The following is a 115,343-nucleotide window of genomic DNA, read 5'->3' on the forward strand; positions in this document are numbered from 1 at the left end:
GCTCTGTGGCCGGTTGATCCAAATCTCATGATCAAACAATGCCATGGGACGGATTTACCGCGTAGGGTTTTCCGGTGGGATGATAGTTTTGTAATGATTCAAAATAGACATCGGTGTCTGCGTGCGGCTGGTCTGGTTCCGCTCCCTCTCGGGGGGTGACGGCGGCGGGGGGGATCGGCTATAAACCGGACGATCCGCCGCGTCTTTGCGGCGCCACGGGGAGCCCGACAATGACCGATGCCCTGTTGCCAGCCGTTCCGCTGCCCGAAGCCGAGCGCGATGGCGTTTATCGCGCCATTCTGACCCGGCGCGACACGCGGGGCGAGTTTCTCCCCGATCCGATTTCAGATGAGGTGTTGAGCCGTCTGCTGATCGCCGCCCACCACGCTCCGTCGGTTGGCTACATGCAGCCATGGAGTTTCGTCCTGGTCCGTGACCAGGCGGTGCGGACCAAGGTTCACGATGCCTTCGTCAAGGCCCATGCCGAAGCGGCGATGATGTTTTCCGAGGACAAGCGCGATATCTATCGTTCGCTGAAGTTGGAAGGCATTCTAGAATCGCCGGTCAATATTTGCGTGACCTGCGACCGTGACCGCGCCGGTCCGGTGGTGATCGGGCGGACTCATATCCCGACGATGGATTTGTTCAGCTCGGTCTGTGCCGTCGAGAATTTGTGGCTGGCCGCGCGCGCCGAAGGGCTGGGAGTCGGTTGGGTCAGTATCTTCGACAACGATACGGTTCGGGAGGCGCTGGGGATTCCACCCCAAATCCTGCCGATCGCGTATCTGTGCGTCGGTAAGGTGCGGGGCTATCACAAGACACCCGAACTCCAGGCCGCCGGTTGGCGTCCGCGCCTGCCGCTCGACGAACTGGTTCATTACGATCATTGGGGCGAAGCCCGTCCCGACAGTGCCCTGTCCGAGTTGCTGCGCCAGGACCAGCGCGCCGTTGCCGAAGGGCGCTTTATCGACGAGCGCTTGCCCTGAGGCGGCGTTCTCTCCATTTGTCCAAACATACCCACCTATCCGAGGTTCTTAATGATTCCGCGCTATAGCCGCCCCGAGATGACCCGCATCTGGGAGCCTGCGAACCGCTTTCGTATTTGGTTCGAAATCGAGGCTCATGCCTGTGACGCCCTGGCCGAGATCGGGGTGATCCCGGTCGAGGCCGCCCGAGCGGTGTGGGCGCGGGGCGATCTGGTCTATACGCCCGAGCGGATTGCTCGCATCGATGAGATCGAGCGCGAGACCAAGCACGACGTCATCGCTTTTCTGACCGAGCTGGCCGAGCATGTCGGGGCCGAATCCCGCTTCATCCACCAGGGAATGACCTCGTCCGACGTGCTCGATACCTGTCTGGCGGTGCAGTTGACCCAGGCCGCCGACCTGTTGCTGGCCGATATCGACCGGGTGCTGGCGGCGCTGGAAAAGCGTGCCTTTGAATATAAAGACTTGGCTTGCATGGGCCGCAGCCACGGCATTCATGCCGAGCCGGTGACGATCGGCCTGAAGTTCGCGGGCTTCCATGCCGCCTTCCAGCGCGCCCGCGTGCGGCTGTTGGCGGCGCGTGCCGATATCGCGACCTGTGCCATTTCCGGCGCCGTCGGCACTTTCGCCAATATCGATCCCCGCGTCGAGGTGCATGTCGCGGCGAAGCTGGGTCTGATCCCCGAGCCGGTCTCGACCCAGGTGATCCCGCGTGACCGCCACGCTCTGTTCTTTGCGACCCTGGGCGTCATTGCCGGGTCGGTCGAGCATCTGGCGACCGAAATCCGCCACCTTCAGCGCACCGAAGTGCGCGAGGCCGAGGAATATTTCTCTCCCGGTCAGAAGGGCAGCTCGGCGATGCCGCACAAGCGTAACCCGGTATTGACCGAGAACCTGACTGGTTTGTCCCGTCTGGTGCGGGGCATGGTCACCCCGGCACTGGAGAACATCGCTCTGTGGCACGAACGCGACATCTCGCATTCGTCGGTCGAGCGGATGATCGGCCCCGACGCCACTGTCACCCTCGATTTCGCCCTCAACCGGCTGGCCGGTGTGGTCGAAACCCTGGTGATCTATCCCGACGCCGTTGCTCGCAACCTGAATCAGTTGGGTGGGTTGGTGTTCTCGCAGCGGGTGCTGCTGGCATTGACCCAGGCGGGGATGAGCCGCGAGGACAGCTATAAGGCGGTGCAGCGCAACGCGATGAAGGTGTGGCAGGAAGGGGCGAATTTCCTCGATCTGCTGAAAGCCGACGAGCAGGTTACCGCCCATCTGACCGCCCCGGTGCTGGAATCGCTGTTCGATCTCGGCTACCACACCAAACATGTCGATACCATCTTCTGTCGGGTGTTCGGTCGGGCTTGATTCGTACCGCCAGCCGGGCGCGGGGTCGCGTCCGGTTGGCGGGGTGGATCGTGAAATTGCTCTAGGAACCCCGCCAAGGCCGATGGTATCTCTATATATCGGCCAGGGAAGTATCCGGCCGGTTCGCACCTGAGGCTCCGATAATAGGGGCTGGACCAAAGAGGGCTGGATGAACGCCGGGGCGTTCGGAGGAAAACCGCAGGAAGTCGTAACGCCGGAAAGCCTGCTTTTCGACGCCGCCGAGCGTGTCGGCCGGTTGCGCGAGGGCCGTCAGGCGCTGCACTTGCATTTGTCCCGCCTGCTTCCCGCCAATCGCGAGGAAGGCCGGATTCGCATCGCTTTCCGCATGTTCGAGTCGATGGTCAGCGTCTATCGCGGCCAGATCTTCCTGCTGTCCAATTCCGACATCATGCTGATCTGCAAGGACGCGCAGATCCCGGACCTTGACGCAATCGTCTACAAGTTGCGTGCTCTGTTCTCGACCGATCCGCTGACCTATGCTGAATCGGCCGACGGAACCGACCGTTTCGTCGCGCTGTACGATCTTGAATGCGATTACGAGGCGTTTTTCTCGCTTTGTGGCGAGATGGTGGCCGAGGTACGCAAGACTAAGATTGATATGGCCCCCACTCCCAAGCGGTTGCCGCTTGAAGCCACCACCCTGGTCCGGGTTCTGGACGGGATCGGCAATACCGATATCGCCGGGGTGGTGCGCCGTCAGGCTTGTATCCGGATCGTCGGGCATACCGCCGCCGAAGTGGAGTTCCAGGAATTCTATATGTCGATTGCCGACCTGCAAAAGGTGCTGGCTCCCGATATCGACATTCTGTGCAATCGATGGCTGTTCCAGCATCTGTCGCAGGAACTGGATCAGCAGGTTCTGGCGACGCTAGGCGATGCCGGATTCCAGGTACTACCGCGAGCCTTCTCGCTCAACCTCAACGTCAGCACCATCGAGACACCGGCTTTTCGGAAATTCGAGGCGGCGGTACGGGGGAAGGCCGGGTTGTTGGTCGAGTTCCAGATGCTCGATGTCTTCAACAATCTCGATGGCTTTTTCCATGCCCGCGACCGGCTGCGCACGCGCGGTCATAAGACGGTGTTGGACGGGATGACCTCGGTCGGACTCCAATTCATGGATTGCGAACTGTTCGACACCGATTACGTCAAGCTGAGTTGGAGCCAGGACATGCTCGACGATATCCGTACTGCGGAAATCCAGCACGCCTTGGCACCAGTGGGATTCGATCGGGTGATCCTTTCGCGGTGTGAGACCGAAACCGCGATCTCGTGGGGGCTGTCCATCGGGATCAGAATGTTCCAAGGGCGATTCCTCGATTCAATGACCGCCGCCGCCACGATGGGCGTCTGCGACAAGGCCGCCGCCTGTTCTCTGGCTCAATGCACGTCGCGCCATGGGATCATCACCGGCACGATCCGCACCGAATGCGGCAATGCCGACATGCTTGACCTGTTCCCGCCGCTGCGGGCTTTGCAGTAGGAGGAAAGGCGAAGCCAATGCGATCCCCGCCGCCGTCCCCGACCGCCGCCGCCCGTGCCACCAGCCAGGAATCCCTGATGCTGGATTACGTCCGCCGGTTGGAACGCCACCGCCAAGATCGTAAGGCGGTGCATATTCATCTGTCGGGGCTGTTGGCTCAGAACCGGCGTGACCACCATCTGCGTATCGCCGCCGGGACTTTCGATCCGCTGGTCAAGCTGATGCAGGCCCAGCTGTTCGTGCTGTCCAATTCCGACCTGATGCTGATCTATAAGGCTCAGGCGCAGGATGAGATCGAGGCGGCGGTGGTCAAGCTGCGCTTTCTGTTCTCGGACGATCCGCTGGTCAGCGACGAACATCTGGCTCCTCAATCGGTGTTCAGTACGTGGTACAGCCTGGACCGCGAATACGATCTGCTGCGGACCCTGGCCCAGAAAATGGTGAAGGAGGAAGCGTCTCGTCGTGCCGCTTCCAGCGAAAGCGCCGCGAGCGATTCCACCCGGATGCAGAAGCAGCAGGGGACGCCATTCACCCCGGATCTGCTGATCCAGGTCGAAGCGGCGCTGGGGCAGGCCGACCTAGCCAACCTGCTGCGCCGCCAAGCGGTGTGCGCGATGGTCGGCAAGGCCCAACCGCAGCCCGTGTTCCACGAATTATTCATCTCGATTGCCGATCTGCGCCAGACTTTGCTGCCGTCGGTCAACGTCAATTCCAATCCCTGGTTGTTCCAACAATTGACCGAGACCCTCGACCGCCGGGTTCTCAGCATGTTGAACAAGCATGATGACCGTACCCTGGAAGGCGATATCAGCATCAACCTCAACGTCTCGACGATCCTGGGACCGGAATTCCTGGTGTTCGACGACAACGTGAAGGCAGGGATGCGCGGGACCATCGTCCTCGAACTGCAAAAGGTCGATATCTTCGCCGACCTTGGGGCGTATCTGTTCGCCCGCGATTTCGCCCACGACCGGGGCTATCGTATCTGCGTCGATGGGCTGAGTTATGCTCAGTTGCCATTTGTCGATCGCGAGCGGTTAGGGGCCGACCTGATCAAGCTGATCTGGGATCCCGCCCTGACGAAGGAAAAGGATAACCGCACCAGCGCGCTGCGCCGGATCGGGGTTAATCGCATCGTCTTGTGTCGCTGCGACAATCCTGCGTCGGTCGAGTTCGGTCACTCGGTCGGCATCAGCTTGTTCCAGGGTCGTCACATCGAGTCTCTGATCCAGGGAGACTCGGGCAAGCGTCTTCGCGCACGGCCCCGCCCGTGAACGCGGTCGAGGTCCGGGACGTCACCAAGCGGTTCGGGACGGTGGTGGCGGTCGATACGATCAGCTTTACCGTCCAACCCGGTACGGTCACCGCGCTTCTGGGCGGCAACGGCGCGGGAAAGACAACCACCCTGTCGATGCTGCTTGGGTTGCTGCTGCCGACCAGTGGCGAGATCTCGCTTTTGGGTCAAGACATGATCCGCCACCGCTATCGGGTGTTGCCGCGAGTCAATTTTTCCAGTCCCTATGTCGATCTGCCTCACCGCTTGACGGTGCGTGAAAACCTGACTGTTTACGGCCACCTGTACGGCGTGCCGGGATTGAAGGCGCGGATGGCCGAATTGTGTCGCGATCTCGACCTGACCGGCTTGCTTGACCGGCCGGCGGGAAAGTTGTCGGCGGGGCAGAAGACGCGGGTGTCGATGGCGCGCGCCCTGCTCAACCAGCCCGAATTGCTTCTGCTCGACGAGCCGACCGCTTCGCTCGATCCCGACACCGCCGATTGGCTCCGCGGCTATTTCCAGGATTATCGCCGCCGCACCGGGGCAACCTTGTTGCTAGCCTCGCACAACATGACCGAAGTCGAACGGATGTGCGATCAGGTACTGATCATGAAGACGGGACGGATTGTCGATCGCGGCACCCCCGCCGAACTGTTCGCCCGATATGCCCGCGACACGATGGAGGAGGTGTTCCTCGATATCGCCCGCGACCGCCGCCGTCCCGACGATCCGTGCCGGAGGGAGCCATGATTCTGTCGGTTCGGCGGGTGGCCGGGCTGTGTCTGCGCCACCTCTATATCCTGCGCGGTTCGTGGCTGCGGTTGATCGAAATGGCCTATTGGCCGCTGATCAACGTGGTGATGTGGGGCTTCACCAGTCAGTTCCTCTCGAACAACTCATCCTGGTTCGCTCAGGCCGGGGGGGTGCTGATCGCGGGCGCGCTGCTGTGGGATGTGATGTTCCGGGGCAATCTGGGGGTAGCGCTGTCCTTCCTGGAAGAAATGTGGTCGCGCAATCTCGGCTATCTCTCGGTCAGTCCGCTCCGCCCCGGCGAGATGGTGGCGTCAATCCTGGTGATGAGCTTCATCCGCACCATGATTGGAGTGTTGCCGGCGGCGTTTCTGGCGATTCCGCTTTACCATTTCTCGCTGTTCTCGCTGGGCGCGCCGTTGCTGGTGTTTTGGGCTTTGCTGACGATGATGGGCTGGGCGACCGGCCTTGCGGTGTCGGCGATGGTGTTGCGTTTCGGGCTGGGAGCGGAAAGCCTTGCCTGGGTGATGATCTTCGCCATCGGCCCGCTGGCCGGAGTCTATTACCCGATCTCGGTTCTACCAGACTGGTTGCAGCCAGTGGCTTGGGCGTTGCCACCCGCTCATGTGTTCGAGGGAATGCGCGAGGTGATGACCCATGGCGTCGTCCGCACCGATTTGATGCTGTCGGCTCTGGCGCTTGATCTGGTCTATCTCAGCCTGGGGATCGGGCTGTTTCTCTATGCCTGGCACGGGGCGCGGGTTCGTGGCGCTTTGCTCAATGTTGGGGAATAAGCGTTTTTCCTCGCCTCGGACCATTCTTCGGGCCGAGGCGAGGAGTGTTCCCGCTACAGCCAGCGGCTGACCTTGGCCTTGTAAGCAAGGTAGGACTCGCCGAATTTGTCTTCGAGGTAGCGCTCCTCGGCCAAGATCACCACCCGTTGAAGGGTGACGGCCAGGGCGATCCCTAACAGAACCATCCACAGTGAGTTGAGCAGCAGCGCCAATCCGAAATAGATCGCCACCAGCGACAGGTAAAGCGGGTTGCGCGAGAAGCGGTATGGCCCTTCGCCGACGATGGCGGTGGTGGCGTGGCGGGGGTGAATTGGCGTCCCGTGGCGGTTCAGCGCCAGGATCGCGGTTGTTGCGACCGCTGCCGCTGCCAATAGCAGGGAAATTCCCAACCCGCGCGCGAGCACGCCAGGAAGAGCGTGGAGCGAAGACGCCCACGCGAACAGGAACCCAACGGCGAGATAAATGGAAAAGATGACCGGCGGAGTCACCTTGATATCGGCCCGATCCGGAATATCATCCATATTGGCGTCCTCTCGTTGCGGGACCGCTTGTAGCGATCTTTGATGAGACAAGCCCGATTCCGTTGCCCGTGCCTTTGGGGAACGGGGGGAGCCGGTAATATGGAGAGAGAATAAACCGGAATGGCGAGTAACGGGACACCCTCTTAGTATTGGGAGGGCGCCTTTGAGAGCAAAGGATATCGACATGGATCTCAATCCCCGTCTTGCGCCGGGACGCCAGCTGATCCAAGCCTATGGCGATGGCGGGTTCCTTATCGCCGGACAACGTTGGTGTGGTTCGGTTCTGGTCTTTCCCGAAGCGACCCAGGCCTGGGCCTGCGCCGACATTGCCGCGCTTGGACTCGAGGCCTTGGCTCCGGTTATCGCTGCCGCACCGATTCCAGAATTGTTGTTGGTGGGATGTGGACCGGCGCTTCGGCCTTTGCCGCCGACCGTGCGTGCGGGTCTGGCTGCGGCCGGGGTGCGGGTCGAAACGATGGATACCGGTGCGGCCTGTCGCACGTTCAATGTGCTGTTGACCGAAGATCGACGTATCGCGGCGGCTCTTTTCGCCGTTTGATACCAACCGGCCAAATCCAGGGTTGGCCGGTTTGAGGCGTGTCGGGCGTCACTCCAAATCCTGTCCGGGAGGCTTTAAGCCTCCCGGACACTTTACGGAGTTCTGCCGGTGGCCGTGGACTTTTACCCGCTTAGATGAAGTAAGCCTTCAGCGGATCGAAGCCGTTGAAATTCACCGCCGAGTACGAGGTGGTGTAGGCCCCGGTTGACAGGATGCGAACCTTGTCGCCGACCTTGAGGCTGACCGGCATTTCGTAATTCGACTTTTCGTACAGGATATCGGCGGAATCGCAGGTCGGACCGGCCAGTACGACGGGGGCGGTATCGTCGCCGTCGCGGGTGGTCAGGATGCGGTACTTGATCGCCTCGTCCATTGTTTCGGCCAGACCGCCGAACTTGCCGACGTCGAGATAGACCCAACGAACGTCTTCGTCATAGCCCTTGCGGCTGATCAGGACGACTTCGGTTTCGAGAATGCCGGCATCGCCGACCAACGAGCGACCGGGTTCGATGATCATCGCCGGGATGTTATTGCCGAAATGGTTGGTCATCGCGCTCATCACCGCGTCGGCATAGCGTTCGACCGCCGGGATGTCGCTGCGATAGCGGGCAGGGAAGCCACCACCAAGATTGACCATCCGCAACTCGACGCCAACGGCATCCAGCGCAGTGAACAGCATCGCCGCCTTGCCGACCGCGATGTCCCACTGGCTGAGGTCGGTCTGCTGGCTGCCGACATGGAAGGATACGCCATAGGGATCAAGGCCCAGGTCGCGCGCACGGACCAGCAGATCGCGGGCCATGTCGATTTCGCAGCCGAATTTGCGTGACAGCGGCCATTCGGCACCGTCGCAAGTCATCAGGATGCGGCAGAACACCCGCGAGCCGGGTGCGGCTTCAGCCAGTTTTTCCAGCTCGGCTTCGCAATCGAAAGCATAAAGGCGAACGCCCTTTTCGTAGGCGTAGGCGATATCGCGCTGCTTCTTGATGGTGTTGCCGAACGAGATGTTCTCGGCGGAGACTCCGCTGGAGAGGCACAGGTCGATCTCGCCGCGTGAGGCGACATCGAAATTCGATCCCAGCGCGGTCAACATCCGCACGATCTCGGGGGCCGGGTTGGCCTTGACCGCGTAATAGACATCCGCGAGCGGCAACCAGCGGCGCAGTCCGAGGTAGTTGTCTCGGACGACATCGAGATCAACCACAACGCAGGGGGTGACAGGGCGAACTTCTTCGAGGAAGCGGGCGATCTTGGCGGTCATGGCAAGCTCCAAACGGACCCATCGGGTCCTTGAACAGGACAGATGGCGACGAAACCCCATCCTCCGCCGGTCAGGCGAAGTCGGGGACGACGGTTTGACAACACGAAATAGGGNNTGTCGTCAGTCCCGCTTGGACGTACTTCGGACATCAACCCAGAGCAAAGCCCAGGCCTGCCGAGGTTTGAATCCCTGTGATTTGGGAATAATGGTCACGGACGACGCCATAGCGTGCCGGGCAATCGCGATCATAAGATTTCCTCCAAGCACCCGGGGGTTTAGCCCGCTTGCACCCAGAAGACGCCTTTGACGTCGTTGCCTGACCATACGGTGGTCAGAGGCACGTGCGCTGTACGTCTCACCTGAAGTCGCTATATACGCTGTTTTTGCCCTGGGAAAAGATAAAAAAATCCTCGTATGTCGAAAATTCACACAAGCTGGAGATTTGTTCTTTCTTTCCAATGAGATGACCGAACGGGGCAATGTCATCTCTATCTCCCTGCCCTCATGCCAGAAGCGGCGGTATCTCGGTGGCCAGGGTGCGGGCCTCAGCCGTCCGCTTGCCGCACAGAGCGAAGCCGAGCGGCTGGCCATCGGGTCCGACGAACAGCGCCTTCAGGTCACAGCCCTCTCCTTCGACCCGCCAATGCCCCTCGGCACCGGGAGGCGGGGGGCAGACCGTGGTCGGCAAGGCAGGGGTCTTGACCACCACCGGCAGCGCGGGTAAGGCCAGGGGCGTTTCGGTCCCGGCCAGAGTGGCGGCCAGGGCTTTGGCCTCGGCGAGCAGCGGGGCGATGTAGGGCAGGGGGCCGACTTCGGTTTCGGCGCAATCGCCCAGCGCGTAAATCGACGGGTCCGAAGTGCGCAAAAGGCGATCGACGACGATTCCCCGCATCACGGCCAACCCGGCCGCTGCGGCCAGCGCGGTTCGCGGCACCAGCCCTATCGCGGTCAACGCGCGGTCGAACGGAATTTGGGTGCCATCGTCGAGGACAGCCAGACCGGGGGTGAAGGCTGTTACGGAACGGTTCAGGTGAAGTACGGCTCCGGCTTTGGCCAATGCTGCCGCCATCGCAATGCCTAGTTCGGCGGGCAAGAGGCGGCCTAATGGCCAGGGGGCGGGATCGACCAGGGTAACGGCATGGCCGCCGGTGACGAGATCGTTGGCGAATTCACAGCCGATCAGCCCGGCCCCAATCAGCAGCACGCGTGCGCCGGGAGTCAGCGCCTCACGCCAGAGGGCGTAATCGTCCAGATCGTTGACTGTGAACAGACCGGCGGCGGCGCTGCCTTCGACCCGATAGGGCCGGGGATCGGCCCCGACGGCCAGCACCAATTGCTCATAGCCGATTTCCGTTCCGGTGCCGTCGGGACGGCGCAGGGTCAGGCGGCGGCGGTCGCGGTGGATCATTTCAACCTGATGCCGGGTCATCACCCGGATCGACAGGTCCGACGCGACCAAGGCGGCGGCCTTCTGCACCAGATCAGCGTGGGTCTTACCCTGGGCGAATGCGGCAGACAGCATGGGCTTGCTGTACGCCTCGCCGCCGTCGGCGGTGATGAGGGTGATCTGAACAGCGCTGTCGCGCCGCCGCAATTCGCGGGCGAAGGTATAGCCTGCCAACCCGCTGCCGACGATGACCACCCCGTCTGCGGTCGAAGTCATCGCTTTAATCCTCCAGCTCGGAGAAGTCAGCCTTGCTCACCCCACATTCAGGGCAAATCCAGTCGTCGGGCAAGGATTCGAACGGCGTACCGGGTGGAATGTCTTCGTCGGGCAAGCCAATGGCCGGGTCATAAACGAAACCGCAGACGGAACATATATAACGCGTCATCCCGTTCTCTCCTGCCCTGGCACCGCCATGGCGGCGGCGTGATTTCTCTTTATACAAAGTCGGTCTTCTCCCGCCTTTCTTCAAGGTACAGGATGCATCTGATTGCAGAGATCTCGATCAATCGGTGACATATAACGAAAAAGGCCCGCGCTGGTGGCGCGGGCCTTTTAAGATAACAGAGCCGATTCGGGTGAAGACTCAGTCCAGCGCCTTGACGATCTGCTCGGTGACCTTCTTCGCATCGCCGAACAGCATCATCGTGTTGGGACGGAAGAACAGGTCGTTTTCGACACCGGCATAGCCGGATGCCATCGAGCGTTTGATGAACAGCACCGTCTTGGCCTTTTCGACGTCAAGGATCGGCATCCCGAAGATCGGGCTTTTCGGATCGGACTTTGCCGCCGGGTTGGTGACGTCGTTGGCACCGATAACAAAGGCGACATCGGCGGTGCCGAATTCGTGGTTGATCTCCTCCAGTTCGAACACCTCGTCATAGGGAACGTTGGCTTCGGCCAGCAAGACGTTCATATGACCGGGCATGCGACCCGCCACTGGATGGATGGCGTAACGGACATCGACGCCTTCCTTTTTCAGCAAGTCGGCCATTTCGCGCAGGGCATGCTGGGCCTGTGCCACCGCCATGCCATAGCCTGGAACGATGATGACCTTCGATGCGTTCTTCATGATGAAGGCGGCGTCGTCGGCCGAACCGGCCTTGACCGCACGGTCGGCACCGCCGCCCGCAGCCGCTCCGCCTTCTCCCGCCACTTCGCCGCCGAAGCCGCCCAGGATGACGTTGATGATCGAGCGGTTCATCCCCTTGCACATGATGTAGGACAGGATCGCACCGCTGGACCCGACCAATGCGCCGGTGACAATCAACAGCGGGTTGCCAAGGGTGAAGCCGATACCGGCCGCCGCCCAACCCGAATAGGAATTGAGCATCGAGACGACCACCGGCATGTCGGCACCGCCGATCGGCAGGATCAGCAGGAAGCCCAGCGCCAGCGCCACCACAACGATTGCAACGAACAGGGCGACCGAACCACCGGAGAAGGCGAACAGCACGACCAGAGCCAGCAGCAGGATGCCGAGACCGGCATTCAGCGGGTGCTGTCCCTTGAACACCAGCGGCCTGCCGCTGACCAAACCCTGAAGCTTGGCGAAGGCGACCAGCGAGCCGGTGAAGGTGATCGCGCCGATGGCGGTTCCCAGGCTCATCTCGATCAGCGAGGCGGCCTTGATGCCGCCATCGGCCGCCAGGATCGAGAAGGCCGCCGGGGCCGACAAGGCTGCCGCCGCGACGAATACTGCCGCCAGACCGACCAGAGAGTGGAACGCCGCCACCAACTGGGGTAGGGCGGTCATCTCGATCTTCTTTGCGACAACAGTTCCGATGCCGCCGCCGATCAGGATGCCGAGCGGCACCAGAACCCAGGCGAAGTCGGGGGTGATGATGGTGGTGACAATGGCGATGGCCATGCCCGCCATGCCCCACCGATTGCCGTTCTGCGACGTTTCGGGGCTGGACAGCCCGCGTAACGCCATGATGAAGCAGACGGCGGCGACGAGATAGGCGAATTGAGTGAGATTGCTTGCCACGGTCGCGTCCTCCCTATTTCTGCTTCTTCTTGAACATGCCGAGCATGCGTTGCGTGACCAGGAAGCCGCCGAAGATGTTGACGGAGGCCAGGATCACGGCGAGGAAGCCCAACAGGCGCGACGCGGTGGTGTCGGTCGCGGTGGCGACCAGCGCACCGACGATGATCACCGACGACACCGCGTTGGTCACCGCCATCAGCGGCGAGTGCAGCGCCGGGGTGACCCGCCAGACGACGTAATAGCCGACGAAACAGGCCAGAACGAACACGGTGAGCAACGAGACGAAGCCGATCCCGTGATCGCTGAGAGCCTGAAGATGCGCCGCCTGGGCAAGCACTTCGTTGGCCTTCAGGGACAGAGCCTCGGTCTCATGGGCGAGCTTGGCGGCGGCACGGACGATTTCTGTGGTATCCATGGCAGCTTGCCTCCTTAGCCGGCCAACGCGGGATGAACGACGCTTCCGTCGCGGGTCACACACGTGCCCTTCAGGATCTCGTCGTCCCAGTTGAATTTCAGACTGTTGCTGTCCTTATCGACCAGCGGGGTCAGGAAGTTCAGCAGGTTGCGAGCGAACAGCGCCGAAGCGTCAACCGCGATTCTCGCCGGGATGTTGCCGTGGCCGACCAGGGTAACGCCGTGCTTGACCACGACTTTATCAAACTCGGACAGGGGGCAATTGCCGCCCGCCTCGACCGCCATATCGACGATCACCGAGCCTTCGCGCATGTCCTTGACCATCTCTTCGGTGATCAGCACCGGAGCAGGCTTGCCAGGGATCAGGGCGGTGGAAATCGCGATGTCGGTCTTTTTCAGCACCTCGGCGATCTTCGCCGCCTGCTTCTTTTTATAGTCGTCGTCCATTTCCTTGGCATAGCCGCCCTTGGTCTCGGCGTCCTTGCCCGCGTCGGGATCGACCTCGACGAACTTGCCGCCCAGGCTTTCGACCTGCTCCTTAACGGCGGGGCGGACGTCGAAGGCATAGACCACGCCGCCCAGCCGCTTGGCGGTGGCAATGGCCTGAAGCCCGGCGACACCGGCCCCCAAGATCAGGAAGCGGGCCGGGGCGATGGTTCCAGCGGCGGTCATCATCATCGGAATGGCGCGGCCGAAATGCTCGGTGGCGTCCAGAACCGACTTGTAGCCGGCCAGGCTGGCCTGCGACGACAGGATATCCATGCTTTGGGCGCGGGTGATGCGCGGCAGCAATTCCATCGCAAAGGCGGTGATCTTGCGTGCGGCCAGCGCCTTGATCAGATCGCGGTTGGCGAGCGCGGCCAAGCCGGCGATCAGGACTGCGCCTTCCGGGATCAGGGCGATCTCGTCATCCTGGGGGCGCTGTACTTTCAGGACGATATTGGCCCCGGCCAGCGCGGTGGCGGCATCGGCGGCAATGGTGGCTCCGGCCTCGCGGAAATGGTCGTCAAGGATCGAGGCGCCGGCACCGGCGCCGGTCTCCACCACCACCTCGAATCCCATCCCCTTGAACTTCTTCACGGTGTCAGGAGACGCTGCGACCCGCGCTTCGCCAGCGCGCCGCTCTTTCGGTATGGCGATCTTCATGTAAACCTCATCCCTTTGTGCTACGGGCGTTACCCCCGTTTTACGTTTCTGACAATGCCTTTCCAAGAGGGGTTTGCCAAGCGGGTTCGCGTAGGTGGTTTTCTGGATGGGTCGGGTTCAACTCCGACCTGTCCGCGCGCTTGTGCCGATTGTTACCAGCACTTAGTATTGGGTTTATCTCGAAACGACTTGCGAGGGTCGATCCGATGGGGCTGTCAAACATTTTTACCCGCATGCGGATCACCGTTCGTTTGTGGTTGCTGGTCTTTCTTCCTCTCTGTGGTCTGGCGATTGTTTTTGTTACCGATACGGTTAAAACGCGCTCCGACATGCTTGAAGCGCGCGAGACCAGTCTGCGCCGGGTAGTCGAAACCGCCAGCGGTGTGTTGACACATTACGCCGCCGAGGCCGCCCAGGGCCGCATGACCGAGGCCGAGGCCAAGGCGGCAGTGATCGGTGTGCTGAGAACAATGCGCTATGACGGTGCCGAATATTTGTGGATCAACGACTTGGGAAAGCCGTTACCGCGGATGGTGATGCACCCGGTCTCGCCGTCGTTGGACGGCACCACCTTGCAGGGGGCGAAGTTCGACAAGGCAACATGGCTGCGTCCCGATGGTGGCGGTGCTCGCGAGGCTCTCGACCATGTGAATCTGTTCGCCGCCTTTGTCATGGTGGTCGAACGCGGTGGCCAGGGCTTTGTCGGCTATGAATGGCCCAAGCCCAAGCAGGGCGGGGGCGCGACCACGGAAATCTACGCCAAGATTTCCTATCTCAAGGGCTTCGCTCCGTGGGGCTGGATGGTGGGGTCCGGCGCTTATATTGACGATATCGACGCCGATTTCCGCGTGGCCTTGCTCCAGCGTGGACTGGTTCTGGCCGGAGTGTTGCTGGTGTTCGGCGGTTTTGGCATCGTTATTATCCGCAATGTTTCTTCGGGCTTTGTCGATTTGCGTCACGACATCGATGTCGTTCATGCCAGCGGTACCGGATTGCGGCTCTCGCCCGATCGCGGGGATGAATTCGGCGCAGTCGCCGGGGTTCTGGGCGAGATCGCCGAGAACCGCCGCAAGCTGATCGAGTTGGAGACCGACCGCGCCGCCGCTCGGCGTCAGGCCGAGATCGAACGTCATTTGTCCCAGCGCACTGTGCTGCGTTCGTTGGTTCAAGCGGCGAGCCTCGGTAACGAAGCGATGATGACCCTGGCGCGGATGAAGCATGAAATCGATGTATCGACCCGTGAGGTCGATCGGATGGCGAGTTCGATCGAACAGATGCGGGATTCGATTTCGGCGATCTCGACCGACAGTGCCGGGGCGGCCAAAGGCGCGGGCAGCGCGGGTGAGGCGGCCAGCGGAGGATTGGGGGCCAGTCGCGAGGCGGCATCGGCATTCGGTCGAATCGTCGCTGCCGTCGGCGGCGCTGGGGCCAAGGTCGAAGGGCTGGTCGAGGCTTCGAACCAGATCGGCCAGATCGTTACCGCGATTGAGGCGGTGGCGGGGCAGACCAATTTGCTGGCCCTGAACGCCACCATCGAAGCGGCACGGGCGGGCGATGCGGGCAAGGGCTTTGCTGTTGTCGCCAACGAGGTCAAGCACCTCGCCAACCAGACGGCAAAGGCTACCGTTGATATCCGATCCCGTATCGAAGCGCTGCAAAACGAGATGTCCACCATCGTCGGGGCTATCGAAGAAAGCACCCAGGCGGTCGATCAGGGCCGCGCTCTGGTCGATGATTTGGGCGAACGGCTCCAATCGATCGCTGCCGAGGTCGATGACGTCCGCACCAGCATGATGACGATTTCCGATGTTCTGGACCGGCAGTCGCGCACGGCGAGCCATCTGGCCGATGGGACCGCCAACATCGTTACTCTGGCCCGCACCAACGACGACCGGCTGGCCCAGGTTCTTGACTCGATGGGGCGGATGAGCCGCCATCTCGATTCTCAGGTCGATGCCTATGCCGGAATCGGCTCGGCGGCGTTGCTGGTCGAGATCGCCAAGAACGACCATATCGCGTTCAAGCGTTCGGTGCTCGACGGAGTGCTGGGGCGGTCTCAGCTTCAGGCCGGGGAGATCGCCGACCATCACGGTTGCCGTCTGGGCAAGTGGTACGATGCGGTGTCGGACCGGGCGTTGCAGGACTCGGCCGCCTATGTCGCCATTGAGGAGCCGCATGCCCAGGTTCATGCCGCCGCCAAGGCAGCCCTGACCCTTGCAGCCGAAGGCCGCTTCGACGATGCTCTGGTCGAGATTGAAAAGATGAATGTCGCCTCGGACGCGGTGGTGGCCAAGCTCAATATTCTGGCCGAAGCCCTCGGCACCGCCGAAGATGTGAGGTTGAACGCCGGGTAAGTTCCGGCGGGATTATTATTTTATTCCGGCCCTCTCCCCAGGAGAGGGCCGTCTTGTTTCAGGCTTCGAAATGAGAGGGGCGGATCAACCGGGGCAGCACTCCGCCGACCCTGCCGAGCAGCAGCGATAGGAGGTAGACCACGCCAGCGACCAGGACAATCGCGGGGCCGGAAGGTAGGTCGAAACGGAACGATAGCACCAGCCCGACATAGCCCGCGCCAAAGGCGATCAGGGCCGCGACGGCCACCAGCGCCCACAGGCGGCGTGCCCACATCCGGGCTGCCGCTGCCGGCAGCATCATCAATCCTACCGCCATCAGGGTTCCCAGCGCCTGGAAACCGGCGACGAGGTTGAGCACGACCAGCACCAAAAAGGCGAGGTGAACCCAGGCTCCGGCTCCGCCCGCGGCACGGAGGAAGCCAGGGTCGAAACATTCGGCGACCAACGGGCGGAACAGCAGGGCAAAACCGCCCAGGGTGATTGAGGCGATGGCGGCGACCAGCAGAAGCGACAGGTCATCGACCGCCAGGACAGACCCAAACAAGACGTGCATCAGATCGACGTTGCTGCCGTGGGCCGAGACGATCATCACCCCCAATGCCAGCGAGATCAGGTAGAACGCGGCGAAGTTGGCGTCTTCGCGCAACGCGGTGAAGCGGGTCGCCAGTCCCGATAGCAGCGCGACCGTCAATCCAGCGACGAAGCCGCCCAGACCCATTGCCGGCAGCGACAATCCGCCGAGCAGAAAGCCAATGGCTGCTCCAGGCAGGACGGAGTGACTCAATGCGTCGCCCAACAGACTCATGCGCCGCAAGAGCAGGAACATCCCGACCGGCGCGCATCCGAGCGACAGCGCCAGACAGGCGACCAAAGCCCGGCGCATGAAGGCGAAATCGGCGAAGGGGGCGATCAGCAGATCATACGCCATCGGAGTATTCCCGGCGGCAAAGCGCCGCGTTCTCGTCCCAGGTCTCGCTGCTCCGGCGCAGCCGTTCCAGCGTTTCGGGCACCAACACGGTTTCTGTCGGCCCCCAGGCCACCGCTTCCCGTGCCAACATCAGGGTGAAGGGAAAGGATCGTCGCACCAATTCCAGATCGTGCAACACGGCGATCACCGTCCTTCCTTCCTCGCCCCAGCGGCAAACGACCGCCATCAGATCGTCGATGGTGCGAGCGTCGATTGCGGCGAACGGCTCGTCGAGCAGGATCGCCGGTCCGTCCTCCAGCATCAGGCGGGCAAATAAGACCCGTTGACGCTGCCCCAGACTGAGCGACCCGATTCCTCGCCGTTCGAAGCCGGGCAGTCCCACCGCTTCCAGTGCCGCCGTCGCCGCGCGGCGCAGATTGGGGCCGATCGTGCCAAAGGCACCGGTGCGTCGCCAATGGCCGAGCAGGACGACATCAAGAACCGAGATGGGAAAGCCGGGTTCCAGTTCGGCTTGCTGCGGTAAATAGGCGATGCGGCCCCGCTCTTCGGCGTTCAATGCGATGCGGCCGCCCAGCGTGGGCAGCAGCCCCTTGATCCCTTTCAGCAGCGTACTTTTTCCCGCGCCGTTGGGACCGATTACGGCGGTCAGCCGACCGGGGGCAAAGGTGCCGCTGAGATGGTGAACCGCCGGATAGCGGTCATAGCCCAGGGTCAGATTCTCCAGGCGGAGGATCATGGGGGCGTCCCCCACCAGCCCAGCGCCCAACCGACCGCCGCCCATAGCGGCACCAGACACAAAACGGCCGCCACCAGACGGGCGAGGGCGCTCCAGGCCAGAAGCGACGGAGGCGGTGAGTTTTCGGAAAGCATGGGGGGTCCGGTTCAATTTATTTTGTTATAACATATCAATTCAACGCCTCTCGCAAGTCTCGTCTCGTTCGTCGTTTCGGTGCGGCCGCGATACTTGACAAACGGGCGTTCGCCGTCGCTACTCTCCTGAGAATCCGTTCTGGGTAAGGGAGGCTCCGGCCATGGATCGCCGTCATTTTCTTCGGGTTACCGCCTTGGCCGGGCTTGGCGTTGCCGTTGGCGGGCGCGAGGCGGCGGCGCTGAAGCAAATCGATTGCTCCGACGATGGCGCGAATTACGCCTGCAAACGGATCGCCGAGCATGAAGGCTTTCTGCGTGATATGGACCAGATGCTGGCTGAGAAGGGCGTAAATGACCCGGCCGAGCGTCAGGCGCTGCTGGCTGCGGCGACCTGTCCTGTCTGCGGCTTGCCGCTGATGCCATCGGCGACCGGCGGGTTCTAAGCCGTACAATCGGCGCTGATCGCCACGCCTACCGATGCCGGTCTGCGCGTGATCTGGTCGTACTATACCAAATATGGGGATGCGGGCGTGACGCCCACTGTCTGCGGCGCCCCGTCCTCTCTGTCACGGAGGGGACGGGGCGGGCATGTTCTATCGCCGCTGAAGTTGATCGCGGCGTTCCAACTGTTCGAACAGGTCAAGCACCCAGATGGCGCGGTCGGTGAAGCTCCACCACCGGATCGGCGGGCGGATCTTGCCGCGTGAGGCTTCCGGCCAGTCGGGGATCGCAGCAACAGCATCAACCAGGAAGCGGGCTTCCTCGACCGGCGGGGCGACCATCTTGCGGGTCGGAATGAAATCGCTGAGGACGATCTTGGTCACCAGCAGCCAGAGCTTGTGATAAAGCGGCACCACCGCGCGGCCCGACACCGAATCATAGCCACGACGTCTGACTTTGTGGCCGATCTCGGCATACAAATAGCGAGCGGCGTGGATCGCACCCCGGCAGGCGGCGGGCAGGGCGTCCACGCCCGCTTCCGAGCGGTCGTAAAGCTCGTCGGCGGCCTTCAACAAGCGCTTGACCACGCGGCCCAAAGCCTTGTCGAATTTGGGGTTCTTCAGCCACTCGTCGGGATCGATCCCTTCTTCGCGCATCCAGGAGAGCGGCAGATAGATGCGACCCTTGCGGGCGTCCTCACCAACGTCGCGGGCGATGTTGGTGAATTGCATCGCGATGCCGAGATCGCAGGCCCGTGCGACCGCTTCGGGGGCGCGTACCCCCATCAGCATCGTCATCATCGCACCGACGGTCCCCGCAACGCGGGTGGCATAAGCGTTGAGTTCGGACAGGGTTTCGTACCGACGCCCCAATCCGTCCCACTCGAAGCCCTCGATCAGGGCGGCGGGCAGGGTTTTGGGGATGCCATAAAAAGCGACAACCTGAGCAAACTCGCGGTCGGCGGCGATGGGGGCCGGATTGCCCGCATAGATGCGGTCGAGGCGGTCGAGCAGCCCTTCGAGCGCGTCGATTCCGCCGCCTTCGTCGATGGCGTCATCGGCGAGACGGCAAAAAGCGTACAACGCGGTTGCCGGCTTGCACACCGAATTGGGGAGCAGAAGAGAGGCGGCGAAGAATGACTTCGACCCGCCTTTCATCAGGGCGCGGCATTCGGCGAAATCGGCCGCAGACGAGGCGGTTTGGTTAGATGAGGGCGTTGGCATCGGGCACCAGCCTGTCAATGACCTGAGCGGAAGACAGCACGCCCGGAAGTCCGGCGCCGGGATGAGTTCCGGCACCGACCAGATACAGCCGGTCGAGTTCTTCGCTGCGGTTGTTGGGACGGAACCACGCGCTTTGCAGCAAGATCGGCTGCATGCCGAACGCGGCGCCACGGAACGATTGTAGCCGGTTCTGGAAGTCGAGCGGCGTCGTCATCCGCGAGGACACGACATTGGCTTCCAGGTCGGGCAGCACGGTACGGCTAAGGTAGGCGGCAATCCGCTTGCGATAAGGTTCGGCCTCGGTCGTCCAGTCGGTATCGCCCTCCAGGTTAGGAACCGGCGACAGGACATAGAACGAATCGCAGCCTTTCGGGGCCATCGACGGGTCGGTTGCCGTGGGGCGATAAAGGTACAGGCTGAAATCCTCGGCCAGAATTTTCTTGTCGAAGATGTCGTGCAGCAGACCGCGATAGCGCGGCCCGAGAAGGATGGTGTGGTGAGCGACATCCTCATACCGCTTCCGAGTGCCAAAGTACCACACGAATGCACTCATCGAGCTGACACTTTTTTCGATTCGCGAATCGGTCCAGCGGAAACGCGGTTCGTCGGCCAGCAATGTGTTGTAGGTGGTGGCGGCATCGGCGTTCGAGACAACGATGTCGGCGTCGATGACTTCGCCGGATTCAAGCCGGACGCCGACGGCGCGGCCATGTTCGGCCAGGATGCGGGCGACGGGAGATTTATAGCGGATCTTATTCCCTTGCCCCTCGATCAGACCGACCAGTCCCTGGACCAAAGCGCCGGTTCCGCCCATCGCGAAATGGACGCCCCAACGCTGTTCCAGGAACGAAATCAGGCTGTAGACCGAGGTCACCGAGTAGGGATTGCCGCCGATCAGCAGCGGATGGAAGCTGAAGACGATCCGCAGAGCCTCGTCCGAAAGATATTCGGAGGCGAATTGGAACACGCTGCGGTAAGAGCGGTGGATCGCCATCGCGGGCGCCACCTTCACCATGTCGATGATCGATGAGAATGGCATCGAGGACAGCTTCTCGAAGCCAACCCGGAACACGCCCTCACTGGCCTTCATGAACCGGTCATAGCCGGGCAGGTCGGCGGGGCAGAACTTTGCCACCTCGGCCCGTATCCGGTCGCGGTCGCCGCAATAATCGAAGGTACGGCCATCGTCGAACCGAATACGGTAGAACGGATCCATCAGCCGGAGGTCGATGTCATCCGACATTTTCTTGCCGCACAGCGACCACAGTTCCTCGAACAGGAACGGTGCGGTGACGATGGTCGGACCGGCATCGAAAGTGAACCCGTCCTGACGGAAAACGTAACCGCGTCCTCCGGCCGCATCGAGACGCTCCAGAACGGTGACGCGATAGCCACGCGCTCCCAGACGGATGGCGGCGGCCAAGCCGCCGTAGCCGCTGCCGATGACGACGGCATGGGGGCGGTTGTCGCCGTCCCGGTTCGTATTCTGACTGTGCTCAAAAGTCACTGACGGGTCTCCGATCTTTTTAGGCTTTGATCAGGCCGGTGAGGTGGGCAATGTTTTTCAGGAAGATGCGGACATGAGCCAGCGGCTTGGCCTTGACCAGCTCCTTGTTCATGTAGGCGTCGAAGGTCAGTTGCTGGACGTCCTGGTCGCGGCAGATGCTGACGAAGCGTTCGCGGCGGTTGTCGTTGCTATACCAGAAGCGCTGCATCACCCCGAGGACACGGAACACGTTACCGTGCGCCTTCATGAAGCGGCGGCGGGCTCCGGCCAAAGCCTTGGATTTTCCGGTGATCAGGAATTCGGCCACCGATTCACCGGCCAGACGGCCGCCGACCATTGCGTAATAGATGCCTTCGCCCGAAGCCGGGGCGACCACGCCGGCGGCATCGCCCGCCAGCAACACGTCGCGGCCATTGTCCCAGACCTTCAGCGGTTCCATCGGGATCGGCGCGCCTTCCTGGCGCAAGGTCTCGGCGCTGTCCAGACCGATGGTCTTGCGCAGGTCGGTTACCGCCTGCCGCATCGAGAAGCCCTTCAACGCGGTGCCGGTGCCGATGCTGACGGTATCGCCATGCGGGAACACCCAGGCATAGAAGTCCGGCGACAGCGGTCCCTGATAATAGACGTCGCAGCGATCGGCTTCATAATTGGCCGGGGGTTGGGTCGGGGTGCGGACAAATTCGTGATAGGCGAAGACGAATTTCAGCTTGTCGGCACCGGGAACCGCCTGATGACCAATAGCGGATTGGGCGCCGTCGGCACCGATCACGGCACGGGCCTTGACCGCCGCCGGGTTGCCCTCGGCATCCTTGTAACGGATCACGGCGACACCGTTTTCATCGCGCTCGAACGTCTCGAAGGTGCCGGTGCGGCGCTCGGCTCCGGCGGTGCGGGCGCGCTCGCGCAGCCATTCGTCGAAGGTCGAGCGGTTGACCATGCCGACATAGCCACCTTCGATCGGAATATCGACGTGCTGGTTCGAGGGGGCGATCATTCGCGCCTTGGTGATTCTCGCCACGAGCAGGCTGTCGGGAATCTCGAATTCAGCCATCAGTCGCGGAGGCACCGCACCACCGCAGGGCTTGATTCGTCCGGCGCGGTCCAGCAGCAGAACAGAAAAGCCCCGCCGGGCCAGATGGGTCGCGGCGGTCGCTCCGGCCGGTCCACCGCCAACCACTACGGCGTCGAAAGTCTTAAGGTCGGTCATCGTCTTTCCCCCCGATTGGTTTTTCGGCTTAACCGCCGACCGGTCCCTCGGCCTCGTCTTGGCGCGGCCGGGACTGGAACACACTCACCGCCAACCAGGCGGCGACAACGAATAACAGGGCTTCCATCGCGAACACCGCGGCATAAGCGGCGGCGGGCGATCCCAGAAGCCAGCGGGCCAGATCGCTCGATGCGGTCGCCACCAATCCGCCCAAGGCGAAGGCAACGGCCTGGGCGGCCCCCCAGATCCCCATCCGGGTTCCTTCGCGCGATTTCGTGCCGTGACCGACCATCGACATCATTGAGCTGATTGCCGAGACGGCGAACGCGCCATTGGCGACGCCCAGGATGAACACGGTCAGGTCAAGCGGCCAGTCCGGTGCGACAAAGCCCGATCCGGCCAGGACCAGCAACATCACTCCCGAGCCGACGCAGCCGATCATCGTCGAGGCGCGCATCGTTCCGGCCCAACGGCGTGCCAGAATGGTGCACAATGTTCCGGCCAGGATCATGCCGAGCAACGCTCCGCCATGTTGCATTCCGGTGATCCGTGCCGTTTCGCCGACAGTGCGGCCATAGACGTGACCGGCGAACGGCTCCAGGATCAGTTCCTGGGCGTTGTAGGCCAGCATCGACACGAAGATGAACAGAGTCAGGCTGCGGGCCTGCGGTTCCGACCATACTTCGGCCAGTGCCTTCATAAACGGTTGCTGTTGCTTTTCCGGCGGCGGGGCGGAGTCGGTCGAGACCGGCCCTTCGACGCCCCACAAAGCCAGTCCGGTCAGCACCAGCGCAAAGACGCCGACGCCGACAGTGACCTCGATCAGCCGCTCCGCAGAGAACGGAGCCAGCAGCTTGCTGACGGTTCCGGCGGTGATCGCCATTCCGGCGATCATCATCACCCAGACGATCGTTGCCGCGGCGGGACGCAGGGCAGGCGTAACCCGCTTTGCCATCAGGACCAGCAGCGTGGTTCCAGAGGTGCCCGCGCCGAGTCCGACCAGGGTGAAGCCGATGAATGAGACTGCCAGACCCAGGCTCAACGAGGTCTGAATGAGCGGAATCGCCAATGCGGCGGCGATTCCGCCAAAGGCGAGGACCACTTGTCCGCCCATGATCCAGGGCGCGCGGCGGCCCCCCTGATCCGAGCCATAACCCATGCGGGGGCGCAGGATCTGGACGGCATAATGCCACGCCACCAGAATGCCGGGGACCAGGGCAGGCAGAGCCAACTCAACCGCCATCACGCGATTGACGGTCGAGGTGGCGAGAACGACGATTGCCCCCAGGGACGCCTGAATCAGCCCAAGACGGGCAATGCCAAACCAGCCGAGGGCCACCCCGGAACTCACCGGGCCACCCCCGCATTCAACGCAATCGCGCTGACCATCATGCCGAGCACATAAAGGGTGATGCCGGTGGCGTTGTACCAGGGAGCCAGCTCGGCCGGGCGCTTCAGCAACTTAACCATCAGCACGCCCTGAATCGCCAGCAGCAGGGTGATAATCGCGGCTGCGGTGGAGTGACCCCACAGCAGAAGCAACAGGATCACCGCCACCTGGGGGGCAGCCATTACCTTGCAGGCCAGCACCCCGGCCTTGTCCGGCCCAAGCAGCACCGGCAGCGAGTTGACGCCCATCTGGCGGTCGCCTTCGACCGACTTGAAATCGTTCAGGGTCATGATGCCGTGGGCACCGGCGCTATAGAGCGCGGCCAGCACGAACACCTTCCAGTCGGGGAGGCCGCCGGTCATCACGGCGGCGCCGGTGATCCAGGGCAGTCCCTCGTAACAGGCGGCGCAGGCCAGATTGCCGTGCCAGCCGTTCTCCTTCAGCCGCCACGGCGGCGCGCTGTAGGCCCAGGCGAGGGCGAGGCCAACCAGGGCGGCGACGAACACAACCGTACCGAGATACAGGGCGACCAACGCCGAAAGAGCGGTCCAGCCGATTGCGATATAAAGCCCGGTCTGACCGGGCAGTCGGCCCGATGGGATCGGGCGGTTGGGTTCGTTGATGGCATCGACGTGACGGTCGAACCAGTCGTTGACGGCTTGACTGGTGCCGCAGACCAGAGGACCGGCCAGGGCGATGCCGGCGACAACGAAGCCGAAATTGTCGATAACCGACTGGCCCGAGGAGACCACGCCGCACCCGAACGCCCACATCGGCGGGAACCACGTGATGGGCTTGAGCAGTTCCAACGCAGGGGCGATGGTCGTGCGCGCTTTCACCAAATCCATGACCCTCTTGTCTCCCTCAGACACCGGCAAAGCGCCGCCATTAGACGCGGGCCAAGCACCCGCTCTTTGGAATTAACTCTGCAATCCAGGCAGCGCCTCCCCCGGCGCGGTCTGGGCGGCCAATTTAAGGGGGGAGATCGCCCGCTTGCAAGGCGAATTGCACCGCGTCGAAAAGGGGCGTCATGGCCCGACTTTGGCGGAAATGGCCGACAGGAACGCTTGGTTGACACCCCCAGATCGACCGTATAGCATCCCGAGTCATGCTTCCGGCTGGGGGGAACGTCGGTAAGATGTCAGGCCTTAATTTCGTCTACAACTTGGTCGATTCAATGGACAGATGCCCTTGGGGAACTGTGGCGGGGCGTAGCAACGCTCGCCACGAGTCGTCGCCACCCGCACCGCCCGCGCCCTTGTACACGCCCGAAGAGCGTCTTCGGCGCGATCAGACGCCTTGGACCCTGGTTCAGGGGATTCTGGCTCCCGTTCAATTCATTGTCTTTCTGGTCAGTCTCGGGCTGGTGATCAACTACCTCGTCACCGGATCGGGCGAGACCGCCGCGACCGTTTCAATTGTCGCCAAGACCTTGATTCTCTACACCATTATGATTACCGGAGCGATCTGGGAAAAGGTGGTGTTCGGCTGCTATCTGTTCGCTCGTGCGTTCTTCTGGGAAGATGTGTTCAGCTTCCTGGTTCTGACTCTTCACACGGTCTATCTGTGGGGTCTGCTGACTGGTTCGTTGACCATCCAACAGCAGATGTACGTGGCGCTTGCCGCCTATGCCACCTACGTCGTCAATGCGGGCCAGTTCCTGCTGAAGCTTCGTGCCGCCCGGCTCCAGGCCGAGGCCGAAGCTGCCAGCACGGGCGGGTCCGCGCAATGACCGTTCTTCCAGCAGCGACGTCCGTGGAGATCAAGTCTATGGGGTGTGACGATAGCGCCGTGCTGCGCGAACGCGGCCAGCGCGAGGTTTTTTGCGGACTTGCTCCGATCGTGTGGTTGCATCGTAAGATCCAGGACGCCTTTTTTCTGGTCGTCGGGTCGCGGACCTGTGCCCATTTGATTCAATCGGCTGCAGGCGTGATGATTTTCGCCGAGCCGCGTTTCGCCACGGCGATCATTGAGGAACGCGATCTGGCCGGCCGTGCCGACGCCAACGCTGAACTCGACCGCATTGTGACCCGGCTGCTCGAACGGCGTCCCGATATCCGTATGCTGTTCCTGGTCGGCTCCTGTCCGTCCGAAGTGATCAAGCTTGATCTCGATCTGGCCGCCGACCGTCTGATGCGGACCGTTGGCACCGGAGTTCGGATTGTTCACTTCTCCGGCAGCGGGTTGGAAACCACCTTCTCGCAGGGCGAGGATGCCTGTCTTACCGCTCTGGTACCGCATCTGCCTGCGGCCGAGGCCGGGGCGGGGCGCTCTTTGCTGGTGGTTGGTTCGTTGGCCGAGGTAGTCGAAGGGCAACTTCAACGCCTGCTTGAAGGGCTAGGGATCGAACGAGTCCGTTTCTTCCCGCCGCGCAATTCCGACGATTTGCCGCCGGTCGGGCCGGATACCGTGATTCTGCTGGCGCATCCGTTCCTTGCCACCACGGCCCGCGCCCTCGAATCTCGGGGGGCGACCCGCGTGTCGGCACCGTTCCCGTTGGGTGCCGAAGGGACCACTTTGTGGCTGAAGGCCGCTGCCGATGCGTTCGGCGTCGCGCCCGAGCGGTTCGAGGCGGTTACCGCCCCGGCGGCGGCGCGCGCTAAAATGGCGCTTGAGCGTTATCGCGAGGAATTGAGCGGCAAGACGATCTTCTTCTTCCCGGACTCGCAGATCGAGATTCCGCTGGCCCGTTTCCTGTCGCGGGAATTGGGAATGACTCTGGCCGAGGTCGGTACGCCCTATCTGAACCGTCAGTTGATCGCGCCGGAATTGGCGTTGTTGCCGAGCGGCACCCGGCTGTCGGAAGGGCAGGATCTCGAACGCCAGCTTGATCGCTGTCGCGCCGATCATCCCGATCTGGTGGTGTGCGGATTAGGACTTGCCAATCCGTTCGAAGCCGAGGGGATCGCCACGAAGTGGTCGATCGAGCTTCTTTTTACTCCGATCCAAGGCTATGATCAGGCTGGCGATCTGGCGGAGCTCTTCGCCAGGCCTTTGGTGCGTCGGTCACGGCTGGTGGAGCTTGCGCCATGCAATTGACCCTCTGGACCTACGAGGGGCCGTCCCATATCGGCGCGATTCGTGTCGCCGCCGCAATGACCGGCGTTCATTTCGTTCTGCACGCGCCGCAGGGCGATTCCTATGCCGATCTGTTGTTCACGATGATCGAGCGTGGACAAAAGCGTCCTCCGGTCACTTACACCAGCTTCCAGGGCCGCGAACTGGCCTCCAATACCAGCGAGTTGTTCAAGACGGCGGCTCGTGACGCGATCGAACGCTACAAGCCGCAGGCGCTGTTGGTGGGGTCGAGTTGCACCGCTGAACTGATTCAGGACGATACCGGCGGCCTCGCTCGTGCGATGAATCTGCCGATTCCGGTGGTGCCGGTCGAATTGTCGGCGTTCATGCGCAAGGAAAATTGGGGCGCGAACGAGACCTTCTACCAGTTGGTCCGTGCTTTGGCGGGACCAAATGTTCCCGCCCCCGGCACGCCTCGCCCGCCCCGTGCGCCCGGACAGCGGCCCCGTTGCAATCTGCTGGGGGCGACCTCGCTTGGTTTCCGCCACCGTGACGATGTTACCGAGATCACCCGTCTGCTCGACCGGATCGGGATTGATGTCAATGTCGCCGCGCCGTTGGGGGCCAGCCCGGCCGATCTTGCCCGTCTGGGCGACGCCGACTTCAACGTAGTGCTCTATCCCGAAGTCGCCTCGGCGGCGGCGGAGTGGCTGAAGCGCTCGTTCGGGCAGCCTGCCGTGACGACCGTTCCGTTAGGGATCGGCGCGACCATCGACTTCATCAAGGAGGTCGCCGCGCTGGCCGGAATTGATCCGGCTCCTGCCCTGGCGACGTTGCCGTCTCGCTTGCCGTGGTACTCGCGTTCGGTCGATTCGAACTATCTGACCGGCAAGCGGGTGTTCGTGTTCGGCGACGCCACCCACGCGGTGGGAGCGGCTCGGGTTGCTGTGAAGGAACTGGGCTTTACCGTGGTCGGCCTCGGGACCTATAGCCGCGAGCAAGCCCGCGATGTCCGTGAGGCGGCGAAGCTGTACGGCGTCGAGGCGCTGATCACCGACGATTATCTGGAAGTTGAGGCCAAGGTGGCCGAGGCCCAGCCCGATCTGGTGTTGGGAACCCAGATGGAACGCCATGTCGCGAAGCGGCTGGGGGTTCCCTGTGCGGTGATCTCGGCCCCGGTCCATGTTCAGGATTTTCCGGCGCGCTATGCGCCCCAGCTTGGGTTCGAAGGCGCGAACGTGCTGTTCGACACCTGGATTCATCCGCTGATGATGGGGCTGGAGGAACATTTGCTGACAATGTTCCGGCACGATTTCGAATTTCACGAGGAGGCGGCGCCGTCGCATCTCGGACGCGGTGCCGCCCAGGCGGCCGAACGTCCGGCCGATCCTGTTGCCGTCGCGGCCGCTCCGGCGGTTGCCCCCGACACGTCCGGTTCCACGTCTGCTCCCGCTACCGGCGATATCGTCCCGGTCTGGACGGCGGACGCGGAAAAAGAGTTGCTCAAGGTGCCGTTCTTTGTCCGCGGTAAAGCTCGCCGCAACACCGAACGGTTCGCTCGCGAGCGTGGTTTGGCCCAAATTACCGTTGAGGCGCTTTATGATGCAAAAGCGAATGTCGGGCGCTGAGTCGACGCCGATCCGCGTCGTCATCGTGACGATGGACAGCCATCTTGCGGCTGCGGTGGATCGTGCTGGCGCGGTGTTGCGGCAGGAAGTGCCCACCCTTGAACTGGTGATGCACTCGGCCGACGAATATTGCAACGATGCCGGGGCCCTCGCGAGCTGCATCGCCGATATCGAGACGGCTGATATTGTCGTTTCCTGCATGCTGTTCCTGGATGAGCACATCCGGGCCGTCCTGCCGGCGTTGACCGCCCGGCGCGATGCGTGTGACGCGATGCTGTGCTGCCTGTCGGCCAGCGAGGTGATGAAGCTTACCAAGCTTGGCAAGTTCACCATGAACGGTGAAGCCAAGGGTATGATGGCGCTGCTGAAGAAGCTGAAGGGCGACAGCGGCAACAAGGGCACCAGCGGTCAGGGCCAGATGAAGATGTTGCGTCAGCTGCCCAAGCTGATGCGCTTTATTCCCGGCACCGCTCAGGATGTCCGCGCCTATTTCCTTTGCCTGCAATACTGGCTGGCCGGGTCGGACCAAAACGTCGCCAACATGGTTCGTCTGCTGATCGAGCGCTATGCCGCCGGTCCGCGCAAAGGTCTTGCCCATTCGGTCAAGGTCGCGGACCCGATCGAATATCCCGATGTCGGCTTGTACCATCCCAAGGCCAAGAACCGGATCGTCGAGCATCTGAGCGATCTGCCCAAAATCGGCGGAGAGACTGGCACCGTTGGCGTTCTGGTGCTGCGTTCCTACGTCCTGGCTGGTAATTCCGCTCATTACGACGGTGTGATTGCCGCGCTGGAAGCCAAGGGGCTGAAGGTGATCGTCGCTTTCGCCAGCGGACTCGATCCGCGCGAGGCGATCGATCAGTACTTCTTCAAGGACGGCGTTCCGACGATCGATCTGATGTTGTCTTTGACCGGATTCTCGTTGGTTGGTGGACCGGCCTATAACGACGCCCATTCGGCCGAGACAGTGTTGTCTAAGTTGGATGTGCCCTATATCGCGGCCCATGCGGTTGAATTCCAGACTCTGGATCAGTGGCGGGCGGATTCACGCGGCCTGATGCCGATTGAAGCGACGATGATGGTCGCGCTTCCGGAACTCGACGGCGCGATCTGCCCGATGACCTTCGGCGGCCGTCCCGCCGCCAGCGACGGACAGAAGCGTCGCGAGATGGTGGTCGATGAGGAACGGGCCGAGACTCTGGCCGCTCGTGTCGCCAAGCTGGTGACGTTGCGTCGGACCGAGCGGGCCAACCGCAAGGTCGCGGTGATCCTGTTCAACTTCCCGCCCAATGCCGGCAAGGTCGGTACGGCCGCGTTCCTGGCGGTATTCCCGTCGGTGTTCAATACGCTGAAGGCGATGAAGGCGGCCGGTTATCAGGTTGACGTGCCTGACTCTGCCGATGCGCTGCGTGATTCGCTGCTGCTGGGCAACACTTCGCTCTATGGCACTCCGGCCAATGTCGCGGCGCGAATTTCGGCCGAGGACCACGTTCGTCACGAGCGCTATCTGCCCGAAATCGAAGGGCAGTGGGGGCCGGCTCCTGGGCGTCAACAGTCCGATGGTGCCAGCATTTTCGTGCTGGGGCAGCAGTTCGGCAATGTCTTTGTCGGTGTGCAGCCTGCCTTCGGTTACGAAGGCGACCCGATGCGCCTTCTGTTCGAGAAGGGGTTCTCGCCGACTCATGCCTTCTCCGCGTTCTATCGTTGGATTCGCGAGTCCTTCGGTGCCCATGCGGTTCTGCATTTCGGCACGCACGGCGCGCTGGAATTCATGCCGGGCAAGCAATCCGGTCTGTCCGAGGCGTGCTGGCCGGATCGGTTGATCTCGGATTTGCCGAATTTTTACCTGTATGCCTCGAACAACCCGTCTGAAGGCACGATTGCCAAACGTCGGGCAGCGGCGTCGCTGATCAGCTACCTGACTCCTCCGATCACCCATTCCGGTCTGTATCGTGGTTTGCAGGATCTGAAGACCTCGATCGATCGTTGGCGCCAACTGGAGCCGGATTCAGATCCTGAGCAGCGGGCGTCTCTGGCCGATCTGATCCAGGCCCAGGCGGCCGCCGTCGATCTGGCTCAGCTTGAACCGGCGTGGGAACCCGAGGCCCGTCAGAAAGCGGTCGAGACCCTCAATAACGAGTTGCTCGAACTGGAACTGACCCTGATTCCAAACGGGTTGCATGTCGTTGGAGAACCGGAAACCCCGGAAGAACGATCCGATATGCTTGATGCCGCTGGCATTACCGACCCGGAAAACCGGGCTCGTGTCGATGATCTGTTGTCGCGCGATTACGAAATCCCGGCGATTCTCAGTGCGCTCGACGGCCGCTATATCCGCCCGGCTCCGGGTGGTGATCTGCTGCGGACCACCGATGTGTTGCCGACCGGCCGCAATCTGCATGGCTTCGATCCGTTCCGCATCCCGAGCGCGTTCGCGGTCAAGGACGGGGCGCGGCAGGCTGGACGCATCCTTACACGCCATCAGGCCGATGGGCACGGCGTGCCCGAGACGGTGGCGATCGTGCTGTGGGGGACCGACAATCTGAAGACCGAGGGCGGTCCGATCGCCCAGGCCTTGTGGCTGATGGGTGCCGAACCCCGCCACGATTCCTACGGTCGTCTGTGCGGGGCTCAGTTGATTCCGTTGGAGACGCTGGGACGTCCGCGCATCGATGTGGTCTTGACTCTGTCTGGTATCTTCCGCGATCTGCTGCCGTTGCAGACCCGGATGCTGGCCGAGGCGGCGTTGCTTGCAGCCAGCGCCGACGAAGATCCCGAGCAGAATTTTGTCCGCAAGCATGCGCTGTCGATCATCGAGTCGACCGGATGCGAGATGACCGAAGCGGCGCTTCGCGTCTTCGGTAACGAGGATGGTGCCTATGGTGCCAACGTCAACCAATTGGTTGAAGCCGGTGCCTGGGATGACGAGGACGAACTGGCCGACGCCTATCAGAAGCGCAAAGGATTTGCCTTTGGCGTTAACGGTAAGCCGGCTCGCAACGACGCGGTGCTCAACAAGCTGTTGGCCAGCGTCGATGTCACCTATCAGAACGTTGATTCGGTCGAAGTCGGCGTCACCACCGTTGATCACTATTTCGACTCGTTGGGCGGCATCACCCGCGCGGTGAAGCGGGCGCGCGGCGGCACTTCGGCGGCGACCTATATCGGCGACCAGACCCACGGCGAAGGCACCGTGCGGACTCTGGCCGAGCAGGTCTCGCTCGAAACCCGGACCCGTACCCTGAACCCGAAATGGTACGAGGCGTTGCTGGCGCACGGCTATGAGGGGGTCCGCGAGATCGAAGCGCAGGTTACGAATACCCTGGGCTGGTCGGCGACCACCGGCGAAGTGGCACCTTGGGTCTATCGGCAGTTGACCGAAACCTACATGCTCGATCCCGAGATGCGCGAGCGCTTGGCCAAGCTCAATCCAACCGCGTCGGCCAAGATCGCCAACCGTCTGATCGAGGCGCATGAACGCAATTACTGGTCACCGGATGAGGACATGTTGAAGGTGTTGCAGGAAGCCGGCCGCGAATTGGAAGACCGTCTTGAAGGCGTTAACGTCGGGGTTGCCGCATGAGAACCGAAAACGGCGCCGGTGACGGCTGTGACAGCCCGAGCCACTGCCCCGACGAAGATGGAAGCGTGCAGGTGAAGCCAGACCCTCGCGTCAAGATCGGCTCCGCCAAGGTGTTCACGATCTATGGTAAGGGTGGCATCGGCAAATCGACCACTTCGTCTAATTTGGCGGTGGCCTTCTCGAAGTTGGGCAAACGGGTCCTCCTGATCGGCTGTGACCCCAAGCACGATTCGACCTTCACCCTGACCAAGCGTTTGACCACCACGGTCATCGACGTGCTCGAAGAGGTCGATTACCACCCCGAGGAACTGCGGACCGAAGATTTCGTGTTCGAGGGGTATAATGGTGTGATGTGCGTCGAAGCCGGTGGGCCGCCTGCCGGCACCGGCTGTGGCGGCTATGTTGTCGGTCAGACCGTCAAGTTGCTGAAGGAACATCACCTTCTCGACGAGACCGATGTCGTGGTGTTTGACGTGCTGGGCGATGTCGTCTGTGGCGGGTTCGCCGCGCCGCTGCATTATGCCGACCGCGCCCTGATCGTTGCCGCCAATGATTTCGATTCGATCTTTGCGATGAATCGGATCATCGCGGCGATCCAGGCCAAAGCGCGCGATTATCCGGTGCGGGTGGGCGGCATGATCGCCAACCGCAGTGCCGCCACCGATCAGATCGACAAGTTCAACGATCTGGCCGGGATGAAGCGTCTGGCTCACATGCCCGAACTCGATGTGATCCGCAAAAGTCGTCTGCAAAAGGCAACTCTGTTCGAGTTGGATCCGTCCAACCCCGACGTCGCGACGGCTCAGACGGAGTACTTGCGTTTGGCCACGCAATTGTGGGCCGGGGTCGAGCCATTGGAGGCCGCGCGGTCTCTGAAGGACCGTGAAATCTTCGATCTGTTGGGATTCAATTGATGCCGACCGCCAATTACCAACAACGTAAGGGCTGGCTCGCCACTTACTTCGACCGGACCGCCGCCGACGCTTGGGCCAAGCTAACGTCAGACAGCCCTGTCAGCCGAATTCGCGCCACCGTCCGCGCTGGGCGCGAAGAAATGCGCGGCACCTTGATGAGTTGGCTGCCCGCCGATATGACTGGGATGCGTTTGCTTGACGCTGGCTGTGGAACCGGGCTGCTCGCCGTCGAGGCGGCGCGGCGTGGCGCTCAGGTGGTGGCGATCGATCTGTCGCCGACTCTGATCGGCGTTGCCAAGGAACGCATGCCGGACGATCTGGCTCCGGGAAGTATCGACTTCCGCTCGGGAGATATGCTCGATCCCGCCCTCGGCACCTTTGACTATGCCGTGGCGATGGACTCGATCATCCATTACGATACACCGGATAAGGTTAAGGTCGTTGCCGCCCTTGCGGCGATGACCCGTCGTGCCGTGTTGTTCACGTTTGCTCCGCGCACGCCGCTCCTGATGCTGATGCATCAGGCCGGCAAGTTCTTCCCGCGCGGAGATCGCGGTCCGTCGATCGTTCCGGTTGAGGAGAAGGCGCTGTTGGCAACGATTGCCACGACATCCGAATTGGCGGGCTGGAGTCCGGGGCGGACCCGGCGTATCCTGACCGGGTTTTATAAATCCCAGGCGCTGGAGCTGCGGCGGTCATGAAGAGGCTTACCAACAGCATTGCGCGCTCGTTGGTGGGAATCGACTCGCGATTCCTGCCCTTCGCCGATATTGGCACGCCCGATCTTCCGCTTAGTCGCCTGATTCGTCTGTCTCTGTTCCAGTTGACGGTCGGCATGGCGGTCGTTCTCGTCATCGGTACCCTGAATCGGGTGATGATCGTCGAACTCGGCGTCCCGGCGTGGCTGGTGGCGCTGATGGTGGCGTTGCCGCTGATTCTCGCGCCGTTCCGGACGTTCATCGGGTTCAAGTCAGACCATCACCGCTCTGCCCTCGGCTGGCGGCGCGTTCCCTATATCTGGATGGGAACGATGTTGCAGTTCGGCGGTCTGTCGATCATGCCGTTCGCCTTGCTGCTGCTGTCCGAGCCTTCGGTGGGGCCGAACGTGGTTGGGCAGATTGGTGCCGCTGCCGCGTTCCTTCTGGTCGGCGCGGGGATGCATACCGCCCAAACCGTTGGTCTGGCCCTGGCCGCCGACATGGCGCCGGAGGAGAGCCGTCCTCGGGTTGTGGCGATGATGTGTTCAATGCTGCTGGTTGGCATGGTCGTCAGTGCCGTCGTGTTCGGCATTCTGCTATCCGATTTCACGCCGCAGCGTTTGATTGAAGTCGTGCAAGGCGCAGCCTTCGTCACGATGTTGTTGAATTCCATCGCTCTGTGGAAGCAGGAACCGCGCGATCCCAACCGCGCCACGTCCGCTGCCGCGAGAGCTGCGATCCCGGAGCCTCGTTTCCGCGACGCGTGGAAAGATTTCATGCAGGACCCCAACGCGACCCGTCGGCTGGTCGCCATTGGGGTTGGGACCGTCGGTTTCAGCATGCAGGACGTACTGCTGGAACCGTTCGGCGGTCAGGTTCTGCATCTTCCGGTAGCCGCCACGACGGCGCTGACCGCCCTGCTCGCCATCGGCGGGTTGGCCGGGTATCTCGTTGTGGCGCGGGGGCTTGCCGCCGGTATGAACGTTCACCGCTTGGCCCAGATCGGAGTTTTCTCGGGCTTGGCGGCTTTGATCAGTCTGATCGTTTCCGCCCCGACTCATTCGGTTGCGCTGTTCGCTCTCGGGACAGTGCTGATCGGGTTCGGAACCGGTCAGTTTGTTGCCTCGACCCTGTCGGCTTCGATGGGGCTGGCAAAGAAAGGCGACAGTGGGTTGGCACTGGGCGCCTGGGGGGCGGTTCAGGCTTCTGCGGCCGGGATCGCGATTGCTCTGGGGGGGGTGACCCGGGATGGGGTGTCCAGTCTGGCGGCCTCCGGCGCGCTGGGTGCGGCCCTCAACGACCCGGCCACCGGCTACGCTGTAGTTTATACTATCGAAATCCTGATGCTGCTCGCCGCGCTGATCGCCCTTGGCCCCCTGTTGCGGGACCAGGGCAACAAAGCTGGTCAGCGTTAGTCAATGTCCGGCCTCGCCGGGCTTCCTAGTTAATCTCTACGATTGAGGTCATACCATGGACATCGGCGCTTTCACTCCTTACGTAGACGCGGCTCAGCTTACGCTGTATGCGTTCTGGGCGTTCTTCGCCGTACTGGTCTACTATCTCCGCTCGGAAGACAAGCGCGAGGGCTATCCGCTGGTGACGGATGGGCCGAACCCCGAGCGTCTGATCGGCTTCCCGCCGCTGCCCGAGCCGAAGACCTTCGTGCTGCGTGACGGGTCCACCCGTACCGCTCCGCGGGCCGAGGCTCTGGTTCCGGTGACCGGCGCGGTTCCGGCTTACAAGTTCGATGGCGCTCCGCTGATTCCGACCGGCAATGCTCTGCTGTCCGGCATCGGCCCGGCCGCGTGGGCCGAACGTGCTGATACTCCGGATATCGATGCCGAAGGTCACAACCGTCTCGTCCCGTTGCGTGTCGCTACCGATCTTTCGGTTGCGTCTGACGATCCCGATCCGCGTGGTTTCAAGGTTATCGGCGCCGACGGCAAGGTTGCCGGCACCGTCTCCGACGTTTGGGTCGATCGTGGCGATCTGCTGATTCGCTACTACGAAGTCGCCGCCCGCACCAGCGAGACCGCTTCTGCTCGTACCGTCCTGATCCCGGCTCCGCTGGTTAAGGTCCACGGCGACGACAAGAAGGTCACCACCGGTTCGGTTCCGGCCGCTCAGTTCGGTGCTGCTCCGGCTCTGTCGAACCCTGATCGCATCACCCTGCTCGAAGAAGACCGCGTCAGCGCCTATTTCGGCGGTGGCTATCTGCTTGCTACGGCTGATCGGTCGGAATCCTGGCTGTGAGCGATCACGACCATCATTTTGAAATGGTCCCGGGCTTGCCCGGGCCTCTTCCTCAGGGGGAGCGCCTGCTTTGGCAGGGCTCCCCTTCCTGGTGGCAGCTGACTTCCCGCGCCTTTCGGTTCGGTTGGTTGGCTGTCTACTTTGGTCTTCTGGCTGTTTGGCGCGCGATTGCCGCGATTGCTGACGGGGGCGGAGCCCTTGATGCTGCATTCGCTGGCGGTCTGATGGTTGTGGCCGGTTTGGCCGCGGCTTGGGTTCTGGTCTTGATCGGCTGGTCCAGCGCCAGGGCAACGACCTATTCCATCACCAACCGGCGGGTGGTTATTTCACACGGCGTCGCTTTGCCGCTTTCGGTCAACCTGCCGTTCGGGATGATCGAGTCCGCCGATCTTAAAACCTATTCCGATGGGACTGGAGATATCTCCCTCTCATTGAACGGGGATCAGCACTTGGCCTATCTCGTACTTTGGCCGCATGCTCGTCCCTGGCGGTTCAGCAAGGTCGAGCCGATGCTGCGCGCCGTTCCTGGTGCGGTTGCGATCGCCCGTATCCTTGGGTCTGCCTTGACTGAGGCCGACCCTGCCCATGCCGCCGCTGCCGGTTCGGTTGCGCGCGAAGACGCCGAAGTCTGATTCGGGAGATGTCATGAGCGGTCCGTTCGGCGATAAGCCCATTCCTCGTCCTTTGTTGATCGGGGCTGGCGTGATGCTGGCTCTGGTCATTACCTTGGTTGGGGTGGCCAAGGTAAGCGGCTATAAGCTGGGCGTTGCCCCGGCCGATGCCGTTGCCATCGATAGCCGCGATGTGATCTTTGTCGATCAGGCCGATGGTGGTGTTCTTGTTCTTGAAGCTGGCAGCCGGGCGCCGATCGACGTCCTGTCCCCTGGCACCTATGGTTTCGTCCGTGGAGCAATGCGGGCCTTGGCACGCGAACATCGCGGGCTGGAGCGCGGTGCGGATGCGCCGTTCCGTCTGACCGCCTGGAATGACGGTCGTGTGACTTTGGACGATCTGACCACGAAGGCTCGGATCGAGCTTAAAGCCTATGGCCCGACAAACGCCGAAGCCTTTTCCCGGTTGCTGACCGTCGGAAAACCGGCGTCATGATGAGCCGGGTGGGCCCGGATTTGCCCCACTTCACCCGAGACTACCGGCCCCAGGAGTAGCGGGACGTGCTCGATTATGTCCTTCCCGCTGTTTATGCCTTGTTCCTGTGGTGGTTCGGAACCGGTGCCGTTCTGTTTCTTGACGGTCTGCCCTCAATCACCTTCCGCAAGACGATGGTGGTGGCAACGGCGGTTTTCGCGGCGTCGATGCTGGGATTGGCCTCGACGGCTGGCGATGCCAGCGTTTCCGGCGCCTATGCCGCTTTCACCTTCGCCTTTTTTGCCTGGGCATGGCAGGAAATCAGCTTTTATCTCGGCTATGTCACCGGGCCGCGTCGGCATGCCTGCCCCGAAGGGTGTCGGGGGTGGGCGCATCTGGGCCATGGGATCCAGGTTACGCTGTACCATGAGATTAAGATCCTCCTGACCGGGGCGGTGATGTGGTGGCTGACCTACGATTCCCCCAATCAACTCGCTTTCTGGTGCTTCGTGATCCTGTGGAGCATGCACCAGAGTGCGAAGCTTAACGTCTTTCTCGGTGTGCCGAATCTCAGTGAAGACTTTCTGCCCGACCATCTGAGCTTTCTACGCAGCTTCCTGACGCGCCGACCGATGAACCTGTTGTTTCCGTTGTCGGTCACCGTCACCACGGTTGCCGCCGCTTGGGTGATCGGTTTGGCGGCGGAGGCCGAAGCCGGCAGCTTCGATCTGGCCGCTTATACCTTCCTGTCTACGCTTTTGGTCGTCGGCGTATTGGAGCATTGGTTCCTGGTGTTGCCGTTGCCGACTTCGGCCTTGTGGGAATGGGGGCTGAAGACCCACGGATCTCACCATGACCAGGAGGGGCGGGGAGACGATTCCGCGCTTCAAGCAGTGGTCGCTCCAGTGACTCCGATTGCCCCGGCCAGCCCACCTGTGGTCAAATCCTGATATCTTACGATTTTTAGGCTTAATCCTCGCCTAGAGCCTTTTTCATTCAATATGGAATCGGCCCTAGGATTTTGCCCAAAGCCGCAGCCCTTCCGGGGCAGGTTTTACAATGAACCAACGTGCATTGGCATTCCGCTCGTGCTGTATGCACATAGCGTTTGTGGTTTGCGTTGCTGACCTTCAGCAATTTCATACCCAACAGCCCTCGACTCGGGGCAATATGCCATGTTGAGGTTAGCGCCAAATAGGGGATCTGTGCCGTGCCTTTGTGGCAGGCTTTTCCCCGAATATCAGTCTTATGGCCTACCGCCCTAGGCTTTTGCCTAGGTTATTCTGGAATGAATCTTAACTATCTACTGCGTATCGCCGTCTGGTTAACCCCAGCCTTGCGTTTCATCGATCCGACCCTGGCTTCCCCCCTGACGTCACGGATCAGACTGTTTGCCATGCGATCCGACCGCCACGGAGAGAAAAATGGATACCACCTTTAGTAACGGAAAAATGAGTTCGGTCTTTTGGTTTATAGTGGCAAGCGATAAAGCAAAGATCGCTCTTGCCGTTCTGGTGGCGTTCTTTTTTCTTATTTTCTTTAGTTATCGAATTGATGACGATCCCAATCTGAAGCCGAATCCGAAGTTCGTTGTTGAAGGTGGGAGTGCCGCCGTTACCATGGCTGCGACCCTTATGAATCTGGAGATCAATGAAACCGGGTGGGCTCCCAACAAGCCCTGGATTTATCCGATGGCCCATAGCAGCAATATGAAGGCCTATCAGACCGGGATTCAGTACGCCGTTGCCCGTTGGGCCAATGAAATGTCCGACTTCCTGGGGCGTGAGAGAGGGTCTGGTGAAGCGGATCGTGACTTGATCTCGGCCAAAGGTAAATTCAGCGAAGACCCAACCGAGTACATCCTGCCCAGTAGTGTGGCGATATACAACGAGGGGATCGAAAGCCTGGTCGAATACAATCACCGGCTGGCACATGGCGAAGCAAAGTACGATAAGATTCACAGCAGCCTTGCCGACTTCCTGGTAAAGATCAGCCGCGACCTGGGCAGCCAGTCGGCCGCTGTCGAGGCCTTGGTCGAACCTCCGGGCCGCGCCGCCTCGGAACATTCCGGCGGCGAAGTGAAGCGCCATATCACCGAGTACATCCCCGGTGGATCAATCTTTGACAGTCGGCCGTCGCGGACATTCTTCGCGACCAAAGGCCGGATGTACGCTTATTACACGATCCTGAAGGGGGTCGGTGAGGACTATAAGGACATTATCGCGTCAAAGGGCGCGCAGCGTCACTGGAACAATATGCTGTCATCGTTGCGAGATGGTGCGACGATGTACAAGACGTTCATCACGAACGGCACCCCTGGTTCTTATGTCGTGCCATCCGACATCGCCACGCAAGGTTTCTTCCTGATGCGTGCCGACAAACAGATTCTTGAAGTCGCCGATATCCTCAGCCGATAGGAGGATAGGTTTTTCGCGCGCACCCGCCAGGAGCCAGAGGCTCCTGGACGAGACTTTGATAGCGCGAGGTAAACGAGAACGGGGCAGGCCCCTGTACCGTGGTGTATCCCCCCTCTCCGCTGGGAAGAGGGGGNAATAACGACTATGCCGTGCCGGAAGACGTGCCTTCGCCCAGGGCGGCCTGAGCCGCTGCGAGGCGAGCAATCGGCACGCGATAGGGCGAGCACGACACGTAATCCAGTCCGGCGCTCTGGCAGAACGAGATCGAGGCGGGATCGCCGCCATGTTCGCCGCAAATACCAAGCTTGAGACCCGGCCGGGTGACGCGGCCACGTTCGGCGGCGATACGGATCAACTCGCCGACGCCGGCTTGATCCAGGCTGGCGAAGGGGTCGCGTTCATAAATGCCCCGCGCCCGATAGACTTCCAGGAACGGGCCGGAATCGTCGCGGCTCATCCCAAAGGTGGTCTGGGTCAAGTCGTTGGTGCCGAACGAGAAGAAAGCGGCGGTTTCCGCGATCTCGCCCGCCATCAATGCGGCGCGGGGCAGTTCGATCATGGTGCCGACCAGATATTTCACCGCGTAATTCTGCTCGGAGAACACCGCCTGGGCTTCCTTGTCGATGGCGGCCTTCAGTAGGTCGAGTTCCTTGCGGGCTCCGACCAGCGGGATCATCACCTCTGGCACGACGCTACGTCCGGTCTCACGCGAGACATGGACCGCGGCTTCGAAGATCGCACGGGCCTGCATCTCGTAGATTTCGGGATAGGTGATGCCGAGACGGCAGCCGCGATGGCCCAGCATCGGATTGGATTCGTGCAGGGCGATATTGCGGGCGCGGATCAAGGCGGGATCGACCCCGGCTTCCTTGGCGACTTCGGCGATTTCCGCTTCGGTATGAGGCAGGAACTCATGCAGCGGCGGATCGAGCAGGCGGATGGTCACCGGCAGCCCACGCATGATTTCGAACAGCTCAATGAAATCCTGGCGCTGATAGGGCAGCAGCTTGGAAAGAGCGGAGCGGCGGCCCTCTTCGGTTTCGGCCAGGATCATTTCGCGCATCGCGATGATGCGGCGCGGATCGAAGAACATGTGCTCGGTCCGGCACAGGCCGATACCCTCGGCCCCGAACTTGCGGGCGGTGGCGGCGTCCTGCGGCGTTTCCGCATTGGCACGGATCTTCAGCGTCCGAATGGTGTCAACCCATTCCATTAGGGTGGCGAAATCGCCGGTCATTTCGGGCTGGATCGTGGGCACCGCGCCCAGGAACACTTCGCCGGTTGAGCCGTCGAGGGTAATCACATCGCCCTCGGACAGGATCTGTCCGGCCACCTTCATCTGGCGGGCAGCGTGATCGACCCGGATCTCACCGGCACCGGCGACGCAGGGCGTTCCCATGCCGCGTGCGACAACGGCGGCGTGGCTGGTCATGCCGCCGCGAGTCGTCAGGATGCCTTCGGAGACGTGCATGCCGCCGATATCTTCGGGGCTGGTCTCGACCCGGACCAGAATGACCTTTTCCTTGCGGACATTGACCCAGTTTTCGGCATCCTCGGCCGAGAACACCACCCGGCCCGATGCTGCGCCGGGCGAGGCCGGAAGCCCGCGCGCCAACACAGTACGCGCCGCTTTGGGGTCGAGAGTCGGATGCAACAACTGATCGAGCGAAACGGGATCGATCCGACGGATTGCTTCCTTGCGGGTGATCAGTCCTTCACGCGCCATATCGACGGCGATTTTCAGCGCCGCCTTGGTGGTGCGTTTGCCGGTACGGGTCTGGAGCATCCACAGCCGCCCCTGCTGCACCGTGAATTCCATGTCCTGCATGTCACGGTAATGGGCTTCGAGCTTGTGGCGGATCGCGTTCAGCTCCTTGAACACTTCCGGCTGGCATTCTTCCATCGCCGGAAGGTTCGAGTTCTGCGCCTGCTTGCCTTCGATGGTGATCTGCTGCGGGGTGCGGATGCCGGCGACGACATCCTCGCCCTGGGCGTTGACGAGGAACTCGCCATAAAATTCGTGGTCGCCGGTCGAGGGATTACGGGTGAAGCAGACGCCGGTCGAGCAATCGTCGCCCATGTTGCCGAACACCATCGCCTGGACGTTGACGGCGGTTCCCCAGCTTCCGGGGATGTCGTGCAAGCGGCGATAGGTGATGGCGCGTTGATTCATCCACGACCCGAACACCGCGCCGATAGCGCCCCAAAGCTGTTCGTGAACGTCCTGGGGGAAAGGATGGCCCAGGACTTCCTTCACTTTGTCCTTATAGCGGGCGATGACCTTTTTCCAGTCATCGGCGGCGAGGTCGGTATCGAGATGAACGCCCTTGTCGTCCTTGGCCTCTTCCAGGATTTCCTCGAAATTATGGTGCTCGATGCCCAGCACCACGTTCGAGTACATCTGGATAAAGCGGCGATAGCTGTCATAAGCGAAGCGTGGGTCGTTTGAACGTTTGGCCAGACCTTCGACCGACAGGTCGTTGAGGCCAAGGTTCAGGATGGTATCCATCATGCCCGGCATCGAGGCGCGCGCGCCCGAGCGAACCGAGACCAACAGAGGATCATCGATTGAGCCGAAGGTCCGCCCCAGGGTCTCTTCGACCTTGGCGAGGGCGGCGATGACCTCGTCTTTCAGCGTGTCGGGGTAGATCTCGCCATTATCGTAATAATAGGTGCAGACCTCGGTGCTGATCGTGAATCCGGGCGGGACCGGGATACCGAGATTGCTCATCTCGGCGAGATTGGCTCCCTTACCACCGAGCAGATTCTTCATATCCGCTCGTCCCTCAGCCCTGCCACCGCCAAAGCTATAGACCCATTTCGTCATGGTCGATCTCGCGCCCTTCAGTTCTGAACGAAAATTACGTCCACGCCCGCTCCGGACGGAACTTTGCGTCCCGATCATGCTCTTTCGTCGAACGAATGACCAGTCAGGAGTGTTACGCAAAGATGGCGGACGGCTCCCTTCTTATCCCTCGATCCGGCTAAAGTCGGCGACGTGGCCCATCGCCGTCCCAATCGCCGCCAACAGGCCAAGCCGGGCGGCGCGCAGGTCGGGCTGGTCGGCATTGACCGTCACCTGTTCAAAAAAGGCGTCGAGCGGGCGACGCAAGGTGGCGAGCGCGGCCATTGCGGCGGCGAAATCCTCGGCCAGCAACGCCGCCTCGACCGTTGGCCCGACCTTGCTCAGCGCCGCCGCCAGAGCCTGTTCTTCGGCCTGGGACAGACACGCGGGATCGACCGGACCGGCGAAGCTGGTTCCGTCCTTCTTTTCTTCAATGCGGACGATGTTGGCGGCGCGGCGATAGGCCACCAGGAGGTTGGCTCCGTCATCGGAGGAGACGAAGGCCGTCAACGCCTCGACCCGTTTGCGCAGCAGAACCAGATCGTCCTGACCACCCAACGCGAACACCGCGTTGATCAGATCGTGGCGGATGCCTTGTTCCTTCCACGCTACCGCCAGACGGTCGGCAAAGAAGGAAAGGAGTTCATTCGCTGTTTTCTCTCCAGATGGAATATTTATGTATTGGGAGAGAATGACATGCTCGTGAACTTCTTCTTCAGAGCAAATTTCTCCGCCGCTTATTACAATGTAATCGGTGTCGTAATTCACGTCATCAATACCAACACGCAAGGCAGAAGACCCTTTTTTATTGAAAAGAACGCATTCTCCCGCAAAATGAGAAGTGTATGACTTCCATGATTCTTTGAGCAAATCGCCCAATTTTACCCGAAGTTCATTCTCGATAATCAGGCGGATCACGCCGAGCGCGGCGCGGCGGAGCGCGAACGGGTCTTTTGAACCGGTCGGCTTTTCATTGATGGCAAAGAAGCCGACCAGCGTGTCAATCTTGTCGGCCAGCGCTACCGCGATCGCGATCGGTGCGGTCGGGCAGGAATCCGACGGCCCCACCGGCGAATAATGGGCGGCGATCGACTCGGCGACCTCGGCCGCTTCGCCGTCATTGCGGGCGTAATAGCGCCCCATCACCCCCTGAAGTTCGGGGAATTCGCCGACCATTTCCGACGACAGATCGGCCTTGGCAAGCCGACCTGCGCGTTTAGCTTGGGTGACGTCGGCACCGATACGGGGGGCTATCTTGCCCGCCAGCAAGTCGATGCGATGAGCCTTGTCATACATCGAGCCGAGACCGGCATAGAAGGTCCGTTCCGCCAGCTTGGGCAGACGCGAATCGAGACGGTGACGACGGTCGGTATCCCAGAAGAACTTGGCGTCGGAAAGACGTGCCCGCAGAACCCTCTGATTGCCCGAGACGATTGCCGCGCCGCCATCGGTGGCCTGCATGTTCGACACCACGACGAAGCGGGGGGCAAGGCTTCCATCCGCCTTCAGCAGGCTGAAATATTTCTGGTGCGCCCGCATCGAGGTAATCAGCACCTCGGCGGGGACATCCATGAAGGCATCGTCAATACTGCCGATCAGCGGTACCGGCCATTCGACCAGCCCGGTGACCTCGGCCAGCAGACCGTCATCGGCCTTCAGCGTCAGTCCCTCGGCTTGGGCCAGTGCTAGTGCGCCAGACAAAATGGCCTCGCGCCGTTCGGCCGGGTCGAGGATCACCTTTGCCGCGCGCAGCCGCTCGGCATAATCGGCGAACGATTTGACCGCGAAGGTCTCGGGTGCAAGGAAGCGATGGCCGCGGCTGACGTTGCCAGCGTGGATCGGGCCGAACGCGACCGGCACGATCTCGCCGTCGAACAGGGCCAGAATCGACTGGACCGGGCGGACCCAGCGAACCGAATGAGTGCCCCAACGCTGCGATTTCGGCCAGGGGAAGGCGGCCATCGTCGCCTCGACCACCTCTTTCAACAGATCGGCGGTTTTGCGGCCCTTGCGTTCGATCACCGCGAACCAGAACACGCCCTTGCCGGTGTCGCGCTGTTCAAGCTGCTCGACGGTCAGGCCGGTCGATTTCAGGAAGCCGTCCATCGCCTGAGCCGGAGCGCCGACACGGGGGCCGCGCTTTTCCTCGGACAAATCGGGACCGGCCTGCGGCAGCCCGTCGATCGCCAGAACCAGACGGCGCGGCGAGACCAGGGCGCGGGCGGACTCGAACGTAATTCCTCCGGCCGACAGACCGTCGGCAACCAACCGCCGCAGATCGTCGGCGGCACGGGCCTGCATCCGGGCGGGGATCTCTTCGGACAGGATTTCCAGCAGAAATTCGGCCATGATCCTCACGCCTCCTTGCGGCTGGCGAGCCAGCCTTCGCAACATGCCTTGGCCAGGGCACGCACCCGGCCGATATACGCCTGACGTTCCGCCACCGAGATCACGCCCCGCGCGTCGAGCAGGTTGAAGCGGTGGCTGGCTTTGATGCACTGGTCATAGGCGGGCAGGGCAACACCCTTGGCGAGCAGGTTCCGGCATTCCGTTTCCGCGTCCTCGAAATGGCGTAACAGCATCTCGGTATCGGCGTGTTCGAAATTGTGAGCGGAATATTCCTGCTCCGCCTGGAGGAAGATTTCGCCGTATTTGACGCCATCGTCGTTGTAGCGAAGGTCGTAGACGTTCTCGACCCCCTGGATGTACATCGCCAGACGCTCCAGACCATAGGTCATCTCGACCGCGACCGGATCGCATTCGATGCCGCCGACCTGCTGGAAATAGGTGAACTGGGTCACCTCCATTCCATCGCACCAGACTTCCCAGCCCAGCCCCCAGGCTCCCAGGGTCGGGCTTTCCCAATCGTCTTCGACAAAGCGGATGTCGTGGGCCATCGGGTCGATCCCCAGCGCCCGCAGGCTGTCGAGATACAGCGCCTGCGGGTCTTCGGGACTGGGTTTCAGCAGAACCTGGAACTGGTAATAGTGCTGGAGGCGGTTGGGATTCTCGCCATAACGCCCGTCCTTGGGCCGACGTGACGGCTGGACATAGGCGCACTTCCACCGGTCCGGCCCCAACGCCCGCAGCGTGGTGGCGGGGTGGAAGGTTCCCGCCCCCACCTCCATGTCATAGGGCTGGAGGATCACGCAGCCCCGTTCGGCCCAAAAGGCTTGCAGGGTCAGGATCAGGCTTTGGAAACTGGGCGCTTGGGTGCCGGTGCTGGCCATGGGTAACCGCCGTGGCAAAGGGGGGGACGGATCAGACGGCCGCAACCCTAACCACGGGGCCTGGATGGGTCAAGCACGGGAGCCCATGAAATCAAGACGTTTGCGAGCGCCGTGCTTCTTGCCGCTCTTCATTGATCCGTCGCAGGATCGGAGTCAGCACCAGTTCCATCGCCAATCCCATCTTGCCGCCGGGGACGACGATGGTGTTGCGGCGGCTCATCCACGAATCCTTCAGCATTTGGAGGAGGTAGGGGAAGTCGATCTGGAAGCGATCCGGTTTGCGGAACCGGATCACCACCAGGCTTTCGTCGGCGGTCGGGATGTCGCGGGCGATGAACGGGTTCGAGGTATCGACCACCGGCACGCGCTGGAAGTTGATGTCGGTCAGCTTGAACTGCGGCAGGATATAATGGATGTAATCGTGCATCCGCCGCAGGATCGTTTCGGTGACCGCTTCCTCGGAATAGCCGCGATGGCGGGTGTCGCGGTGAATCTTCTGAATCCATTCCAGATTGATCACCGGCACCACTCCGATCTTCAGATCGACATGGCGGGCACAGTCGCTGTCCTGGGTGACGATGCAGCCGTGCAGTCCCTCGTAGAACAGACAGTCGGTTTCCGGGGGGATATCGTCCCACGAGGTGAACTGGCCGGGACCGATCCCCTGGTCGGCGAAGGGGATCGCTTCTTCCTCGTTATGGATATACAGCCGCCGCCGCCCGCCGCCAGTTTTGCCATAGGTGGCGAATAATTGTTCCATCTCGGCGAACAAATTTGCTTCCGGGCCGAAATGGCTGAAAGTGCGGTGGTTGCTTTTCTCTGCCTCGATCATCGCCCGCTTCATGTCGGCGCGGTTATAGCGATGAAAGCTGTCGCCCTCGACGATCGCGGGTCTGATTCCTTCGCGCCGGAACATGTGCTCGAAGGATTCCTTGACGGTGCTGGTGCCGGCACCGGAAGACCCGGTGACGGCAATGATCGGATGCTGTCTGGACATGCTCTACGTCTCTCGAAACGGAATGGGTCAGTCGATCCCCAGCCGGGTGCGCCAGCCGGGATATAGCCGGTCGGCATCGTCGGGGAAGGATTCGAATGCCCCTTTCAACTCGGGATGGGCCTTGGCGTATTCGACCAGATCGACCCCTTCGGACCACGCCTGATGCGCCTGACGAAGCGACAATGCGCCCGCGATTGCTCCGGCTTTGTGCCCGAACGCGCCGCCGCCCGAGGTCTGGATGACGTTCGAGTGGCCCAGATTGGAGAAGAACCCCGGCAGGCGAAGTGCGTTCATGCCCCCGGAAATGATCGGAGTGCAGGCCTTCATGCCGTACCAGAACTGACGGTAGAATGGACCGTCGGCCACCTCGCGCTCAAGCATGTAGGCGACTGACTTTTCTCCGGCTTCGCCTTCCATCTTGCCATAGCCCATCGTCCCTGTGTGAATGCCGCTGGCACCGATCAGGCGAGCCATCTTCATGTGGACCAGGACCGAATACCCGCGCTTCGACTGGGTGCTGGTGACTGCTCCGTGTCCGGCGCGGTGGTAATGCAGGAACTGGCTGGGGAAGTTGCGGCGGCAGGTCGTCACCGCCGTCGGCCCAGCGACATAGCCATCGACCAGGAAGGCGACGTGGTTGGCGTTCTCGGCGAAAGTTTCCAGGATGTAGTGGCCGCGCGCGATCATCTCGGCGGGATCGTCGGCGGTGATGTTGGCCGAAAACAGTTTGGCCTGCCCGGTAATGTCCTGAGCCCGCTTCATCGCGTCGGCGACCAGCCGGATCGTTTCTTTCAGCGGAGCGAAGACCTGATTGCCTTGCGGCTCGTCGTTCTTGATGAAGTCGCCGCCCAGCCAGAATTGATGACAGGCATCGGCGAAGGGTTGCGGACGCAGGCCCAGCTTTGGCTTGATGATGGTGCCGACAACCATGCCGCCATTGACCTGGGGCCGCCCCAACACCCGCCACATGTCGGCGATGTTGCAAGCCGGACCGTCGAACAATTGCAGGAAGCCGGGTGGGACGTAGAAATCGTGCATCTTGGCGTATTCGACGTCGGACATGCCCTGATTGTTGCCGATGGTCAGGGTCAGGAACGATGCGATCATCGCCCGTCCGTCGATGATGTTGCGATCGAACAATTCGACCGGATAGGCGATCTTCATCACCTCACGCGCTTCGTCGATCTCATAAACCAGGGCATCGACACCACGGGTGAAATCGTCGGTGGTACAGACTTCGACGTTGGTTCCGGTCGAGGATTCGGCGGCGAAATGGGCGGCGGTGGCAAGGTACCCATAGCCCGATTTCGGCTTCATCCGATAGGCGCACAAGACGTGCCGCCCTTCCGCGATCAGGTCTTCCTCGTTTAGGGAAAGATTGGCGTAGCGGCTGGACTGGTCCATCTGCATTGATCTCCAACAAGGCGTCTTGTCCATCCCCGGTAGACGCGGGGCGACTGGGATGGACGACACTGTGACGGCTTCCTGTTGAGGCGAGAACACCCGGAGGGGGAGTGGAGGCAATTACATGGGTAGGTTATTTACAGCCCGAAAGAATTGGGGATGGGCGGTTTTGGGTCGGTGTGGGCGTCTTCCGCCCCGGCCGTTATAGCCAAAATGAGAAGGGGCGCCCCGATTTGGAACGCCCCTTCGTCGATCTACGTGCTTCCGCGATTAACGCCGCAGATCGATCTCAACCCCAGCCTCTCCAGAGAACTCGACCAGGATATCTTCATCACGAACGATATACTGACAGGCAAGACGATAACTCGGAGGGGAGTCTTTCGTCTCTATCTTTTCAAGCAATGCCTTGCTCAACTTGCCATTGACAGACAAGGTGAGCTTTTCCTTGTCGGTCAGATGGCTGGCCAAGGGCGGATTGTCGCCCAGAACCGTTACTTTGATAAGGCAGGAACCGCATTCACCATCCTGGCACTGGCAGGGGATGGGAATGTCGTTCTTCTTGGCCAAGGCCAGAAGGGTCTTGGTGTCGCCCGCCACCGCGTAAACGGTGACGTCCTTTTCCAGGATGGGCGAGCTGAAAGTCACGTTCGCCATGCTTTTCCCTCTCTGCATGAATCGGGGAGATCGGGCCGCCGCTCCCTTCCGGCGGACGTCATCACGGTTCCGTCTTGGTGATGATCCCGACAGCCTCGGCCAGTGACAGAGTCAGCGGCGTGATGCCCTCGACGTCCAGGAACCGGATTTCGTTGCGGGTTAGATCGTCGGGCACGACGGCATAGCGTGGACCGCCGGAATGTTTGGCGATCTGACGGGCGAAGGTGCGCAAAATCTGGTCGTAGAAGCGACAGCCCAGAAAGACGAACCCCCGTCCAGTGCGCCGTTGCTTGACCGCGTCGGGAATGGGGGTCTGAATATCGATCTCGGTCAGCACCTCGACATAATCGGAATCCGAGACCAGGACGTCCCCGGCGGGTTGGGCGGCACCGTGCGGCTTGTACAGAAGAGTGGTCCAGGCGGCGGCCGCCTCGTCGGGAAGGATGGTGCCATCCCGATCGACGGTGCGCGACCACACCCCGCCGTCGAGTCGTCGTGCTTTCGACGCCCCCTGAACCTGCCCCCAATCCGAGCGTCCTTGAGCGGCAAAAGCGGCCCGCATCGCGCCGTCGTACCAGGTATCGACCACCATCGGCAGGGCTTGCAGCCCGGCCAGCCACAGATGCAGGGCGTTGGGAGCCGGGATTGGCTGGAAAATCTCTGCCATCAGCCGGTCAAGGGTGACGCGGTGGCGGCTGGTTTCAATATACTGGCTGGCGTGCCATAGATTGTTGCGGAACCGGCCGGGCACCGCAACGCGGGTGCCGAGCAGATGCGCCAGAGGTCGGGCACCGACAGGTACCGGCGGCTCGGCTTCCAGGGCAAGGACATCCGGCCCAAGAAAGGGGATCAGCCGTCCGGTGGCGATGCCGGTGCCGATCTCGGCGGCCAGCGCGGCGGGGGTTTGGGTCATGACGCGAGGCTCCGGGGCGGCCGCGTCAATCCTCGTCGCCGATCTTGCGGGCTTCGACCGTGATCGGCAGCTTGGTGTCGGCGGGCATGTCGGGCATGGCGAAGCTCCAGCCATTGGCCAGCTTGATCTTGCCGCCCCACGGGGTGCCGTTTTCCATCTCGACCACTTTCTCCTCCAGATCCTTCTTCGGAACGTAGATTTCGTACTTCTCGCCGATCTTGCGCAGCATGACCTTCATGACGGGTTCCTTGGCAGGGAAGAGGAGGAAAGGGGAGGTTAGGACGGCGGGGCGTCCGGGGCCTTTTCGAGCAGCTTCAATTCGGCGGCACGCATGCCCACCAGACGCGCGGTTTCGATGAAATCGATCGCGTAAATGTAATAGCGGTTGAGATAGGTTCCGACCGAATGGACGTAGCCGATCTCGTCCTTGCGGATCAGAACCTCGCCCATCTTGGCGCCGGGAAAGGTGCCGTCATTGCGGACGTCGCGAAGCGAAACCACCTTGTCGCCTTTTTCAAAGGCAGGCGGTCCCCAAAGTTCAACGGGGGCTTCCTCGACCATGACGGTTCTCCTTTTCCCGGCGCGCTTTTAGATGGACGGTCGTCAGGCCTTGACGATGGCGTCGGCCGGGCAAACCGCCTGGCACTTCGGCGCGTCGCCGTCACATTCGGAGCAAGCCGACGCCTTGATCACATAGACGTCGTTCTTCAGGCTGATGGCGCCGTTCGGGCACTCGAATTCGCAGGCGCCGCAGGACGTGCACTCATCAGCATTAATCGTAAGGGCCATGACACTCTCCTTTTTTGTCTGGCTATGGTTTAGGCGATACTGGCGGCCTCGATCTGGACGCCGAACCTTTCGGCGTACCAAGCCGCCACAGCGCTCTCTATATACTCAAACGGATGGGTGTCGACCGCTTCGATTCCAGCTTTGGCGAGATCGTTGCGCGGACAGCGCCCGATTTTGGACATGAAGACGGTCTCTATCCCCTCCAGGGCGGCCAGGATCGTCGGCATCCGCTCGTCGTCGCCCTCTCCGCCCAGGCAATAATTATCAGCCTTGCGCAGGCCGGAAAAGCGCACACCCAAGGCATCGACTTCAAAGACGTGAAATTCGCGGGCATGGCCGAAATGCTGGTTGATCCGTCCGCCGCCTTTGGTGCAGACCGCGACCAGCCGGGCCGGAGCCGCCGCCGGAGCCGTTTTGGCCAGACCGGCGACCGCCGAGGCGACGGCGCGGGCGCGGTCGGCGCGTTCGCGTGCCACCACCTCACGATAGACCCGCCGGGGTTCGGGATCGACCACCGGCGCTTCGGGAATTTTGTCCAGGGTGAAGTCGCGTGACAAATCCTCGCCCAACATCCCAACGGCATCGGCGCGGCACTGGCGGCAATGGCGCATCAAATGCGCGCCGCCGCCCAAACTGTCCTGAACCGCTTTGACCTCGGCAGGAGTCGGGCCGCGTCGTCCGTCCAGGCCGAATCGGGTGCCGTGCGACGGATCGGAAATCAGCGGCATCACATTATGCAGGAACGCGCCGCGCGCCTTGATCGCCGCATTAACCTCGACCAGATGGCGATCGTTGATGCCGGGGATCAAGACCGAATTGACTTTGACCAGAACGCCCTTGGCCGTCAGGCGTTCCAGCCCTTCCATCTGGCGGGCCAGCAGAATCCGCGCCGCCTCGATCCCGGTGTGGCGGCGGCCGTTGAAATAGATCCAGGGATAGATCTGGGTCGCGATCTCGGGATCGACCGCGTTGATGGTGATGGTAACGTGGTCGATATTGTGTTCGGCTAGTTCGTCAACGTGATCGGGCAAGGCCAGACCGTTGGTCGAGACGCAGAATTTCAGGTCGGGCAGCTGTGCACTGACCAGACGGAAGGTCTCGAAGGTCCGCCGCCAGTCAAACATCGAATCACCTGGTCCGGCGATGCCGAGCACGCTTAGTTGCGGCACTTTGGCTGCCACCGCCATCACTTTGCGCGCCGCTTGTTCGGGGGTTAGTCGTTCGCTGGTGACGCCGGGGCGGGATTCGTTGGCGCAATCGTACTTTCGATTGCAGTAGTTACACTGAATGTTGCAGGCGGGGGCGACTGCGACATGCATCCGGGCGAAATAATGGTGTGCCTCTTCGCTGAAACACGGATGGTCCTTGATCCGGTCCCAAACGTGTTCGGGGACATCGCCACGATCCGAGGGAGCGCCGCAGGACGACGAGGCACAGCCGCCGGTCGGGGGAACCGGCAGGGACCGGATGATGCTGCTTAGGGGAACGACATTGCCAGACACCGGCGGCCTCCTCGTCAGGGCTCGAATAGCCCTATCAAAGCAAAGAGGATGCCAGTTTTGAAAACGGCGGAAAGCCTGGGTTTATTGCCAATTTGTCGGCTGTCGTATCCGCGACATAGGATGACAAACCGTCGCGGATGCGACAACGCGATCCTAGGTCGCGATGGAATCCGACGTCGGGCGGCGGGCCTGCCAGCTCCGCTTCAGCAGGGTATAGAGCCGGATTTCGGTTTGCTGACGGGGGTCAAGCCGAGCGGTTAATTCGGTTCGGGCCAGTTGACGCAATTCCGGCACGGCTTGGGGCGAGGCGAGCAGGGTTGTGATCAATTCGCGGCGGATCAGTGGCGGATAGGTCAGCACCTCGCGCAGCATCGCCGCCTTAACCGACAGCGCTATCTGTTCGCTGACGAACAGGCGGTCGATGCACATCGCATAGATGCCGAAATCGAGTTTGCCCGCGACCTCACGGGTGAAGTCGAGGAATTCGTCGAGGAATGCTACCTCGGAAATCTGCCCCTCGGTCAGCTGACGGATCACATCGAGAAAGGCACGATACCGCGCGCGGGCTGGGCCGACCGAGCCACCCAGTTCCGCCGCCAGCTCGCGAATCCGCGCCTCGCGGAATCCGGCGCGCAGCAGAGCCTCGGCCGAGTCCCGCACCTGAGGTGCAAAAGCCGAGTCTTCGATCAGGGCGAACAGCCGCTCGTATTTGTTGCGCTCGCTTCCGGTCATCCGGCTGGCTGCGACTCCCAACGGGATCAGTGCGGCGCGGGCGACCTGCCCATCGCGAGCGACGATTGCCGCCATCGACAGGGCGGCGGCATCGACGACGGTTCCGTCGAGCAGGTCATCGGTAATCACCAGACGGCCGCCGGGGGAGAGGCTCAGATTAGTGTTGAGCGCACCGCACTCCATGAAGTGCGCCGCCATGTCGGAAGGCGCGCCGAGCGTGGCGCGGACAAAGGGGGGTAGTTTCTGTCCCATCGCGGCATTGAGCCACAGGACCTTAGTTCTCGGCAAGGACAATGCCCCTGTGCCACCTGACTCTAGATGGCATTTATCAATGTCCCTTGCCGGGCGTGGGCATCCGCCCGCTTGGCCGCCGCCTCAATGGCGGCTCTAAAGCTGGCGGACTTCGATGTTGTGCTTTTTCAGGGCATAGCCGATCTGACGGGGGGTTAGCCCCAGCATCCGCGCCGCCTTGGCCTGGACCCAGCCGCATTTTTCCATTGCCTGGACCAGTCGTTCGCGCTCGGACAGATCGGAATCCTCGCCCCCCATCGTATCGCCGTGAGGGGCGGCGGGACAGGGCGGGGCCGATAACGGCCCGGTCGGCACCGGAATCGGTGCCGAGACCCGGCCGGTACCCGGCGTCGGGGCCGGTGATGAAGGCGCTTGGGGAGGACGGGGCTGCGGGGTGCTGCCCTCGGCTCCCGGACGCTTGTGGTGCCACAGGGTCGAGGACAGACAGATATCGTGCTGACAGAGCAGGTTCAGCTCATCGATCTGGTCGCCCTTGGTCATCGTCGCGGTGCGATAGACGCAGTTTTCCAGCTCGCGGACATTGCCGGGGAAATAACAGCGCTTCAGAACATCAAGCGCCTCGCACGAGAAGGTGAGGCTGCGTCCGTTCTCGCGGTTGAACTGCTCCAGGAAAAACGAGGCGAGCAGGGGGATATCGCCGGTTCTCTCCCGCAGCGGCGGCAGGAAGATCGGCACGACGTTCAGACGGTAATACAGGTCGGCGCGGAAGCTGCCATCGGCAACGCCGGCTTCAAGGTCGCGGTTGGTCGCGGCGATCAGGCGGACATCGACCTTGATGGTACGAGTGCCGCCAACCCGTTCGAACTCGCCTTCCTGAAGAACGCGCAGCAGCTTGGCCTGGAACCCGGCTGAAATCTCGCCGATTTCGTCGAGGAACAGCGAGCCGCCATTGGCCAGCTCGAACCGGCCTTTCCGTTCCGCGACCGCGCCGGTGAACGCGCCTTTCTCGTGGCCGAACAATTCGGATTCCAGCACGGTTTCCGACAAGGCGGCGCAATTGACCTTGATGAAGGGCTTGCGTGCCCGCTGCGACAACCCGTGAACGGCGCGGGCGACCAATTCCTTGCCGGTGCCGGATTCGCCCCGCAGCAGGATCGTGGCCTTGGTCGGTGCGGCTTGCTGCACTTGGGCGAAGACGTTCGCCATCGCCTCTGAGGTGCCAACCACGTCGTCCAGTCCGCGCACCGGCTGGGCCTGGGCGACCTCGGCCATCTTCTTTTGCAGACGCTTGGCGTCGTCCATCAGCATTTCGCGGTCGGCCAAGACCTTGCGGTGGAGGCGGACGGTTTGGGCGATCAGGGTCGCGACCATGGTGAGGAAACGCAGATCGTGTTCGTAGACAACAAAGGACTGACCGTCCTGAGCGCGCTCGACCGATAGCGCTCCGATTGTCTTTTCCGTGGTCTTGATCGGTACGCAATAAAAGGCGATCTGCTCGTCTTCCAGCGCCTCGTTGTTTCCGGCGCAGGATTCCAGCAACGGCTCGTCGGCGATATCGGGCACCACCATCGGAATGCTGGTCGAAATCACCTGGGCGGCGGCGGCATAGGGGTATTTCAGGGCTCCCGCCCGCGCCGCCTGAAGCGACATGCCGGTAACGGCGGCCAGGACCGGCTTATTCTGTTCGTCGCTCAGAACAACCGCGCCGTGCCTCATGTTGAGATACGACGACAACACGTTAAGCACATCGCGCAGAGCCTGGTCGAGATCAAGCGTCGCGCCCAGAATCTTGCTGATCTCGTAGATACCGATCAGCGGCAGGGCGCTGTCATCAATCCGTTCCCGCGTCGAGCGCATATCCGAAGTCCTGTCTTCCATGACCACAAACCAGTCTCTCCGGACAAGGGGTCATCCGGAACAATCGCGTTTCTCTCTCCCTCTTATGATGTGGGAGCCATTGTTAAGCAAATCCAGCGGGTGCGTCCACACTCAACTACCTGGAATAATCGAGTGGAACTATGGCACAACTCATGCATAAGGATTCGGCGTCATCATATGGGCGGAGCAAAGCGATGGGCTTGGGCTTGTCGAAATGGGGACGGGGAGGGCTGGCCCTTCTGGGGGCTCTGATCGCCGCATCACCGGCCCGCGCCGTGCCGCCGCTGCCGCTGGACGCCCTTTGCTCCGCCGAAGTGACCACGGCGGAGCAGAATTACGGCATTCCCTCGGGCCTTCTGCAATCGATCTCGATTCTTGAATCCGGTCGTTACGATTCCAGTCGCCGGGCAACAATTGCCTGGCCGTGGACGGTGATGGCCGAGGGAGAGGGGCGATATCTTCCCACCAAGGCCGCCGCAATCGCCGAAGTCCGACGGCTGAAAGCTCGTGGTGTCCAGAATATCGACGTTGGTTGCATGCAGGTTAACCTGCGTTATCACCCCACCGCCTTCGCCGACCTTGACGATGCGTTCGACCCCGCCGCCAACGTCGCGTATGCCGCTCGTTTCCTGAGTGGTCTGCATGAGGCGACCGGCCATTGGCCGACGGCGGCGTCCTATTATCATTCCCAGACCCCCAGCTTGGCGGCCGCCTATCGCGAGAAGCTGATGCGGATTTGGGACAAGATTGGCGGCGAGGACGAGACTCCGCGTCTGGCGTCGGCTCAACGGATTAAGCCCCCTCCTCCGGTACAGCATTCTCCGGCAACGACCGCAGTGGCTCGGGCCGAGCAGGCTCGACGCGATGCCCGCCAGAAGGTCGAGGCCGGTCGGGCCGAGGAAAGCCGCATCGCCGAAGCGTATCGTGTCGCTCGCGTTGCGGAATACCAGTTGCGCCGGGCGCGCTATCAGGAAGCCCGCGCCGGAACATTGCTGGTCCGGCGCTGACCGGTATTATTCCTTCGGCGGAAGCTCGTTCTCGCTGCCGAGGGTTGCCGATTTACGGTGGCTTTTGTAGGCGCTGAAGATCGCGAAGCCGAACAGGCACAGGATAAAGCCGAACAGCACATACCATTTGCTGTCGCCCAGCCATTCCTCAAGCTTGCGCCCCATGAAATAGCCGCCCCAGGCGAAACAGTGCGCCCACAGGCCCGCCGCGATCAGGTTCAGAACCAGATACTTAAGCCGGGCGACCCCGGCGATGCCGACAATGAAGGGCGCGATGTTGCGAACGCCATAGATCCAGCGAAACGTCAGGATGAACAAGGCCGGCGAACGTTTCAGCGCCTGGAACGCCCAATCGATCCGTCCGGTCAGACGGGGCCACCGGCTCAGTAACGGTGCGCCGTAACGCCGGCCAATATAGAAGTAAAGCTGATCGCCAAGAAAGCTCCCGCCCCATGCCGCAGCAGCAAGTACTTCGACATTGATGGGGAAACGGCCTTCGGAAGCAAGAATCCCGGTCACGAGAACGACTGTTTCGCCTTCTACAAAAGTCCACGCAGCGATGAACAGGTAAAGAAGGTAGCCGTACTCATTGAGGATATGGATGATAAGATCTTCCAAAGCGGCTCCCGGGTGAAGGGCCAGACCGAATACGCGTCTGCAAAAATCCGGCAACGAAGCCGGGTCGTCAACGCCCAATTTCGGACGTTACGAAATCGTCACTGCATCGGAGCCATCTGAACCGAGCGGGTGCAAACGGTTGACATGGCCCATCTTCCGGCCGGGACGGGCCTCGGCCTTTCCATAGAGATGGAGGCGAGCATCGGGGTCTGCCAGTATTTCCAGCCAGCGATCGGCATCGGCACCGATCAGGTTGGTCATCTGGGCGTTGGAATGACGCGCTGACGATCCCAGCGGCAAACCGCAAACGGCGCGGATGAACTGCTCGAACTGGTCGGTGATGCATGCATCCATGGTCCAATGCCCGGAATTGTGCGGGCGCGGTGCCATCTCGTTGACCAGCAGGCCGGTGGGGGTGACGAACATCTCGACAGCCAGCAATCCAACCACATCCAGCGCCTCGGCGGCGCAGCGGGCGATGTCGATCGCCTGAGCGGCGGTGGCGGCAGAGATTGGGGCGGGAACGGTCGATGTGTCGAGAATGTGGTGGCGGTGGACGTTCCAGGCCGGGTCGAACGCGGCCCAGCCACCATCGGCACCTCGGGCGACGATGACCGAAATCTCACCCAGGAAGTCGATGAAGCCTTCCAGGATGCCGCATCCGCTTCCGTCCAATCCGGTGCCCAGCGCGGCCCAGGCTTCGGCCGGGTCGGTGTCGGCGGTGATCCGCACCTGCCCCTTGCCGTCATAGCCCATCCGGGCGGTCTTCAGAACGGCGGGACGGCCGATTTCATCCAGCGCGGCGACAAGATCCGCGTGCGAGGTGATGGCCCGCCACGGCGCGGTCGCGATGCCGAGGTCGTTAAAGAACTGCTTCTCGTCAATGCGGTCCTGGGCGGTTTCCAGCACGTTCCAGCCCGGCCGTACCGGCACCAGAGAAGCCATCAGCCGCACGCTGTCGGCGGGGATATTCTCGAATTCAAAGGTCACGACATCGACCGCTCGGGCAAAGGCGGCGATTGCGGTTTCATCGCCATAGGCGGCCACGGTGGCGGCAGCGGAAACCTGCGCGGCCGGGCTGTCTTGCTCGGGGGTGAAGACGTGGACGCGATAGCCCAGTCGGGCGGCTGCCAGCGCGGCCATCCGACCCAATTGACCGCCGCCAATGATGCCGACGGTGCTGCCCGGCGGCAGCGGAAAGCGAGACGTGACGGTGCTCACGGGCGGATCAGGTGCGGCGAGTCTGGATCGACTGGGGCGACGGCGACCCCTTCGGTCTGGCGGGCGCGCCATGCATCCAGCGCCGTCGCGACGGTGGGATCGATCAAAGCCAGGACCGAGGCGGACAACAGCGCGGCATTGATCGCCCCAGCCTTGCCGATTGCCACGGTGCCGACCGGGATGCCGCCCGGCATCTGAACGATCGAGAGCAGAGAATCGAGCCCTTTCAGGGCGCGGCTTTCGACTGGAACGCCAAAGACCGGCAGCGGAGTCATTGAAGCGGTCATGCCGGGCAGATGGGCGGCACCGCCCGCTCCGGCGATGACAACCTTCAACCCGCGATCCCGCGCGGTAGTGGCGTATTCAACCAGTCGGGCCGGAGTCCGATGTGCGGAAACCACCCGAGTCTCGAAGGAGATGCCCAGTTCGGCCAAAACCGCGGCGGCGTGGCGCATGGTCTCCCAGTCGGACTGGCTACCCATGATAATGCCGACCACGGGCCTCGAAGCGTCGTCCATTGCGGCTGCCTCGCCGAAAGGGGAAGGAAAGGCCGGGATTATAGGGATCGGGGGGCGCGGCGCAAGCCCGTATTGCCAGGGCGGTGATCCGGGGGTGACGAACCAACGCTTGACAGGGTACCCCGGTCAAAGTTATATCGTCCGCCTTCCCGTTGGGGCGGAGTAGCTCAGCTGGTTAGAGCAGCGGAATCATAATCCGCGTGTCGGGGGTTCAAGTCCCTCCTCCGCTACCATTAAAAAAGCCCGTCAAGTCAAGCGCTTGGCGGGCTTTTTCGTTTTGTTCCCAGCGGTCGATCCACTCCCGTAACCTTCCCGCCTTTCCGCCGTTTTCCCTCGCCTCCGTTTCCTCCGTGGCGCAGCGATGTGTGGACTTTTGTGAAGATAATTGACATGTCAATTAATTGTGTGTCATGTAACTCAGCCATGGCTAAACGATCCCCCCCGTTGGCCCGCCTTGATTTCGGCTATCGTCTGGTGATTTTGGCTCGTCGTTGGCGAGCCGCGATCGATGCGCGTCTTCATGCCGCCGGACTGACCGACGCCACGTGGCGGCCCCTGATTTATCTCCACCGGATGGGTGATGGAACCCGCCAGAAGGAGTTGGCCGCATCGCTTGGGCTTGATTGCTCGGCGGTGGTTCGTTTGCTTGATCTGCTTACCGCACGCGGGTTGGTCGAGCGGCGGGAAGACCCGGCGGACAAGCGGGCCAAGACCCTGCATCTCACCGACGAGGGGCGAAGCCTCATCACCACCGTTACCGATCTGCTGATCCCGTTCGAAGCGACGTTGCTGGACGGGATAGACGATTCGGCGATCGTCACGCTGCTCGATTCGTTTGACCGGATCGAAACTCGTCTGGACGCCGCCCGGCTGGACGGTCAAACCGAAGAGAGAGAGGCATGAGCCTTCTGGTCAAAGTTGGGTTTGACCCGACCCGTCTGACCTTTGCCCTGCGTACCGTCATTGCCGGTTGGCTGGCGTTGACCGTTGCGATGGTGTTGGGGCTGGACAGCCCGCAATGGGCGGCGATGACGGCGGTGATCGTGGCCCAGCCGACACGGGGCATGCTGCTGGAACGCAGCATTCAGCGGGTGATTGGCACCATTGTCGGCTCGCTGGTGGGGGTGTTGCTGATCCACGAATTTGCCGCCAATCCACCTCTTCTCGTCGTCGGCTTGGCGGTCTGGATCAGCCTGTGTGCGTATGTCGGCAATGTGCTGAGGCAATATCGGGCCTATGGGGTGTTCCTGGCGGGCTATACCGCCGCGATGATCGCTCTGCTGGACGTGCCGCATCCCGATCATGTCGTCTTCCTGGCGACCGAGCGAGTCGAGACGATCATCATCGGCATCGTTGTCTCCGGGCTGGTCAGCGGCTTTCTGACTCCGGTGTCCGACGAATCCCATCTGATCCGGCGGGTACGGCTTCTGAGCGCCGACACGATGGATTGGTGTGCTCGCGCCTTGGCCGGGGCCGGGCGCTCTGGGCTGATGACGCGCGAACGTCTGCTGGTGTCCGAGATGGCGGCGGTCGAAGATATGCTCGACCAGATCGCCGCCGGATCGGTCGAAGGGCATCGTCGGGTTCGTCATATCCGGGGTTTGTTGGCCGCGTTGCTGTCGCTGGTCGCGGGGGTCCGGGGCGTCACCACGCTTCTGGCCCGCGAGCCGGAGCGTCGGCGTGGTGCAGGCCTGCCGATTCTGGTGGTTCATCTCGATGCCGCCGCCGCTCAGTTGACCGCCGGATCACCGCTGTCCATTCCGGTTGGAGAGATGAGCGCCGCGCTGGCCGAGGGTGCTCCAGCGGGAACGCTGACCGATGCGCTGGGACGGCTGATTGCCGCGTTGGGGGCGGTGTCGGCGGGACACGAGGCCATCCGTGTCGCCAAGAACACGCCGCCGGTATTGGACTTTCTGTTTCACCGTGACCGGATCGGAGCCAGAGCGGCGATGATGCGGGCTTTTCTGGCGGTGTTGGCCGTCGGTGCGGCGTGGCAGATCAGCGGCTGGCGCGACGGTCAGTTCATGGTTCTCAGCACCTGCATCATGACCACGGTGTTTTCCTCGTTTGAAAATCCGCTGGTGGTATTGCGGCACGTGATGCTGGGATCGATCGCCGGAGCGGCGGCGGCGATGCTGTTTCACACTCAGATGCTGCCGATGTCGGGTGGAACGCTCGATGTCTTGCTGATGGTCGCCCCTTTCCTGCTCTTGGGAGGGGTGGCGATGGCGCATCGCCGAACCGCTCTGGCCTCGATCGATTACAACATGTGTTTTCTGCTGTTGGGGCAGCCCGCGTTTCCGATGGTCGGCGCGCCTGATGCGGTTTATGGCGCGGCGGGGGCGGTTCTGCTTGGCGTAGCGGCGGCGTTCGTTGCTTTCCGCTTCGTTTTCCCGATCAGTTCATCCCGTCGGCTGCGGGCCTTGATCTCGATCACCATCGAAGATCTGGAAGGGCTGGCTCGTGGACAGTCGCATCCGACTCATGAGCGCTGGCGAGCCCGCATCTATCACCGCATCCTGCATCTGGTGAAGCTGGTCGATGCCCTGCGGTTGACGAACCTGCGTGCGGTCGATGGCGGCATTGCCGCTCTGACCGTTGGCGAAACGATTCTGTTGTTGCAGCAAGAGCGCCGTCGGATCGGCCTGTCTCAGGGCTGGCGGCGGCGGATCGATGTTGCCATGGGGCGTCTTGCCACCCTGTCACGCGATCCACGGGTGGCGGCGGCGGCGTTGGAACGGGCCGTCGGTCACGCGCCATCGGAGACAGAGGCTGACCGTCTGCGCGAGGCCGCCTTGGCACTACGCGAAAACCTGTGGTTCTTTAAGGCAAAGAGCCGCCACCCCCGCACCCGCTCGACCTGATCTTTGTCGATGCGGCGGGGAGTGATCTCAGAGCAGTCGCTTCATTTCATAGATCAGGTCCAGCGCTTGCCGTGCCGTCAGTTCGTCGGGATTGACGGCGCGGAGTTGCTCCTCGACCGCCGAGGAAACCGGAACGGCCACCTCGGCTGATTTTGGCTTTTGTTTCGGCTTGCTCGCGACGGCCGCGAACAAGGGCAAATCGTCCGCCAGTCGAGCGATTCCCGACGCCTGATCCGAGCTTTCCAGAACGGTGAGAACCTCTTCCGCGCGGGCGACCGCCGCCATTGGCAGACCGGCCAGCCGGGCGACATGGATGCCATAAGAGCGGTCGGCGGCACCTTCTCCCACTTCATGGAGGAAGACCACGTCATTTTGCCATTCCTTGACTCGCATCATGTGACAGGCGAGCGAGGGCAGGGTGGCGGCCAGCCGGGTGAGTTCGTGGTAGTGGGTGGCGAACAGCGCCCGACAGCGATTGACCTCGTGCAGATGTTCGACCACCGCCCAGGCGATTGACAGGCCGTCGAAAGTGGCGGTGCCTCGTCCGATTTCGTCAAGGATCACCAGCGCGCCCGGCCCGGATTGGTTGAGAATGGCGGCGGTCTCGACCATCTCGACCATGAAGGTCGAACGTCCCCGCGCCAGATCGTCGGCGGCCCCGACCCGCGAGAACAGGCGGTCGATCACGCCGATACGGGCGATTTCGGCGGGAACGAACGACCCGGTTTGGGCCAGCAATGCGATCAGCGCATTCTGTCGCAGAAAGGTGCTCTTACCCGCCATATTGGGGCCGGTGATCAGCCATAGGCGCTGTCCCTCGGACAGGTCGCAATCGTTGGCGACGAAAGCGCCGCCATGGGTTGCTTCCAGTGCGGCTTCGACCACCGGATGACGGCCGCCCTTGATCTCGAAAGCGGTGCCGGTTTCGACCTGGGGCCGGGTCCAACGCCGCGTTGCCGCCAGTTCGGCCAGGGCGGACGCGACATCGAGCGCGGCCAGGGCGGACGCGGCGGCGGCGATCTCGGCGGCGCGCATGGTGACTTCGGTCACCAGATCGTCAAACAGCGCCAGCTCGATTGCAAGGGCACGTTCGGCGGCTCCGGTGATCCGCCCGGCCAGCTCGATCAGGTCCGAGGTAGTGTAGCGTGCGGCCTGGGCCATCGTTTGGCGGTGGATGAAGCGCTCGTCCAACTTGTCCGCCTGCTTGCCCGGCACTTCGATATGGTGGCCGATGATGTTGTTGTGGCGGATTTTCAGAGCGGCGATCCCGGTCGCCTCGACATAGCGCCGTTCCAACTGCATCAGCAGGGTGTTGCTTTCGGTCTTCAGCGCCTTGGTCTCGTCGAGGGTGGCGTCGTAGCCTTCGGCGATAAAGCCGCCGTCGCGCGCCAGCGGGGGCGGCTCGGGCACCAGGGCGCGGCTCAGGCGATCGACCAACGCGCTGTGCTCGCCCAAATCGCGGAGCGTCTCACTCAAGGCGGATGGCAAAGGACCGATTCCGGTGGCGAGCAGGCGCAACGCCGGAATTGCCGTCAGTCCATCGCGGATTGCGGCCAGATCGCGCGGCCCGCCGCGTCCCAGCGACAGCCGGGACAGGGCGCGCTCGATGTCGGGGCAGCTTTTGAGGGAGGCGCGTAGCGACGCGCGCAGAGACTCCTGCTCGACCAGAAAGGCAACGGCATCCAGTCGCCGGGCGATCTCCGCCGGGTCGGTCAGCGGTGCCGCCAGCCGCGCCGCCAGCAACCGCGCGCCTGCGCCGCTGACAGTGCGGTCGATCGTGTCGAGCAGCGATCCCCGCCGTTCGCCCCCCATCGTCTGAGCCAGTTCGAGATTCCGCCGCGTTGCTGCGTCGATCTCCATGACCGCGCCTTCGGCCAGCCGCCGGGGCGGCGACAGACGCGGCAGCTTGCCCTTCTGAGTCAGCTCGACATAATCGACCAAAGCCCCGGCGGCGGCCAGCTCGGCGCGGGAGAACGAGCCGAACCCGTCCAGTGCGCCGACCTCGAACAGCGTTTCGATGCGGCGGCGGGCATTCTCGGAATCGAACCGGGCCGATGGCAACGGCGACAGGATCGTCTTCCATTCGGCCCAAGTGTCGATCAAGGCGGCCGCAGTCAGCAGACGTTCCGGTACCAACAATTCGCCCGGAGCCAGGCGCGCCAGCGCCGCCGACAATCCAGCCGTCGTCACTGACTGAGTAGCGAAATCGCCGGTCGAGACATCAACCCAGGCCAGCCCCGGCCCGCCCTGCGCTTCGGCCACAGCCGCCAGATAATTGTGCGCACGGGCATCAAGCAGCGTGTCTTCGGTCAGGGTGCCTGCGGTAACGACGCGGGTGACGTCGCGGGCGACCACCGATTTCGCGCCGCGCTTTTTCGCTTCGGCAGGATCTTCGATTTGTTCGCCGATCGCGACTTTGAAGCCCTGACGCACCAATCGGGCCAGATACGCTTCATAGGCCCGGAACGGCACGCCGCACATCGGGATATCTTCGCCCAGATGTTTGCCGCGCTTGGTTAGTGCGATGTCGAGTGCCGCCGATGCCTTGACCGCATCGTCAAAGAATAATTCGTAGAAATCGCCCATCCGATAGAACAGCAGGCAGTCGGGATGCGCCCGCTTGATCGCCAGATACTGGGCCATCATCGGGGTTACGTCGTCGGGAATCGGGGCGGAGGACACGGACGGTGCAGCGGTCACGGGCGGGCTTCACAGTTTTTGGGGGGGGAGGCGAGTGCGGCCGCACCCTAGCACGGCGCGGCCTTTAGGAAAACCGTCAGGGACTTTCTGAAGGATGTCGGACACGCAATTGGAGATTTATTGCAGCCCTGTTATCCATAAATAGAAATTAATGATATTTATTGTTTATTTTCTGAAATATGTTGGATTTATTCTAAATAATTCCCGAACTTCTTTTTGTAAGATCAGTTAATTTTCAATTCGGGACTGTTATCGGGTCGTGCTACAGCTAAAGGGTAGTTTTAATGCACATTAACAAACCTATAGATATAGGGATTGGCTGTGACTTTTCAATTCTGGAGCAATCGCCCTGATGCCGGGCTCTCAATTCGGCGGACATTTTTTGACAGCACTCCCGATGCCATCCTGGTCATGGCCGATGGAATTTATGTCGAGTGTAACGATGCTGCGATGCAGATGTTCGGTTATGCCGATAAGGTCTCGTTGCTGAACGCCACTCCGGCGCAGCTTTCGCCGCCGGTTCAATCCGATGGCGAAAGTTCCGACGAGAAGGCCCAGGTTTATATCGCCGAGGCGATTCGAAAAGGTTTTAACCGCTTCGAATGGCTTCATCGCCGTGCCGATGGCGTCGATTTTCCGGTCACCGTCACCCTTTTCATGGCGAAGGAGGGGGGCCGAACCCTGGTCTTTGTCTGTCTGTCCGATCTGTCCGAGTTGTTCCAACTGCGCGAGGAGCGGGGCAGGGCGCTTCAGGCCATGACGCGGGAGTTCAATCGGGCCGTAACGGGGGTTCTTGATACGGTTGCTCACGCCGCCGCCAACATGAATGGTGTTGCGCAAACGATGTCGGCCAATGCCGAACAGACCAAGCGTCAGGCCCTGACTGTCTCCGCCGCCAGCGACGAAGCATCCGGGAGCGTTCAGACCGTCGCCAGCGCGGCAGAGGAATTATCGGCGTCGATCAGTGAGATCGCGCGGCAGGTTCAGCAATCCGGTGTCGCGTCCAGGGTTGCGTCCGAAGAAGCCGACCACACCAATGGCATGGTGCGCAGTCTGGCCGACAGTTCGGCGAAGATCGGCGCGGTCGTCAATCTGATCAACGATATCGCATCGCAGACCAACCTGTTGGCGCTGAACGCGACGATCGAGGCGGCGCGGGCGGGCGATGCCGGCAAAGGCTTTGCGGTGGTTGCCAATGAGGTCAAGCATCTGGCCACCCAGACCGCCAGGGCCACCGACGAAATCGGGGGGCTGATCGGTTCGGTTCAAGCCAAGACAAAGGAAGCCGTTGCCGCGATCGCGAGCATTGTCGCCCGGATCGATGATATCAACCAGATTTCGGCGGCGATTGCGTCGGCGGTCGAGGAGCAATCCGCCGCGACCGCGGAAATCGCCCGTAATATCCAGCATGCCGCCAGTGGAACGCGTCAGGTGACGTCAACGATTGGCGGGGTGAGTCAGGCGGCGGCGGAAACCGGACAGGCTGCGGAGCAGGTTTTGGCCTCGGCCCGTTCGCTGGTCGATGAATCCGTTGCCCTGCGCGGAGTGGTGACCCGCTTTCTGAACCAGGTCGGCGAGATCTGAACGGACAAGAAAAAAGGGACAGGGGGGTGTGCCCCCTGTCCCTTCCGAACCCGCGATGAATGCGGGGATTTAGTACCGGTAAGCCTCGGGCTTGAACGGGCCTTCGACACCAACACCGATATAATCGGCCTGCTTCTGGTTGAGCGTGGTCAGGGACGCGCCCAGCTTGGCCAGATGCAACAAGGCAACCTTCTCGTCGAGCTGCTTCGGCAGGACGTAGACCTTGCGCTCGTACTTGCCCGGATTGGCGTAAATGTCGATCTGGGCCAGAACCTGATTGGTGAAGGACGCGCTCATCACGAAGCTGGGATGGCCGGTGGCGCAGCCCAGATTGACCAGACGGCCTTCGGCCAGCAGCAGGATACGCTTGCCGTCGGGGAACTGAATCTCATCAACCTGCGGCTTGATGTTGTTCCAGGTGAAGTTCTTCAGCGCGGCGATCTGAATTTCGCTGTCGAAGTGGCCGATGTTGCAAACGATCGCCCGGTCCTTCATCGCCCGCATGTGGTCAAGGGTGATGACATCGACATTGCCGGTAGTGGTGACGAAGATGTCGCCGCGGGGCGCGGCCTGTTCCATCGTCTGGACCTCATAGCCTTCCATGCAGGCCTGAAGCGCGCAGATCGGATCGATCTCGGTGACGATGACGCGGCAGCCCTGGCTGGCCAGCGACTCGGCCGAACCCTTGCCGACATCGCCGAAGCCGGCGACAACGGCAACCTTGCCCGCCAGCATGACGTCGGTGGCGCGGCGGATGCCGTCAACCAGCGATTCGCGGCAGCCATACTTGTTGTCGAACTTCGACTTGGTGACCGAATCGTTGACGTTGATCGCCGGCCACAGCAGCGTGCCCTTCTTTTCCATCTCGTAGAGACGGTGGACGCCGGTGGTGGTTTCCTCGGTCACGCCACGGATTGAGGCGCCGTTGCGGGAATAGAACGTCGGATCGGCCGCCAGCTTCTTCTTGATCGAAGCGAACAGGAATTCCTCTTCCTCGCAGGTGGGGGTGGACAGCACCGAGGCATCCTTCTCGGCGCGCATGCCGAGGTGGATCAGCAGGGTGGCGTCGCCGCCATCGTCGAGGATCATGTTCGGGCAGCCGCCATCGGCCCACTCGAAGATGCGATGGGTGTAGTCCCAATATTCTTCCAGGCTCTCACCCTTGACGGCGAACACCGGGATGCCTGCGGCGGCGATCGCGGCGGCGGCGTGGTCCTGGGTCGAGAAGATGTTACAGGACGCCCAGCGGACATCGGCACCCAACGCCTTCAGCGTCTCGATCAGCACGCCGGTCTGGATCGTCATATGCAGGGAACCGGCGATGCGGGCACCCTTCAGAGGCTGGCTCAGGCCGTATTCCTCGCGGGTGGCAATCAGGCCGGGCATCTCGCTTTCGGCGATGTCCAGTTCCTTGCGGCCCCAGGCGGCCAGCGCAATGTCGGCGACCTTGTAATCGGTGAAGGAGGTCATGCGATTCCTCTGGATTAAGGGTGTTTAGGCTGGTGCGCAGTGTAGCGGGTCTGTCGGCGGAACGCAACATCATATAAAGATATCTTTATGTGTTAATGAGATGGGGCCGACGCGAGATTCTTTTTGGTTAAGTTTTTGATAAAAAACGATTTATTTGTTTTCCTTATGGGGCGTGGGTATTTTTTTCTTCCACAGGGGGGCTCGACTCATTTATAAAACCGCTCACCGCGATTGGTATTGTCGATAACCACCTGAGGAGAACAGCCTTGCGCGACAGGCTCCTCCCAGCAGCGATGCTGGTGATTTTGGCTGCGACGTCCACGGCATCGGCGGGCGAACCGGCCCGTCAGAATTTTTCCCAAGCCGGGTCTGTTCGTGTTGCTGCCGCCGAAGGCCCGCAGACCGCCGCACTTTTTCCCGGCGGTCAGCGTGAGGCACGGGTAGCCCCTTTGCCCCGGCCCTTGTCCGTGGCCGATGCTGAAACCTATCGCCGGATTCTGGCGATGCAGGATCGTGGCGACTGGGCTGCTGCCGATCGCGAAATGGGCATGGTCGAAGACGACCTGCTCCGTGGCTATGTTCAGGCGCGGCGATTGCTCGCCGCCGGAACCAAGTCGCACCTTCCCGAATTGCGCGCCTGGCTGGCCGAGAATGCGGCGATGCCCCAGGCCGAGGCGATTTACCGCCTTGCGACCGCGACCAAGGGCGGGCATGGTCTGCGTGCGCCTCAGCGCGCTGCGCTGCGCGGCACCGGCATCGATACCGATGTCGATGGCGCGATGTGGGAAGAGGTGGCGTTCGATACCGACGAATCCGCCCCCCGTGTCCGGGCGATCAAGACCCGGCTGCGTCAGATATTGCGTGACGGCGATTCGACGCGAGCCGAGGCGATGCTGGCCTCGGCCGAGATCCGATCGCTTCCGGCGCTGGATCAGGATCGGCTGCGGCTGATGGTCGCCTCCGATCATTTTGCCGGGGGCCGCGATGATCGCGCCGCCGAATTGGCCTCTGCTTCCGCCGAACGGTCGGGCGATGTCCTTCCCGCCGCCCATTGGATCGCTGGGTTGGCGTTGTGGCGCGCGGGCAAGGCCGATCAGGCCCGGCGTTATTTCGAAGATACCGCGACGTCCGGGCTGAATCAGGATTGGCTGACCGCCGCAGGAGCCTTCTGGGCGGCGCGGGCCAATCTGGTCAACCGCCGCCCCGAGGCGGTCAATCACTGGATGGAAGTCGCGGCGAGCTATCCGCGCACCTTCTACGGTTTGTTGGCCCGGTCCTGGCTGGGTTACCCGGTCAGCTATGCATGGGAACTGCCGCCTTTTACCGAGGGCGATGCCGACATGCTGATGCGGGTTCCGGCCGCGCGGCGCGCTTTGGCCCTGATCCAATTGGGCGAGCGTGAGGACGCCGAAGAAGAATTGCGTAAGCTGTACCCCTCCGCCGGTAAGGCGGTGCGTCAGTCGATGCTGGTTCTGGCTCAGGCGGCGAAAATGCCGGGCCTTACCGTCCGTCTGGGCGGAGTGTTGCCGCGTGAAAATGGTCGTCGGCACGATGCCGCCGCCTATCCGCTGCCCGACTGGACGCCGCAAGGTGGCTGGCAGGTTGATCGTGCCCTGGTCTATGCCCTGGTTCGCCAAGAATCCTCGTTCAATCCCGACGCACGCAGCGCTTCCGGTGCGGCCGGTCTGATGCAGCTGATGCCTGCCACGGCTCAGGCGGTTGGCGGTCTGCGTGTCCGCGACCAGTTGACCGATCCCGCCGTTAATCTTGGGCTGGGCCAGCGTTATGTCACGCGGCTGCTGTCCGACGATCCGGTCAACGGCAATTTGATGATGATGGCGGCGGCCTATAATGCCGGTCCCGGTACTTTGGGACGCTGGCTTCAGGGGATTCGTCATGGCGAGGATCCCTTGATGTTCGTCGAAAGCCTGCCTGCACGCGAAACCCGTGTGTTCGTTCAGCGGGTTATGACCAGCTATTGGGTTTATCAGGCTCGACTGGGCCAGTCCTCGCCTTCGCTGGAAGCGGTGGCCTCGGGATCCTGGCCGATTTACGGAACGCCGGAGCGTTCTCCGCTGCGTGTTGGTCCCAGCCGGACCGTTGGGTTCTAACTCGCCCTATCCGCCCTAAATCCTCACCGAGCGCTTCGCGCCACCCTCTCCCAAAAGGAGAGGGGGTGGGGTGGTCTCCTTCAGCCGTTGACCACCGCGCGCATCGGCTCGGGGGCCTGGATCTCGACCGGGACGGCGGCGAGATCGACCCAGCTATAAGCTGAACTGTCGGCGAACAACTGGCGAAGAAGCTGGTTGTTGATGGCGTGGCCGGTGCGAATGCCACTGAAATGGCCGAGGATCGGGCCGCCAGCGAGGTAAAGGTCGCCAACCGCGTCCAACACCTTGTGACGGACAAATTCGTTTCCGTAGCGCAGGCCGTCATCGTTGAGCACCTTGGTTCCGGTGCTATCGATCACAACGGCATTGTCAAGCGAGCCGCCACGGGCCAGACCGTTGGCGCGCAGCATCGCCACTTCCTGCTCGAAGCCGAAGGTGCGAGCGCGGGCGACTTCGGCTTTGAAGCTGCGTTCGGACAGGCCGAGGAAGAATTCCTGGCGGGCGATCGCCGTGCTGTCGAAATCGATCTCAACCCGAACCGAGAAAGACGACGCGGGAGAGAGCGAGGCAACTTTGTCGCCGTTACGGACGGTGACACGCTTCAGCACTTTGATGGCGCGGCGCGGGGCCGATTGCTCCAGCGTGCCAGCGCATTCGATCATGAACAGGAAGGGGGCGGCCGATCCGTCCATCACCGGCACTTCGGGGCCGTTGATGTCGATCAGGCAATTGTCGATCTGCATCCCGGACAGAGCGGCCATCAAGTGCTCGACAGTCCCGACAGCGACGCCATCGTTGTTGCGCAGGCAGGTGTTGAGGCGGGTGTCGTTGACAGTGGCCCAATTGGCGGTGACGATCCCGCCGCCGCCAGCAATATCGACGCGGCGAAAGCAAATCCCAGTGTCGGGGGCGGCCGGACGAAGCGTCATAGTAACGCGCGAACCGGAATGAAGACCGACGCCGGTGCAGCCAATCGCGGTTTTGAGTGTCCGCTGCGGGCAACCAAATGCAGATGAGGTGAAAGCCGGGGTGTCGAAGCCGAGATTCTGTTCGTTGACGATCCGATTCACGGGCGATCCCCTATTCTTGTTTTATCTGCCTCATTTTACGTGTCTGAGGCAGTGCTGAACTTGTTCTCTAGGATCCTTTTCTAACAGTCCGGGGTCGAGCCCTCAAATCAATCATTGTTGCCGATTGTTTCACCGCTAACATCTTGAAAAAAAAGGGCCCGGCCGGGCAATCCGGACGGGCCCGTCAAGGTTAGCGCGGGAGGGGGGCCGAAGCCCCCCGAATGGTAACAAAAGGTCTAATTCGCCTGACGGCGCAGGAACGCCGGAATGTCGAGATCCTCACCCGAACGAGGCGCGGTCGGTTCGCGGCGGGCTTCCATCCGGGGCGCGGGTGCCTCGGGGGCGCGGGGTGCCGGAGCCGAAGCCGGGGAGATGGCGTGGCGGCCGCGATTGACCAGACGGTTGAGCAGGCTGCCGGCACGATGCGGTTCGGCGTGCGGGGCGGGCTGCTGCGGCTGGTTGATGGAGGTTTCGGCAATCTCGGACACGGCCCGATGCAGGCTGCCCATGTCCGGCTCCATCTCGTCGGCATAGCGTCCCGACATCGGCCGGTTGAGGCTGGGCTCGGTGCGCATGTCGGGTTCGGCCCGCATCACCGGCTCGGCTTGGCGCGGGTCGAGTTCAGAATCGCGCATTGCCCGCTGCGCCGCGGCTTGGGGGGGCTGCGGCCTGGGGTTGCGGCACGGCCATCTTTTGCGGCGGGCGGAATGCGGGCTGCGGCTGGGCGGTCTGGGCCGCGGCGGGCATGGCGGGACGGGCCGCGGGTTGCGGCGGGGTGCCGACCAACGAGATTACCGTCGGCTTGGGCTGGGCGGCCGCTTCGCTGGCGATGCCGGTGGCGACGACCGAAACGCGGATCTGGCCGTTCAGCTTTTCGTCGAAGGTCGAGCCGAAAATGATATTGGCTTCGGGATCGACTTCATCGCGGATGCGGTTGGCGGCTTCATCGACCTCGAACAGGGTCATGTCCATGCCGCCGGTGATGTTGATAAGAACGCCCTTCGCGCCCTTCATCGAGGTGTCGTCAAGCAGCGGGTTCGAGATCGCGGCCTCGGCGGCGTCGATGGCGCGCTTGTCGCCCTCGGCCTCGCCGGTGCCCATCATAGCCTTACCCATCTCGCTCATCACCGTGCGGATATCGGCGAAGTCGAGGTTGATCAGGCCGGGCATGATCATCAGGTCGGTGACGCCGCGCACGCCGGAATACAGCACGTCGTCAGCCATTTTGAAGGCGTCGGCAAAGGTCGTGCGCTCGGTGGCGACGCGGAACAGGTTCTGGTTGGGGATGATGATCAGCGTATCGACATATTGCTGCATCTCCTCAATGCCCTGTTCGGCGGTGCGCATCCGGTGCGCGCCTTCGAAGTGGAAGGGCTTGGTCACCACGCCAACGGTCAGGATACCCTGTTCCCGCGCGGCGCGGGCGATCACAGGCGCGGCGCCGGTGCCCGTGCCGCCGCCCATTCCGGCGGTGATGAACACCATGTTGGTGCCGTTGATCTGGGTAAGGATGTCCTCGATGCTTTCTTCAGCGGCGGCGCGGCCGACGTCGGGGCGCGATCCCGCGCCCAGCCCCTGGGTGACTTGAGTGCCGAGTTGAATTCGCCGTTCGGTGCGGCTCTGGCCCAGCGACTGCGCGTCGGTGTTGGCGACGATGAACTCGACGCCTTCCAACCGCGACTGGATCATGTTGTTGACCGCGTTTCCACCGGCGCCACCCACGCCGATGACCGTGATGCGAGGCTTTAGTTCTTCATTGGCTCCGGGAAGAAAGGTCAACATGTGTGGTCCTCCGCGCTGTTTCGGCCGCTTCACCCTCGGCCGTATGATGAGATTTCGTCCGGGTCAAAAATTGCGTTTCAACCAGCCCCCCAGCCTGCCCCAGGCCGAGCCGTCGCCGCCGCCGACGCTGATCGCCGCCCGTCGTCCCCGGCTGGGAGTGGGGACGTGGACCAGCGCATAGCGAATCAGACCGGCGCAGCCCGAGAAAGCAGGGCCTCCGGTCGCTTCGGGTAGTCCTTGCAGCCCGACGGGCCGCCCGAGACGTACCTGTTTGTCGAGCACCAGACCGGCCAGGTCGCGGGCGCCCTGCATCTGGCTGGCACCGCCGGTCAGAACCACCCGGCGGCCAGCCATCTTGTCGAACCCGCCCTGTTCGAGCCGGGTGCGAACCAGTTCAAATGTTTCTTCCAGTCGGGGCTGGATGACCTGGATCAGCATCGACCGCGGCACCTGATTGCTGGCGCCGTCTTCGTCCTCGCCGACCAGCGGCACCTTGAGGATTTCGCGGTCGTCCGACGGGGTCGGGATCGCCGATCCGTACAAGGTCTTCATCCGTTCGGCCTGAACCACCGGAGTTGACAAGCCACGGGCGATATCGCTGGTGACATGGGCTCCGCCGATCGGAATCACGTCGGTATGAATCAATTGTCCGGCCAGGAACACCGCGATCGAGGTGGTGCCGCCGCCCATGTCGATGCAGGTGACGCCCAGATCCTTCTCGTCATCGACCAGGCAGGCCAGACCGGCGGCATAGGGGCTGACGACGCGGGCCTCGATGTCGAGGTGGCAGCGGTTGACGACGGTGGTAAGGTTGCGCACCGGACCGATGGCGGCAGAGATGACGTGAATCGCCACCCCCAGCCGGTCGCCGAACATTCCGCGTGGATCCTTGATTCCTTCGTTGCCGTCGATGGTGTAATCGACCGGAATGGCGTGGATCAGCTCGCGGTCGGGGCTTTCGTGGTGGGCGCGGCCGTGATCAAGCATGCGGCGGATGTCCGCCTCGTTGACCGGGTGGCCGTTCATCGCGACCTCGACCTTGACGTTGGCCGAGCCGGGCAGACCGCCCGAGATGTTGACCACCACGGCGCGGACCCGCTCGCCCGCCATTTCCTCGGCAGCATCAACCGAAGCGCGGATCGAGGTCTCCAGTTCTTCCATGTCGATCACCGCGCCATTGCGCATTCCGCGCGCCAGTTGATGGCCGATGCCGACGATGCGCGGCGTGCCGTCGTCCTGGACGCGCGCGATGAAGCAGCACACCTTGGTGGTGCCGACATCCAACGCCGCGATCAGTCCGTTGCGTACAGCCACGTCAATCCTCCTTTCCCAAGCCGAGCGCGGAAGGTTGGGCAGCCGGAGCCTGCGGCGGACGTTCCGCACTTTGAGGCAGGTCGCGTCCGGGCCGCAGCACCAACCGGTCGGGCACGCGCATATCGATCATTGCCAGCGGACGGCTGGCCAGTCCCTTCGATCGTTCCAAGTCGGCGAGGCGGTTCCACGCCACTTCCGGCTCGACCTCGGGCAGCCGCACCTCAAGTCCGGTGCGGATGTCGTCGAGGGTCAGGTTCCAGCGGCGATTACCGACCCGCGTCGCCGCCTTGACTCTCATCGCGAGGTCGGGCGCGGACGACAGCATCGTCAGCAACTCGTCGGCTCGCGCTCCGGCCCCTTCGCCAACCACGAGGGGGAGATCCTCGAAGCCCTCAATGCTGCCGGGGATCACCTTGCCGTCACGGTCGACCAGGGTGTAGACGCCTTCATATTGCCACAACGCAACCGGTTCGCGCTCAACGATTACAAGGTGCAGGCTTCCGGGCAGGCGACGTTCGATCACGGCGGCGCGGATGCCGGGCAACGCCTCCAGCCGGTCGCGGGCGGCAACGATGTCCAGCCCCAGAATCGGATCACCATGTCGCGCGCCCAAAGCCGCGACAATCTGGTCGGTCGGAATGCGGCGGCGACCGGCGACGGTGATTTCAGTGGTGCGGAATCCGGCCATGGCGGTCAAGTGCAGGACCGAATCGCCGGTGTCGCGCCAGACCTTTTGCAAAAATCCCGATTGCCACACCATCGCACCGCCGACGAACAGGGCGGTCAGCGCGACCCCGATCGAAGCGAATTTCTGCACCGGGGTCAGATCGAATCGGAAGCGCTGGGCGCGGCGGCGTCCACGCGCGGCGGTTTGCGGCTGGCGGGGTTGTTTCTGCGGGCGCGGCGGCTCGCTCGACCGGTTGCCCGGCCGGTCGTCGGGGGTGATCACGATGTCGGCGGCGCTTATGCGTCGCATTGGGCGTTCTCCACCATCCAGCGAACCAGTTCGGGAAACGAAATCCCGACATGGGCCGCTATATCGGGCACCAGCGAGGTTGCGGTCATTCCCGGCTGCGTGTTGACTTCGAGCAGCACCAGCCGCGGTGCTTCGCCCGGTCGGGTATCGTCGTAGCGAAGGTCCGCCCGTGACACCCCTCGGCACCCCAAGGCCCGATGAGCCGCCAAGGCCAGCCGACCGGCTTCGGCGGTATCTTCGGGCGGCAGCGGCGCAGGCATGATGTGGCGCGAACCGCCGGGAGCGTACTTCGCATCGTAGTCATAAAACCCATGCTCGGATGTGATTTCAAGCACACCCAACGCCCGGTCGCCCATCACCGCGACGGTTAGTTCGCGGCCGGGAATAAACGCTTCGACCAGCACCTCGTCGCCCATGAACGGCCAGTCGGCCAGGGGGTCGTTATTGCTGTTCTGGTGGACGATATGGACGCCGACCGACGAGCCTTCGTTCAACGGCTTGACGACATAGGGACGCGGCACGGGCGGAGCCTCGCCCCGGTGCACGACTTGCCCCTCGGCGACCGGCAGACCGGCGGCGGCGAACACTCGCCGGGCAAACGCCTTGTCCATCGCTGCCGCCGAGGCCAGCAGGCCGGAATGAGTATACGGCACGCCCAGCAAGTTCAAAATACCCTGGACGCAGCCATCTTCGCCAAAGCGGCCGTGCAGGGCGTTGAACACCACATCGGGGCGCGACTCGCGCAAATCCCGGATCAGCGTGACGGGATCGTGGCCGCACTCGACCAGGGTGACGGTGTAGCCAGCCTGTTCCAATGCCGCGCCGACGGCTTGTCCCGACCGCAACGATACCTCGCGTTCGGACGACGCGCCCCCCATCAGGACGGAAACCCGCGTCGCGCTCATGCTCTTACTCCGATCCGACGAATTTCCCAATGCAGCTCGATTCCGCTGCTGTCGAGGACGCGGCGGCGAACCTCTTCGCCCAGATCCTCGATCTCAGCGGCGGTGGCTTCGCCGAGATTGATCAGGAAGTTGCAATGTTTTTCCGATACCCGCGCTCCGCCGTGGGTCAGCCCCCGGCATCCAGCGGCGTCGATCAGCTTCCAGGCGCTTTCGCCCGGCGGATTGGCGAAGGTCGATCCGCCGGTTCGCACGCGCAAAGGCTGTGACGCTTCGCGGGCAAGACGAATCCGCTCCATCCGCTCGGCGATCGCTGCGGGCTGGTCGGGGTGGGCCGACAGGGTGGCCGAGAGCACGATCGCGTTTTCGCTCAAGGACGAGCGTCGATAGCCGAGTCCCAGTTCTGCCGCATCACGCAGTTGAGTCTGGCCAGATCGCTCCAGCACCCGCGCCGATACAATCACGTCCTTGATTTCGCCTCCGAACGCGCCCGCGTTCATCCGTACCGCGCCCCCGATGGTGCCGGGGATTCCCGACAGGAACTCAAGCCCGCCCAGACCGGCGGCTTCGGCATGGCGGGATACGGTGAGGTCGAGCGCACCGGCACCGGCCTCAATCGATTCCTCATACAACGAGATTGCGGCGAAGGCAGGGCCAAGTCTGATCACCGCACCGGGAAGACCACCATCGCGAATCAGCAGGTTAGATCCGGCTCCGATTACCGTCACGGGCACCTCGGGCGGCACCGCCGCCAGGAACGCGGCCAGATCTTCTTCGTCGGCGGGGCGGAACAACAGCTCGGCCGGTCCACCGACACGGAACCAGGTATAGGGAGCCAGCGGCGCGTCCGGCGTCACCCGTCCGCGCAGGGGCGGCAGGGCCGCACGCCAATCGGCCGAGGACGCGCTGGCGGCTATCATTCGCCGTCCTCCAACTCCGCCAAAGCGGGGGTCAGCTTTGCCAGTTCGGCGGGCAGGGCATGAGCCCAATTGGTGATCGATCCTGCACCCAGGCACACCACCATGTCGCCCGGCCGCGCCACGCCATGGACCAGTTCGGCCAGGGCTTTCGGCTCGGACAGCGCGAGGACGTTGCGGTGGCCGTGCTCGCGTAGCGCCCGCACCAGAGCGTCGCGGTCGATACCGGGAATCGGAGCCTCTCCGGCGGCATAGACATCGGCGACGATCACGGTGTCGGCGTTGTTGAAACAGGTGCAGAACTCGGCCATCAGGTTTTCCAGCCGCGAATAACGGTGCGGCTGCACCACCGCGATGACCTGACCGGTGCTGGCGCTCCGTGCCGCCTTCAGCACCGCCGCGATCTCGACCGGATGATGGCCGTAATCGTCGATGACGGTGACACCGCCCGCCTCGCCGACGCGGGTGAAACGACGCTTGACCCCCGAGAAGCCGCCGAGCGCCTTGCGCACGATGTCGTTGGGCAGCCCCAATTCGACCGCAACGGCAATTGCCGCCAGCGAGTTTTGTACGTTGTGTTCGCCGAACATCGGCAGGTGCAGCCCGGCGATGGTGCGGGACTGGCCGGTAACCCGATCGGTGATGGCAACGTCATAGCGGGCGCCGTCGGTACCGATCGTGACATTGACGGCGCGGACCATCGCCTGGGGCGAGAAGCCGTAGGTGACGATCTTGCGGTCGGGAACGCGGGCGATCAGGGTCTGGACTTCGGGATGGTCGATGCACAGCGCGGCGAAGCCATAAAACGGGATGCTTTCGACAAAGCTGCGGAAGGCCTCGCGCAGCCGGTCGAAGGTGCCGTAATGGTCCATGTGCTCGGGATCGATATTGGTGACGACCACTGCCGTCGAGGGCAGCTTGAGGAAGCTGCCGTCGGATTCGTCGGCCTCGACCACCATCCAGTCGCTGGCACCCAGCCGGGCGTTGGTGCCATAGGCATTGATGATGCCGCCATTGATGACGGTGGGGTCCAGCCGGGCCGCCTCCAGCATCGCCGCGATCAGCGACGTGGTGGTGGTCTTGCCATGCGTGCCGCCGATCGCGATCGCATTCTTGAGGCGCATCAGTTCGGCCAGCATTTCGGCGCGGCGCACGACCGGAACCAGTCGAGCGCGGGCGGCGGCGACCTCGGGATTGTCGGGCTTGACCGCCGAAGAGATCACGACGACGCGGGCATCGCCCAGCGCCTCGGCGCTGTGACCGATCCGAACGGGAATACCCATCTTGCGTAGGCGCTCGACGTTGTAATTATCGGCGATATCGGTGCCCTGCACGGCATAGCCGAGATTGTGCAGGATCTCGGCGATACCGGACATGCCGATGCCGCCGATTCCGACGAAATGAATGGTGCCGATGGACAACGGCATGGTCCGCATGAAACTAATTCCTCGTATAGGTCGGAATCTGGGCGACCACCAGGTCGGCCAGACTTTGAGCGGCATCGGCACGACCGGCGCGGGCAGCGCAATCGGCGGTACGGGCCAGGGTTTCGGGAGAGTGGATCAGCCCGACCAGCCGGGCCGCCAGTGTTTCGGCAGTAAAGCCTTCCTGTGGCATCAGCCACGCACCGCCATGTTCTTCGACGGCGTGAGCGTTGGCGGTCTGGTGATCGTCGATAGCGTAAGGGTAGGGCACCAGGATCGCCGGGCGTCCCAGCGCGGTCAGTTCAGCGACAGTCGAGGCTCCGGCGCGTGCGATCACCAGATGGGCGGCGGCCATCCGCTCGGGCGCATCGGCGAAGAAGCTTTGCAGGGTCGCCTTGACTCCGCTGGCCTGATAATCGCGCTCGACCGCTTCCAGATCCTCGGGGCGGCATTGCTGCGCAACGTCAAGGCGCTGCTTCAGATCCTCGGGCAACAGCGCCAGCGCGGCCGGTACGACTTCGGATAGCACCCGCGCCCCCTGACTGCCGCCCAGGATCAGCAGCCGGATCGGCCCGCTATTGTCCAGCGGTGGATAGGGCGTGTCGCGCAATGCGGCGATCGCCGCCCGCACCGGCATTCCGGTATGGACCAGCTTTTCGATCAGGCGAGGATCGACATGCGAGACTTCGGGAAACGAGGTGGCGATACGGCCGACACGATTGGCCAGCAATCGGTTGGCGCGTCCCAACACCGCGTTCTGTTCGTGCAGTACGCTGGGCAGTCCGGCCATCGTCGCCGCCACCATTCCCGGCACAGAGGCATAGCCGCCAAAGCCGACCACCACCGCGGGCTTAAGCCGCTTCAGCAGCGAACGGGCCTGGACGATTCCCAGTCCCAATTCGACGACGGCGCGCAAGCGGGCCAACGGTCCTCGTCCGGCCAGTCCCCCGGCCCGGATGCGATAGGTTTCCAACTGTCCCAGGGTTCCGCCATAGACTTCGCCACGGCGGTCGGTCACCAGAGCCAGCCGGTGGCCGCGCTCCAGCAAAACCCCGGCCAGCGCTTCGGCGGGAAAGACGTGGCCGCCGGTACCGCCGGCGGCAAGGACAATCAACTCTTGTGTCGGACTCATGCGTCCAATCCTTCCCGGCCGTAACGGGTGCGGGTCAGCGCCAGCACCATTCCCATTCCCAGCGCCAGCGCCAGCATCGATGAACCGCCATAGGAGATGAACGGCAACGTCATTCCCTTGGCGGGCATCAGCCGCAGCGTCGAGGCCATGTTGATGATCGCCTGCATTCCGAACTGGACCAGCAGGCCGGCTGTTGCCAGCACGACGAACAGATTGTCTTCCTTGACGAGGCGGCTTAACCCGCGCAAGACGATGAAGGCGAACAGAGCTACCACTAAAAGGCACAGCAACAGGCCGAATTCCTCGCCGCCGACCGCCAGGATGAAGTCGGTGTGGGCGTCGGGCAGAACCAGCTTGACCTTGCCTTCGCCGGGACCGCGACCGAACAGCCCGCCATTGCGAAAGGCGCTCAATGCCGTCGTCACCTGATAGGCGTCGCCCGCCGAGGGGTCGAGGAAACGATCGACCCGTGACTGGACGTGCGGAAAGAACTGATAGGCCACCACCGCGCCGACCGGGGCCGCCATTCCCAGCACCGCCAGCCAAATCAGCGGCAGACCGGCCAGGAAAAACTGCACCGCCCAGATTGACGCCAGGATCACGGTTTGACCCACGTCGGGCTGGACCAGCAGCAAGAGCGCGGTCAGGCCGAACAGGCCGGTGGCGATGATCCGGCCGGGAAAGCCCGGCTCCAATCGGGCCGAGGCGAACATCCACCCCGCGACCACGGTGAAGAACGGTTTCACGAATTCCGATGGCTGCACCGACAGGCCACCCAGCGACAGCCAGCGCCGCGCTCCCTTGACCTCGGCTCCCAGCAGCGGCACCAGCGCCAACAGCAGCAGCGAGATCAGCAGCCCGATCACCGCCGTCCGTCGGATCTGCTTTGGCGTCAGCAGCGAAATCCCCAGCATCAGGATCACCGCCGGGGCAAGGAAGACGAACTGGCGGCGGACGAAGTGGAAGCTTTGCGCCCCGATCCGCTCGGCCACGGCCGGGCTGGCGGCCATCGTCAGCAATGCGCCGACCGCGATCAGCAGCAACAGGGCGGCGATGGTCCAGCGATCGACCGTCCACCACCAGCGGCCCAGAACGGATGTGTCCGTGCGTCCGAAGGTCACGCTCATGATTTATGCCCCTTAACGCGCCAATCGCTGCGCTTCGGTGCCGATCCGAGGCGGGCGAGTGCCGATGTCACGTCGCTCTCTCCCCGGTCAGGGCCATCACCATTTCGCGGAACACGTCGCCGCGATGTTCGAACGATTTGAACTGATCCCACGAGGCGCAGGCAGGCGACAGCAGCACCACCGATCCCGCTTTGGCCTGACGCCAGGCCAGTTCGACCGCGGCACCCAATTCACCGCAGCAGGTATAGGGAACCTTGCCCGCAAGGGTGCGGACGAAGGCCTCGGTCGATTCGCCGATCAGATAGGCATGAGCGATGCGCGGGAAATAGGGGGCGAGGGCGTCGATACCGCCTTCCTTGGGACGTCCGCCGACGATCCAGTGGATCGATTCGTGACAGACCAAAGCCTTTTCGGTGGCATCGGCGTTCGTCGCCTTGGAATCGTTGATCCAGGCGACGTCGTTGAGTTCGGCCACCAGTTCCTGACGATGGGCCAGACCGGGATAGGTTGCCAGCGCGGCGATGGCGGCATCGGGCGAAACCCCTTCGGCGCGTGCGACGGCATAGGCGGCACAGACGTTCTGCCAGTTATGGCGGCCGGGCAGACGGGGAAAGCGGCGCAGATCGGCCACCGGCACACCATTGTCGAGCAACACGCCATCGGGGGCCGACACGCCCTGAGCCAGCGCGGCAAGGACCGAAATCCGCACCACTCGCATTCCTCGTCCGGCCAGTTCGTCGGCAATGGCCCGGCAAGGCTCGTCATCGACGGCGACCACAGCCGTCCCGCCAGGAACCAGATAATCGAACAGCTTCCGCTTGGCGGCGATATAGCCTTCCATTCCGCCATGTCGGCCAAGATGGTCGGGCGTGATGTTGAGCAGCGCCGCCGCCTTCAGGCCCAGTCCATCGGACAGCTCAAGCTGATAGGACGACAGTTCCAGAACGATGCTGCCCCCTTCGGGCAGATCGGCAAGATCCAGTGCGGCGGTGCCGAGATTGCCTCCGGCGGCGGTCGGTCGTCCGGACTGAGCCAGCAAATGCGCCAGAAGGGTGGTAGTAGTCGATTTACCATTCGTGCCGCTAACGGCGACAAAACGGGCGTCGGGGCGAGCGCGGGCCAGCAGGGCGACGTCGCACACGACCGGAATTCCGGCGGCGCGGGCGGCCTGGGCCAGGGGGTGCGGCTTGGGGTGGGTGTGGGGGATGCCGGGGCTCCACACCACCAGATCGGCGGCGACGTGGCCGTTCTGAAGCGGATCGACGACCGGAATGCCGCTGGCGGCGGCGCTGCTCCGGGTGGCTGCGTCGTCGTCCCAGGCCCGCAACATTGCTCCGCCAGCCAAAAGCGCGCGCGCGGTGGCGGTGCCGGATTTCCCCAGCCCCATCACCGCGACGCTCTTACCCTTCAGGAAGGTGACCCCGATCATCCTCGCCTCATCGCAACTTCAACGTCGATAGTCCGGCCAACCCCAGGATGGTGGCGATGATCCAGAAGCGGATCACCACTGTTGGCTCGGCCCAGCCCTTCTTTTCGAAATGATGGTGCAGCGGTGCCATGCGGAAGACGCGCTTTCCGGTCAGCTTGTACGACGTGACCTGGACAATCACCGAAACCGTTTCCAGCACGAACAGACCGCCGACGATGCCGAGAACCAGTTCGTGCTTGGTCACCAGCGCCACCGCGCCCAGCGCGCCGCCCAGAGCCAGCGATCCGGTGTCACCCATGAACACCATCGCGGGCGGAGCGTTGAACCACAGGAACCCCAGACCGGCCCCGACCAGCGCCCCACAGAACACCGCCAGTTCGCCCGAACCGGGGACGTAGTGGATTTGCAGGTAATTGGAGAAGACGGCGTGGCCGACCAGATAGGAGATCACCGCGAAGACTCCGGCGGCGATCATCACCGGCACGATCGCCAGTCCGTCCAATCCGTCGGTCAGGTTGACGGCGTTACCGGCCCCCACCACCACGAACACGGCGAAGGGAAGATAGAACCATGACAACTGAACCAGCATCATCTTGAAGAACGGTACCGCCAGCGCGCCCGCCAACGGTTCGCGCTGAAGGGTGAAGACCCAATAGGCGGCGATTAGAGCGATTGCGATCTCGCCCAAAAGCTTCATGCGACCGGGGAGACCCTTCGGGTTCTTCTTCGAGATCTTGAGGTAATCGTCGAGAAAGCCGATCAGGCCATAGCCCAGGGTCACCAGCATCACGATCCAAACGTTGGGCGAGCGCAGATCGGCCCACAGCAGCGTCGAAACCGACAGTGCGATCAGGATCAGCAGGCCGCCCATCGTCGGCGTGCCCTTCTTGGTCAACAGGTGACTTTCCGGTCCATCGGCGCGGATCGGCTGGCCCTGTTTTTGCCATGTGCGCAGCCAGACGATCAGGCGCGGCGCCAGCATGAACGAGACGATCAGCGCGGTCAGCGTAGCGCAGACCGTGCGAAACGTGATGTACTTGAACAGATTGAAGACCGCAATCTGGTCTGCCAGGGGATATAAAAAATTATATAGCATCTTGCCCTGGCACCCTTTCCGTCAGAGCTTGAACGACACGGCTCATGCGGCTTCCCGCAGAACCTTTGACCATCACCACATCGCCGGGGCGCAAGCCCGCAAGAACCAGTGGTGCCACCGCATCCGCCGAATCGGCATGGCCGCCGCGACGCGAGGCGTCGAGCGCACGATGCAAATGACTCATCAGTGGCCCGGCGGTGTACACCAGATCGATGCCCCAGGTCTCGATTGGTTCCGCAAGGCCGGCATGCAAAGCCGGCGAGTCTTCACCCAATTCCAGCATGTCGCCCAGAACCGCGATCCGCCGCGCGCCCTTGGCCGGGCGTGACGAGGCCAGGGTCGCGATTGCCGCTGCCATCGATACCGGCGAAGCGTTATAGCTTTCATCGATCAGTTCGATATTGCCGCCGTCGAACGGCAGCCGTTTGCGTTGGCCTCGTCCTTTGGGGGCGGTCATCGCGCCCAGCGCTCGCGCCGCCTGGATCGGGTCGGCTCCCAACGCCTCGACGGCCAGCAATACCGCCAGAGAATTGACCGCCCAATGCTGGCCGGGAACCCCGACCCGATATGCCATCGCCCGGTCGCCGACCAGGGCGAACACCGCAGTCGAACCGGGATCGATGCCGCAATCGAGCAGGCGGGCGGTGGCGTCGATATGGTTGCCGAACGATCGGGTTTTGTGTCCCAGGATCGCGGCGGCTCCGGCCAGACGGTGGAAGTGGCGGTTGTCGCGCGGCAGCACCGCGATCCCATCCGGCTCCAGCCCGCTCAGAATTTCAGCCTTGGCGTCGGCGATTTCTTCGACCGAGGCGAAGAATTCGAGATGGACCGCCTCCACGGCGGTGATGATCGCGACATGGGGACGAACCAGCGCCGAGAGCGGGGTCAACTCGCCCGGATGATTCATCCCCAGTTCGAACACGGCAAAAGCGGCATCGCGGGGCAACCGGGCCAGCGACAACGGTACGCCATAATGATTGTTGAGATTGCCGGCGGTAGTGTGGGTCGGTCCCTGTTCGGCCAAGGCCAGACCCAGCATTTCCTTGGTTCCGGTTTTGCCGACGCTGCCGGTGATTGCGGCGATCCGAGCCTTCGAGCGTGCACGGGCGGCGCGCGCCAATGCCGATAAAGCGGCAGTGGTATCGGCAACCAGCAACAGCGGCGCGTCCTCGCCCACACCTTCGGGGCGGTGTGCAACCATGGCGCAGGCGGCTCCGGCGGCCAGAGCGGCGGCAACATGGTCATGGCCGTCGTGATTGGGACCGGCCAGCGCGACGAACAGGTCGCCGGGGCGGATCGAGCGGCTATCGATTGAAACGCCCAGAGCATTCCAGGGGCGGCCGGATAGGGTGCCGGAGGTGGCGGCGGCAGCCTCGGCGGCGGTCCAGAGTGTTGTATCGCCGTTCGTATTCCCATCGGCGGCGGCGACGGCAGCGCGGGCTTCGGCGGCATCGTCGAACGGCAGCACGGTATCGCCGACGATCTGGCCGGTTTCGTGCCCCTTGCCCGCGATTACCAACACGTCACCCTGGCCCAGTCCGGCGATTGCGGTGCGGATCGCGGCATGGCGGTCGCCGATCTCAATGCCGCCCAGGCAACTGCCCAGGATCGCGGCGCGGATCGCGGCGGGATATTCGCCGCGTGGATTGTCGTCGGTGATGATCGCGGCGTCGGCCAGTCGCCCGGCGATCGACCCCATCAGGCCGCGCTTGCCCGGATCGCGGTTGCCGCCACAGCCGAACAGGGCCACCAATCGCCCGGATGCGTGGGGCTTTAACGCCCGCAATACGGTCTCCAGCGCGTCGGGAGTATGGGCGTAATCGACAAAGATCGTCGCGCCATTCGTGCGTTCGGCGACCCGTTGCAGCCGTCCGGGAACGCCATCGAGGCTTTGCAAAGCCGCCAGGGCGCGGTCGGCATCCTCGCCAATCGCAATCGCCAGCCCCAGTGCCGACAGGGCGTTGTGGGCCTGGAACCGTCCTGCGAGAGGCAGGGCAACCGAGACATCGCGACCGAACAGGGTCAGGCGCAGATCCTGCCCGGACGGCGTTGGCCGGGCTTCGATCAGGCGGATATCGCTTCCGGCGGCTCCGGTGGTAATCAGGCGATGGCCGTGTTCCGTGGCAGCCTTGGCGAAATAGGGCGACCAGTCGCAGTCCATGTCGATGACCGCAACGCCGTCATCAGGCAGCAGTTCGCTAAACAATCGCCGTTTTGCCGCGGCGTAGGTTTCCATGTCGTGGTGATAGTCGAGATGGTCGCGGGTCAGGTTGGTGAAGGCGGCGGCTTTCAGCGCCACTCCGTCCAACCGTTCCTGATCGAGTCCGTGGCTCGACGCTTCAAGGCTGGCGTGGGTGATGCCCATCTTGGCCAATTGAGCCAGGATTGTGTGCAACGCCACGGGATCGGGGGTGGTCAGTCCACCCTGATTGTCCCAGCCCTCGGCGATCACTCCCAACGTGCCGATGGTGGCGGCCCGGTGGCCCAGCGTCCCCATGATCCGACGGAAGAACCAGGCGGTCGAGGTTTTGCCGTTGGTGCCGGTTACCGCGACCATCGTTTCGGGCTGGGGACCGGCGAAGGCGGTGGCCAGCAGCGCCAGCCGACGGCGCGGATGGGGGGCCTGGATCAGTGCGACCGAGTCGGGCACTCCCTCGGGGACGGTGCCATCGGGAACCAGGATCGCCACGGCTCCGGCGGCCAGAGCGGCGGGGATAAAGGCGCGGCCATCGGTGCGGGTGCCGGGCAAGGCGGCGAACAAAAAGCCGGGCCGAACCTGCCTTGAATCGGCGGTTAGTCCGGTGATGATCGGATCGGGGCCTGAATGGCCGGGCAACAGGTCAGTCAAACGCGGCAACGTCGTGCCCTCCCGTCTGGCTCGTGGCGGTGGCAGGACGCCCGTCGCGGTTGCGTTCAGCGACCGGTTGGGGCGGTGTGGGTGGCTTGGGCATCAGCCCCAGCAGCGGAGCGATCTGGGCGATAATCCGACCGGTCGGTGGGGCGGCGGTCCAACCGGCGGCGATGAATCCAAAGGTTTCCTTTGTCCCCTGGGGCTCATCGACCATGACCAGGACGACGTAGCGGGGATCGTCCATCGGAAAGGCGGCGATGAACGAGGCCAGCACCGCTTTGCGGCGATAGCCGCCATGGCCGACCTTTTCGGCGGTTCCGGTCTTGCCGCCGACTTCATAACCGGGTACGTCGGCTTTCTTGCCGGTTCCCACGGTGACCACCATCCGCATCAGGTCGCGAATCTGGGCCGAGGTCTTGGGCCTGACGACCCGGACACCGGGGATTTCCTGGTCGGGAGCGTGGGCGACCAGGGTAGGGTTGCGGTATTCGCCGCCATTGACCAGGGCGGCGGTTCCGGCCAGCAATTGCAGCGGCGTCACCGACAGACCGTGACCGAAAGAGATTGTGATCGTGTTGATTTCCCGCCAGGGATTGGGAACCAGTGGCGCGCCGACCTCGGGCAGTTCGATGGCCGGGGGGGCCAACATGCCGATACGGGCCATGAACGCCCGCTGAGTCTCGGTGCCGACCTCAAGCGCCATCCGCGCCGAGCCAATATTCGAGGAATGGATCAGAATTTCCGGGACGCTCATCCAGCGGTTCTGGGCGTGATCGTCGTGGATGACGTGGCCAGCGAAGACCAGCGGCTTAGTCGCATCGAAACTGCTGTTGATATTGATCCGACCGCTTTCCAACGCGACGGCGGTGTTAAACAGTTTGAAGGTCGAACCCATTTCGTAGGCGCCCTTGGTGGCGCGGTTGAACAAAGCGGGATCGGTTCCTGGCGGTGGATCGTTGGGGTCGAAATCGGGCAGGCTGACCATGGCCAGCAATTCGCCGGTGTGGACATCCATCACCATTCCGGTCGCGCCGATTGCCCTGAACTCGGCAACGGCGCGAGCCAGTTCGTCGCGGACGATGGTCTGGGCCCGGATGTCGATCGACAGCATCAGCGGCTCACGGCTTTCCCGCAACGTCCGCTCGAAATGCTTTTCGATCCCGGCGATGCCACTATTGTCGATATCGGTCATTCCGACGACATGGGCGAGCAGGCTGCCGTGTGGATAGACCCGGCTTTCGCCTTTTTCGAATTGCAGGCCGGGAATGCCCAGCGCGTTGACGTCCTGATGCTGGCGCGGCGTCAGGTTGCGACGCAGATAGATGAATTGTCGCGACGAGGACAGCGTCGCCGCGGTTTCAGCGACATCAAGCTCGGGCAGGATTTCGGTCAGCCGGGCTGCCGCCTGTTCGACATCGACGCGGGCGGCGCGAATGTCATCAGGACGGGCGAACAGCGAAACCGTCGGCAGGGACGAAGCCAGCAGAATCCCGTTGCGGTCGGTAATGTCCGCCCGCTCCATCTCGATACCGTCGGTGCGGGCCTTGGCCGGTCCGCTTTGGCGGGGCGACTGGTAATCCAGCACCGAGACGTCGATCAGCCGCACCACGATTACGCCGAATATCGCGACGAAAGCCAGGGCGGTCGCGATGAGACGCGACCGCCCTGTTTCTAAAGCTTCGCTCCGCACGCCGTCGAGCCGAACCGCGATCCCGGCCTGGAGATCGTCGCCGGCGTGAAAGCCGGGCCTGCGGCGCGATGGGAACAATCTCATCGAGTATCCCCGTCGATGACCGGATCGCCCTGAGCTAGGGCTGGCGAGCGGATGACGATCGAGTGTCCGCCGCCACGGGCGGGTTGTACCGTCGTGAGGGAAGGGCTTGCCGGGAGAGGAGGAGGGGGGGCCGTGACGACCGGCTCGGCGCGGGCCAGAACCGGCTCGGCACGAGGCTGTGGCGGGGGCGCCGCCGGGATCGGACGCGGCGCGGGCCGTTCGGCCGGACGGCTGGCGGCGGTACGGACCAACGTCGGACCTGTCTTGGCGGCGGCGGGCTTGGCCCGGCTGTCAGCGACCTTTGTTACCGGGGCGGGCAAGCCGTCGCGCAACACGACATCAAGCGATGCCATCTGCGTCGGTTGGACCGGACGCATGCCGAGATGGCGTTCCGCCAGGGCGCGGAGGCGGGTCGGATCGTTGAGATAGGCCCATTCGGCGCGCAGGACGTGGACGCTTTCCTGATTGCTGCGGATTTCGGTGTTCAGCGCGTTCAGGCGGCGTTCCTGATCCTTGACTTCATGCTTGATCAAGAACAATCCGACGCCGATGCAGGCCGCCAGTCCGATCCACAGGACGGTTCCGAGGATGCCGCGTTTCATGCTGCCCTCCCGGTGGTCTGATGCCATGCTGGCGCTTCGGTGCGGACGGCGGCGCGCAGCCGCGCCGATCGGGCGCGGGGATTGCGGTCCAACTCGTCCTCGCCGGGGCGGACGGCGCGGCGTTGGGTCAGGGCGAAGCTGGGGCGCGGCCCGACTCCGCCATGGGGAAGATGGCGCGACGGCAGGGCCGCCGCGCCCGAACGCTCGCGCAGGAAGTCCTTGACGATCCGGTCTTCCAACGAGTGAAACGTCACCACCACCAGCCGCCCGCCGGGAGCCAGCAGGGTTTCGGCGGCGGCCAGCCCACGCTCCAATTCGCCCAGTTCGTCATTGACGGCAATGCGCAGGGCCTGAAAAGTGCGGGTCGCCGGATCGATGCCGTCGGGATGACGCGGTACCACCTTGCGCACCAGTGTCGCCAGTTCCCCGGTGCGGCTGAAAGGCTGGACCTTGCGGGCTTCGACAATGGCGCGGGCGATCCGACGTGACAGCCGTTCTTCGCCATAGCGATAGAGGATGTTGGCCAGATCGGCTTCGGGCGTCGTGTTGACGATATCGGCGGCGTCGGGACCGGCACGCTCCATCCGCATGTCGAGCGGCCCGTCCTTCGAGAAGGAAAAGCCCCGTTCGGCCTCGTCGATCTGCATCGACGACACTCCGATATCAAGCACGATGCCGTCCAGTCCGCCTGAGCCATCCTCGCCCAGCAGCGAAGCCATCTCGCCGAATCGACCGGCGAGGAAGGTAAACCGGTCGGGATATTCGGCCGTCAGATCCCGTCCTCGCACGGCGGCGGTGGGGTCGCGGTCCAGCCCGGTCAGGCGGCAGCCCGACGCGGCGGTCAGGATCGCCCGGCTATACCCCCCGGCACCGAATGTTCCGTCGAGATAGCGACCGCCATCGTGCGGCTCCATCGCGGCGATTACTTCGGTCAGCAGGACGGGAAGATGGGGGGCGGCACTCACGATTGGTCTCCGGGGGCGGTGCGGGGGCGCAACGGCAGGGTCGGGCGGTTCTTCAGGGCGCGGGCGCGAATATCGGCCTCGATCTCTCGATAGGTTTCGGGGCGCCAGATCTGGAAGGTTCGTCCCTTGCCGACAAAGGCGGCGGTTTCATCCAGTCCGGCGTGGGCGATTACATCTTCGGGCAACAGGATACGCCCTTCGGCATCCCAGCCGAGCTGGCGAGCATCGGCGAAGATCAGGGCGCTCAGTTCCTCCTGCTCCGGGCTGAACAAGTCCAGGCTTTCAGCGCTGTCCGACAGCCGTTCCATGAAGTCGATGCCGCAGCCCTCGGCGCAGGACTGGGTGAACGAGCGGTAGGTTACAATCCCCTGGAAGGGCAGCGACGCCAGGGCGGACCGAAACGGTGCTGGGACCGAGACGCGGCCCTTACGATCGACTTTATTGACGAATGTGGAGAGGAACAGAGCCATCCTCGTCCGCCTTGTCCTGAGATTGCCCGAAAACAGATGGGCGTAGATCTCGCCCTGATTGCCCGTAGCGTTTCGGCGCACGACTCCACTGGTGTGGCCGAGTGGGTACTGATGGGATATCATGGGATGACATGGGCGTCAATGGAATCAAATAGTAATGAGGTCTCACTTCGCGTGTCATGACAAGTTGTGCATAATTTTTTCGTAAAGTACTGCAAGAAATTGCTGTAAATGCATGATTTAGGCCGATTATTAGCCTTTCCCGGCCTGTGGATAGGCGGTTTGGGTAGGGTATCGGGTCGATAAAAAGTAGGGGGAATGCCTGATGAGGGGCCGGTTGGCCGGCGTTTGGATTGTGGGTCTTCCGCAGAGGTGAGAACGCGGAATTCTATGCGCCAGACGGCCTGTAAGCCGGGTTCTGTCCGCCCCATCGCATGGTTTCCCATGGTACCGGGGGTGGACGGCCATTCCTCTGGGACGCCCGTTACCGGACGCCTCTCGCGACCGACCCGGGCGGCGGCGCGGAAACGCGCTTCGTCCTTCCGAGGAAGGACGGGTGCCGCCCCTATTTGGTCTTGCTCCCGGTGGGGTTTACCGTGCCGCCCCCGTTACCGGGGGCGCGGTGCGCTCTTACCGCACCCTTTCACCCTTACCCGCCGCCCGAGAACGGGGGACGGGCGGTTTGCTTTCTGTGGCACTTTCCCTGGGGTCGCCCCCGCCGGACGTTATCCGGCACCGTGTTTCCGTGGAGCCCGGACTTTCCTCCCTCCGGGCAAAGCCCGAAGAGCGACCGTCCAGCCGTCTGGCGCGGGCGGCACCATAAACCGGGCCGCTGCCGCTGTCACGGGGCGATCACGAGGAAAAGTCACATTGTTGGCGTTCCTGGCCACGCCCTTCTCCCAGAGAGGGCGGGCGAGACGGAAAACGGTGGGCGGGAGCAAGGTGTGAGGGTGTTTCCCTCCCGCTCTTATCCGAACAGCTTGTCGATTTCGTCCTGGCTGATGCCCTTGTTCTCAAGCTGCGGCCCGTTCAACAGTTTCGAATCGTCGTCACGATGTTCTTCGAATATCTTTGGTGAAACGTCGGCGATATTGTCCGGCCCCCAAATATCGATCATCGCGTTGATTCTGGCTTCGACATATTTCAGGGTTTTGACGACCTTAGTGATGCGCTGGCCGGTAATATCCTGGAAATTGCAGGCCTCGAAGATGGTGCTGATGGTGTCGCTGACATCCTCGACCAGACGGCTGACATAGGCGTCGGTGGCGTGGGCCTGGATCTCGCGGCCGATCGATTCGATCCGTTCCGCCGCTTCCAGGATTTGCTCGGTGGCTCGCTCGGTCGAGGAAACGATTGCGTCGAGTTCGAAGGTGACCGAGATCAGTCGGTCTTCATCGGCATCCTTGGGCTTCAGCGCCGCAATCTCGGCCTTCGTGTGTTCGATGCAGACGGCAAGGGCGCGCAATTCCGTTTTTAGCATCGAGACTTCGGCGGCCTTTTGCGGGATCGTCTCGTCAACGGGCGGCGGCCCGGCGTTGGCCGGAAGCTCTCCGTGGCGGATCAGGGCTTCCAGTCCTTTCAGGTCGTCTTTCAGGTCTCGGATCGCCTTCATCACCTCGCCGGAGAGAGGGGAGGCCGTGCCGTCGCCGCGCTGCTGGAGCTTCTTGATTTCGGCGGTGAACAACTTGCGATCATTCGTCATGAGTCTATCCACTTGCTCTCGCCGCACGGGACGGGGGTGTCTGTCTATCGACAGCCCGCGGTTCCCCGACGGACGAAGCAAGGGAACATACTCATGATGTGGTCGCTAACTCCGTTCGTCAACCAGCTGGCCTGGGAAATTATTACCTTTCGGTATTGCGATCGGTAAGGGCTTGCTTCACTGCGCCCGCCAATTGGGCCAGCGAGAACGGTTTCGGCAGGAAGGCGAATCCGGCGTCTGGGCCGATGCCGTCGCGCGCCACATCCTCGGAATAGCCGGAAATCAAGATCACCCGCACTTGGGGGCGCTCGGTTCGGGCCAAGCCAGCCAGAGTGACTCCGTCCATGCCCGGCATCACCACGTCCGAGATCAGCAGATCGATCGGATTCGGCCCGCGCAGAAATTCCGCCGCCTGTTCGCCCGAGCGAGCCTCGATTACGGTATAGCCCTTGTTGCGCAACGCCCGCGCTCCGAACAGGCGAACTGCGTCCTCGTCCTCGGCCAACAGAATTGTGCCACTGCCGGTCAGGTCGGTCGGAGACGGGGATTCCTCGGCGATGACGCGGCGGGGTTCAACCGCGCTCTCCGCTGCGGGCTCGCCGTCGATTCGCGGCAGATAAATCGAGAACGTCGCGCCTTGGCCCGGCTCGCTGTTGACGAAGATGAAGCCATCGGTCTGGCGCACGATGCCATAGACCGTGGACAGGCCAAGCCCGGTTCCCGCCCCGATTTCCTTGGTCGAAAAGAACGGTTCGAAGATGCGGGGCAGGGTGTCGCGGCCGATGCCGGTGCCGGTGTCGGCAATCTCGATCAGGACGTAATCGCCGGGGGGCATCAATTCCGGTCCACGCTGGACCGGCTGATCGACCAGAACCGCGTTGGTGCGGATGGTCAGGGTGCCGCCGCCCGGCATCGCGTCGCGGGCATTGACCGCCAGATTGATGATGACCTGATCGAACTGGCCGGGATCGACCCGGATCAATCCCAGGGCGCGGCCGTGGATCATCTTCAATTCTATGGTTTCGCCCAACAGGCGGCGCAGCAGCGTCGAGAGGTCGGCCAGGGCGTCGGTGACCGCCAAGCGTCGAGGTTGCAACGCCTGACGGCGGGAGAATGCCAGCAATTGGCGCACCAGTGCGGCGGCGCGGTTGGCGTTTTGTTTGACCTGCATGATGTCGGCGAAGCTGGGGTCGCCAACGCCGTGGCGTTGCAGCAGCAGATCGCAAAAGCCGATCATCGCCGTCAGCAGATTATTGAAATCGTGCGCCACCCCTCCGGCCAGCTGTCCCATTGCCTGCATTTTCTGGCTTTGGGCAAATTGAAGCTCAAGATTGCGTTGCTCGGTCGCATCGATGAAGTGGATCACCAGGCCGTTGATGTCGTTGTCCTCGTGCGAGGGACTGACAAACAATTGGGCGATCGGGGCCCGCTTTCCCGCCAGCCGGACGTCAAGATGAGTGCCGGGCAGCGATCCCTGCATCACCCGGCCCAATTGATCGACTGCCCCGGCGCGGCTTTCCTCGGCGATCAGATCGGCGATAGGGTGGCCGATCATGTCGTTGCGGTCGATTCCCAGCATTGCCTGAAGCGCCAGATTGCAGCCCGACAGGGTGCCGTCGGGATCGACCAGAGCGATGCCGACCGGAGCGTCGTCGAACAACCAGCGGAAGCGGCGTTCGGCGGCCCGTACCGCCCGCTCCAGATGCTGTTCCGGCAACGGGTCGCGCACCACTACCGACCGGGTGAACATCTCGCCGCCTTCGTCGAACACCGAATGGGCGATCATCCCCTGGAACACTTCCCCGCTGCGCCCCTTGAAGCGGAGGTCGGACCGCTCTTCTTCGGGGTTGGGGGTGGAACCCAAAAGATCGTCCAGAGAGTGGCCGACCAGCTTCTCGTCGGTGCGGCCCAGCCAGTCGGCCAGCCGCTGATTGACATAGCGGACGGTTCCGTTCGCATCGGCCGAGTAGCATCCTACCGGCAGGTAATCTACGAAGTCGGACAGTCGCTCGTTCTCGCGCCGCAGCGTTTCGACAATCGCGCGCCGCCCGCTGACGTCTTCGGCGATCCAGATCAGCCCGCCGGGACTATCGCCCGGTCGGACCTCCAGCGCCAGCCATTCGCGTCGGCCCATCGGTTGAGGTAGCCCGATCTCGGCACGGCGTGGCGCACCGAGGCGGGCGGCGACCTCCAACCGTTCCAGCCCGGCGCTGGCTCGTTCGTCCCCCCCGGCCCGCCTCTTGAGCGTCGCCAGAGGATCTGCAGCCCCCCCCAACAAGCGGTGCCCGGCGCGGTTACGGAACAATTCCTTGCCATCCGCGCCGACCACCAGCACGGCGCGGCCGTCCTCCTCCAGAGCGGCGGCCAGAGCGGCGGCAAGCCGGGCGGGAGTGGGGCGGCGGCGGGTCAGGCGCGACCACCAACGCGCCAACCGGCCAGCGGCAGGCGGAGGAGACGACGCGGGTACGGGGGAATCGTCAGTGCGCAAGACGGCCCTTCAGTTTCATGACATAGCCGATCACCTCGGCGACCGCTTTGTAATGCTCGGGAGGTATTTCCTCGTCAATATCGACCGTGGCGAACAGGGCGCGAGCCAGTGGCGGGTTCTCGACCAGCGGGATTTCGTTCTCCTCGGCCACCTCGCGGATGCGCTTGGCGATCAGATCGGCGCCCTTCGCTACCAGCCGGGGTGCTCCCATCGTTTCCATGTCGTATTTCAGCGCGACCGCGAAGTGGGTCGGGTTGGTTACCACAACGTCGGCATCGGGTACTGCCGCCATCATCCGTGATCTGGCCCGTTGCATTCGAAGGTTGCGCAGGCGTCCCTTGATCATCGGGTCGCCTTCGGTCTGCTTGTGCTCGTCTTTGACCTCCTGCTTGGACATCTTCATTTTCTGCGTGAAGGTCCAGCGCTGATAGGCCCAGTCTGCTGCGGCCAGGACGGTCACCAGCAGCATCGCAATGATCAGCATGTGCAAAATCTGGCTGCGCAGATAATCGAGAATCGTCGGTAGGTCCACGGCCGCCAATCCGACATATTCGTCCATGCGCCCTCTTAGCACCAGGAATACCACGATTCCTACCGTGCTGACCTTGAACAAAGACTTTAGGAACTCGACCAGATTGTTCATCGAGAACAATCTGGTGAGACCCTTTATCGGACTGATTTTTTTGAAATCGGGCGCGATCCTTTTGGGGACAAACATCAGCCCGTTTTGCGCCACCACCGAAACGACACCGGCGATCAGCAGCAAAGCCAAAGGCATGAGCAGAATCTGTAGCGTGTCGAAGGTGAGATCGGTCAGGGTGCGCCCGATCCCGCTTGGACTCATGTCGAAGGCGTGGGGGCGCTCGATGAACGGCAACAGCAGGGCGTTGAGGTCGCGGGACAGCGGCGAGGAGATCAAAGCCACCACCACCAATGTTCCCATCAGTCCGGCCCAGGTGCGGACTTCGATCGACGTTGCGACTTGCCCTTCCTTGCGGGCATTGTCGAGTTTTCGGTCTGTTGGTTGCTCGGATTTGTCCTCGGACTCTTCGGCCATCGCATCATCCCGGCGGCAGGTAGGGGATCAGGGTATTCTCGAACAGCCGCAGGAACAGTGCGATCACTGTCGATAGGCTGGCCATGAACACCGCCATGCCGATCAGCATCTGAATCGGCATCGCGACGAAGAACACCTGCATCTGCGGCACCAGCCGCGACAGCAGCCCGAGGCCGGTATAAAACACCAGCCCGAACACGATCAACGGTGCCGAAAATTGCAGCCCGATGCGGAACGTCTCGGTCAGCAAGTGCGACAGGGTTTCGGAAAAGTCGCCAAGCGGCAGCGTCTGCCCTGGCTGGAATAAGTCGTAGGATTCGATCACCGCTCGGAACATCAGATGATGAAGATCGGTCGAAAACACCGCCAACATCCCGACATTGCTAAGAAAGCCGGTTAGCAACTGGCTTTGCTGCTGGGAAATAGGATCGAACGAGAAGGCATTGGTCAGCCCGGTCATATAACCGATCATCGATCCCGCCAGATTGAGTGTGCCCATCACAAAGGTCACCACGCTGCCGATGAATACGCCGATCATCACCTCGCCTCCCAACAGTGCCAGCATTGAGCCGGGTGTCGGAGGGGTCGAGGGCAGGGTTGGCCCCAGAGTCGGCAACATCAGAAACGAAATCGACAGAGCTAGCAGCAGGCGGATGCGTGAGCTGACCAATGGGCCGCCCAAGCCGGGAAACATGAACATCGCCGCGCCGATACGGGCGAAGATCAGGAAGAAGCGGTAGACGTCGAGTTGGAGCAGTTCCGTCAGCACGGCGGGATCATCCGCCGCCAGAGATCACCCTGTCCATCGTGTGCTTCCAGAATTCGGTCAACTGCCCCAGGATGAAAGGGAGGAAGAGCACCAGAGAGGCGAAGACCAGCATCAGCTTGGGCACGAAGGTCAGGGTCTGTTCCTGGATCTGGGTCAGGGTCTGGAAGATCGAAATAAGCAGTCCAACCGCCAACGCGGTCAGCAGGCTGGGGGCGGAGACCACAAGGGTCACCACCACCGCCTCGCGGGCAACGTCGATCAGTTCGGCTTCGGTCATGACAGCACGCCTCAGATCGGCATGCGCAGGATTTCCGTATAGGCGTTGATAACCTTGTCGCGGACATTAACCACGGTATTCAGAGTCATTTCGGTGTTGGCGACGGCGGCGACGACTTCGCGGATATCGGCCTTGCCGGCAACCGCCGACAGCGAGGCGCGCTCCGCTTCCTTGGCTCCGCCGATCGCGACCTTGGCGGCGTCCTTCAGAACGCTGGCGAAATCGGTGCCGGTCTCGGCGCTGGCCGAGTCGGATTCGGTGCTGCCGCCCAGGGCCGCCAGCGGATCGGCGGCGTTGCGATAGGCGGAGATGGCGCTGGAGATAGAGGAGGTCATGGCCGGGATATCCTAGGGTGATCGGCGCTAACGGAGCATCTCGACCGTGCGCGACAGCAGGGTGCGCGAGGTGTTGATGACATTCATGTTGGCCTCGTAGCTGCGCTGGGCCTCGCGCATGTCCATCATTTCGATCAGCGGGTTGATGTTGGGAGTCAACACATACCCCTCGCGGTCGGCGGCGGGGTGTTTGGGATCGTAGCGACGCTGGAAGTCGGACGAATCGCCTTGAACCTTGTCAACCTTGACCTTGTTGATTCCGGTCGAACGGTCGAGTTCGTTCTTGAAGGTGACGACCTTGCGGCGATAGGGCTGCCCCTCGGGGGATTGGGCAGTGGAATCCGCGTTCGCCATGTTCTCCGAGATGACGCGCAGCCGCTGCGACTGTGCCTTCATGCCGGAAATGGCGATCTGTGTGCTTTTACTCAGTTCGTCCATGGCTCTTATCCTGGTTTACGATCTAACGCTGTCCAAGTGCATTCATAATCATCTTTTGGTATTTCTGGAACAGCGAGGCAGAGGTGTTGAACGAAGTGCCGGATTCGCCAATTTTGGCCATCTGCTCTTCCAGGATGACGGCGTTACCGTCCGGGGCGGATTCATAGGTTTTACGCTGTGTCACCGACTTGAATGGATCGATCCCCATCTCCGGCACGATGTGTGCCGAATTGGTGGCGACGGCGGTGACGGTCGGAGCCTGGGTGCCGGTTAGCACTTCTTTAAACGACACCGGCTTCAGATCCTTGGGCAGATAGCGCGGGGTGTTGGCGTTGGCGATATTTTCCGCCAGCACTTCCTGGCGCTGGGCCAGCCAGTCCATCTGTGCCTTGGTCACCTTGAAAATGTCGAGCTTATCGTACATCGTCCGACCTTTCGACCGGCGACGGGGCAGACTCTTCTTCCCCTGCGACCGGTGTCATGCACTTTCGCCCCAGTGCCTTTAAGATTCGGTAAAGCCCAGCGGAGTTATCGTCTCGCCATGATCCGTCCCCTCGTCGATATCATCGAGCGTCCACCCCTGCCCGAGGGCGAGGCGGTGTTCGAAATCGTTTCCGACTATCAGCCCGCAGGCGACCAGCCCCAGGCGATCGAAGCGCTGTCGCGGGGTGTCGTCGAGGGCGAGCGCGATCAGGTTCTTCTTGGCGTGACCGGCTCGGGCAAGACGTTCACGATGGCCCAGGTGATCGCCCGTACCCGTCGCCCGGCCTTGGTTCTGGCTCCCAACAAGACGTTGGCCGCCCAGCTTTATGCCGAGATGAAGGGCTTTTTTCCCAACAACGCGGTCGAGTATTTCGTCTCCTATTACGATTATTATCAACCCGAAGCCTATATTCCCCGTACCGACACGTATATCGAGAAGGATTCGGCGATCAACGAAGAGATCGACCGGATGCGCCATTCCGCCACCCGCGCGCTGCTGGAACGGCGCGACGTGATCCTGGTTGCCTCGGTCTCATGCATTTACGGCATCGGTGCGGTCGAATCGTATGCGCGGATGACGGTCACGCTGAAAGCGGGCGAGTCGATTGATCGCACCGAATTGCTGCGCCGTCTGGTCGAATTGCAATACACCCGCAACGATGCCGCCTTCGAGCGGGGAACCTTTCGGGTTCGGGGCGATGCGGTCGAGATTTTTCCGGTTCATTACGAGGATCGCGCTTGGCGGCTGTCGATGTTCGGCGACGAGATCGAGACCATCCACGAATTCGATCCCCTGACCGGCGAGCGGACCTGTGGCTTGTCCGAGGTGACGGTCTATCCGTCCAGTCACTACGTCACGCCGCGCCCGACGATTACCCAGGCGGTCAAAGGGATTAAGGTCGAGCTGAAGCAGACGCTGGAGCGCTTCAACCAGGAGGGAAAGCTGCTGGAGGCGCAGCGGCTGGAGCAGCGCACGACCTTCGACATCGAAATGATGGAGGCCACCGGCCACTGTAAGAGTATCGAGAATTATTCCCGCTATCTTACCGGCCGCAATCCGGGCGAGCCGCCGCCGACCCTGTTCGAGTACCTGCCCCGCGACGCCCTGCTGATCGTCGATGAAAGTCACGTCACCGTGCCGCAGATCGGCGGAATGTATCGCGGCGACTTTCAGCGCAAGAGTGTGCTGGCTGAATTCGGTTTCCGCCTGCCGTCCTGCATCGACAACCGCCCGCTGAAATTCGAGGAATGGGAGGAGATGCGACCGCAGACGATCCACGTCTCGGCGACTCCCGGCCCGTGGGAGATGGAGCGGACTCGGGGCGTGTTCGTCGAGCAGGTGATCCGTCCCACCGGGCTGATCGATCCGGTTTGCATCGTCCGCCCGGTCGAGCATCAGGTGGACGATCTGCTGGGCGAATGCCGCGAGGTGGCCTTAAAAGGCTTCCGCATTCTGGTTACCACGCTGACCAAGAAGATGTCCGAGGATCTGACCGAATTTCTTCACGATAACGGCGTGCGGGTCCGCTATCTCCATTCCGATATCGACACGCTGGAGCGGATCGAGATCATCCGCGATCTGCGCCTGGGGGCGTTTGATGTGCTGGTCGGGATCAATCTGCTGCGCGAGGGGTTGGATATCCCGGAATGCGCCCTGGTCGCGATTCTCGACGCCGACAAGGAGGGCTTCCTGCGGTCGAAAACCTCTTTGGTCCAGACCATCGGCCGCGCCGCCCGGAATCTCGAAGGCCGGGTGATCCTCTATGCCGACAAGATGACCGCCAGCCTCGATTACGCGATTTCCGAGACCAACCGACGGCGCGAGAAGCAGCAAGCTTATAATATCGCCAACGGAATTACTCCCGAGAGCATCCGCAAATCGATCACCGACGTGATCCACAGCGTACCGGAGCAGGATTACGTTACCGTCTCGACCGGCGATGCCGGGTTGGGTCACGCCGTCGGCAAGTCGCTGGCCCAGATCCGCGCCGATTTGGAAAAGCGGATGAAGGCCGCGGCGGCCGATCTGGAATTCGAAACGGCCGCCCGTTTGCGCGACGAACTGCGCCGACTGGCTGCCGCCGAACTGGAACTTCCCGTTCCGGGCGGCGGCGCGCCGCGTGCGCCTCAGGCTCCGCCGGGACGGACGCGGCGCAAGGGTAAGGGACGCGGTGCCTGACGTCTCGTCTCGGCTAGTTTTTGGCGTGGGAGATCTGAAATCCTTCAAGTCCGGGCAGGGCGGCCAGGGTGGTGGCAAGGCGGTCGATCGAGGGGATTCCCGTGTGTCGTGACAATGCCAGGAAGTGCCATTCCGTCCACTCTGCTGTGATCTCGATCGATAGGGATTCCGGGATCAGGGTAAAGCCGTGCTCGACGATCAGGTGGTTCAACTCGACCTCGGACAAGGCTCTGCCCTTGGCGCAACGGAGCTTGACCGCCAGTTCGTGATTGGATGGCAATTGTCGCTCGACCCACCTCAGCGCCAGCATCCCAAAAGTCGCGAGAAGGGTCAGGACGAGGGCGGTGGCATAAAAGCCGATGCCGACGATCACACCGATCACCGACACCGTCCAGATCGAGGCGGCGGTGGTCAGGCCGCTGATGGTGAAGCCATCCTTCATGATGACTCCGGCGCACAGGAAGCCGATTCCGGTCACGACACCTTGGATCACGCGGGTCGGATCGCCGACCAGCCCGCTGGCCGCGCCGCCGCCATACCACGAGGTCGGATGGCCGACGACGACGGTCAGCGCCGCCGAGGCCATGCAGACGAAGCCATAGGTCCGCATCCCCGCCGCGCGTCCGTTCCACGTCCGCTCATAGCCGACCACCAGCCCGAGCAGCAGAGCGCCGACGACGGTGAGGCTGGCCAGAAGATTATCCTGTACGGCGCGGTCGGACCAGTAAGCGACGGCGATATCGGCCAGGGTCTGTGTGGTCATCGTGGCGGGCCTTTATCGAAAACCAGCCTATTGTGCGATCAAGTCTTCGGGATATGAACTGATTTCGTCGGTCTCTGTGTTATTGTCGAAGGATATGATCGCCAAGCTGGGTAAAACCGACCAGTGGGGAGGATTTGATGTCTGGATACAGAGTTTCCTTCATCCGTTCATCCGGCTGGACTCGTCTGGGTCTTGCCGGGGGTGTGCTGTGTCTTTTCCTTACCCCGATGCTGTGGTCGTTCGGGTTGTTCGGCGATGGCGATGTGGCCTTGCGGCGAGCGATCGTGTTCGCGTTGTCGGGAACGTGGCTCTTTGGCCTTGGCTTCTTCCTGATCGGATGGGCCTTGCAGGGCTTTGTCATTCGGGTGCGGACGTCCGAGGACGAGGACGATCACCATGGCGCGGCGCGGCCATCGGGATCGTCGTCCGGCCATCCCCCGGCGGCGGGTCGGCATGCGGTCGGAGGACGGACGGGCTGATTTCCGAATGCGTTAAATAGGCAAGAGGTTAAAGCTATCAATCGGTGTATGCTTTCCGGGCGTCCCTCTCTTGAACGGGGTCCTGGCGATGCGTGCATTGGTGTTTGGTGCCTCGGGCTATGTCGGATCTAATCTGGTTCCGGCCCTTCTTTCCGCCGGTCACGTCGTCCGTGCCGCCGCCCGCCGTCTCGACGCGATCGAGGCTCGGGAATGGCCCGGAGTCGAATGTGTCCAGGCTGACGCCTTGCGTCCCGACAGTCTGGCGGCGGCATTGTCCGGCATCGACGTCGCTTACTACCTGGTTCATTCGATGGCGGCGGGGAGCACTTTCCCCGAGATCGACCGCCGGGCCGCCGTCGCATTTCGCGACGCGGCGGCAAAAGCGGGCGTGGGACGAATCGTCTACCTTGGCGGGTTGCAGCCCAAAGGGGGGCGCTCGACGCATCTGGCGTCGCGCTCGGAAACCGGCGATGTGCTGCGGGATGGTTCCGTTCCGGTCACCGAGATTCGAGCCGGAATTATTATCGGTCCCGGATCGGCGGCATTCGAGGTGATCCGTGATTTGGTGTTCCATCTGCCCGCGATGGTGACGCCCAAATGGGTTCATTCCCGGTCGCAGCCGATCGCGCTCGACGATATTTTAACCTACCTGATTAGAATCCCCGAATTCGCCCAGTCCGCCGGTGAGATCTATGACGCGGGCGGGCCGGAGATCTTGACCTATCAGGACATGATGCGTGAGTTCGGCGAGTTGGTGGGCCGCCATCCGGTGATTGTGCCGGTTCCGTTTCTGACGCCGCGTCTGTCGTCTTATTGGCTGGCTTTGGTGACGTCGGTGCCCGCCAACATCGCTCGCGCGCTGATCGGCGGACTGGAACACGACGTTCTTGCCGACGATGCGGCGATCCGCGCCTTGATTCCGCTTTCGCTGAAAGCATACCGGGACGCGGCCCAGGCTGCGCTTGAGGCCGAGCGGACGGCCAGCGAACCACCGCGCTGGGTCGAGGGGTCGATGCGGCATCGACAGAACCGCCCCGATTTCGCGTATTACGCCAAGTTCTATCGTGCCGAGGCAACAGCAACGGCGTCTCCAGAAGAGGTCTGGGCCCAGATCACCCGGATCGGTGGCGATAACGGATATTACTTTCTCGATTCTCTTTGGCAGGCGCGGGGGATGTTGGATGGCCTGTTGGGCGGAGTCGGGATGCGCCGGGGGCGTCCTTCGTCCGATACGGTCGTGGTCGGCGACGTGATCGATTTCTGGCGGGTGATCTCCGTTCAGCCCCTCAAGCGTCTGACGTTACTGGCCGAGATGCGTCTTCCGGGATCGGCAACGCTCGATTTCGAGATCAGTCCCGCCGGACCCGGCCGGGTTTTGATTACGGTGACGGCCTATTTCCATCCTGCCGGGTCGTTGGGCATCACCTACTGGAATGCGCTGCTCCCCATCCATGCCGCCATTTTCCATGGGCTGGTGCGGGAGATCGCTCGCCGGGCCGTTGCCTCGTCATAATCGTTCACGGCCAAGCCGAAACGGGGTGAATATTGGAGCGAAGCGCAGGCTTGGCGCGGTCCCATTGAAAATGCAGAATATCCCGGACACGCTCTATTTTGTCGCATCATTGCGATGCGGCAGTGGAGCGTACCCGGTAAGAATTCGTGTTCGACAGAACTTTCCCCTCTTTGCATAGGCGCGGTTTGTGCGTTACCCTTCTGACGGGTGGCTGTCGTCCTGGAAGAAATCAAAGACGCACGCACGCTCCAAGAATAAAAAAAGACAGGTAGGCACGACACGTCGAGGAGAGATGGCCGATGAGCGCTCAGATCGAGACGTTCTACGAGTTGATCCGTCGTCAGGGAATTACCCGTCGAAGCTTTATTAAATTTTGTAGTCTGACGGCGGCCGGTCTTGGCCTCGGTCCGGCTGGCGCGGCCTCGGTGGCTCAGGCGCTCGAAACAAAACCTCGCGTACCGATTATCTGGATGCATGGGCTTGAGTGCACATGTTGCACCGAAAGCTTCATCCGTTCCGCGCATCCCCTGGCCAAGGATGTCGTGTTGTCGATGATCTCTCTCGACTACAACGACACCATTATGGCCGCTGCCGGTCATCAGGCCGAAGCGATCCTTCAAGAAACCCGGCAGATGTACAAGGGCCGGTATATTCTGGCCGTCGAGGGTAATCCGCCTCTGAACGAGGACGGGATGTACTGTATCGACGGTGGCCGTCCGTTTGTCGAACGGCTGACTGAGATGGCCAGTGATGCGATGGCGGTTGTCGCCTGGGGTACTTGCGCCTCGTGGGGCTGCGTCCAGGCGGCTAAGCCGAATCCCACTCACGCGGTGCCGATCGACAAGGTGATCCGCAACAAGCCGATTGTCAAAGTTCCCGGATGTCCGCCGATTGCCGAGGTGATGACCGGCGTCATCACCTATGTGACGATGTTCGGTCGGCTGCCCGATCTCGACCGCCAGGGACGGCCGAAGATGTTCTATTCCCAGCGCATTCACGACAAATGCTACCGGCGCCCGCATTTCGACGCCGGGCAGTTCGTCGAGGAATGGGACGACGACGGCGCGCGCAAGGGGTTCTGCCTCTATAAAATGGGTTGCAAGGGTCCGACCACCTATAACGCCTGCTCGACGACACGGTGGAACGGCGGCGTGTCGTTCCCGATCCAGTCGGGTCACGGTTGTATCGGCTGTTCCGAGGACGCGTTCTGGGACAAGGGATCGTTCTATGACCGGCTGACCGGAATCAACGCCTTTGGTGTCGAACGCAATGCCGACGAAATCGGACTGGCTGCCGCGGGCCTTGTCGGCGCGGGTATCGCCGTCCATGCCGGTATCACGGCCGTCCGCCAACTGACCGCCAAACCCAGGGACATCAAGGCCACGACGTCCGATCCGACCAATCCGAACGCTGGCTGACAGGGGAATACATCGTCATGGGCGCTCAGACACCGAATGGCTTCTCCCTCGACGCGTCCGGCAAGCGGATTGTTGTCGATCCCGTTACGCGCATCGAGGGACATCTGCGCGTTGAAGTGAACGTCGATGAAAATAACGTGATCCGCAATGCCGTCTCGACCGGCACGATGTGGCGCGGGATCGAAGTGATCCTGAAAGGACGCGATCCCCGCGACGCCTGGGCCTTTACCGAGCGGATTTGCGGCGTTTGCACCGGGACCCACGCCCTGACCTCGGTGCGAGCGGTGGAAAACGCGCTGAAAATCGACATCCCGGAAAACGCCAATACGATCCGTAACCTGATGCAGCTTGCTCTTCAGGTCCACGATCATCTGGTCCATTTCTACCATTTGCATGCGCTCGATTGGGTCGATGTGGTGTCGGCGTTGAAGGCCGATCCGAAGGCGACCTCCGTTCTGGCGCAATCGATCTCGCGCTGGCCGATGTCGTCGCCCGGTTATTTCAAGGATCTCCAGACCCGTCTGGGCAATTTCGTCGAGTCCGGCCAGCTCGGCCCGTTTAAGAACGGTTATTGGGGGCATCCGGCCTACAAGTTGCCGCCCGAGGCGAACCTGCTGGCGGTGGCTCATTATCTGGAAGCGCTCGATTTCCAGAAAGAGATCGTCAAGATCCACACCATCTATGGCGGCAAGAACCCGCACCCGAACTGGCTGGTCGGCGGCGTGCCGTGCTCGATCAATGTCGATGGCACCGGGGCGGTCGGTGCGATCAATATCGAACGGCTGAATCTGGTTTCGTCGGTGATCGACCGGACCCTGGATTTTGTCGAACAGGTCTATTTGCCCGATGTCGTCGCCATCGCCGGGTTCTATAAAGACTGGCTTTACGGCGGCGGGCTGTCGTCGAAATCGGTGATGTCCTATGGCGACATTCCCGAACACGCCAATGACTATTCAGACAAAAGCCTTCTGCTGCCGCGCGGGGTCATCCTGGGCGGTAATCTGAAGGAAATCCACGAGATCGACCTGAACGCGCCGGATCAGATCCAGGAATTCGTTGCTCATTCCTGGTACAAATATCCCGACGAGACGATCGGTCTGCACCCCTATGACGGCGTGACCGAACAGAACTATCAGCTTGGTGCCAACGCCAAGGGCAGCAAGACCAATATCGAGGCCCTTGACGAATCCGCGAAATATTCCTGGATCAAATCGCCGCGTTGGAAGGGCAATGCTGTCGAGGTCGGTCCACTCGCCCGTTACATCATCGGCTATGCTCAGGGCAAAGCGGAATTCAAGGACCCGACCGACAAGTTGTTGACCGATCTCGGTCTGCCGCTTTCGGCACTGTTCTCGACACTGGGACGCACCGCTGCGCGCGCCCTGGAATGCCAGTGGGCGGCGCAAAAAATGCGCTATTTCCAGGACAAGCTGATGGACAGCATCAAGGCGGGCAATCTTGCCACCGCCAATGTCGATAAGTGGCAGCCCTCAACCTGGCCGAAAGAGGCGAGGGGCGTCGGCTTCACCGAAGCGCCACGCGGCGCGCTTGGCCACTGGATACGGATCAAGGACGCCAAGATCGACAATTACCAGTGTGTCGTCCCCACCACCTGGAACGGCAGCCCGCGCGATCCCAAGGGCAATATCGGTGCGTTCGAGGCATCGCTGCTCGACACGCCGGTCGCCGATCCGAATCAGCCGTTGGAGATCATCCGCACACTGCATTCCTTCGATCCCTGTCTCGCGTGTTCGACCCATGTGATGAGCCCGGACGGGCAAGAGATGGCGAAGGTCACCGTGCGCTGACATTTGTCGGCGTAAGGCGACCCGCCCCATTGCACCGTCACGACGTGAACCCAAGTCGGAAGGGGAAAGGCTATGGCGGAACTCACTAAACTCCAGGGGGCCATCGACAGCCAGGGCGAGCGCGCGGTAAGCCGCCAGACCGTCTATGTCTATGAAACGGCGGTTCGGCTGTGGCACTGGATCAACGCGCTGGCGATCACCGTGCTGGGAGTGACCGGATATCTTATCGGTTCGCCCCTGCCTTCGATGCCGGGCGAGGCCAGCGCTTATTACGTCATGGGCTATATCCGTTTTGCCCATTTCTCCGCCGGGTATGTACTCGCCATCGGGTTCCTGTTCCGGCTGTATTGGGCCTTTGTCGGTAATCGCTATTCCAAGCAGATCTTCGTTCCGCCGGTGTGGAGCAAGCTATGGCGCTGGGGATTGGTCTACGAACTGAAGTGGTATCTGTTCCTGGTCAAGGACCCGAAAAAGTATATCGGGCACAACCCGTTGGGCCATGCCGCGATGTCGAGCTTCGTCGTCGTGCTGATCTTCATGATCTGCACGGGGTTTGCTCTTTATTCGCAGGGGACGGGGAATGACAGCTGGCAGTTCGCGCTGTTTGGCTGGGTATTCAGTATCTGGCCCAACGCCCAAGACGTCCATACATGGCATCATCTCGGCATGTGGTCGATCGTGATCTTTGCCATCATCCATGTCTATGCCGCAATCCGCGAAGACATTCTGTCGCGCCAGAGCACGATCTCGTCGATCGTATCGGGCGAACGTGTGTTCCGCGACGATTTCCGGCACTGATCCATGATCGCGACACACTCACCCGCCTTGCCGAAAACCCTTATCCTCGGCATCGGCAACATTTTGTGGGCCGATGAAGGTTTTGGGGTGCGAGCGGTGGAGGCATTCCACCGCCGCTATGCGGTGCCCGAAAGCGTGACCGTGCTCGATGGCGGGACACAGGGGCTTTACCTCGTCCAATTCGTCCGCGAGGCGGACCAGCTTTTGGTGTTCGATGCGATCGATTACGGCCTTGCCCCTGGCACGGTGAAAATCGTGCGGGACGACGAGGTGCCGAAATTTACCGGCGCGAAGAAGATGAGTTTGCACCAGACCGGCTTTCAAGAAGTGTTGAGCGCAGCGGATTTGCTGGGATCGTATCCGCGCCGTCTGGCCCTGGTCGGCTGCCAGCCGCTCGATCTTGAAGATTGGGGCGGCCCGTTGACAGTTCCGGTGCGGGCGGCGCTGGCCCCCGCACTGGAAGCCGCGCTGGCAATTCTGGACGAATGGGGGCTTGTCGTTACCCCCCGTCCTGCCGGAGACGACGGGGCGGGGTTACTGGCTCACGATATCGATGTCGCCAGTTTCGAGCGTCGCGCCGGGGAGTAACGCGAATGTGTATCGGGCTGCCGATGCGGGTGGTGACGGGCGGCGACTTCTTTGCCGAATGCGACCGCCGGGGAACGATAGAGCGAGTCTCTTTGCTGCTGATCGGGCCGCAGCCTGCGGGAACCCCGGTCCTGGTTTATCTGGGGACGGCGGTGCGGGTTCTGGGGGCCGAAGAAGCGCGGTTGATCGACGACGCCCTGGACGGCGTTGCCGCCGCGATCGAAGGACGGCCCTACGACCATCTGTTTGCCGATCTGATCGATCGCGAGCCGGAATTGCCCGACTTCCTGCGGGTGCCAAGCGTTTAGTCCGGGAGGAACCGCGATGATTCTGGATCTTCTGGGGGAAAGCGGGGACAAGCGCGCGCCATCGCTGTCTTTTTTGTCGGGGAGCGGAGCCGAAGAGGCGGTGGCGCGCTGTCCGCGTGTCGCCGCTCTGTTGCCCCGGCTTGCCGAGGCTCTGACGGCGAGGAGCGCGGGGCAGTCCGATCACCGCTTCGATCTGGCCGGTCTCGACGAATTGGAACTGACCCTGATCGCTGATGTCCTGGGCGAAGGCGAGGTCTCGGGCGTCGTGACCATGCCCGATGGGATCGTCGCTCACATCGAGGAAGCGGTGATGGCGGGGCTGTGGCGCGTCCGTTGTGTCGATTCCGAGGGCCGGATCGTCGCCGACTACCTTGACGTTGCTGCCATTCCCGAGGCAGTACGTGGTGCCGCGACCGTCCTGACCCGTCCCGACATCGCGCTTGCCGCTCTCCCTGCGGGCCTTGTCACCGCGTCGGTGCTGGTCGCCGAGATTGGCGCCCACCTGGAATCGTGGCGTCCGGGGCAGCCCAACCGCGTCGTTACCGTTTCGCACCTGCCGGTTCCACTTGAGGACATGACCTTCCTTCAGGAACTGCTCGGCACGGGGCCGGTCCGAATCTTATCACGCGGTTATGCCAGTTGCCGGGTGGTTTCGACCGCGACCCGTCATGTCTGGTCGGTGCAATACGTCGATGCCGCCGGAGCCATCGTGCTCGATACGCTGGAGATTGGCGACGTGCCGGCGGCGGCCTGCGCCACCGAAGAGGATATTCGCGATTCCGCGTTGCGGGTGGCCCAGATCGACCGGGCCTATTTCGCATGATGGATGCGGCGAGGCAGGTTGGCGACCGGCTGGAGGCGATCTATCGCGAGATCGACATCCGGTCGATGCGGGATTTGCCGATCCATAACCCGCGGCTGGAGGTTCAGGCGGTTGGGTTCCGCCCGCACCGGGGATGGGCAATCGGCGCTCTTGTCACCCCGTGGTTCATGAATATCTGTTTGGCCGAAATCGCGGGCGGTTCGTCGCTGCCCCCCGCCTTGCCCGGCGATAGTCATGCCCTGGCGTTGCCACTGGGCACCCTCGATTTTGTTGTCGGATCGGTCGAGGGATTCGGGCGGCTGGATTCAGTGTCACTGTTCTCGCCGATGGTGTCGTTCGACGATCCCGAGGTGACGCGGATCACGGCGACGGCGGCACTGGCGGCGTTGTTCGAATCAGTTCCATCCCCTGCCGCCCTGGCCGTGCCGCGCAATCGCCGCGAGATGCTGTTCGGGCGCGGAGCCGTCGTATCGTGACCGCGCCATTGTCTGTCGGCTGTGTTCATATTGCCGCGACAATGGCCGAGGGAGCCGTTGTTGCCGCCTCGATCGCCTGCGATCGTCCCTACAATATCGGGGCTGTGCTCGTTCGCCATCCGTTGGATCAAATCCCCGATCTGGTCGGGCGTCTCCATACGTTATGCGCGGTCTCGCAATCGCTGGCGGCCCGATCCGCCCTGACGGCGGCGGGTGTGTCGCTTGGTCCGTTCGATTCTGCTTTGGCCGAGCGCCGCCTTGCCGCCGAGCGTCTGGTCGAGCTTCTTCGGGCGACGGCGATCGGGTTCGCCGACGTGGTAACGCCCGACCCGAACGAAATCCAGGCATTGCGGCATGTTTTGGCCGCTGGGAGCGGCACCCTGGCCAATGGAACAGCCGATGGAGCCGGGATTGAAGAGGCGCTGGCCGTGCTCGGTCTTACGGAGGACCTGCCTTTGCCTGAGTCCTGGGCCGGGCGGGTTACGTCTTGCGCGGCCGAGATCCTGTGGTCCGATGAGGGCGTGATCGACCCGCTTGGCCCGGATGACGATGAGGCAGTCGTTGCGGCGCTGCTTGACGCGGGCGAGGCATTTGCGGCGCGGCCGGTTCTGCCGGGTCGCCGGGTTCATACCGGCCCGGTCGCTCGCGCCGCGCGGGCCGGTCGCCCGTGTCGTCGGCCCTTGTCCGCCCGCTTTGCCGAAATTGCCCAGGCGGCGCGACGTGTGGCCGGAATGGTCGAGGAGACCGCGATTCCCTGGCTGCGGGCCGGGCAGATTGCGCCCGGTATCGGCTTTGCCGCTATCGAAGGCCCACGGGGGCGACTTCATCATCTTGCCGTTCTGGACCGAGGCGGCCGCCTCGACCGCTACCTTATCCTCGCACCGACGGCATGGACTTTTGCCCCTGACGGCCCGTTCGCCGCAGCGCTGACTCGGCTTCGTCCCGGCGGAGCCGTTTCCGTCGAACGAAGCGTTGCCCGGTTGGCCGCTTTGTTCGATCCCTGTGTCGCCTGCAAGATCGTGGTGACTCATGCATGAGATGGCGCTGGCTGAAAGTGTGATCGATCTGGTCGAAGACGCGATCCGCGACAAAGATATCGCGCAGGTGAAAAGTGTGGTGGTCGAGGTCGGAATCCTCAGTCATGTCTCGCCCGAGGCATTGCTGTTTTGCTTCGATGCGGTTTGCCGCGACAGCGCGGCGGCGGGAGCACGGCTGGAGATCGTCCGGGTGGCGGGGGCGGGCTGGTGCCTTGATTGCGGCAAGACCGTTCCGCTGTCCGAGCGGTTCGGCGCGTGCCCCGAATGCGGCCGTCATCATGTCCAGATGACGGCTGGAGACGAATTGCGAGTCAGGGAAGTGGAGATCGGATGATGTGCACCGTTTGCGGATGCGGCGAAGCGTCGGTCGAAACCGGCAAGACCGGAGCCGACCATGTTCACTCTCACGATCACGGCCACGATCACGGCCACGGCCATAGCCATGATTATGGAACGGGGCTGGCGGGGGTGCATGTGCCGGGACTGAGCCAGGAGCGAATCGTGCGGATCGAGCGCGATATCCTGTCGAAGAACGATTCCCATGCTGCCGCCAACCGGGCGCGGCTGGCGGAATTGGGTGTTTTCGCGCTGAATCTGGTTTCCAGTCCCGGTTCGGGCAAGACGGCGTTGCTGGTCCGTGTTCTCTCCGATCTGGTTGGAAAAGTTCCGGTCGCGGTGATCGAAGGCGATCAGCAAACCTCGAACGACGCCGCCCGTATCCGTGCCACCGGCGTTGCCGCGATCCAGATCAACACCGGCAAGGGCTGCCATCTTGACGCTCATATGGTTGGGCATGCTCTGGATGATTTGCCTTTGGAGCCGGGGAGTGTGCTGTTCATCGAGAATGTCGGCAATCTGGTTTGTCCGGCGGCGTTCGATCTGGGCGAGGCGCACAAGGTGGTGGTGCTGTCGGTCACCGAGGGCGAGGACAAGCCGCTTAAATATCCCGACATGTTCGCCGCCGCCGATCTGATGCTGCTCAACAAGTCCGATCTGTTGCCGCATATCGAATTCGATGTTGCCGCCTGTGTCGCCAACGCGCTGCGGGTTAATCCTCGTCTGAAGATTCTAACGGTGTCGGCCCGCAGCGGCGAGGGACTCGACTCGTTTCTCGATTGGGTCAGGGCTGGGCAGGCGCTGGCCCGCGCGACGGCGAAGGCCGCCGCTTTGGCGTGAGGCGAAAGGATCGGGCGGTGACGCGGGAAGCGATCCGGCTGCGTGGAAGGGTCCAGGGCGTCGGCATGCGGCCGTTCGTGTTCGGTCTGGCCGAGCGGCTGGGGCTGGTTGGTTTTGTCCGTAACGATGCCGAGGGGGTGGCGATCGAGGTCGAAGGAACGGCCGTCGAAGCGTTCGCCGCGGCATTGCGGGCCGAAGCGCCGCCGCTGGCCCGGATCGATGCGCTGGAACGTCGCCCGCTTCGTTCCCGTGGCGGGGATGGCTTTGTCATCGCGCCGAGCGGGGAGGGCGGCAGGGCTGCCACCTCGATTCCCGCCGATGCCGCGACCTGCGATGCTTGTCTGGACGATCTGTTCGACCCGGCCAGTCGCTTTTACCTCTATCCCTTTGTCACCTGTACCCATTGCGGGCCGCGTTTCACCATTACCCGCGCCGTGCCCTATGACCGCTCCAATACTGCGATGGACGGGTTCGCGTTGTGCCCGGAGTGTGACCGCGCGTATCGCGATCCCCGCGACCGCCGCTTTCATGCCGAGCCAATCGCCTGCCCGGTCTGTGGTCCCCGCCTCAGTCATCCCGTCGCCGAAATCGTCGCGGCGCTGTCGGCCGGGCGGATCGTCGCGGTAAAAGGGATCGGCGGCTTTCACTTGATGTGCGATGCCCTCAACGAGCAGAGCGTCGCCGAATTACGGCGGCGCAAGGCCCGCGAGGCCAAACCCTTTGCCGTGATGATCGCCAATGCGGTTTCGCTCGATCGCTTCGCCGTGCCCGAGGCGGCGCACCGCGACTTGATCGCGACCCCGGCACGGCCCATCGTCCTGATGCCTCTGCGTCCCAACATCCTGGCTCCCTCGGTCGCGCCGAATTTGTCACGGGTGGGGTTTTTGCTTCCTTATGCCCCGCTTCACCACCTGATCTTTCACGAATTGGCAGGGCGGCCGCAGGACCGGGCTTGGCGGAACCGGGCGCTGTCGGTCGCGCTGGTTGCCACCAGCGCCAATCCCGGAGGCGAGCCGCTGGCGGTTGAGGACGACGACGCCAGACGGCGGTTGGCCGGGATCGCCGATCTGATCGTGACCCATGACCGCCCGATTCTGGTTCGGGCCGACGATTCTGTGATGGCGGTGGCGGCTGCCAAGCCGGTCTTTTTGCGGCGGGCACGCGGGTTCGTGCCCGATCCAATCGATCTTGGCGCGGATGGCCCGTGCGTTCTGGGTGTCGGCGCGCACCTGAAGGCGACGGTGACACTGACACGCGGGCGCGAGGCGTTCGTTTCCCAGCATATCGGCGATCTCGATACGGTGGAGACGGTTCGGTTCTATCATGAGACGGTTGCCCATCTGTCGCGGGTGCTGGATGTCACCCCCGACCTCATCGCCTGCGACGGGCATTCTGATTACGGTTCGACCCGTTATGCGGAGGCTTTTGACCGTCCCCTGTTGCGTGTTCAGCATCATGCCGCTCATCTGGCCGCAATCGCGGCCGAACACCAGCATCGCGGTCCTTTGCTCGGAGTGGCGCTCGACGGTCATGGTCGCGGCGACGATGGCGGCAATTGGGGCGGCGAAATGATGATCGTCGCGGGCGCGACATGGCGGCGGATCGGACATCTGCGGCCGCTGGCCCTGCTGGGCGGCGACCGTGCGGCTCGTGAACCCTGGCGGATGGCAGTCGCGGCGCTGTATGCGCTTGGGCGGCTGGACGCGGTTCCCGCGCTTTTTCCTGAAATACCGCTGGCGGCGGCGTTGGCGGCGCGGGTTGTCGCTGCGCCGACCACCACTAGCCTGGGACGTTTGTTCGACGCCGCGTCCGCTTTGTTGGGCTTGCGCACTCACCAGGATTACGAGGGGCAGGCGGCGATGGAACTAGAGGCGCTGGTGACGGCGCCTCGTCGGCTGGAAGGGGGCTTTGTTCTGACCGGCGATACACTTGATTTCACCCCGCTGCTGGCGGCTTTGGCCGCGCCGGGAATCGATTGTCGCGCCGGGGCGGAGCTGTTTCACGGTACGCTGATCGCGGGCCTTGCCGCCTGGATCGCTGGGGCTGCGTCACGCCAGGAGATGGATTGTGTTGCGCTGGGCGGCGGCTGCCTGATGAATTGCGTGTTGGCGGACGGGCTGGCCGCCGCGTTGCAAGAGCGTGGGCTGAAGCCGCTGCTGGCGCGGGCGGTGCCGTGCAACGATGGAGGGCTATCGTTGGGGCAGGCCGCGATGGCGCGGGCGTGGGCAGCCGGGTCGGACTCGTGAAGGAGAAGCGTCGATGTGTCTAGCCATTCCTGCCGAAGTGATCGACTTGCTTCCCGACGAGATGGCTCGGGTCAGTCTGGACGGAATCCTCAAGACGATTTCGGTCGGGCTACTCGACGAGGTGGCGGTCGGCGATTACGTGATCGTCCATGTCGGCCATGCCCTGGCTCGGATCGATGAGGTGGAAGCGCAGCGGACTCTGGCGCTGCTCGCCGAAATGGGCGTGGCGGCGGAGGAAGGGCGATGAAGCATGTCGGGGAATATCGCGACGGCGCGCTGGCTCAGGGAATTGCCGCCGCCATCCGGGCCGAGGCCGATCCCATGCGGTCCTATCGCCTGATGGAATTTTGCGGCGGGCATACCCACGCCATCGCTCGTTATGGGCTGGAAGATCTGTTGCCGCCGCAGGTGCGGATGATCCACGGTCCCGGCTGTCCGGTCTGCGTGTTGCCGGTCGGGCGGATCGACGCCGCGATACGGCTTGCCGCCAGTCCTGAAATCACGCTGTGCACCTATGGCGACCTGATGCGGGTGCCGGGTTCGAACGGCGACAGCCTGTTGAAGGCCAAGGCCGCCGGAGCCGATATTCGGATGGTCTATTCGACGCTGGATGCTGTCGGCATTGCGGAGCGGGAGCCGACGCGCGAGGTGGTGTTTTTTGCTATTGGCTTCGAAACCACCTCGCCTCCGACAGCAATGGCGATCCGGCTGGCAGCACAGTCCGGTCTTTCCAATTTCTCGATCTTCTGTAATCACGTCCTGACTCCCGCTGCGATCCGGGCCATCGTTGCCGGACCCGAGGCGCGGCGGGACGGAGTGAAAATCGATGGCTTTGTCGGCCCGGCTCATGTCTCGACGGTGATCGGGGCCGATGCCTATGCCTTCTGCGCGACCGAATTCGCCAAGCCGGTGGCGATCGCCGGGTTCGAACCCCTCGACGTTCTCCAGGCGGTGTTGATGCTGGTGCGGCAGGTCAATCAGGGGCGCCACGAGATCGAGAACCAGTATATCCGCGCCGTGACGGCGAACGGCAACCGCAAGGCCCAGGCTTTGGTCGCCGAAATGTTCGAACCGCGCGAGGCGTTCGAATGGCGTGGTCTAGGAGCGCTGCCCCACAGCGGTTTGCGGCTGCGGCCCGCCTGGAGTCGGTTCGATGCCGAGACCCGCTTTGAAATCGAGACCGTCGCGGCGGCCGACCATCCGGGATGCGCGTGCGGGGCGGTTCTGCGTGGAGTGAAACGGCCTGAAGAGTGCCGGTTGTTCGGTGTCGCCTGTACCCCGGACAGTCCAATCGGAGCCTGCATGGTCTCGTCCGAAGGAGCCTGCGCCGCTCAATGGAGTTATGGCCGTTTCCGCTCCCCCGCCGCATCCGTTGCCGCCGAGCGGGTGCCGGCATGAGCCGCGACCTTTTCCGCAGTCGGCTCGATCTTGTCGGCGGCCGTGTCGAAATGACCCATGGCGCGGGTGGGCGGGCAATGGCCCAACTGATCGAGGCGATCTTCCAGCCCGCCCTGGCCAACGATTTCCTGGGCCAGGGTAACGATCAGGCGGTGATGCCGCTGCCACGTTCGGGGCGGCTGGCGATGTCAACCGACGGCTATGTCGTGTCGCCGCTGTTCTTTCCCGGTGGCGATATCGGTTCGCTCGCGGTCCATGGCACCATCAACGATATCGCGATGTCGGGGGCCGTGCCGCTGTACCTGTCGGTCAGCCTTATCATTGAAGAGGGCTTCCCGCTCGCCGATCTCGACCGCATCGCCCAAAGCATGGGGGCGGCATCTCGTGCCGCCGGGGTGCCGGTCGTTACCGGCGATACCAAGGTGGTCGAGCGCGGCAAGGCCGATGGATTGTTTATCTCGACCGCCGGGGTTGGTGTAGTGCCGCCGGGACTGGTCTTGTCGGGCGACCGCGCCCGGCCCGGTGACCGGGTGGTTCTGTCCGGTTCGATTGGTGATCATGGCATCGCGATCTTGTCGTCTCGTGAGAATCTGGAATTCGAGACCGCGATCTTGTCGGATTCCGTTGCTCTGCATGATCTTGTCGCCGCGATGGTGGCCGCCGCCGGGCCGCATCTGAGGCTGATGCGTGACCCGACGCGGGGTGGAGTGGCCGCGACCCTGAACGAGATCGCTCACCAATCCGGCGTCGGGATCGTGATCGAAGAGGGGACGATTCCGGTCAAGTCGCAGGTTATCGCGGCGTGCGACTTGCTGGGAATCGATCCGCTGACCGTTGCCAACGAGGGCAAGTTAATCGCGGTGGTCGATCCGGCCGGCGCCGGGTCTTTGCTTGCCGCGATGCGTGCCCATCCGCTGGGGGGTGAGGCGGCGCTCATCGGGACGGTGGTCGAGGATGACCGGCATTTCGTCCAGATGCGCACCGCGTTCGGTGGCGGGCGCATTGTCGATTGGCTGGCGGGCGAGCAATTGCCCCGTATCTGCTGATCGATTATGCCCGCGCGGGTTCGTCAGGTTCGGACCTCGACTTCGATCTCGTCGTAGCGCCTGACCCGATAGATCACCGTCGAGATCGCCCAGGTTGCCATGAACAGCCCGATCAGGCCAAAGCCGACGACGCCGAAATTCTCGCTGACCGCTCCGATCGAGTCCCAGAACGCGCCCTCCAGACTGAGCTTGTCGGCCAGCAGAGCCAGGGTCTCGATGCAGCCGATCAGGACGGCGATTACAACCGAGAGGAAGGTGATGGTGATGTTGTAATAGAGTTTGCGAATCGGTTTCTTGAACGCCCAATCGTAGGCGGCCAGCATCAGTGTGCTGTCGATGGTGTCCACCAGGGTCATTCCGGCGGTGAACAGGACCGGGAAGACCAAAATCGACCAGATTGGCAGTCCCATCGACGCCTGACTGGCCGAGATGCCGAGCAGCCCGACCTCGGTCGCCGTGTCGAAGCCCAGGCCGAACAGCAGGCCCAGCGGATACATGTGCCAACTGCGCTCGATCAGCCGGAACAGCCGCCGGAACATTCGTCCCAGCAGGCCGCGATTGGCCAGCAGCAGGTCGATATCCTCTTCCACCAACGGCCTTCCGGCTTTGACCGCACGGAAGGTTTTAATGATCGCGACCAGAACGACGATGTTGGCGGCGGCAATCGCGAACAGGAAAAAAGCGGATACGCTGGTTCCGATGATGCCGCCGACCTCCTTGAACGCTTCGAATCGGCTCTGAAGCGCCGCAGTGGTGACGGCGATGGCGACTGAAAGGCCGAGCACGATGCTGGAATGGCCCAGTGAGAAGAACAATCCGACCGTTAGGGGGCGTTTGCCTTCCTGCATCATTTTGCGGGTCACGTTGTCGATGGCGGCGATGTGATCGGCATCGACGGCATGGCGCAGTCCCAAAGTATAGGCCAGTAGAGCTGTTCCCAGCAGGACCGGATAATCTTGGAAGGCGACCAGCGCCCAGGCCCATGCCACTATATTGAATAGCCCGAGCAGGGCATAGAGACTGATCAGTTTTACGCGGAAGGAGGATGCCGCATCGCCAAACAGTCTCTGGAGCATGGCCTGTCATCCGTATGA

The 115,343-nt window shown here is 62.6% G+C and carries 103 protein-coding genes, 1 tRNA gene and 1 other RNA gene; 44 read left to right on the forward strand and 61 right to left on the reverse strand.

Going from position 1 to position 115,343, the window contains the following annotated elements; all coding sequences use genetic code 11:
• The first annotated feature begins 230 nt into the window (after positions 1–230).
• The 6 genes from bluB (at position 231) to PHAMO_RS00030 (ending at position 6,672) form a co-directional block, all read left to right on the forward strand.
• Positions 231–986: a 5,6-dimethylbenzimidazole synthase gene (gene bluB, locus PHAMO_RS00005; RefSeq protein WP_002725138.1), complete on the forward strand. Its 756-nt coding sequence runs from the start codon at positions 231–233 to the stop codon at positions 984–986.
• Positions 987–1,037: 51 nt separating this feature from the next.
• Complete coding sequence (gene purB / locus PHAMO_RS00010) at positions 1,038–2,351, forward strand: adenylosuccinate lyase (RefSeq protein ID WP_002725139.1); 1,314 nt, start codon at positions 1,038–1,040, stop codon at positions 2,349–2,351.
• A gap of 169 nt (positions 2,352–2,520) precedes the next feature.
• Complete coding sequence (locus PHAMO_RS00015; RefSeq protein WP_002725141.1) at positions 2,521–3,852, forward strand: hypothetical protein; 1,332 nt, start codon at positions 2,521–2,523, stop codon at positions 3,850–3,852.
• Between the two features lie 17 nt (positions 3,853–3,869).
• Positions 3,870–5,126: a hypothetical protein gene (locus PHAMO_RS00020; RefSeq protein WP_002725142.1), complete on the forward strand. Its 1,257-nt coding sequence runs from the start codon at positions 3,870–3,872 to the stop codon at positions 5,124–5,126.
• A complete protein-coding gene (locus tag PHAMO_RS00025) occupies positions 5,123–5,878 on the forward strand; it encodes an ABC transporter ATP-binding protein (RefSeq protein ID WP_002725144.1) in 756 nt (251 codons plus the stop codon). Before PHAMO_RS00020 ends, PHAMO_RS00025 begins: the two co-directional genes overlap by 4 nt.
• The gene (locus PHAMO_RS00030; protein WP_040565981.1) at positions 5,875–6,672 is read left to right on the forward strand and encodes an ABC transporter permease; all 798 of its coding nucleotides are present in this window, start codon (positions 5,875–5,877) and stop codon (positions 6,670–6,672) included. Before PHAMO_RS00025 ends, PHAMO_RS00030 begins: the two co-directional genes overlap by 4 nt.
• Before the next feature lie 53 nt (positions 6,673–6,725).
• Here PHAMO_RS00030 and PHAMO_RS00035 read toward each other — a convergent pair whose 3' ends face one another.
• On the reverse strand, positions 6,726–7,193 hold the full coding sequence (locus PHAMO_RS00035; RefSeq protein WP_002725148.1) for a methyltransferase family protein: 468 nt from the start codon (positions 7,191–7,193) through the stop codon (positions 6,726–6,728).
• A 184-nt stretch (positions 7,194–7,377) separates the two neighbouring features.
• Between PHAMO_RS00035 and PHAMO_RS00040 the strand changes: the two genes are divergently transcribed.
• Complete coding sequence (locus PHAMO_RS00040) at positions 7,378–7,752, forward strand: Mth938-like domain-containing protein (protein WP_040565982.1); 375 nt, start codon at positions 7,378–7,380, stop codon at positions 7,750–7,752.
• Positions 7,753–7,882: 130 nt separating this feature from the next.
• Here the strand turns inward: PHAMO_RS00040 and PHAMO_RS00045 are convergent, their stop codons facing one another.
• The 6 genes from PHAMO_RS00045 to PHAMO_RS00070 form a co-directional block, all read right to left on the reverse strand.
• Positions 7,883–9,013 (reverse strand): type III PLP-dependent enzyme, encoded by a 1,131-nt coding sequence (locus PHAMO_RS00045; RefSeq protein WP_002725153.1) that lies wholly within the window; start codon positions 9,011–9,013, stop codon positions 7,883–7,885.
• 502 nt (positions 9,014–9,515) lie between these two features.
• Positions 9,516–10,676, reverse strand: a complete 1,161-nt coding sequence (locus tag PHAMO_RS00050; RefSeq protein WP_002725155.1) for an FAD-dependent oxidoreductase — start codon at positions 10,674–10,676, stop codon at positions 9,516–9,518.
• A 4-nt stretch (positions 10,677–10,680) separates the two neighbouring features.
• Positions 10,681–10,845 carry a rubredoxin gene (gene rd / locus PHAMO_RS00055; protein ID WP_002725157.1) on the reverse strand — a complete coding sequence of 55 codons (165 nt, stop codon included), beginning with the start codon at positions 10,843–10,845 and terminating at the stop codon, positions 10,681–10,683.
• Positions 10,846–11,043: 198 nt separating this feature from the next.
• The gene (locus tag PHAMO_RS00060) at positions 11,044–12,393 is read right to left on the reverse strand and encodes an NAD(P)(+) transhydrogenase (Re/Si-specific) subunit beta (protein WP_051002341.1); all 1,350 of its coding nucleotides are present in this window, start codon (positions 12,391–12,393) and stop codon (positions 11,044–11,046) included.
• A 67-nt stretch (positions 12,394–12,460) separates the two neighbouring features.
• Complete coding sequence (locus tag PHAMO_RS00065) at positions 12,461–12,862, reverse strand: proton-translocating transhydrogenase family protein (RefSeq protein WP_002725161.1); 402 nt, start codon at positions 12,860–12,862, stop codon at positions 12,461–12,463.
• Between the two features lie 14 nt (positions 12,863–12,876).
• Complete coding sequence (locus PHAMO_RS00070; protein WP_002725163.1) at positions 12,877–14,007, reverse strand: Re/Si-specific NAD(P)(+) transhydrogenase subunit alpha; 1,131 nt, start codon at positions 14,005–14,007, stop codon at positions 12,877–12,879.
• A gap of 206 nt (positions 14,008–14,213) precedes the next feature.
• Here PHAMO_RS00070 and PHAMO_RS00075 point away from each other — a divergent pair, with 206 nt between their 5' ends.
• The gene (locus PHAMO_RS00075; RefSeq protein WP_002725165.1) at positions 14,214–16,361 is read left to right on the forward strand and encodes a methyl-accepting chemotaxis protein; all 2,148 of its coding nucleotides are present in this window, start codon (positions 14,214–14,216) and stop codon (positions 16,359–16,361) included.
• Positions 16,362–16,419: 58 nt separating this feature from the next.
• Here the strand turns inward: PHAMO_RS00075 and PHAMO_RS00080 are convergent, their stop codons facing one another.
• Genes PHAMO_RS00080 through PHAMO_RS19670 form a run of 3 tightly spaced genes read right to left on the reverse strand, consistent with a single transcriptional unit; the run spans position 16,420 to position 18,159 of the window.
• A complete protein-coding gene (locus tag PHAMO_RS00080) occupies positions 16,420–17,289 on the reverse strand; it encodes a metal ABC transporter permease (RefSeq protein WP_002725167.1) in 870 nt (289 codons plus the stop codon).
• Entirely contained in the window at positions 17,279–18,025 is a 747-nt protein-coding gene (locus PHAMO_RS00085; RefSeq protein WP_002725169.1) for a metal ABC transporter ATP-binding protein, read from the reverse strand. Before PHAMO_RS00085 ends, PHAMO_RS00080 begins: the two co-directional genes overlap by 11 nt.
• Entirely contained in the window at positions 18,022–18,159 is a 138-nt protein-coding gene (locus PHAMO_RS19670) for a hypothetical protein (RefSeq protein ID WP_162136932.1), read from the reverse strand. The genes PHAMO_RS00085 and PHAMO_RS19670 overlap by 4 nt, the downstream gene beginning before the upstream one ends.
• Before the next feature lie 161 nt (positions 18,160–18,320).
• Here PHAMO_RS19670 and PHAMO_RS00090 point away from each other — a divergent pair, with 161 nt between their 5' ends.
• Positions 18,321–18,602, forward strand: a complete 282-nt coding sequence (locus tag PHAMO_RS00090; RefSeq protein WP_002725171.1) for a hypothetical protein — start codon at positions 18,321–18,323, stop codon at positions 18,600–18,602.
• Between the two features lie 150 nt (positions 18,603–18,752).
• Here PHAMO_RS00090 and PHAMO_RS00095 read toward each other — a convergent pair whose 3' ends face one another.
• Genes PHAMO_RS00095 through chlG form a run of 5 tightly spaced genes read right to left on the reverse strand, consistent with a single transcriptional unit; the run spans position 18,753 to position 24,775 of the window.
• Entirely contained in the window at positions 18,753–19,823 is a 1,071-nt protein-coding gene (locus PHAMO_RS00095) for a phytoene/squalene synthase family protein (protein WP_002725173.1), read from the reverse strand.
• On the reverse strand, positions 19,804–21,330 hold the full coding sequence (locus tag PHAMO_RS00100; protein WP_002725175.1) for a phytoene desaturase: 1,527 nt from the start codon (positions 21,328–21,330) through the stop codon (positions 19,804–19,806). Before PHAMO_RS00100 ends, PHAMO_RS00095 begins: the two co-directional genes overlap by 20 nt.
• Positions 21,331–21,349: 19 nt before the next feature.
• Complete coding sequence (locus PHAMO_RS00105; RefSeq protein ID WP_002725177.1) at positions 21,350–22,537, reverse strand: geranylgeranyl diphosphate reductase; 1,188 nt, start codon at positions 22,535–22,537, stop codon at positions 21,350–21,352.
• A 28-nt stretch (positions 22,538–22,565) separates the two neighbouring features.
• A complete protein-coding gene (locus PHAMO_RS00110) occupies positions 22,566–23,888 on the reverse strand; it encodes a BCD family MFS transporter (RefSeq protein ID WP_002725179.1) in 1,323 nt (440 codons plus the stop codon).
• Positions 23,885–24,775 carry a chlorophyll synthase ChlG gene (chlG, locus tag PHAMO_RS00115; RefSeq protein ID WP_002725180.1) on the reverse strand — a complete coding sequence of 297 codons (891 nt, stop codon included), beginning with the start codon at positions 24,773–24,775 and terminating at the stop codon, positions 23,885–23,887. Before chlG ends, PHAMO_RS00110 begins: the two co-directional genes overlap by 4 nt.
• Before the next feature lie 290 nt (positions 24,776–25,065).
• Between chlG and bchF the strand changes: the two genes are divergently transcribed.
• The 12 genes from bchF to PHAMO_RS00175 all read left to right on the forward strand — a co-directional run bounded on the left by bchF (position 25,066) and on the right by PHAMO_RS00175 (position 39,524).
• A complete protein-coding gene (gene bchF / locus PHAMO_RS00120) occupies positions 25,066–25,659 on the forward strand; it encodes a 2-vinyl bacteriochlorophyllide hydratase (protein WP_081504419.1) in 594 nt (197 codons plus the stop codon).
• Positions 25,656–26,966, forward strand: a complete 1,311-nt coding sequence (locus PHAMO_RS00125) for a ferredoxin:protochlorophyllide reductase (ATP-dependent) subunit N (RefSeq protein ID WP_002725182.1) — start codon at positions 25,656–25,658, stop codon at positions 26,964–26,966. Before bchF ends, PHAMO_RS00125 begins: the two co-directional genes overlap by 4 nt.
• Positions 26,957–28,573, forward strand: a complete 1,617-nt coding sequence (gene bchB, locus PHAMO_RS00130) for a ferredoxin:protochlorophyllide reductase (ATP-dependent) subunit B (RefSeq protein ID WP_002725183.1) — start codon at positions 26,957–26,959, stop codon at positions 28,571–28,573. Before PHAMO_RS00125 ends, bchB begins: the two co-directional genes overlap by 10 nt.
• Positions 28,560–32,156 (forward strand): magnesium chelatase subunit H, encoded by a 3,597-nt coding sequence (locus tag PHAMO_RS00135; protein WP_235720756.1) that lies wholly within the window; start codon positions 28,560–28,562, stop codon positions 32,154–32,156. Before bchB ends, PHAMO_RS00135 begins: the two co-directional genes overlap by 14 nt.
• Positions 32,153–33,070 (forward strand): ferredoxin:protochlorophyllide reductase (ATP-dependent) iron-sulfur ATP-binding protein, encoded by a 918-nt coding sequence (bchL, locus tag PHAMO_RS00140; RefSeq protein WP_002725185.1) that lies wholly within the window; start codon positions 32,153–32,155, stop codon positions 33,068–33,070. The genes PHAMO_RS00135 and bchL overlap by 4 nt, the downstream gene beginning before the upstream one ends.
• Positions 33,070–33,771, forward strand: coding sequence for a magnesium protoporphyrin IX methyltransferase (bchM, locus tag PHAMO_RS00145; protein ID WP_002725186.1), 702 nt, complete (start codon positions 33,070–33,072; stop codon positions 33,769–33,771). The genes bchL and bchM overlap by 1 nt, the downstream gene beginning before the upstream one ends.
• Entirely contained in the window at positions 33,768–35,183 is a 1,416-nt protein-coding gene (locus PHAMO_RS00150) for a BCD family MFS transporter (protein WP_002725187.1), read from the forward strand. The genes bchM and PHAMO_RS00150 overlap by 4 nt, the downstream gene beginning before the upstream one ends.
• Before the next feature lie 55 nt (positions 35,184–35,238).
• Positions 35,239–36,021, forward strand: coding sequence for a photosynthetic reaction center subunit H (gene puhA, locus PHAMO_RS00155; protein ID WP_002725188.1), 783 nt, complete (start codon positions 35,239–35,241; stop codon positions 36,019–36,021).
• Positions 36,018–36,653 carry a photosynthetic complex putative assembly protein PuhB gene (puhB, locus tag PHAMO_RS00160; RefSeq protein WP_002725189.1) on the forward strand — a complete coding sequence of 212 codons (636 nt, stop codon included), beginning with the start codon at positions 36,018–36,020 and terminating at the stop codon, positions 36,651–36,653. Before puhA ends, puhB begins: the two co-directional genes overlap by 4 nt.
• A 13-nt stretch (positions 36,654–36,666) precedes the next feature.
• Complete coding sequence (gene puhC, locus PHAMO_RS00165; protein WP_002725191.1) at positions 36,667–37,128, forward strand: photosynthetic complex assembly protein PuhC; 462 nt, start codon at positions 36,667–36,669, stop codon at positions 37,126–37,128.
• A gap of 65 nt (positions 37,129–37,193) precedes the next feature.
• Positions 37,194–38,057 (forward strand): putative photosynthetic complex assembly protein PuhE, encoded by an 864-nt coding sequence (gene puhE / locus PHAMO_RS00170; protein ID WP_002725193.1) that lies wholly within the window; start codon positions 37,194–37,196, stop codon positions 38,055–38,057.
• Between the two features lie 474 nt (positions 38,058–38,531).
• Positions 38,532–39,524: a DUF2333 family protein gene (locus tag PHAMO_RS00175; protein WP_002725197.1), complete on the forward strand. Its 993-nt coding sequence runs from the start codon at positions 38,532–38,534 to the stop codon at positions 39,522–39,524.
• Positions 39,525–39,666: 142 nt separating this feature from the next.
• Here the strand turns inward: PHAMO_RS00175 and ppdK are convergent, their stop codons facing one another.
• From ppdK to nifA, 13 genes are all read right to left on the reverse strand, one after another.
• Positions 39,667–42,351, reverse strand: coding sequence for a pyruvate, phosphate dikinase (gene ppdK / locus PHAMO_RS00180; RefSeq protein ID WP_040565985.1), 2,685 nt, complete (start codon positions 42,349–42,351; stop codon positions 39,667–39,669).
• Between the two features lie 141 nt (positions 42,352–42,492).
• Positions 42,493–44,718, reverse strand: a complete 2,226-nt coding sequence (gene glyS / locus PHAMO_RS00185) for a glycine--tRNA ligase subunit beta (RefSeq protein WP_040565986.1) — start codon at positions 44,716–44,718, stop codon at positions 42,493–42,495.
• A gap of 5 nt (positions 44,719–44,723) precedes the next feature.
• Complete coding sequence (locus PHAMO_RS00190) at positions 44,724–45,599, reverse strand: glycine--tRNA ligase subunit alpha (protein ID WP_002725202.1); 876 nt, start codon at positions 45,597–45,599, stop codon at positions 44,724–44,726.
• Positions 45,600–45,690: 91 nt separating this feature from the next.
• Complete coding sequence (locus PHAMO_RS00195; protein WP_002725204.1) at positions 45,691–46,596, reverse strand: phosphoribulokinase; 906 nt, start codon at positions 46,594–46,596, stop codon at positions 45,691–45,693.
• A gap of 27 nt (positions 46,597–46,623) precedes the next feature.
• Positions 46,624–48,000: a ribulose-bisphosphate carboxylase gene (locus PHAMO_RS00200; RefSeq protein WP_002725205.1), complete on the reverse strand. Its 1,377-nt coding sequence runs from the start codon at positions 47,998–48,000 to the stop codon at positions 46,624–46,626.
• A 270-nt stretch (positions 48,001–48,270) separates the two neighbouring features.
• On the reverse strand, positions 48,271–48,654 hold the full coding sequence (locus PHAMO_RS00205; protein WP_002725207.1) for a 2Fe-2S iron-sulfur cluster-binding protein: 384 nt from the start codon (positions 48,652–48,654) through the stop codon (positions 48,271–48,273).
• A gap of 61 nt (positions 48,655–48,715) precedes the next feature.
• Positions 48,716–49,567 (reverse strand): SIR2 family NAD-dependent protein deacylase, encoded by an 852-nt coding sequence (locus tag PHAMO_RS00210; protein ID WP_002725209.1) that lies wholly within the window; start codon positions 49,565–49,567, stop codon positions 48,716–48,718.
• A 25-nt stretch (positions 49,568–49,592) separates the two neighbouring features.
• Positions 49,593–49,805, reverse strand: coding sequence for a putative nitrogen fixation protein NifT (gene nifT / locus PHAMO_RS00215; protein ID WP_002725211.1), 213 nt, complete (start codon positions 49,803–49,805; stop codon positions 49,593–49,595).
• Positions 49,806–49,843: 38 nt separating this feature from the next.
• A complete protein-coding gene (locus tag PHAMO_RS00220) occupies positions 49,844–50,128 on the reverse strand; it encodes a nitrogen fixation protein NifZ (RefSeq protein WP_002725213.1) in 285 nt (94 codons plus the stop codon).
• Between the two features lie 42 nt (positions 50,129–50,170).
• On the reverse strand, positions 50,171–50,437 hold the full coding sequence (locus tag PHAMO_RS00225; protein ID WP_268869791.1) for a DUF362 domain-containing protein: 267 nt from the start codon (positions 50,435–50,437) through the stop codon (positions 50,171–50,173).
• A complete protein-coding gene (nifB, locus tag PHAMO_RS00230; RefSeq protein WP_002725216.1) occupies positions 50,386–51,858 on the reverse strand; it encodes a nitrogenase cofactor biosynthesis protein NifB in 1,473 nt (490 codons plus the stop codon). The genes PHAMO_RS00225 and nifB overlap by 52 nt, the downstream gene beginning before the upstream one ends.
• Before the next feature lie 153 nt (positions 51,859–52,011).
• Positions 52,012–52,878, reverse strand: coding sequence for a hypothetical protein (locus PHAMO_RS00235; RefSeq protein WP_235720757.1), 867 nt, complete (start codon positions 52,876–52,878; stop codon positions 52,012–52,014).
• 99 nt (positions 52,879–52,977) lie between these two features.
• Positions 52,978–54,699, reverse strand: coding sequence for a nif-specific transcriptional activator NifA (gene nifA / locus PHAMO_RS00240; protein ID WP_002725219.1), 1,722 nt, complete (start codon positions 54,697–54,699; stop codon positions 52,978–52,980).
• 215 nt (positions 54,700–54,914) lie between these two features.
• On the opposite strand from nifA, the gene PHAMO_RS00245 reads away from it, so the two are divergent.
• Complete coding sequence (locus PHAMO_RS00245) at positions 54,915–55,727, forward strand: transglycosylase SLT domain-containing protein (protein ID WP_002725221.1); 813 nt, start codon at positions 54,915–54,917, stop codon at positions 55,725–55,727.
• Between the two features lie 6 nt (positions 55,728–55,733).
• On the opposite strand, the gene PHAMO_RS00250 is transcribed toward PHAMO_RS00245, so the two are convergent.
• The 3 genes from PHAMO_RS00250 to purE all read right to left on the reverse strand — a co-directional run bounded on the left by PHAMO_RS00250 (position 55,734) and on the right by purE (position 58,084).
• Positions 55,734–56,345, reverse strand: coding sequence for a DedA family protein (locus PHAMO_RS00250; RefSeq protein WP_051002342.1), 612 nt, complete (start codon positions 56,343–56,345; stop codon positions 55,734–55,736).
• 87 nt (positions 56,346–56,432) lie between these two features.
• Positions 56,433–57,566, reverse strand: a complete 1,134-nt coding sequence (locus tag PHAMO_RS00255; protein ID WP_002725225.1) for a 5-(carboxyamino)imidazole ribonucleotide synthase — start codon at positions 57,564–57,566, stop codon at positions 56,433–56,435.
• A complete protein-coding gene (purE, locus tag PHAMO_RS00260; RefSeq protein ID WP_002725226.1) occupies positions 57,563–58,084 on the reverse strand; it encodes a 5-(carboxyamino)imidazole ribonucleotide mutase in 522 nt (173 codons plus the stop codon). The genes PHAMO_RS00255 and purE overlap by 4 nt, the downstream gene beginning before the upstream one ends.
• A gap of 156 nt (positions 58,085–58,240) precedes the next feature.
• Here purE and PHAMO_RS00265 point away from each other — a divergent pair.
• The 3 genes from PHAMO_RS00265 to PHAMO_RS00275 all read left to right on the forward strand — a co-directional run bounded on the left by PHAMO_RS00265 (position 58,241) and on the right by PHAMO_RS00275 (position 60,948).
• Positions 58,241–58,317 (forward strand) — tRNA-Met (locus PHAMO_RS00265).
• Positions 58,318–58,507: 190 nt separating this feature from the next.
• On the forward strand, positions 58,508–58,987 hold the full coding sequence (locus PHAMO_RS00270; RefSeq protein ID WP_040565987.1) for a MarR family winged helix-turn-helix transcriptional regulator: 480 nt from the start codon (positions 58,508–58,510) through the stop codon (positions 58,985–58,987).
• A complete protein-coding gene (locus PHAMO_RS00275) occupies positions 58,984–60,948 on the forward strand; it encodes an FUSC family protein (RefSeq protein WP_002725232.1) in 1,965 nt (654 codons plus the stop codon). Before PHAMO_RS00270 ends, PHAMO_RS00275 begins: the two co-directional genes overlap by 4 nt.
• 27 nt (positions 60,949–60,975) lie before the next feature.
• On the opposite strand, the gene mutS is transcribed toward PHAMO_RS00275, so the two are convergent.
• Positions 60,976–63,594 carry a DNA mismatch repair protein MutS gene (gene mutS, locus PHAMO_RS00280; RefSeq protein ID WP_051002332.1) on the reverse strand — a complete coding sequence of 873 codons (2,619 nt, stop codon included), beginning with the start codon at positions 63,592–63,594 and terminating at the stop codon, positions 60,976–60,978.
• A 375-nt stretch (positions 63,595–63,969) separates the two neighbouring features.
• On the opposite strand from mutS, the gene PHAMO_RS00285 reads away from it, so the two are divergent.
• Positions 63,970–65,232 (forward strand): methyl-accepting chemotaxis protein, encoded by a 1,263-nt coding sequence (locus PHAMO_RS00285; RefSeq protein ID WP_040565988.1) that lies wholly within the window; start codon positions 63,970–63,972, stop codon positions 65,230–65,232.
• A gap of 69 nt (positions 65,233–65,301) precedes the next feature.
• Here the strand turns inward: PHAMO_RS00285 and ahcY are convergent, their stop codons facing one another.
• Entirely contained in the window at positions 65,302–66,702 is a 1,401-nt protein-coding gene (gene ahcY, locus PHAMO_RS00290) for an adenosylhomocysteinase (RefSeq protein WP_002725238.1), read from the reverse strand.
• Positions 66,703–66,968: 266 nt separating this feature from the next.
• Here ahcY and PHAMO_RS00295 point away from each other — a divergent pair, with 266 nt between their 5' ends.
• A complete protein-coding gene (locus PHAMO_RS00295) occupies positions 66,969–68,813 on the forward strand; it encodes a lytic transglycosylase domain-containing protein (protein WP_002725240.1) in 1,845 nt (614 codons plus the stop codon).
• A gap of 80 nt (positions 68,814–68,893) precedes the next feature.
• Here the strand turns inward: PHAMO_RS00295 and lpxC are convergent, their stop codons facing one another.
• The 26 genes from lpxC to flgB all read right to left on the reverse strand — a co-directional run bounded on the left by lpxC (position 68,894) and on the right by flgB (position 96,134).
• A complete protein-coding gene (gene lpxC, locus PHAMO_RS00300) occupies positions 68,894–69,883 on the reverse strand; it encodes a UDP-3-O-acyl-N-acetylglucosamine deacetylase (protein WP_002725243.1) in 990 nt (329 codons plus the stop codon).
• Positions 69,884–70,119: 236 nt separating this feature from the next.
• Positions 70,120–70,518 carry a hypothetical protein gene (locus PHAMO_RS19895; RefSeq protein ID WP_002725245.1) on the reverse strand — a complete coding sequence of 133 codons (399 nt, stop codon included), beginning with the start codon at positions 70,516–70,518 and terminating at the stop codon, positions 70,120–70,122.
• Positions 70,505–71,665 carry a cell division protein FtsZ gene (gene ftsZ, locus PHAMO_RS18215; protein ID WP_002725248.1) on the reverse strand — a complete coding sequence of 387 codons (1,161 nt, stop codon included), beginning with the start codon at positions 71,663–71,665 and terminating at the stop codon, positions 70,505–70,507. Before ftsZ ends, PHAMO_RS19895 begins: the two co-directional genes overlap by 14 nt.
• 63 nt (positions 71,666–71,728) lie before the next feature.
• Entirely contained in the window at positions 71,729–72,979 is a 1,251-nt protein-coding gene (ftsA, locus tag PHAMO_RS00315) for a cell division protein FtsA (RefSeq protein ID WP_040565989.1), read from the reverse strand.
• 1 nt (position 72,980) lies between these two features.
• The gene (locus PHAMO_RS00320; protein ID WP_002725251.1) at positions 72,981–73,955 is read right to left on the reverse strand and encodes a cell division protein FtsQ/DivIB; all 975 of its coding nucleotides are present in this window, start codon (positions 73,953–73,955) and stop codon (positions 72,981–72,983) included.
• Complete coding sequence (locus PHAMO_RS00325; RefSeq protein ID WP_002725253.1) at positions 73,943–74,860, reverse strand: D-alanine--D-alanine ligase; 918 nt, start codon at positions 74,858–74,860, stop codon at positions 73,943–73,945. The genes PHAMO_RS00320 and PHAMO_RS00325 overlap by 13 nt, the downstream gene beginning before the upstream one ends.
• Positions 74,857–75,777: a UDP-N-acetylmuramate dehydrogenase gene (murB, locus tag PHAMO_RS00330; protein ID WP_002725255.1), complete on the reverse strand. Its 921-nt coding sequence runs from the start codon at positions 75,775–75,777 to the stop codon at positions 74,857–74,859. Before murB ends, PHAMO_RS00325 begins: the two co-directional genes overlap by 4 nt.
• Positions 75,774–77,210, reverse strand: coding sequence for a UDP-N-acetylmuramate--L-alanine ligase (gene murC / locus PHAMO_RS00335; RefSeq protein WP_002725256.1), 1,437 nt, complete (start codon positions 77,208–77,210; stop codon positions 75,774–75,776). The genes murB and murC overlap by 4 nt, the downstream gene beginning before the upstream one ends.
• 4 nt (positions 77,211–77,214) lie before the next feature.
• Positions 77,215–78,330 (reverse strand): undecaprenyldiphospho-muramoylpentapeptide beta-N-acetylglucosaminyltransferase, encoded by a 1,116-nt coding sequence (gene murG / locus PHAMO_RS00340; protein WP_002725259.1) that lies wholly within the window; start codon positions 78,328–78,330, stop codon positions 77,215–77,217.
• Positions 78,327–79,457: a putative lipid II flippase FtsW gene (gene ftsW / locus PHAMO_RS00345; RefSeq protein WP_002725262.1), complete on the reverse strand. Its 1,131-nt coding sequence runs from the start codon at positions 79,455–79,457 to the stop codon at positions 78,327–78,329. Before ftsW ends, murG begins: the two co-directional genes overlap by 4 nt.
• 67 nt (positions 79,458–79,524) lie before the next feature.
• Positions 79,525–80,886 carry a UDP-N-acetylmuramoyl-L-alanine--D-glutamate ligase gene (murD, locus tag PHAMO_RS00350; RefSeq protein ID WP_002725264.1) on the reverse strand — a complete coding sequence of 454 codons (1,362 nt, stop codon included), beginning with the start codon at positions 80,884–80,886 and terminating at the stop codon, positions 79,525–79,527.
• A gap of 7 nt (positions 80,887–80,893) precedes the next feature.
• Positions 80,894–81,982 (reverse strand): phospho-N-acetylmuramoyl-pentapeptide-transferase, encoded by a 1,089-nt coding sequence (mraY, locus tag PHAMO_RS00355; RefSeq protein ID WP_002725267.1) that lies wholly within the window; start codon positions 81,980–81,982, stop codon positions 80,894–80,896.
• Complete coding sequence (locus PHAMO_RS20440; protein WP_002725268.1) at positions 81,972–84,839, reverse strand: UDP-N-acetylmuramoyl-L-alanyl-D-glutamate--2,6-diaminopimelate ligase; 2,868 nt, start codon at positions 84,837–84,839, stop codon at positions 81,972–81,974. The genes mraY and PHAMO_RS20440 overlap by 11 nt, the downstream gene beginning before the upstream one ends.
• Positions 84,823–86,607 carry a peptidoglycan D,D-transpeptidase FtsI family protein gene (locus PHAMO_RS00365; RefSeq protein ID WP_002725271.1) on the reverse strand — a complete coding sequence of 595 codons (1,785 nt, stop codon included), beginning with the start codon at positions 86,605–86,607 and terminating at the stop codon, positions 84,823–84,825. The genes PHAMO_RS20440 and PHAMO_RS00365 overlap by 17 nt, the downstream gene beginning before the upstream one ends.
• Positions 86,604–87,209: a cell division protein FtsL gene (gene ftsL, locus PHAMO_RS00370; RefSeq protein ID WP_040565990.1), complete on the reverse strand. Its 606-nt coding sequence runs from the start codon at positions 87,207–87,209 to the stop codon at positions 86,604–86,606. Before ftsL ends, PHAMO_RS00365 begins: the two co-directional genes overlap by 4 nt.
• A complete protein-coding gene (gene rsmH, locus PHAMO_RS00375; protein ID WP_002725275.1) occupies positions 87,206–88,174 on the reverse strand; it encodes a 16S rRNA (cytosine(1402)-N(4))-methyltransferase RsmH in 969 nt (322 codons plus the stop codon). The genes ftsL and rsmH overlap by 4 nt, the downstream gene beginning before the upstream one ends.
• Entirely contained in the window at positions 88,171–88,725 is a 555-nt protein-coding gene (locus tag PHAMO_RS00380; RefSeq protein ID WP_235720758.1) for a division/cell wall cluster transcriptional repressor MraZ, read from the reverse strand. Before PHAMO_RS00380 ends, rsmH begins: the two co-directional genes overlap by 4 nt.
• 310 nt (positions 88,726–89,035) lie before the next feature.
• Positions 89,036–89,450, reverse strand: an RNA gene (gene rnpB, locus PHAMO_RS18245) — RNase P RNA component class A.
• Positions 89,451–89,611: 161 nt separating this feature from the next.
• Positions 89,612–90,346 (reverse strand): protein phosphatase CheZ, encoded by a 735-nt coding sequence (locus PHAMO_RS00385; protein WP_002725281.1) that lies wholly within the window; start codon positions 90,344–90,346, stop codon positions 89,612–89,614.
• 142 nt (positions 90,347–90,488) lie between these two features.
• Positions 90,489–92,834, reverse strand: a complete 2,346-nt coding sequence (locus PHAMO_RS00390; RefSeq protein ID WP_002725283.1) for a hybrid sensor histidine kinase/response regulator — start codon at positions 92,832–92,834, stop codon at positions 90,489–90,491.
• Positions 92,824–93,891 carry a flagellar biosynthesis protein FlhB gene (gene flhB, locus PHAMO_RS00395; protein ID WP_002725284.1) on the reverse strand — a complete coding sequence of 356 codons (1,068 nt, stop codon included), beginning with the start codon at positions 93,889–93,891 and terminating at the stop codon, positions 92,824–92,826. Before flhB ends, PHAMO_RS00390 begins: the two co-directional genes overlap by 11 nt.
• A gap of 4 nt (positions 93,892–93,895) precedes the next feature.
• The gene (gene fliR / locus PHAMO_RS00400) at positions 93,896–94,660 is read right to left on the reverse strand and encodes a flagellar biosynthetic protein FliR (RefSeq protein WP_002725286.1); all 765 of its coding nucleotides are present in this window, start codon (positions 94,658–94,660) and stop codon (positions 93,896–93,898) included.
• A 7-nt stretch (positions 94,661–94,667) separates the two neighbouring features.
• Positions 94,668–94,937: a flagellar biosynthesis protein FliQ gene (gene fliQ, locus PHAMO_RS00405; protein WP_002725288.1), complete on the reverse strand. Its 270-nt coding sequence runs from the start codon at positions 94,935–94,937 to the stop codon at positions 94,668–94,670.
• 11 nt (positions 94,938–94,948) lie between these two features.
• Positions 94,949–95,272: a flagellar hook-basal body complex protein FliE gene (locus tag PHAMO_RS00410; RefSeq protein ID WP_002725291.1), complete on the reverse strand. Its 324-nt coding sequence runs from the start codon at positions 95,270–95,272 to the stop codon at positions 94,949–94,951.
• A gap of 27 nt (positions 95,273–95,299) precedes the next feature.
• Positions 95,300–95,710, reverse strand: coding sequence for a flagellar basal body rod protein FlgC (flgC, locus tag PHAMO_RS00415; RefSeq protein WP_002725293.1), 411 nt, complete (start codon positions 95,708–95,710; stop codon positions 95,300–95,302).
• Between the two features lie 22 nt (positions 95,711–95,732).
• Positions 95,733–96,134, reverse strand: a complete 402-nt coding sequence (gene flgB, locus PHAMO_RS00420) for a flagellar basal body rod protein FlgB (RefSeq protein ID WP_002725295.1) — start codon at positions 96,132–96,134, stop codon at positions 95,733–95,735.
• Between the two features lie 117 nt (positions 96,135–96,251).
• Here flgB and uvrB point away from each other — a divergent pair, with 117 nt between their 5' ends.
• Positions 96,252–98,372, forward strand: a complete 2,121-nt coding sequence (gene uvrB, locus PHAMO_RS00425) for an excinuclease ABC subunit UvrB (protein ID WP_002725297.1) — start codon at positions 96,252–96,254, stop codon at positions 98,370–98,372.
• Between the two features lie 13 nt (positions 98,373–98,385).
• Here the strand turns inward: uvrB and PHAMO_RS00430 are convergent, their stop codons facing one another.
• Positions 98,386–99,135: an MgtC/SapB family protein gene (locus PHAMO_RS00430; RefSeq protein ID WP_002725299.1), complete on the reverse strand. Its 750-nt coding sequence runs from the start codon at positions 99,133–99,135 to the stop codon at positions 98,386–98,388.
• A gap of 137 nt (positions 99,136–99,272) precedes the next feature.
• Here PHAMO_RS00430 and PHAMO_RS00435 point away from each other — a divergent pair, with 137 nt between their 5' ends.
• The 16 genes from PHAMO_RS00435 to hypE all read left to right on the forward strand — a co-directional run bounded on the left by PHAMO_RS00435 (position 99,273) and on the right by hypE (position 114,249).
• Positions 99,273–99,614, forward strand: a complete 342-nt coding sequence (locus tag PHAMO_RS00435) for a hypothetical protein (RefSeq protein ID WP_002725302.1) — start codon at positions 99,273–99,275, stop codon at positions 99,612–99,614.
• A gap of 88 nt (positions 99,615–99,702) precedes the next feature.
• Positions 99,703–101,127, forward strand: coding sequence for an SDR family oxidoreductase (locus tag PHAMO_RS00440; protein ID WP_002725304.1), 1,425 nt, complete (start codon positions 99,703–99,705; stop codon positions 101,125–101,127).
• A gap of 299 nt (positions 101,128–101,426) precedes the next feature.
• Positions 101,427–102,545 carry a hydrogenase small subunit gene (locus PHAMO_RS00445; protein ID WP_002725305.1) on the forward strand — a complete coding sequence of 373 codons (1,119 nt, stop codon included), beginning with the start codon at positions 101,427–101,429 and terminating at the stop codon, positions 102,543–102,545.
• Positions 102,546–102,562: 17 nt separating this feature from the next.
• Positions 102,563–104,353, forward strand: coding sequence for a nickel-dependent hydrogenase large subunit (locus PHAMO_RS00450; protein WP_002725307.1), 1,791 nt, complete (start codon positions 102,563–102,565; stop codon positions 104,351–104,353).
• Positions 104,354–104,425: 72 nt separating this feature from the next.
• On the forward strand, positions 104,426–105,151 hold the full coding sequence (gene cybH / locus PHAMO_RS00455) for a Ni/Fe-hydrogenase, b-type cytochrome subunit (protein WP_002725308.1): 726 nt from the start codon (positions 104,426–104,428) through the stop codon (positions 105,149–105,151).
• Between the two features lie 3 nt (positions 105,152–105,154).
• On the forward strand, positions 105,155–105,739 hold the full coding sequence (locus PHAMO_RS00460; RefSeq protein ID WP_002725309.1) for a HyaD/HybD family hydrogenase maturation endopeptidase: 585 nt from the start codon (positions 105,155–105,157) through the stop codon (positions 105,737–105,739).
• Between the two features lie 5 nt (positions 105,740–105,744).
• Positions 105,745–106,047, forward strand: coding sequence for a HypC/HybG/HupF family hydrogenase formation chaperone (hypC, locus tag PHAMO_RS00465; RefSeq protein ID WP_002725310.1), 303 nt, complete (start codon positions 105,745–105,747; stop codon positions 106,045–106,047).
• A gap of 16 nt (positions 106,048–106,063) precedes the next feature.
• Entirely contained in the window at positions 106,064–106,870 is an 807-nt protein-coding gene (locus PHAMO_RS00470; RefSeq protein ID WP_002725311.1) for a hydrogenase expression/formation protein, read from the forward strand.
• The gene (gene hybE / locus PHAMO_RS00475; RefSeq protein ID WP_002725312.1) at positions 106,867–107,346 is read left to right on the forward strand and encodes a [NiFe]-hydrogenase assembly chaperone HybE; all 480 of its coding nucleotides are present in this window, start codon (positions 106,867–106,869) and stop codon (positions 107,344–107,346) included. Before PHAMO_RS00470 ends, hybE begins: the two co-directional genes overlap by 4 nt.
• Positions 107,343–108,383: a hypothetical protein gene (locus PHAMO_RS00480; RefSeq protein ID WP_002725313.1), complete on the forward strand. Its 1,041-nt coding sequence runs from the start codon at positions 107,343–107,345 to the stop codon at positions 108,381–108,383. Before hybE ends, PHAMO_RS00480 begins: the two co-directional genes overlap by 4 nt.
• A complete protein-coding gene (gene hypA / locus PHAMO_RS00485) occupies positions 108,376–108,717 on the forward strand; it encodes a hydrogenase maturation nickel metallochaperone HypA (protein ID WP_002725314.1) in 342 nt (113 codons plus the stop codon). The genes PHAMO_RS00480 and hypA overlap by 8 nt, the downstream gene beginning before the upstream one ends.
• Positions 108,717–109,559, forward strand: coding sequence for a hydrogenase nickel incorporation protein HypB (gene hypB / locus PHAMO_RS00490; protein ID WP_040566014.1), 843 nt, complete (start codon positions 108,717–108,719; stop codon positions 109,557–109,559). Before hypA ends, hypB begins: the two co-directional genes overlap by 1 nt.
• A gap of 17 nt (positions 109,560–109,576) precedes the next feature.
• Positions 109,577–111,805, forward strand: a complete 2,229-nt coding sequence (gene hypF, locus PHAMO_RS00495; RefSeq protein ID WP_040565992.1) for a carbamoyltransferase HypF — start codon at positions 109,577–109,579, stop codon at positions 111,803–111,805.
• Between the two features lie 13 nt (positions 111,806–111,818).
• The gene (locus tag PHAMO_RS00500; protein WP_002725317.1) at positions 111,819–112,052 is read left to right on the forward strand and encodes a HypC/HybG/HupF family hydrogenase formation chaperone; all 234 of its coding nucleotides are present in this window, start codon (positions 111,819–111,821) and stop codon (positions 112,050–112,052) included.
• Positions 112,049–113,203: a hydrogenase formation protein HypD gene (hypD, locus tag PHAMO_RS00505; RefSeq protein ID WP_002725319.1), complete on the forward strand. Its 1,155-nt coding sequence runs from the start codon at positions 112,049–112,051 to the stop codon at positions 113,201–113,203. Before PHAMO_RS00500 ends, hypD begins: the two co-directional genes overlap by 4 nt.
• On the forward strand, positions 113,200–114,249 hold the full coding sequence (hypE, locus tag PHAMO_RS00510) for a hydrogenase expression/formation protein HypE (RefSeq protein WP_002725321.1): 1,050 nt from the start codon (positions 113,200–113,202) through the stop codon (positions 114,247–114,249). The genes hypD and hypE overlap by 4 nt, the downstream gene beginning before the upstream one ends.
• A gap of 23 nt (positions 114,250–114,272) precedes the next feature.
• Here hypE and PHAMO_RS00515 read toward each other — a convergent pair whose 3' ends face one another.
• Positions 114,273–115,325, reverse strand: a complete 1,053-nt coding sequence (locus PHAMO_RS00515) for a HoxN/HupN/NixA family nickel/cobalt transporter (protein WP_002725323.1) — start codon at positions 115,323–115,325, stop codon at positions 114,273–114,275.
• Positions 115,326–115,343: the final 18 nt, after the last annotated feature.

This window comes from Magnetospirillum molischianum DSM 120 (genome assembly GCF_000294655.1).
Lineage (GTDB): Bacteria > Pseudomonadota > Alphaproteobacteria > Rhodospirillales > Magnetospirillaceae > Phaeospirillum > Phaeospirillum molischianum.

Excerpts from the sequence above, each read along its gene's own strand:
- bluB (WP_002725138.1), top strand. The coding sequence starts at position 231 with ATGACCGATGCCCTGTTGCCAGCCGTTCCGCTGCCCGAAGCCGAGCGC.
- purB (WP_002725139.1), top strand. The coding sequence starts at position 1,038 with ATGATTCCGCGCTATAGCCGCCCCGAGATGACCCGCATCTGGGAGCCT.
- PHAMO_RS00015 (WP_002725141.1), top strand. The coding sequence starts at position 2,521 with ATGAACGCCGGGGCGTTCGGAGGAAAACCGCAGGAAGTCGTAACGCCG.
- PHAMO_RS00020 (WP_002725142.1), top strand. The coding sequence starts at position 3,870 with ATGCGATCCCCGCCGCCGTCCCCGACCGCCGCCGCCCGTGCCACCAGC.
- PHAMO_RS00030 (WP_040565981.1), top strand. The coding sequence starts at position 5,875 with ATGATTCTGTCGGTTCGGCGGGTGGCCGGGCTGTGTCTGCGCCACCTC.
- PHAMO_RS00035 (WP_002725148.1), bottom strand. The coding sequence starts at position 7,193 with ATGGATGATATTCCGGATCGGGCCGATATCAAGGTGACTCCGCCGGTC.
- PHAMO_RS00040 (WP_040565982.1), top strand. The coding sequence starts at position 7,378 with ATGGATCTCAATCCCCGTCTTGCGCCGGGACGCCAGCTGATCCAAGCC.
- PHAMO_RS00045 (WP_002725153.1), bottom strand. The coding sequence starts at position 9,013 with ATGACCGCCAAGATCGCCCGCTTCCTCGAAGAAGTTCGCCCTGTCACC.
- PHAMO_RS00050 (WP_002725155.1), bottom strand. The coding sequence starts at position 10,676 with ATGACTTCGACCGCAGACGGGGTGGTCATCGTCGGCAGCGGGTTGGCA.
- rd (WP_002725157.1), bottom strand. The coding sequence starts at position 10,845 with ATGACGCGTTATATATGTTCCGTCTGCGGTTTCGTTTATGACCCGGCC.
- PHAMO_RS00060 (WP_051002341.1), bottom strand. The coding sequence starts at position 12,393 with ATGGCGTTACGCGGGCTGTCCAGCCCCGAAACGTCGCAGAACGGCAAT.
- PHAMO_RS00065 (WP_002725161.1), bottom strand. The coding sequence starts at position 12,862 with ATGGATACCACAGAAATCGTCCGTGCCGCCGCCAAGCTCGCCCATGAG.
- PHAMO_RS00070 (WP_002725163.1), bottom strand. The coding sequence starts at position 14,007 with ATGAAGATCGCCATACCGAAAGAGCGGCGCGCTGGCGAAGCGCGGGTC.
- PHAMO_RS00075 (WP_002725165.1), top strand. The coding sequence starts at position 14,214 with ATGGGGCTGTCAAACATTTTTACCCGCATGCGGATCACCGTTCGTTTG.
- PHAMO_RS00080 (WP_002725167.1), bottom strand. The coding sequence starts at position 17,289 with ATGGCGTATGATCTGCTGATCGCCCCCTTCGCCGATTTCGCCTTCATG.
- PHAMO_RS00085 (WP_002725169.1), bottom strand. The coding sequence starts at position 18,025 with ATGATCCTCCGCCTGGAGAATCTGACCCTGGGCTATGACCGCTATCCG.
- PHAMO_RS19670 (WP_162136932.1), bottom strand. The coding sequence starts at position 18,159 with ATGCTTTCCGAAAACTCACCGCCTCCGTCGCTTCTGGCCTGGAGCGCC.
- PHAMO_RS00090 (WP_002725171.1), top strand. The coding sequence starts at position 18,321 with ATGGATCGCCGTCATTTTCTTCGGGTTACCGCCTTGGCCGGGCTTGGC.
- PHAMO_RS00095 (WP_002725173.1), bottom strand. The coding sequence starts at position 19,823 with ATGCCAACGCCCTCATCTAACCAAACCGCCTCGTCTGCGGCCGATTTC.
- PHAMO_RS00105 (WP_002725177.1), bottom strand. The coding sequence starts at position 22,537 with ATGACCGACCTTAAGACTTTCGACGCCGTAGTGGTTGGCGGTGGACCG.
- chlG (WP_002725180.1), bottom strand. The coding sequence starts at position 24,775 with ATGGATTTGGTGAAAGCGCGCACGACCATCGCCCCTGCGTTGGAACTG.
- bchF (WP_081504419.1), top strand. The coding sequence starts at position 25,066 with ATGTCAGGCCTTAATTTCGTCTACAACTTGGTCGATTCAATGGACAGA.
- PHAMO_RS00125 (WP_002725182.1), top strand. The coding sequence starts at position 25,656 with ATGACCGTTCTTCCAGCAGCGACGTCCGTGGAGATCAAGTCTATGGGG.
- bchB (WP_002725183.1), top strand. The coding sequence starts at position 26,957 with ATGCAATTGACCCTCTGGACCTACGAGGGGCCGTCCCATATCGGCGCG.
- PHAMO_RS00135 (WP_235720756.1), top strand. The coding sequence starts at position 28,560 with ATGTCGGGCGCTGAGTCGACGCCGATCCGCGTCGTCATCGTGACGATG.
- bchL (WP_002725185.1), top strand. The coding sequence starts at position 32,153 with ATGAGAACCGAAAACGGCGCCGGTGACGGCTGTGACAGCCCGAGCCAC.
- bchM (WP_002725186.1), top strand. The coding sequence starts at position 33,070 with ATGCCGACCGCCAATTACCAACAACGTAAGGGCTGGCTCGCCACTTAC.
- PHAMO_RS00150 (WP_002725187.1), top strand. The coding sequence starts at position 33,768 with ATGAAGAGGCTTACCAACAGCATTGCGCGCTCGTTGGTGGGAATCGAC.
- puhA (WP_002725188.1), top strand. The coding sequence starts at position 35,239 with ATGGACATCGGCGCTTTCACTCCTTACGTAGACGCGGCTCAGCTTACG.
- puhC (WP_002725191.1), top strand. The coding sequence starts at position 36,667 with ATGAGCGGTCCGTTCGGCGATAAGCCCATTCCTCGTCCTTTGTTGATC.
- PHAMO_RS00175 (WP_002725197.1), top strand. The coding sequence starts at position 38,532 with ATGGATACCACCTTTAGTAACGGAAAAATGAGTTCGGTCTTTTGGTTT.
- ppdK (WP_040565985.1), bottom strand. The coding sequence starts at position 42,351 with ATGACGAAATGGGTCTATAGCTTTGGCGGTGGCAGGGCTGAGGGACGA.
- glyS (WP_040565986.1), bottom strand. The coding sequence starts at position 44,718 with ATGGCCGAATTTCTGCTGGAAATCCTGTCCGAAGAGATCCCCGCCCGG.
- PHAMO_RS00190 (WP_002725202.1), bottom strand. The coding sequence starts at position 45,599 with ATGGCCAGCACCGGCACCCAAGCGCCCAGTTTCCAAAGCCTGATCCTG.
- PHAMO_RS00195 (WP_002725204.1), bottom strand. The coding sequence starts at position 46,596 with ATGTCCAGACAGCATCCGATCATTGCCGTCACCGGGTCTTCCGGTGCC.
- PHAMO_RS00200 (WP_002725205.1), bottom strand. The coding sequence starts at position 48,000 with ATGGACCAGTCCAGCCGCTACGCCAATCTTTCCCTAAACGAGGAAGAC.
- PHAMO_RS00205 (WP_002725207.1), bottom strand. The coding sequence starts at position 48,654 with ATGGCGAACGTGACTTTCAGCTCGCCCATCCTGGAAAAGGACGTCACC.
- PHAMO_RS00210 (WP_002725209.1), bottom strand. The coding sequence starts at position 49,567 with ATGACCCAAACCCCCGCCGCGCTGGCCGCCGAGATCGGCACCGGCATC.
- nifT (WP_002725211.1), bottom strand. The coding sequence starts at position 49,805 with ATGAAGGTCATGCTGCGCAAGATCGGCGAGAAGTACGAAATCTACGTT.
- PHAMO_RS00220 (WP_002725213.1), bottom strand. The coding sequence starts at position 50,128 with ATGGTCGAGGAAGCCCCCGTTGAACTTTGGGGACCGCCTGCCTTTGAA.
- nifA (WP_002725219.1), bottom strand. The coding sequence starts at position 54,699 with ATGCGCTCGACGCGGGAACGGATTGATGACAGCGCCCTGCCGCTGATC.
- PHAMO_RS00245 (WP_002725221.1), top strand. The coding sequence starts at position 54,915 with ATGGGCTTGGGCTTGTCGAAATGGGGACGGGGAGGGCTGGCCCTTCTG.
- purE (WP_002725226.1), bottom strand. The coding sequence starts at position 58,084 with ATGGACGACGCTTCGAGGCCCGTGGTCGGCATTATCATGGGTAGCCAG.
- PHAMO_RS00270 (WP_040565987.1), top strand. The coding sequence starts at position 58,508 with ATGGCTAAACGATCCCCCCCGTTGGCCCGCCTTGATTTCGGCTATCGT.
- PHAMO_RS00275 (WP_002725232.1), top strand. The coding sequence starts at position 58,984 with ATGAGCCTTCTGGTCAAAGTTGGGTTTGACCCGACCCGTCTGACCTTT.
- mutS (WP_051002332.1), bottom strand. The coding sequence starts at position 63,594 with ATGATGGCCCAGTATCTGGCGATCAAGCGGGCGCATCCCGACTGCCTG.
- ahcY (WP_002725238.1), bottom strand. The coding sequence starts at position 66,702 with ATGACCTCCTTCACCGATTACAAGGTCGCCGACATTGCGCTGGCCGCC.
- PHAMO_RS19895 (WP_002725245.1), bottom strand. The coding sequence starts at position 70,518 with ATGCGCGATTCTGAACTCGACCCGCGCCAAGCCGAGCCGGTGATGCGG.
- ftsZ (WP_002725248.1), bottom strand. The coding sequence starts at position 71,665 with ATGTTGACCTTTCTTCCCGGAGCCAATGAAGAACTAAAGCCTCGCATC.
- PHAMO_RS00320 (WP_002725251.1), bottom strand. The coding sequence starts at position 73,955 with ATGCGACGCATAAGCGCCGCCGACATCGTGATCACCCCCGACGACCGG.
- PHAMO_RS00325 (WP_002725253.1), bottom strand. The coding sequence starts at position 74,860 with ATGAGCGCGACGCGGGTTTCCGTCCTGATGGGGGGCGCGTCGTCCGAA.
- murB (WP_002725255.1), bottom strand. The coding sequence starts at position 75,777 with ATGATAGCCGCCAGCGCGTCCTCGGCCGATTGGCGTGCGGCCCTGCCG.
- murC (WP_002725256.1), bottom strand. The coding sequence starts at position 77,210 with ATGCGGACCATGCCGTTGTCCATCGGCACCATTCATTTCGTCGGAATC.
- murG (WP_002725259.1), bottom strand. The coding sequence starts at position 78,330 with ATGAGTCCGACACAAGAGTTGATTGTCCTTGCCGCCGGCGGTACCGGC.
- ftsW (WP_002725262.1), bottom strand. The coding sequence starts at position 79,457 with ATGAGCGTGACCTTCGGACGCACGGACACATCCGTTCTGGGCCGCTGG.
- murD (WP_002725264.1), bottom strand. The coding sequence starts at position 80,886 with ATGATCGGGGTCACCTTCCTGAAGGGTAAGAGCGTCGCGGTGATGGGG.
- mraY (WP_002725267.1), bottom strand. The coding sequence starts at position 81,982 with ATGCTATATAATTTTTTATATCCCCTGGCAGACCAGATTGCGGTCTTC.
- PHAMO_RS00365 (WP_002725271.1), bottom strand. The coding sequence starts at position 86,607 with ATGAGATTGTTCCCATCGCGCCGCAGGCCCGGCTTTCACGCCGGCGAC.
- ftsL (WP_040565990.1), bottom strand. The coding sequence starts at position 87,209 with ATGAAACGCGGCATCCTCGGAACCGTCCTGTGGATCGGACTGGCGGCC.
- PHAMO_RS00385 (WP_002725281.1), bottom strand. The coding sequence starts at position 90,346 with ATGACGAATGATCGCAAGTTGTTCACCGCCGAAATCAAGAAGCTCCAG.
- flhB (WP_002725284.1), bottom strand. The coding sequence starts at position 93,891 with ATGGCCGAAGAGTCCGAGGACAAATCCGAGCAACCAACAGACCGAAAA.
- fliQ (WP_002725288.1), bottom strand. The coding sequence starts at position 94,937 with ATGACCGAAGCCGAACTGATCGACGTTGCCCGCGAGGCGGTGGTGGTG.
- PHAMO_RS00410 (WP_002725291.1), bottom strand. The coding sequence starts at position 95,272 with ATGACCTCCTCTATCTCCAGCGCCATCTCCGCCTATCGCAACGCCGCC.
- flgC (WP_002725293.1), bottom strand. The coding sequence starts at position 95,710 with ATGGACGAACTGAGTAAAAGCACACAGATCGCCATTTCCGGCATGAAG.
- flgB (WP_002725295.1), bottom strand. The coding sequence starts at position 96,134 with ATGTACGATAAGCTCGACATTTTCAAGGTGACCAAGGCACAGATGGAC.
- uvrB (WP_002725297.1), top strand. The coding sequence starts at position 96,252 with ATGATCCGTCCCCTCGTCGATATCATCGAGCGTCCACCCCTGCCCGAG.
- PHAMO_RS00430 (WP_002725299.1), bottom strand. The coding sequence starts at position 99,135 with ATGACCACACAGACCCTGGCCGATATCGCCGTCGCTTACTGGTCCGAC.
- PHAMO_RS00435 (WP_002725302.1), top strand. The coding sequence starts at position 99,273 with ATGTCTGGATACAGAGTTTCCTTCATCCGTTCATCCGGCTGGACTCGT.
- PHAMO_RS00440 (WP_002725304.1), top strand. The coding sequence starts at position 99,703 with ATGCGTGCATTGGTGTTTGGTGCCTCGGGCTATGTCGGATCTAATCTG.
- PHAMO_RS00445 (WP_002725305.1), top strand. The coding sequence starts at position 101,427 with ATGAGCGCTCAGATCGAGACGTTCTACGAGTTGATCCGTCGTCAGGGA.
- PHAMO_RS00450 (WP_002725307.1), top strand. The coding sequence starts at position 102,563 with ATGGGCGCTCAGACACCGAATGGCTTCTCCCTCGACGCGTCCGGCAAG.
- cybH (WP_002725308.1), top strand. The coding sequence starts at position 104,426 with ATGGCGGAACTCACTAAACTCCAGGGGGCCATCGACAGCCAGGGCGAG.
- PHAMO_RS00460 (WP_002725309.1), top strand. The coding sequence starts at position 105,155 with ATGATCGCGACACACTCACCCGCCTTGCCGAAAACCCTTATCCTCGGC.
- hypC (WP_002725310.1), top strand. The coding sequence starts at position 105,745 with ATGTGTATCGGGCTGCCGATGCGGGTGGTGACGGGCGGCGACTTCTTT.
- PHAMO_RS00470 (WP_002725311.1), top strand. The coding sequence starts at position 106,064 with ATGATTCTGGATCTTCTGGGGGAAAGCGGGGACAAGCGCGCGCCATCG.
- hybE (WP_002725312.1), top strand. The coding sequence starts at position 106,867 with ATGATGGATGCGGCGAGGCAGGTTGGCGACCGGCTGGAGGCGATCTAT.
- hypA (WP_002725314.1), top strand. The coding sequence starts at position 108,376 with ATGCATGAGATGGCGCTGGCTGAAAGTGTGATCGATCTGGTCGAAGAC.
- hypB (WP_040566014.1), top strand. The coding sequence starts at position 108,717 with ATGTGCACCGTTTGCGGATGCGGCGAAGCGTCGGTCGAAACCGGCAAG.
- PHAMO_RS00500 (WP_002725317.1), top strand. The coding sequence starts at position 111,819 with ATGTGTCTAGCCATTCCTGCCGAAGTGATCGACTTGCTTCCCGACGAG.
- hypD (WP_002725319.1), top strand. The coding sequence starts at position 112,049 with ATGAAGCATGTCGGGGAATATCGCGACGGCGCGCTGGCTCAGGGAATT.
- hypE (WP_002725321.1), top strand. The coding sequence starts at position 113,200 with ATGAGCCGCGACCTTTTCCGCAGTCGGCTCGATCTTGTCGGCGGCCGT.
- PHAMO_RS00515 (WP_002725323.1), bottom strand. The coding sequence starts at position 115,325 with ATGCTCCAGAGACTGTTTGGCGATGCGGCATCCTCCTTCCGCGTAAAA.